Annotated in this window: 109 protein-coding genes and 10 pseudogenes (2 of these 119 only partly in view); 62 read left to right on the forward strand and 57 right to left on the reverse strand. The window is 45.2% G+C overall.

Annotated elements, in window-relative coordinates:
• Positions 1-485: the 5' portion of a K(+)/H(+) antiporter subunit KhtT gene (gene khtT, locus NSQ09_RS11180; protein WP_003233269.1), read on the reverse strand. The gene continues 13 nt to the left of window position 1, outside the view; 485 of the gene's 498 nt are visible here — the first part of the coding sequence; it begins with the start codon at positions 483-485; its stop codon lies off the left edge, out of view.
• Between the two features lie 63 nt (positions 486-548).
• Complete coding sequence (khtS, locus tag NSQ09_RS11185) at positions 549-866, reverse strand: K(+)/H(+) antiporter modulator KhtS (protein WP_014479329.1); 318 nt, start codon at positions 864-866, stop codon at positions 549-551.
• A gap of 185 nt (positions 867-1,051) precedes the next feature.
• Here khtS and NSQ09_RS11190 point away from each other — a divergent pair, with 185 nt between their 5' ends.
• Entirely contained in the window at positions 1,052-1,819 is a 768-nt protein-coding gene (locus NSQ09_RS11190; protein ID WP_033881412.1) for an enoyl-CoA hydratase, read from the forward strand.
• A 20-nt stretch (positions 1,820-1,839) separates the two neighbouring features.
• Here NSQ09_RS11190 and NSQ09_RS11195 read toward each other — a convergent pair whose 3' ends face one another.
• Positions 1,840-2,025 carry a YhzD family protein gene (locus NSQ09_RS11195; RefSeq protein ID WP_003233264.1) on the reverse strand — a complete coding sequence of 62 codons (186 nt, stop codon included), beginning with the start codon at positions 2,023-2,025 and terminating at the stop codon, positions 1,840-1,842.
• A 126-nt stretch (positions 2,026-2,151) separates the two neighbouring features.
• On the opposite strand from NSQ09_RS11195, the gene NSQ09_RS11200 reads away from it, so the two are divergent.
• The 6 genes from NSQ09_RS11200 (at position 2,152) to yhaL (ending at position 9,884) form a co-directional block, all read left to right on the forward strand.
• Positions 2,152-3,048 (forward strand): ABC transporter ATP-binding protein, encoded by an 897-nt coding sequence (locus NSQ09_RS11200; protein ID WP_003233262.1) that lies wholly within the window; start codon positions 2,152-2,154, stop codon positions 3,046-3,048.
• On the forward strand, positions 3,041-4,300 hold the full coding sequence (locus NSQ09_RS11205; protein WP_003244912.1) for an ABC transporter permease: 1,260 nt from the start codon (positions 3,041-3,043) through the stop codon (positions 4,298-4,300). The genes NSQ09_RS11200 and NSQ09_RS11205 overlap by 8 nt, the downstream gene beginning before the upstream one ends.
• Before the next feature lie 106 nt (positions 4,301-4,406).
• Complete coding sequence (locus tag NSQ09_RS11210; RefSeq protein WP_086343647.1) at positions 4,407-5,633, forward strand: metallophosphoesterase family protein; 1,227 nt, start codon at positions 4,407-4,409, stop codon at positions 5,631-5,633.
• Between the two features lie 4 nt (positions 5,634-5,637).
• A complete protein-coding gene (sbcE, locus tag NSQ09_RS11215) occupies positions 5,638-8,529 on the forward strand; it encodes a DNA repair/recombination ATPase SbcE (protein WP_129137552.1) in 2,892 nt (963 codons plus the stop codon).
• Between the two features lie 73 nt (positions 8,530-8,602).
• Positions 8,603-9,547 (forward strand): 3'-5' exoribonuclease YhaM, encoded by a 945-nt coding sequence (gene yhaM / locus NSQ09_RS11220; RefSeq protein ID WP_041052771.1) that lies wholly within the window; start codon positions 8,603-8,605, stop codon positions 9,545-9,547.
• 124 nt (positions 9,548-9,671) lie between these two features.
• Positions 9,672-9,884: a sporulation protein YhaL gene (yhaL, locus tag NSQ09_RS11225; protein ID WP_003233252.1), complete on the forward strand. Its 213-nt coding sequence runs from the start codon at positions 9,672-9,674 to the stop codon at positions 9,882-9,884.
• Positions 9,885-9,924: 40 nt separating this feature from the next.
• Here the strand turns inward: yhaL and prsA are convergent, their stop codons facing one another.
• The gene (gene prsA, locus NSQ09_RS11230; protein ID WP_341031387.1) at positions 9,925-10,803 is read right to left on the reverse strand and encodes a peptidylprolyl isomerase PrsA; all 879 of its coding nucleotides are present in this window, start codon (positions 10,801-10,803) and stop codon (positions 9,925-9,927) included.
• 159 nt (positions 10,804-10,962) lie between these two features.
• Between prsA and yhzE1 the strand changes: the two genes are divergently transcribed.
• Positions 10,963-11,049, forward strand: coding sequence for a sporulation protein YhzE1 (gene yhzE1, locus NSQ09_RS11235; RefSeq protein WP_003327753.1), 87 nt, complete (start codon positions 10,963-10,965; stop codon positions 11,047-11,049).
• Positions 11,050-11,173: 124 nt separating this feature from the next.
• Positions 11,174-11,260 carry a sporulation protein YhzE2 gene (yhzE2, locus tag NSQ09_RS11240; protein ID WP_003155248.1) on the forward strand — a complete coding sequence of 29 codons (87 nt, stop codon included), beginning with the start codon at positions 11,174-11,176 and terminating at the stop codon, positions 11,258-11,260.
• Positions 11,261-11,312: 52 nt separating this feature from the next.
• Here yhzE2 and NSQ09_RS11245 read toward each other — a convergent pair whose 3' ends face one another.
• Both NSQ09_RS11245 and NSQ09_RS11250 read right to left on the reverse strand, forming a co-directional pair.
• Complete coding sequence (locus NSQ09_RS11245) at positions 11,313-11,495, reverse strand: hypothetical protein (RefSeq protein WP_024571667.1); 183 nt, start codon at positions 11,493-11,495, stop codon at positions 11,313-11,315.
• Between the two features lie 107 nt (positions 11,496-11,602).
• The gene (locus NSQ09_RS11250; RefSeq protein ID WP_024571666.1) at positions 11,603-12,121 is read right to left on the reverse strand and encodes a DUF3267 domain-containing protein; all 519 of its coding nucleotides are present in this window, start codon (positions 12,119-12,121) and stop codon (positions 11,603-11,605) included.
• Positions 12,122-12,328: 207 nt separating this feature from the next.
• Between NSQ09_RS11250 and NSQ09_RS11255 the strand changes: the two genes are divergently transcribed.
• The gene (locus tag NSQ09_RS11255; protein ID WP_009966921.1) at positions 12,329-12,670 is read left to right on the forward strand and encodes a YhaI family protein; all 342 of its coding nucleotides are present in this window, start codon (positions 12,329-12,331) and stop codon (positions 12,668-12,670) included.
• Here NSQ09_RS11255 and NSQ09_RS11260 read toward each other — a convergent pair.
• Both NSQ09_RS11260 and NSQ09_RS11265 read right to left on the reverse strand, forming a co-directional pair.
• Positions 12,667-13,278 (reverse strand): HTH-type transcriptional regulator Hpr, encoded by a 612-nt coding sequence (locus NSQ09_RS11260; RefSeq protein ID WP_003239501.1) that lies wholly within the window; start codon positions 13,276-13,278, stop codon positions 12,667-12,669. The two genes, NSQ09_RS11255 and NSQ09_RS11260, sit on opposite strands and share 4 nt — an antisense overlap.
• Positions 13,279-13,456: 178 nt before the next feature.
• Positions 13,457-13,813 (reverse strand): YtxH domain-containing protein, encoded by a 357-nt coding sequence (locus NSQ09_RS11265; protein WP_003245875.1) that lies wholly within the window; start codon positions 13,811-13,813, stop codon positions 13,457-13,459.
• A 129-nt stretch (positions 13,814-13,942) separates the two neighbouring features.
• Here NSQ09_RS11265 and NSQ09_RS11270 point away from each other — a divergent pair, with 129 nt between their 5' ends.
• Positions 13,943-14,134 (forward strand): hypothetical protein, encoded by a 192-nt coding sequence (locus tag NSQ09_RS11270; RefSeq protein ID WP_003233238.1) that lies wholly within the window; start codon positions 13,943-13,945, stop codon positions 14,132-14,134.
• Between the two features lie 74 nt (positions 14,135-14,208).
• On the opposite strand, the gene trpP is transcribed toward NSQ09_RS11270, so the two are convergent.
• From trpP to NSQ09_RS11285, 3 genes are all read right to left on the reverse strand, one after another.
• Positions 14,209-14,727: a tryptophan transporter TrpP gene (gene trpP / locus NSQ09_RS11275; RefSeq protein WP_003233236.1), complete on the reverse strand. Its 519-nt coding sequence runs from the start codon at positions 14,725-14,727 to the stop codon at positions 14,209-14,211.
• 124 nt (positions 14,728-14,851) lie between these two features.
• Positions 14,852-15,931 carry a 3-phosphoserine/phosphohydroxythreonine transaminase gene (gene serC, locus NSQ09_RS11280; protein WP_024571663.1) on the reverse strand — a complete coding sequence of 360 codons (1,080 nt, stop codon included), beginning with the start codon at positions 15,929-15,931 and terminating at the stop codon, positions 14,852-14,854.
• Positions 15,932-16,077: 146 nt separating this feature from the next.
• Complete coding sequence (locus NSQ09_RS11285) at positions 16,078-16,515, reverse strand: HIT family protein (RefSeq protein WP_041052754.1); 438 nt, start codon at positions 16,513-16,515, stop codon at positions 16,078-16,080.
• Positions 16,516-17,002: 487 nt separating this feature from the next.
• Here NSQ09_RS11285 and ecsA point away from each other — a divergent pair, with 487 nt between their 5' ends.
• From ecsA to NSQ09_RS11300, 3 genes are read left to right on the forward strand one after another with little or no spacing between them, the layout of a single operon-like run.
• Entirely contained in the window at positions 17,003-17,746 is a 744-nt protein-coding gene (ecsA, locus tag NSQ09_RS11290; RefSeq protein WP_003233230.1) for an ABC transporter ATP-binding protein EcsA, read from the forward strand.
• Positions 17,739-18,965 (forward strand): ABC transporter permease EcsB, encoded by a 1,227-nt coding sequence (gene ecsB, locus NSQ09_RS11295; RefSeq protein WP_041052751.1) that lies wholly within the window; start codon positions 17,739-17,741, stop codon positions 18,963-18,965. Before ecsA ends, ecsB begins: the two co-directional genes overlap by 8 nt.
• Positions 18,966-18,984: 19 nt before the next feature.
• Positions 18,985-19,695, forward strand: coding sequence for an EcsC family protein (locus NSQ09_RS11300; RefSeq protein ID WP_041052749.1), 711 nt, complete (start codon positions 18,985-18,987; stop codon positions 19,693-19,695).
• Positions 19,696-19,712: 17 nt separating this feature from the next.
• Here the strand turns inward: NSQ09_RS11300 and sndC are convergent, their stop codons facing one another.
• From sndC to hmoB, 4 genes and pseudogenes are all read right to left on the reverse strand, one after another.
• Positions 19,713-20,903, reverse strand: a complete 1,191-nt coding sequence (gene sndC, locus NSQ09_RS11305) for an N-acetyl amino acid acetylase SndC (protein ID WP_041052746.1) — start codon at positions 20,901-20,903, stop codon at positions 19,713-19,715.
• Positions 20,904-20,975: 72 nt separating this feature from the next.
• On the reverse strand, positions 20,976-22,367 hold the full coding sequence (locus NSQ09_RS11310; protein WP_101172518.1) for a hypothetical protein: 1,392 nt from the start codon (positions 22,365-22,367) through the stop codon (positions 20,976-20,978).
• A 65-nt stretch (positions 22,368-22,432) separates the two neighbouring features.
• Positions 22,433-22,750 (reverse strand): annotated as a pseudogene (locus tag NSQ09_RS11315) (hypothetical protein).
• A gap of 44 nt (positions 22,751-22,794) precedes the next feature.
• On the reverse strand, positions 22,795-23,295 hold the full coding sequence (hmoB, locus tag NSQ09_RS11320; RefSeq protein ID WP_017695364.1) for a heme-degrading oxygenase HmoB: 501 nt from the start codon (positions 23,293-23,295) through the stop codon (positions 22,795-22,797).
• A gap of 121 nt (positions 23,296-23,416) precedes the next feature.
• Here hmoB and NSQ09_RS11325 point away from each other — a divergent pair, with 121 nt between their 5' ends.
• From NSQ09_RS11325 to NSQ09_RS11350, 6 genes are all read left to right on the forward strand, one after another.
• Complete coding sequence (locus NSQ09_RS11325; RefSeq protein ID WP_017695363.1) at positions 23,417-25,561, forward strand: transglycosylase domain-containing protein; 2,145 nt, start codon at positions 23,417-23,419, stop codon at positions 25,559-25,561.
• A 121-nt stretch (positions 25,562-25,682) separates the two neighbouring features.
• Complete coding sequence (gene hemE, locus NSQ09_RS11330) at positions 25,683-26,744, forward strand: uroporphyrinogen decarboxylase (protein WP_144452945.1); 1,062 nt, start codon at positions 25,683-25,685, stop codon at positions 26,742-26,744.
• Between the two features lie 71 nt (positions 26,745-26,815).
• The gene (gene hemH / locus NSQ09_RS11335; RefSeq protein WP_014663414.1) at positions 26,816-27,748 is read left to right on the forward strand and encodes a ferrochelatase; all 933 of its coding nucleotides are present in this window, start codon (positions 26,816-26,818) and stop codon (positions 27,746-27,748) included.
• Between the two features lie 14 nt (positions 27,749-27,762).
• Positions 27,763-29,175 carry a protoporphyrinogen oxidase gene (hemY, locus tag NSQ09_RS11340; protein ID WP_032725328.1) on the forward strand — a complete coding sequence of 471 codons (1,413 nt, stop codon included), beginning with the start codon at positions 27,763-27,765 and terminating at the stop codon, positions 29,173-29,175.
• Between the two features lie 146 nt (positions 29,176-29,321).
• A complete protein-coding gene (locus NSQ09_RS11345; RefSeq protein ID WP_017695359.1) occupies positions 29,322-29,897 on the forward strand; it encodes a TetR/AcrR family transcriptional regulator in 576 nt (191 codons plus the stop codon).
• 70 nt (positions 29,898-29,967) lie between these two features.
• Positions 29,968-32,295 (forward strand): YhgE/Pip domain-containing protein, encoded by a 2,328-nt coding sequence (locus NSQ09_RS11350; protein ID WP_129137553.1) that lies wholly within the window; start codon positions 29,968-29,970, stop codon positions 32,293-32,295.
• 41 nt (positions 32,296-32,336) lie between these two features.
• On the opposite strand, the gene fabHB is transcribed toward NSQ09_RS11350, so the two are convergent.
• Complete coding sequence (gene fabHB / locus NSQ09_RS11355; RefSeq protein ID WP_003233200.1) at positions 32,337-33,314, reverse strand: beta-ketoacyl-ACP synthase III FabHB; 978 nt, start codon at positions 33,312-33,314, stop codon at positions 32,337-32,339.
• A 128-nt stretch (positions 33,315-33,442) separates the two neighbouring features.
• Between fabHB and NSQ09_RS11360 the strand changes: the two genes are divergently transcribed.
• A complete protein-coding gene (locus NSQ09_RS11360) occupies positions 33,443-34,219 on the forward strand; it encodes a YhfC family intramembrane metalloprotease (RefSeq protein WP_129137554.1) in 777 nt (258 codons plus the stop codon).
• Between the two features lie 83 nt (positions 34,220-34,302).
• Here NSQ09_RS11360 and NSQ09_RS11365 read toward each other — a convergent pair whose 3' ends face one another.
• Positions 34,303-34,494: a hypothetical protein gene (locus tag NSQ09_RS11365; RefSeq protein ID WP_003245634.1), complete on the reverse strand. Its 192-nt coding sequence runs from the start codon at positions 34,492-34,494 to the stop codon at positions 34,303-34,305.
• 137 nt (positions 34,495-34,631) lie between these two features.
• On the opposite strand from NSQ09_RS11365, the gene NSQ09_RS11370 reads away from it, so the two are divergent.
• The gene (locus NSQ09_RS11370) at positions 34,632-35,672 is read left to right on the forward strand and encodes a M42 family metallopeptidase (RefSeq protein ID WP_341031399.1); all 1,041 of its coding nucleotides are present in this window, start codon (positions 34,632-34,634) and stop codon (positions 35,670-35,672) included.
• 12 nt (positions 35,673-35,684) lie between these two features.
• Positions 35,685-36,092: an ASCH domain-containing protein gene (locus NSQ09_RS11375; protein WP_003233192.1), complete on the forward strand. Its 408-nt coding sequence runs from the start codon at positions 35,685-35,687 to the stop codon at positions 36,090-36,092.
• Positions 36,093-36,128: 36 nt separating this feature from the next.
• Here NSQ09_RS11375 and gltT read toward each other — a convergent pair whose 3' ends face one another.
• Together gltT and yhfH are read right to left on the reverse strand one after the other, a co-directional pair.
• Positions 36,129-37,418 carry a glutamate/proton symporter GltT gene (gene gltT / locus NSQ09_RS11380; protein WP_003245579.1) on the reverse strand — a complete coding sequence of 430 codons (1,290 nt, stop codon included), beginning with the start codon at positions 37,416-37,418 and terminating at the stop codon, positions 36,129-36,131.
• 270 nt (positions 37,419-37,688) lie between these two features.
• Positions 37,689-37,823, reverse strand: a complete 135-nt coding sequence (yhfH, locus tag NSQ09_RS11385) for a protein YhfH (protein WP_003244802.1) — start codon at positions 37,821-37,823, stop codon at positions 37,689-37,691.
• 158 nt (positions 37,824-37,981) lie between these two features.
• On the opposite strand from yhfH, the gene NSQ09_RS11390 reads away from it, so the two are divergent.
• The 4 genes from NSQ09_RS11390 to lcfB all read left to right on the forward strand — a co-directional run bounded on the left by NSQ09_RS11390 (position 37,982) and on the right by lcfB (position 42,092).
• Complete coding sequence (locus NSQ09_RS11390; RefSeq protein WP_017695355.1) at positions 37,982-38,716, forward strand: MBL fold metallo-hydrolase; 735 nt, start codon at positions 37,982-37,984, stop codon at positions 38,714-38,716.
• Between the two features lie 12 nt (positions 38,717-38,728).
• A complete protein-coding gene (lplJ, locus tag NSQ09_RS11395; RefSeq protein ID WP_017695354.1) occupies positions 38,729-39,724 on the forward strand; it encodes a lipoate--protein ligase LplJ in 996 nt (331 codons plus the stop codon).
• Positions 39,725-39,788: 64 nt separating this feature from the next.
• Positions 39,789-40,433 carry an SDR family oxidoreductase gene (locus NSQ09_RS11400; RefSeq protein WP_014479357.1) on the forward strand — a complete coding sequence of 215 codons (645 nt, stop codon included), beginning with the start codon at positions 39,789-39,791 and terminating at the stop codon, positions 40,431-40,433.
• A 117-nt stretch (positions 40,434-40,550) separates the two neighbouring features.
• Positions 40,551-42,092 carry a long-chain-fatty-acid--CoA ligase LcfB gene (gene lcfB / locus NSQ09_RS11405; protein WP_017695353.1) on the forward strand — a complete coding sequence of 514 codons (1,542 nt, stop codon included), beginning with the start codon at positions 40,551-40,553 and terminating at the stop codon, positions 42,090-42,092.
• 38 nt (positions 42,093-42,130) lie between these two features.
• On the opposite strand, the gene NSQ09_RS11410 is transcribed toward lcfB, so the two are convergent.
• On the reverse strand, positions 42,131-42,526 hold the full coding sequence (locus NSQ09_RS11410) for a hypothetical protein (protein ID WP_017695352.1): 396 nt from the start codon (positions 42,524-42,526) through the stop codon (positions 42,131-42,133).
• A gap of 148 nt (positions 42,527-42,674) precedes the next feature.
• On the opposite strand from NSQ09_RS11410, the gene NSQ09_RS11415 reads away from it, so the two are divergent.
• Positions 42,675-43,955: a M48 family metallopeptidase gene (locus NSQ09_RS11415; RefSeq protein ID WP_041052738.1), complete on the forward strand. Its 1,281-nt coding sequence runs from the start codon at positions 42,675-42,677 to the stop codon at positions 43,953-43,955.
• Between the two features lie 38 nt (positions 43,956-43,993).
• On the opposite strand, the gene aprE is transcribed toward NSQ09_RS11415, so the two are convergent.
• Positions 43,994-45,139 (reverse strand): subtilisin AprE, encoded by a 1,146-nt coding sequence (gene aprE, locus NSQ09_RS11420; RefSeq protein ID WP_017695350.1) that lies wholly within the window; start codon positions 45,137-45,139, stop codon positions 43,994-43,996.
• A gap of 442 nt (positions 45,140-45,581) precedes the next feature.
• Between aprE and NSQ09_RS11425 the strand changes: the two genes are divergently transcribed.
• The 3 genes from NSQ09_RS11425 to NSQ09_RS11435 all read left to right on the forward strand — a co-directional run bounded on the left by NSQ09_RS11425 (position 45,582) and on the right by NSQ09_RS11435 (position 48,283).
• On the forward strand, positions 45,582-46,031 hold the full coding sequence (locus NSQ09_RS11425; RefSeq protein WP_014479362.1) for a GNAT family N-acetyltransferase: 450 nt from the start codon (positions 45,582-45,584) through the stop codon (positions 46,029-46,031).
• 71 nt (positions 46,032-46,102) lie between these two features.
• Positions 46,103-47,095, forward strand: a complete 993-nt coding sequence (locus NSQ09_RS11430; RefSeq protein ID WP_003233163.1) for an NADPH:quinone oxidoreductase family protein — start codon at positions 46,103-46,105, stop codon at positions 47,093-47,095.
• A 216-nt stretch (positions 47,096-47,311) separates the two neighbouring features.
• Entirely contained in the window at positions 47,312-48,283 is a 972-nt protein-coding gene (locus NSQ09_RS11435) for an ABC transporter substrate-binding protein (protein WP_041335564.1), read from the forward strand.
• A 226-nt stretch (positions 48,284-48,509) separates the two neighbouring features.
• Here the strand turns inward: NSQ09_RS11435 and phoE are convergent, their stop codons facing one another.
• The 7 genes and pseudogenes from phoE to NSQ09_RS11465 form a co-directional block, all read right to left on the reverse strand.
• Positions 48,510-49,091, reverse strand: a complete 582-nt coding sequence (gene phoE / locus NSQ09_RS11440; RefSeq protein ID WP_341031410.1) for a phosphatase PhoE — start codon at positions 49,089-49,091, stop codon at positions 48,510-48,512.
• A gap of 70 nt (positions 49,092-49,161) precedes the next feature.
• Positions 49,162-50,256 carry an acetyl-CoA C-acyltransferase gene (locus tag NSQ09_RS11445; RefSeq protein ID WP_341031412.1) on the reverse strand — a complete coding sequence of 365 codons (1,095 nt, stop codon included), beginning with the start codon at positions 50,254-50,256 and terminating at the stop codon, positions 49,162-49,164.
• Positions 50,253-51,692 (reverse strand): acyl-CoA synthetase, encoded by a 1,440-nt coding sequence (locus tag NSQ09_RS11450; RefSeq protein WP_341031414.1) that lies wholly within the window; start codon positions 51,690-51,692, stop codon positions 50,253-50,255. Before NSQ09_RS11450 ends, NSQ09_RS11445 begins: the two co-directional genes overlap by 4 nt.
• A gap of 6 nt (positions 51,693-51,698) precedes the next feature.
• Entirely contained in the window at positions 51,699-52,259 is a 561-nt protein-coding gene (locus tag NSQ09_RS11455) for a biotin transporter BioY (protein ID WP_003233151.1), read from the reverse strand.
• A gap of 134 nt (positions 52,260-52,393) precedes the next feature.
• On the reverse strand, positions 52,394-52,909 hold the full coding sequence (locus NSQ09_RS23090) for a methyl-accepting chemotaxis protein (protein ID WP_445291721.1): 516 nt from the start codon (positions 52,907-52,909) through the stop codon (positions 52,394-52,396).
• Positions 52,910-53,149: 240 nt separating this feature from the next.
• Positions 53,150-53,776, reverse strand: a pseudogene (locus NSQ09_RS23095) (protoglobin domain-containing protein); the annotation flags it as partial.
• 54 nt (positions 53,777-53,830) lie between these two features.
• Positions 53,831-55,360 (reverse strand): FAD-dependent oxidoreductase, encoded by a 1,530-nt coding sequence (locus NSQ09_RS11465; RefSeq protein WP_326233875.1) that lies wholly within the window; start codon positions 55,358-55,360, stop codon positions 53,831-53,833.
• Between the two features lie 103 nt (positions 55,361-55,463).
• Between NSQ09_RS11465 and NSQ09_RS11470 the strand changes: the two genes are divergently transcribed.
• Positions 55,464-56,321, forward strand: a complete 858-nt coding sequence (locus NSQ09_RS11470) for an SDR family oxidoreductase (RefSeq protein ID WP_003245662.1) — start codon at positions 55,464-55,466, stop codon at positions 56,319-56,321.
• Between the two features lie 27 nt (positions 56,322-56,348).
• Here NSQ09_RS11470 and NSQ09_RS11475 read toward each other — a convergent pair whose 3' ends face one another.
• Positions 56,349-56,582, reverse strand: coding sequence for an IDEAL domain-containing protein (locus NSQ09_RS11475; protein ID WP_003233142.1), 234 nt, complete (start codon positions 56,580-56,582; stop codon positions 56,349-56,351).
• Positions 56,583-56,874: 292 nt separating this feature from the next.
• Between NSQ09_RS11475 and comK the strand changes: the two genes are divergently transcribed.
• Positions 56,875-57,453: a competence transcription factor ComK gene (gene comK / locus NSQ09_RS11480; protein WP_003245329.1), complete on the forward strand. Its 579-nt coding sequence runs from the start codon at positions 56,875-56,877 to the stop codon at positions 57,451-57,453.
• Positions 57,454-57,497: 44 nt separating this feature from the next.
• Here the strand turns inward: comK and NSQ09_RS11485 are convergent.
• Positions 57,498-58,229: pseudogene (locus NSQ09_RS11485) on the reverse strand (SDR family oxidoreductase); the annotation flags it as partial.
• A gap of 103 nt (positions 58,230-58,332) precedes the next feature.
• Here NSQ09_RS11485 and NSQ09_RS11490 point away from each other — a divergent pair.
• Positions 58,333-58,626 (forward strand): annotated as a pseudogene (locus NSQ09_RS11490) (NAD(P)-dependent dehydrogenase); the annotation flags it as partial.
• Positions 58,622-58,879: an excalibur calcium-binding domain-containing protein gene (locus NSQ09_RS11495; RefSeq protein WP_341031420.1), complete on the forward strand. Its 258-nt coding sequence runs from the start codon at positions 58,622-58,624 to the stop codon at positions 58,877-58,879. The pseudogene NSQ09_RS11490 and the gene NSQ09_RS11495, both read left to right, overlap by 5 nt.
• Before the next feature lie 43 nt (positions 58,880-58,922).
• Here the strand turns inward: NSQ09_RS11495 and NSQ09_RS11500 are convergent, their stop codons facing one another.
• From NSQ09_RS11500 to NSQ09_RS11510, 3 genes are all read right to left on the reverse strand, one after another.
• Positions 58,923-60,392: a sodium:solute symporter family protein gene (locus tag NSQ09_RS11500; RefSeq protein ID WP_341031422.1), complete on the reverse strand. Its 1,470-nt coding sequence runs from the start codon at positions 60,390-60,392 to the stop codon at positions 58,923-58,925.
• On the reverse strand, positions 60,389-60,589 hold the full coding sequence (locus NSQ09_RS11505; RefSeq protein WP_003224377.1) for a DUF3311 domain-containing protein: 201 nt from the start codon (positions 60,587-60,589) through the stop codon (positions 60,389-60,391). Before NSQ09_RS11505 ends, NSQ09_RS11500 begins: the two co-directional genes overlap by 4 nt.
• 198 nt (positions 60,590-60,787) lie before the next feature.
• Positions 60,788-61,159: a hypothetical protein gene (locus NSQ09_RS11510; RefSeq protein WP_014476361.1), complete on the reverse strand. Its 372-nt coding sequence runs from the start codon at positions 61,157-61,159 to the stop codon at positions 60,788-60,790.
• 151 nt (positions 61,160-61,310) lie between these two features.
• On the opposite strand from NSQ09_RS11510, the gene NSQ09_RS11515 reads away from it, so the two are divergent.
• The 4 genes from NSQ09_RS11515 (at position 61,311) to NSQ09_RS11530 (ending at position 64,725) form a co-directional block, all read left to right on the forward strand.
• Positions 61,311-61,934 (forward strand): TVP38/TMEM64 family protein, encoded by a 624-nt coding sequence (locus NSQ09_RS11515; RefSeq protein WP_341031425.1) that lies wholly within the window; start codon positions 61,311-61,313, stop codon positions 61,932-61,934.
• Between the two features lies 1 nt (position 61,935).
• A complete protein-coding gene (gene lepB, locus NSQ09_RS11520) occupies positions 61,936-62,442 on the forward strand; it encodes a signal peptidase I (RefSeq protein ID WP_129137562.1) in 507 nt (168 codons plus the stop codon).
• A gap of 179 nt (positions 62,443-62,621) precedes the next feature.
• Positions 62,622-64,121, forward strand: a complete 1,500-nt coding sequence (locus NSQ09_RS11525) for a monooxygenase (RefSeq protein ID WP_341031428.1) — start codon at positions 62,622-62,624, stop codon at positions 64,119-64,121.
• Between the two features lie 76 nt (positions 64,122-64,197).
• Positions 64,198-64,725: a MarR family transcriptional regulator gene (locus tag NSQ09_RS11530; RefSeq protein ID WP_015252419.1), complete on the forward strand. Its 528-nt coding sequence runs from the start codon at positions 64,198-64,200 to the stop codon at positions 64,723-64,725.
• Positions 64,726-64,872: 147 nt separating this feature from the next.
• Here NSQ09_RS11530 and glcP read toward each other — a convergent pair.
• The 4 genes and pseudogenes from glcP to ntdA form a co-directional block, all read right to left on the reverse strand.
• Positions 64,873-66,077: pseudogene (gene glcP, locus NSQ09_RS11535) on the reverse strand (glucose/mannose transporter GlcP).
• A gap of 71 nt (positions 66,078-66,148) precedes the next feature.
• A pseudogene (gene ntdC / locus NSQ09_RS11540) lies at positions 66,149-67,201 on the reverse strand (glucose-6-phosphate 3-dehydrogenase NdtC).
• Positions 67,202-67,214: 13 nt separating this feature from the next.
• Positions 67,215-68,063, reverse strand: a complete 849-nt coding sequence (ntdB, locus tag NSQ09_RS11545) for a kanosamine-6-phosphate phosphatase (protein WP_341031431.1) — start codon at positions 68,061-68,063, stop codon at positions 67,215-67,217.
• Positions 68,035-69,360, reverse strand: coding sequence for a 3-dehydro-glucose-6-phosphate--glutamate transaminase (gene ntdA / locus NSQ09_RS11550; RefSeq protein WP_019712355.1), 1,326 nt, complete (start codon positions 69,358-69,360; stop codon positions 68,035-68,037). The genes ntdB and ntdA overlap by 29 nt, the downstream gene beginning before the upstream one ends.
• Before the next feature lie 100 nt (positions 69,361-69,460).
• Between ntdA and ntdR the strand changes: the two genes are divergently transcribed.
• Entirely contained in the window at positions 69,461-70,450 is a 990-nt protein-coding gene (ntdR, locus tag NSQ09_RS11555; protein ID WP_086343669.1) for an NTD biosynthesis operon transcriptional regulator NtdR, read from the forward strand.
• A gap of 213 nt (positions 70,451-70,663) precedes the next feature.
• Here ntdR and NSQ09_RS11560 read toward each other — a convergent pair whose 3' ends face one another.
• Both NSQ09_RS11560 and NSQ09_RS11565 read right to left on the reverse strand, forming a co-directional pair.
• A complete protein-coding gene (locus tag NSQ09_RS11560) occupies positions 70,664-71,818 on the reverse strand; it encodes an AbrB family transcriptional regulator (protein ID WP_341031435.1) in 1,155 nt (384 codons plus the stop codon).
• Between the two features lie 106 nt (positions 71,819-71,924).
• Entirely contained in the window at positions 71,925-73,130 is a 1,206-nt protein-coding gene (locus NSQ09_RS11565; protein WP_341031438.1) for an MDR family MFS transporter, read from the reverse strand.
• Between the two features lie 113 nt (positions 73,131-73,243).
• Here NSQ09_RS11565 and NSQ09_RS11570 point away from each other — a divergent pair, with 113 nt between their 5' ends.
• Positions 73,244-74,971: an SgrR family transcriptional regulator gene (locus NSQ09_RS11570; RefSeq protein WP_341031441.1), complete on the forward strand. Its 1,728-nt coding sequence runs from the start codon at positions 73,244-73,246 to the stop codon at positions 74,969-74,971.
• A gap of 29 nt (positions 74,972-75,000) precedes the next feature.
• Here NSQ09_RS11570 and NSQ09_RS11575 read toward each other — a convergent pair whose 3' ends face one another.
• A complete protein-coding gene (locus tag NSQ09_RS11575; RefSeq protein WP_033883634.1) occupies positions 75,001-75,327 on the reverse strand; it encodes a four-helix bundle copper-binding protein in 327 nt (108 codons plus the stop codon).
• A gap of 117 nt (positions 75,328-75,444) precedes the next feature.
• The gene (locus NSQ09_RS11580; RefSeq protein ID WP_003245806.1) at positions 75,445-75,882 is read right to left on the reverse strand and encodes a ferritin family protein; all 438 of its coding nucleotides are present in this window, start codon (positions 75,880-75,882) and stop codon (positions 75,445-75,447) included.
• Between the two features lie 183 nt (positions 75,883-76,065).
• On the opposite strand from NSQ09_RS11580, the gene addB reads away from it, so the two are divergent.
• From addB to hlpB, 5 genes are all read left to right on the forward strand, one after another.
• On the forward strand, positions 76,066-79,566 hold the full coding sequence (gene addB, locus NSQ09_RS11585) for a helicase-exonuclease AddAB subunit AddB (RefSeq protein WP_144452962.1): 3,501 nt from the start codon (positions 76,066-76,068) through the stop codon (positions 79,564-79,566).
• Complete coding sequence (gene addA, locus NSQ09_RS11590) at positions 79,553-83,251, forward strand: helicase-exonuclease AddAB subunit AddA (protein ID WP_326233872.1); 3,699 nt, start codon at positions 79,553-79,555, stop codon at positions 83,249-83,251. Before addB ends, addA begins: the two co-directional genes overlap by 14 nt.
• Before the next feature lie 71 nt (positions 83,252-83,322).
• The gene (sbcD, locus tag NSQ09_RS11595; protein WP_095843616.1) at positions 83,323-84,498 is read left to right on the forward strand and encodes an exonuclease subunit SbcD; all 1,176 of its coding nucleotides are present in this window, start codon (positions 83,323-83,325) and stop codon (positions 84,496-84,498) included.
• Positions 84,495-87,887, forward strand: a complete 3,393-nt coding sequence (sbcC, locus tag NSQ09_RS11600; protein ID WP_341031449.1) for an exonuclease subunit SbcC — start codon at positions 84,495-84,497, stop codon at positions 87,885-87,887. The genes sbcD and sbcC overlap by 4 nt, the downstream gene beginning before the upstream one ends.
• Before the next feature lie 13 nt (positions 87,888-87,900).
• Entirely contained in the window at positions 87,901-88,200 is a 300-nt protein-coding gene (hlpB, locus tag NSQ09_RS11605; protein WP_017696570.1) for an HNH nuclease-like protein HlpB, read from the forward strand.
• A gap of 36 nt (positions 88,201-88,236) precedes the next feature.
• On the opposite strand, the gene NSQ09_RS11610 is transcribed toward hlpB, so the two are convergent.
• From NSQ09_RS11610 to NSQ09_RS11645, 8 genes are all read right to left on the reverse strand, one after another.
• Positions 88,237-88,455, reverse strand: a complete 219-nt coding sequence (locus NSQ09_RS11610; protein WP_003233096.1) for a spore germination protein — start codon at positions 88,453-88,455, stop codon at positions 88,237-88,239.
• Positions 88,456-88,486: 31 nt separating this feature from the next.
• Positions 88,487-88,888, reverse strand: a complete 402-nt coding sequence (locus NSQ09_RS11615; protein WP_010886467.1) for a spore germination protein GerPE — start codon at positions 88,886-88,888, stop codon at positions 88,487-88,489.
• A complete protein-coding gene (gerPD, locus tag NSQ09_RS11620; protein WP_003233093.1) occupies positions 88,888-89,064 on the reverse strand; it encodes a spore germination protein GerPD in 177 nt (58 codons plus the stop codon). The genes NSQ09_RS11615 and gerPD overlap by 1 nt, the downstream gene beginning before the upstream one ends.
• Positions 89,061-89,678 (reverse strand): spore germination protein GerPC, encoded by a 618-nt coding sequence (locus tag NSQ09_RS11625; RefSeq protein WP_014479393.1) that lies wholly within the window; start codon positions 89,676-89,678, stop codon positions 89,061-89,063. Before NSQ09_RS11625 ends, gerPD begins: the two co-directional genes overlap by 4 nt.
• 22 nt (positions 89,679-89,700) lie before the next feature.
• The gene (gene gerPB / locus NSQ09_RS11630) at positions 89,701-89,934 is read right to left on the reverse strand and encodes a spore germination protein GerPB (protein WP_003233090.1); all 234 of its coding nucleotides are present in this window, start codon (positions 89,932-89,934) and stop codon (positions 89,701-89,703) included.
• A 14-nt stretch (positions 89,935-89,948) separates the two neighbouring features.
• Entirely contained in the window at positions 89,949-90,170 is a 222-nt protein-coding gene (locus NSQ09_RS11635; protein ID WP_003233088.1) for a spore germination protein, read from the reverse strand.
• A gap of 421 nt (positions 90,171-90,591) precedes the next feature.
• Positions 90,592-90,762 carry an aspartyl-phosphate phosphatase YisI gene (gene yisI / locus NSQ09_RS11640; RefSeq protein WP_003233086.1) on the reverse strand — a complete coding sequence of 57 codons (171 nt, stop codon included), beginning with the start codon at positions 90,760-90,762 and terminating at the stop codon, positions 90,592-90,594.
• Between the two features lie 145 nt (positions 90,763-90,907).
• The gene (locus tag NSQ09_RS11645; protein ID WP_017696569.1) at positions 90,908-91,831 is read right to left on the reverse strand and encodes a CotH kinase family protein; all 924 of its coding nucleotides are present in this window, start codon (positions 91,829-91,831) and stop codon (positions 90,908-90,910) included.
• Positions 91,832-91,985: 154 nt separating this feature from the next.
• Here NSQ09_RS11645 and NSQ09_RS11650 point away from each other — a divergent pair, with 154 nt between their 5' ends.
• The 3 genes from NSQ09_RS11650 (at position 91,986) to wprA (ending at position 96,215) form a co-directional block, all read left to right on the forward strand.
• On the forward strand, positions 91,986-92,891 hold the full coding sequence (locus NSQ09_RS11650; protein ID WP_017696568.1) for a fumarylacetoacetate hydrolase family protein: 906 nt from the start codon (positions 91,986-91,988) through the stop codon (positions 92,889-92,891).
• 115 nt (positions 92,892-93,006) lie between these two features.
• Positions 93,007-93,363 carry a YisL family protein gene (locus NSQ09_RS11655; RefSeq protein ID WP_003244937.1) on the forward strand — a complete coding sequence of 119 codons (357 nt, stop codon included), beginning with the start codon at positions 93,007-93,009 and terminating at the stop codon, positions 93,361-93,363.
• A 167-nt stretch (positions 93,364-93,530) separates the two neighbouring features.
• A complete protein-coding gene (gene wprA / locus NSQ09_RS11660; protein ID WP_017696566.1) occupies positions 93,531-96,215 on the forward strand; it encodes a cell wall-associated protease WprA in 2,685 nt (894 codons plus the stop codon).
• 30 nt (positions 96,216-96,245) lie between these two features.
• On the opposite strand, the gene NSQ09_RS11665 is transcribed toward wprA, so the two are convergent.
• The gene (locus NSQ09_RS11665; protein ID WP_072692655.1) at positions 96,246-96,827 is read right to left on the reverse strand and encodes a DUF2777 domain-containing protein; all 582 of its coding nucleotides are present in this window, start codon (positions 96,825-96,827) and stop codon (positions 96,246-96,248) included.
• Positions 96,828-96,972: 145 nt separating this feature from the next.
• Here NSQ09_RS11665 and asnB point away from each other — a divergent pair, with 145 nt between their 5' ends.
• The gene (asnB, locus tag NSQ09_RS11670; RefSeq protein ID WP_326233870.1) at positions 96,973-98,817 is read left to right on the forward strand and encodes an asparagine synthase (glutamine-hydrolyzing); all 1,845 of its coding nucleotides are present in this window, start codon (positions 96,973-96,975) and stop codon (positions 98,815-98,817) included.
• Positions 98,818-98,897: 80 nt separating this feature from the next.
• Positions 98,898-99,727 (forward strand): annotated as a pseudogene (locus tag NSQ09_RS11675) (phytoene/squalene synthase family protein).
• 29 nt (positions 99,728-99,756) lie between these two features.
• Here the strand turns inward: NSQ09_RS11675 and NSQ09_RS11680 are convergent.
• Positions 99,757-101,124, reverse strand: a complete 1,368-nt coding sequence (locus NSQ09_RS11680; RefSeq protein ID WP_003233074.1) for an MATE family efflux transporter — start codon at positions 101,122-101,124, stop codon at positions 99,757-99,759.
• Between the two features lie 123 nt (positions 101,125-101,247).
• Between NSQ09_RS11680 and NSQ09_RS11685 the strand changes: the two genes are divergently transcribed.
• The 3 genes from NSQ09_RS11685 (at position 101,248) to iolX (ending at position 104,379) form a co-directional block, all read left to right on the forward strand.
• Entirely contained in the window at positions 101,248-102,111 is an 864-nt protein-coding gene (locus tag NSQ09_RS11685) for an AraC family transcriptional regulator (protein WP_003245539.1), read from the forward strand.
• 17 nt (positions 102,112-102,128) lie between these two features.
• Positions 102,129-103,142 (forward strand): transcriptional regulator DegA, encoded by a 1,014-nt coding sequence (gene degA, locus NSQ09_RS11690; RefSeq protein WP_017696562.1) that lies wholly within the window; start codon positions 102,129-102,131, stop codon positions 103,140-103,142.
• Positions 103,143-103,350: 208 nt separating this feature from the next.
• Positions 103,351-104,379, forward strand: a complete 1,029-nt coding sequence (gene iolX, locus NSQ09_RS11695; RefSeq protein WP_017696561.1) for a scyllo-inositol 2-dehydrogenase — start codon at positions 103,351-103,353, stop codon at positions 104,377-104,379.
• Positions 104,380-104,429: 50 nt separating this feature from the next.
• On the opposite strand, the gene NSQ09_RS11700 is transcribed toward iolX, so the two are convergent.
• A complete protein-coding gene (locus tag NSQ09_RS11700; RefSeq protein ID WP_129137572.1) occupies positions 104,430-104,948 on the reverse strand; it encodes a DinB family protein in 519 nt (172 codons plus the stop codon).
• Positions 104,949-104,997: 49 nt separating this feature from the next.
• Positions 104,998-105,660 carry a LysE family transporter gene (locus NSQ09_RS11705; protein WP_015252394.1) on the reverse strand — a complete coding sequence of 221 codons (663 nt, stop codon included), beginning with the start codon at positions 105,658-105,660 and terminating at the stop codon, positions 104,998-105,000.
• Between the two features lie 66 nt (positions 105,661-105,726).
• Here NSQ09_RS11705 and NSQ09_RS11710 point away from each other — a divergent pair, with 66 nt between their 5' ends.
• Positions 105,727-107,181 carry an aminotransferase-like domain-containing protein gene (locus tag NSQ09_RS11710; RefSeq protein ID WP_326069341.1) on the forward strand — a complete coding sequence of 485 codons (1,455 nt, stop codon included), beginning with the start codon at positions 105,727-105,729 and terminating at the stop codon, positions 107,179-107,181.
• A gap of 7 nt (positions 107,182-107,188) precedes the next feature.
• Here the strand turns inward: NSQ09_RS11710 and NSQ09_RS11715 are convergent, their stop codons facing one another.
• Entirely contained in the window at positions 107,189-107,827 is a 639-nt protein-coding gene (locus NSQ09_RS11715; RefSeq protein ID WP_014479410.1) for a pentapeptide repeat-containing protein, read from the reverse strand.
• 205 nt (positions 107,828-108,032) lie between these two features.
• Here NSQ09_RS11715 and NSQ09_RS11720 point away from each other — a divergent pair, with 205 nt between their 5' ends.
• A complete protein-coding gene (locus NSQ09_RS11720; protein WP_017696559.1) occupies positions 108,033-108,839 on the forward strand; it encodes an alpha/beta fold hydrolase in 807 nt (268 codons plus the stop codon).
• A 27-nt stretch (positions 108,840-108,866) separates the two neighbouring features.
• Here NSQ09_RS11720 and cysC read toward each other — a convergent pair whose 3' ends face one another.
• The 3 genes and pseudogenes from cysC to NSQ09_RS11735 form a co-directional block, all read right to left on the reverse strand.
• A complete protein-coding gene (gene cysC / locus NSQ09_RS11725) occupies positions 108,867-109,466 on the reverse strand; it encodes an adenylyl-sulfate kinase (RefSeq protein ID WP_017696558.1) in 600 nt (199 codons plus the stop codon).
• Positions 109,463-110,632, reverse strand: a pseudogene (gene sat / locus NSQ09_RS11730) (sulfate adenylyltransferase). Before sat ends, cysC begins: the two are co-directional and overlap by 4 nt.
• A gap of 112 nt (positions 110,633-110,744) precedes the next feature.
• Positions 110,745-111,454 (reverse strand): annotated as a pseudogene (locus NSQ09_RS11735) (phosphoadenylyl-sulfate reductase).
• Positions 111,455-111,637: 183 nt separating this feature from the next.
• On the opposite strand from NSQ09_RS11735, the gene NSQ09_RS11740 reads away from it, so the two are divergent.
• From NSQ09_RS11740 to NSQ09_RS11765, 6 genes and pseudogenes are all read left to right on the forward strand, one after another.
• The gene (locus NSQ09_RS11740; protein ID WP_017696557.1) at positions 111,638-112,324 is read left to right on the forward strand and encodes a 2-phosphosulfolactate phosphatase; all 687 of its coding nucleotides are present in this window, start codon (positions 111,638-111,640) and stop codon (positions 112,322-112,324) included.
• Positions 112,321-112,986 (forward strand): annotated as a pseudogene (locus NSQ09_RS11745) (phosphosulfolactate synthase); the annotation flags it as partial. The gene NSQ09_RS11740 and the pseudogene NSQ09_RS11745, both read left to right, overlap by 4 nt.
• Before the next feature lie 53 nt (positions 112,987-113,039).
• A complete protein-coding gene (gene spoVAC, locus NSQ09_RS11750) occupies positions 113,040-113,519 on the forward strand; it encodes a stage V sporulation protein AC (protein WP_013352385.1) in 480 nt (159 codons plus the stop codon).
• Positions 113,519-114,538, forward strand: a complete 1,020-nt coding sequence (spoVAD, locus tag NSQ09_RS11755; RefSeq protein WP_013352386.1) for a stage V sporulation protein AD — start codon at positions 113,519-113,521, stop codon at positions 114,536-114,538. The genes spoVAC and spoVAD overlap by 1 nt, the downstream gene beginning before the upstream one ends.
• Positions 114,535-114,885: a stage V sporulation protein AE gene (gene spoVAE, locus NSQ09_RS11760; protein WP_041332738.1), complete on the forward strand. Its 351-nt coding sequence runs from the start codon at positions 114,535-114,537 to the stop codon at positions 114,883-114,885. Before spoVAD ends, spoVAE begins: the two co-directional genes overlap by 4 nt.
• A gap of 11 nt (positions 114,886-114,896) precedes the next feature.
• On the forward strand, positions 114,897-114,973 hold the start of the coding sequence (locus NSQ09_RS11765) for a DUF1657 domain-containing protein (protein ID WP_009336483.1). Its footprint extends 130 nt past the window's final position; the window shows 77 of its 207 coding nt (coding positions 1-77); it begins with the start codon at positions 114,897-114,899; the stop codon falls past the right edge of the window.

The following is a 114,973-nucleotide window of genomic DNA, read 5'->3' on the forward strand; positions in this document are numbered from 1 at the left end:
CCAGAAAGAAAATCGTGAATCAGTTTCTTCAGATGCTTTCTCTCACCTGAGAGGACAAGGGTGTCATTTTCTTCAATAATCGAATCGGCTCCGGGATTTAGGAGCTTTTCCTGGTTGTGTTTGATAATGGCAATCACAGTGACATCGTAATTCTGGCGGACATCAAGCTCTCCGAGTGTGCGCCCGATCGATTTGGCGCCTTTTTCGACCTTAAACCATTCAATAATCAGATCGCTGAAGGCCATTTCGATGGACTCCAGAGCTTGCGGTTTATAGACCATGCCCCCGAGAATAGCTGCAATTTGCCTTGCTTCAGAATCATCCAATGAAATATTTGAAAGAAGCTCATCCGGGTCCCGGTCATTAAACCGGTAAATTTCCCTTCTTCCGTCATCATGAATGATAATCGTCATTTTTTCGTGGCTTCTTGTTTCGATTTCAAACTTTTTGCCGATGCCCGGCAGATCGTTTTCTTTAATATTCAATGAAAATCCCTCCGAATGTAGTGTTGGCAGTATAGGGTGAGTTATAAATAAAACTTGAGCAAATTATATTCGGAGGTAATTAGACTGGTATTTGACAGGGACGGCCAAAGCCTTTTCCAGCCTGTTTATCAGCGGTTCGTCAAGTGGTTTGACAGAGAGCTGCCTGACAGACTGCGCCAGAGGGCTGTACTCTTTGATCAGCTCAGCCGGGTGCATGCTGCCCGGCGATGGCGTTTTTGCCGATTGTGTTTCCTGCGGATATGAGGACATAGGCACATAGCTGTCAGTGCTAGCTTCAAACTGGGAAGGCAGAACCACGTCCGAAGGGGGAAAGTACACCATAAATAAACCTAACAGAAAACTGATCAGCAATTTATCCATGTTCCTTTCCTCCCTTCTCGTCAAGATATCCCTTCTTTTTCACTATATAAAACTTTATGTTTCCATTCAAACAATATGCCTTTTTCAGTATCTATTGACCTTGAAAAATAAAAAGGTTTATTTGAGGATGGCGGGAAATGTATAGGAGAAAGAAAAAAGAAAGCGTATACTTGGAGGTGCTTCATATGGAGTTTGTTCAATATGCATGTAATGGGGCCGTTGCAGAGATTATCCTGAATCGGCCTGATGCCCATCACGCCCTGAATGAACAGTTGCTGTCTGAATTGAAGGAGGCAGTCGAAATGGCGGCTGCAAGCGAGGCGCTCATCGTTCTTCTGAGAGGAAGCGGGAAAGGCTTTTCGGCCGGTGGTGATATCAGAATGATGACGTCAGAGCATGACCCTGATCAATTTAAACGGCTGATGGATACGATTGAGGCTGTCACCTTGAATTTATATCAGATGAAGAAAGTGACAATTGCAGCCATTCATGGTGCTGCTGCGGGACTGGGCCTGAGTTTGGCGCTTTGTGCGGACATTGTGCTCGCTGAAAAAAACGCCGTCCTCGCGATGAATTTTATCGGCATTGGGCTTGTTCCGGACGGCGGAGGACATTATTTGCTGAAAAAAAGAATCGGTGAAGCAAAAGCGAAAAAACTGATTTGGAGCGGAAAAAAACTATCTGCCTCAGAAGCTGCCGATATGGGGCTTCTTGATGGGACATTTGCCGGAGACCCTGCCGAAGGCGCAAGACCCATTATCGAAACCCTGTTGGCCTCCCCTCTTTTGGCGATGATCGAAACGAAAGCTATTTTTCAAAGCCTCCAGATTGAAGAACTGAAAAAAGTGCTATCCCTTGAGCGCAGCGCCCAAGAGAGAATGAGAAGGACCAAGGATCACCAAGAAGGAATCCGTGCCTTTTTAGAAAAACGGGAGCCGAAGTTTCAAGCGTAACAGATCAGCCGGAAAGCTGATCATCTGTGAAACAAAATCAGCTTTCCGGCTGCATTGACTAAACGATGAGTATGACTATGAAGCTCTTTTTCTTTTAAGAGGGCTTCACCATGCGTTTTTGCCGCTTCTTCATGTTCTGCCTCGAATTGCTCGTTTACCAGCGTGTTCCCCGAAGGATCAAATACGGTAAGGAAATAATCAGCCATCAGGTTTCTCCTCCATTTTAAGGTTTATCAGTCTTTCTTCATTTATATTCTAAAAAGGAAATCAAAATCCTTTATTATGCTTTATCCAAAATTAGTATATAATGGGTCAGGGAAGGAGGAGATTCAGTGCTTACAATTGATCACGTAACGAAGACATTTGGAGATTATAAAGCCGTTGACGGATTGGACTTAGATATTCCGGAACAGCAAATGTTCGGTCTATTAGGCGCAAACGGAGCTGGAAAAACAACGACGTTTCGCATGATCCTAGGATTATTAAGCATTACGGAGGGCTCAATCAGCTGGAAGGGCCGTCCTGTGAATTATCATATCAGCAACAAAATCGGTTATCTGCCGGAAGAACGGGGCCTTTATCCGAAAATGAAGGTAAGAGATCAGCTCGTCTATCTTGCCAGATTAAAAGGGATGGAGAAGCGAGAGGCTGTAAAAGAGCTCGGGACATGGCTTGAACGCTTCAATATTACAGATTACGAGAATAAGAAGGTGGAAGAGCTTTCGAAGGGGAATCAGCAGAAAATCCAATTCATTTCGGCAGTTTTGCATAAGCCGGAGCTCCTGATTCTTGATGAACCATTCAGCGGCTTGGACCCTGTCAATGTTGAGCTGTTAAAAGAGGCTGTGATCTCGCTGAAAAACAGCGGTGTTTCTATTTTATTTTCAAGCCATCGGATGGAACATGTGGAGGAGCTTTGTGAGAACCTTTGCATATTGCAGAAAGGAAAACCGGTTGTACAAGGCAAGCTGAAGGAGATCAAGCGTTCTTTCGGTAAAAAGAATGTCACCATTCACTCCGATGACGATCTGCGCTTTTTGCAGTCCCATGAAGGCATTCTTCAATGGAAGGAAACGGCAGACGGCGTCAAGCTGCAGATTGCCAATGAAGACATTTCTCAAGAGATTTTTGCTATGCTCCAAGGAAAAGGGTTTATCAGAAAGTTTGAGCTTGAAGAGCCGTCACTGCATGATATTTTTATAGAAAAGGTGGGGGCCGTCTATGAATAAATTTTGGATCATGCTTTCTCATACATATAAAAATAAGATTATGGCAAAATCCTTTATTATTTCGACTGTCATCACGGTGCTGCTTGTTTTAGTTGTAACGAATCTAGAGTCGATCATTTCTTTGTTTCAAGGTGACGATGCGAAAGAAAAAATCGCCGTTGTTGATGAAACAAACGAATTATATCCGGTTTTTTCAAAGCAGCTGAAAGCGGTGGATACTGACGGCGATCTTGATGTGAAGCTGTCGAAGCAATCGGAGGATGAGGTCACAAAGCAAGTCAAAGATGAATCACTCGATGGCATGCTCATCATCAAACGAGATGAAAAAGGGACCATTTCAGGAACATATAAAGCGTTAACGATTTCTGATGAAAGCACGTATCAAACGCTGCAGCAGGCGCTGACGCAAACCAAAACAGCTGTCGGAACAGCGGAGCTCGGCGTGTCGCAGGAAACGATTAGCAGCCTTTATGCGCCCGTTACTGTGGGGCAGAAGGCGCTGAAAGAAGGGGCAAAGTCTGAGGAAGAGCTTGGCCAGACGGTAGGGCTTGTTTACATTATGCTGTTCGTCATTTATTTCTCGGTGATTATGTATGCCAGCATGATAGCGATGGAGGTCGCAACCGAAAAATCTTCGCGAGTTATGGAAATCCTGATCTCAAGTATGCCGCCGATCCAGCAAATGTTTGCAAAGCTGCTTGGTATCGGGCTTGTCGGGATCACACAGCTTGCTATTATTATAGGAGCCGGCTCTCTGTCGCTTAAGCTGAACCAAAAGAGCGAAACGGCTTCATCTGTCGGCGGGTTCCTTAATTTGACCGACGTATCTGCAACCACTGTCATCTATGCTGTCATTTTCTTTTTGCTCGGATACTTTTTGTACGCGACACTTGCCGCGTTTCTCGGCAGTGTCGTCAGCAGAATAGAGGACGTGCAGCAAACGATCACGCCGATGACGCTTTTGGTTGTCGCCGGTTTTATGATCGCGATGTTCGGTTTGAATGCGCCTGACGCAGGATTTATTACGGTAACTTCGTTTATTCCGTTCTTTACGCCAATGATTATGTTCCTGCGCGTCGGCATGCTTGATATTCCGTTCTGGCAGGCGGCTGTCGGAATCGGAATCACACTGCTCACCATTGTCATACTGGCCGTTATCGGCGCCAGAATTTATAAAGGCGGTGTATTAATTTACGGCAATTCAAGCGCGTTCAAAGCGATCAAACAAGCGCTTCGTTTAGCGAAAAACTGATTGGAAAACAGCCTGGGGATTCTCAGGCTGTTTCTTTATTGACAGAACGTGCATTCGCAAGAATTCGGTGCTAAAATAAGGGTACTTCATCCTGGAAAGGAGCAGAATGTTGACTGATCTAACCTTTATTCATGCGGCAGATCTTCATCTTGACAGCCCGTTTTACGGGATATCGCATCTGCCGGAGCCGATTTTTGCCCGGATTAAAGAAAGCACGTTTGCAAGCGTGAGACATATGATAGACGCCGCAGTGAGAGAGCACGTTGATTTCATTTTGCTTGCGGGAGATCTGTTTGATGAAGCCAATCGAAGCTTAAAGGCTCAGCTCTTTTTGAAAAAACAGTTTGAAAGACTCAGAGAGTGCGGAATTTCGGTATACGTCATCTTTGGGAATCACGATCATCTTGGCGGGGAGTGGACGCCGATTGAATGGCCTGAGAATGTCCATATTTTTTCGTCCGCTGTTCCAGAAGAAAAATCATTTTTTAAAGAAGGCAGGCGCATAGCAAGCATTTACGGCTTCAGCTATCAGGCCAGAGCAGTGATGGAAAACCAAGCCGCCCGCTATCGGAGATCAACTGATGCACCGTTTCATATCGGCATGCTCCACGGCACGCTGTCAGGATCTGAAGGACACGATCCGTATTGCCCGTTTACACATGACGACCTCGTGAAAAGCGGGATGGATTATTGGGCGCTTGGCCATATACATAAACGCCAGGTTCTATCTGCCGAGCATCCGGCAGTCATTTACCCGGGAAACACGCAAGCACGCCATATGAAGGAGACGGGAGATAAAGGCTATTATCTCGTTCATGTGACAAACGGAGATATATCTTATGAATTTCAGAGAGCGCACGATGTCCTGTGGGAAAAAGCGGCGGTTGATGTGACGGAGGCAAAGAATATGACCGCCCTCTTCCAAATGGTGGAGAACACGTTTTCGAGGCTGCGGAAAAAGGGGAGCCCTGTTTGTGTAAGGCTTGTTTTACAAGGGACGGCGCCGGAATGGCTGCTGGAGGCGCCAAAAGGCACCTTAGATGAGTTTCTTGAAGCTCTTCAGGAGCAAGAAGCGGAGGAGGAACGTTTCGTTTGGCCTCTTAGATTGGACGATGAGACAGAAAACGAAGCAAACCTAACAAACCTTGATCCTTTTTTTGGCGGTTTATTTGAAGACATTGATCGCAGCGATCTGTCAGACGTGCTGGAAGGGCTTGAGCGGCATCCAGTGTATAGAAGGCACGCGGACCGGTTTAGCCAAGAGGAAGTAAAGGAAATAAAAGAGCAGGCACAGATTTTATTGAAAAGGCAGCTTAAGGTGCTTGATACATGAGGCGGTGACAGCTTTGCGAATTATATCTTTACATATCTACCAATATGGAAAATTTTCCAATCGGACCTTTCACTTTTCCGCCTCTCCTGTCCAAGTAATTTACGGATTAAATGAGGCAGGAAAAACGACGATGATGTCATTTATTGAAAGTATGCTGTTCGGTTTTCCAAAAACAAAAAAATATGAACCGAAAACAGGCGGTGTCTACGGCGGTGTTCTTGAAGCTGAACATCCTGAATATGGGGTGCTGAAGATCGAACGGACGAAAGGGACTGCCGAAAAACTAAGCGTGTACACAGAAAAGGGCGAAGTAAAGCAGGGAGATGTTTTAAAGCAGCTGTTCCAGGGCACAGACAGGTCGTTGTACAAAGCCATATATTCGTTTGACGTATTCGGGCTGCAGGAAATTCACGCCTTTAATCGGGATAAGATAGGGGAATTTTTGCTCTTTTCCAGCTTGTTTGGTGCTGAAGCCGTATCAAAGCTTGATTCAAGGCTGACGAAGGAAAGCGAAAGGCTCTATAAACCAAATGGGCGAAACCCTCAATTGAATCAGGAGCTGGAAACGCTTAAGCAGCTGGCAGTGAAGCTAAAACAGGCTGAAGCAGAGGAAGCGGGCTATCATCAGCTTCTCGGGGAAAAACGAACGCTTGAAGCCCGCCTTGCAGCCGCGGAAACCGAATTGAAAGAGACGGCGGGACATATCCGAATGATTGAGGGAGCGATTGAGCGAAAACCATTGCTAAATGAAAAAGCGACACTCGAACAGGTGATTGCAGAATTTCCGGAACATGCAGGACAATTTCCTGCTGACGGACTGCATCAGCTGGAAAAATATGAATCCCATCTGCACCCGAAATCAGCACAGCTTGAGGCGCTTCGGGTGAAGATGGCGGAGTTGGACAAACAGAGGCAAAAGCTTATCCCCAATAAAGAACTATTGGCGAAAGAAACGCTGATACAAGAGCTTTCGGCAGGGTTTCATATGTACCAATCCTGGGGAGAACAGCTGGCCGCCATTCAGGCACAGCTGCGCCAGACGTCTGCGCAGACAGCGGCAGGGCTGGAACAGCTCAATAAAACGGATGAAAATGAGCTCCTGAATATGAACACCTCATATGATTATGAATGGCAGCTTCAGCAAGCGGTGCAGCAATATGTACAGGCAAGAGACAGAAAACGGCAGCTTGACGAGACGTTTGAACTTGCCCGGCAAGAGCTGGAAGACGCGGAAAAGGCCGTTCATGCCGCTTCGTCCGCGATTCTTGAAAACAGCCAAAGAAAAGATAAAGAAGCAGCTCTTAGAGCATATGATGAAACACAGGGGCAGCACCAAGAGCAAGCGAAGCTCAGAGAACAGCTAACGTTTTTTGAAAGACAGCAGGCTAAACAGAAAAAGACTGTCATTGTAGCTGGTATGTTGTTCATCGTTCTCTTTTCTCTGCTGCAGCAATGGATTCCCGCCATAAGTTTCGGCGCTGCACTTATTGTGTATTGGCTTGTATCAGGAAAACCGTCTTCTCGAAACAGCCGAGAGACAAGACAGCCCATGACGGATATTTCACCAGCAGAAGCTGAAATGCTTAGAGAAGCGTTATGGGAGGATGACCGCAATAAGCGGCACCTTCTCACACAGCGTGCAGCGCTCCAGCAAAAAGAGGCGGCGTATGAAAGGGTCATCCAGCAGTTTGAACAGTGGGAAGCCGAAATGGCGCCGTCCTTTACACAGGTTGAGCGTTTTATGAATGAGCTCGGATTTAAGGAAGATCCATCATTTTTGCTTGATGCATACAGCTTAATGAAGGATGTTAAAAAAGAAGTGAAGAAAAAGCATGAGCTGACCATTGAAGCAGGCAGGCTGAAAAAGCACCGGAGAACATTCGAAGAACGCGTCAGTATGCTTCGTCCCGTGAATCAGAGTCAGGATATCTCCATTTCGGACGCCCTTCACACATTGCGGAAAAACATTGAACGTGAAAAAGAAATTGAGAAGCAAAAAAAGGAAATTGAAACAGATATTCATTATACAAAGGAACAGATGCTTGAACTTGAGCAAGAAATACAGTATTTCCACGCACAGATCGAACAGTTATTTGCCGCGGCTGCTGCAAAAGACAGAGATGCGTTTTTTGCCATAGCCGACATCAGCAGGCAATTGAAGGATACGGAGAACAAGCTTCATCACGTAAACGCACAGCTTCAAGGCGGACACCCGGAGGAACTTGAACTGGCAGATTCCAATACGCTTTCTGAATTGAAAGATAAGCAATTTGTTGAAAATGAAAGAAAAGAGCGGCTGACTGAGGAGATCGAGCGGCTCCGCAGCCAAATCGCACTGCTCTCAGTCAAACAGGAACAATTAGAGGCCTCGGGATTGGTGTCAGACCTCAAGCTTCAAACCGAAATGCAAAAAGAACGTGTAAAAGAAACGGCTAAAAAATGGGCCTCGATACAAATGATCAAACAGGTGATCAGAAACAAATTGGAGCGGCATAAAAAAATCGAGCTTCCGCGCCTTCTAGAGACGGCAGGAGAATTCTTCCGCCCTCTGACTGACGGAAACTACCAAACCATTTATTTTTCCGAAACGGATGATTCGATCATGGTTATGCATCGCGATGGAACTGTCTATCATGCGGAAGAGCTGTCACAAGGGACCTGTGAACAGCTGTATACAGCGATCCGATTTGCTTTGGCCGTTACGCGCCAGGATGGGTCAATGCTTCCGTTTCAGCTTGATGACAGTTTTGTTCATTTTGATCAGGAAAGGCTGAAACGTGTATTACATGTTCTGTATGATTTATCCAAAGGCGGTAGGCAGATTTTGTATTTTACATGCCATGAGCACGTAAAAGATGCATTTCATAGCAGCCAAATCATCCATTTGGTGTCATAAAAGAGGTTCTATAGCTGAAAATCGGTATGTGATATACTGGTATTATGTAAGATACGGAGGGAGCTTTAATAGAATGGCTAAAGGGATTATGCTACATGAGGTTGGCGAACAGGTGGACCAGTATCTATTGATTAAATCCTCGACGAAAGGGATTGCAAGCAATGGAAAACCGTTTTTGACGCTGATGCTGCAAGACCAGTCAGGCGATATTGAAGCGAAGCTGTGGGATGCCAAGCAAAGTGATGAAGTGACCTATGCGCCGCAGACGATTGTCAAGGTCGTCGGCGATGTTCACCATTATCGCGGACGCACCCAGCTGAAGCTGAGAAATATCAGACCGGTAAGCGAGCAAGAAAACGTCAATATTGATGATTTTTTAGAAACCGCGCCGATTCCGAAAAATGAAATGATGGACACCATCACTCAATATATATTTGAAATGAAAAATCCGAATATCCAGCGAATCACAAGGTTTTTGGTTAAAAAACACGAAGCTGAGTTTATGGATTATCCGGCGGCTACGAAAAACCACCATGAGTTTGTCTCAGGTTTGGCGTATCATGTTGTCTCTATGCTGAACCTGGCGAAAGCAATAGCAGATTTATATCCGTCTCTTGATCGTGATCTGCTTTATGCCGGTGTCATCCTGCATGATCTTGGAAAAGTGAAGGAGCTGTCCGGCCCTGTTTCCACTTCATATACGGTTGAAGGCAATTTGCTCGGCCATATTTCCATCATGGTGACAGAGCTTTCAAAAGCGGCTGAGGAGCTTCAAATCGATTCTGAAGAGGTGTTAATTCTTCAGCATTTGATTTTGAGTCACCACGGCAAAGCAGAATGGGGCAGCCCGAAACCGCCTATGGTGAAAGAAGCGGAAATTCTTCACTATATAGACAATCTGGATGCAAAAATGAATATGATGGACAGAGCGCTTGAACGCGTGAAGCCTGGCGAGTATACTGAACGTGTATTTGCACTGGAAAACCGTTCCTTTTATAAACCGACATTTCATAATTAACTTAAAAAGGACTGATGCTGACATATTCAGCTCAGTCCTTTTTGATGCGTCTTTCCCGCACATAACTCGTCTCATTCCCGCATATGGTTAAGAATAAAGAATCTATGCAAAGGGGGAGGAGCCCGTGTTATTTTTTCCGTGGTGGGTGTATCTTTGTATTGTAGGCATTATTTTCAGCGCATATAAACTTGTAGCGGCAGCCAAAGAGGAAGAAAAAGTAGACCAGGCTTTTATTGAAAAAGAAGGGCAGATTTATATGGAGAGGATGGAAAAGGAGCGAGAACGCCGCAGTTCTCAGCAGCATGAAGAAGAAAATCAAAACCATTCCATCGCATAAAAAAAGCTGTGCGGCTCAATGAGCCTGCACAGCTTTTTTATTATTTGGAACTGCTTGAAGATGAAGAAGTGCTGTTGCTTGTTGAAGATGTATTAAATGTGTCTTTCAGATCTTTATCTTTTACTTCGATGTCAGCCTTCTTCATGACTTTTTGAACAGCTTCCTGAACGGCATTGCTGTCATTTAGTTTTTGTTCAAGTACTTCAGATTTCAGCTCTTTTTTCATATCATCGTATTTGCCGCGTTCTTCTGTCTTTTTAATGATATGGTAGCCGTATTGCGTTTTGACAGGATCACTGACTTCACCTGTTTTTAATTTGAATGCAGCTTTGCTGAATGTTTCGTCCATTTGGCCTTCTTTTGCAAACCAGCCTAGATCTCCGCCTTGTGAAGCAGAGCTGTCTGTTGAGTATTCTTTCGCAAGATCTTCAAACTTCTCGCCTTTTTTCAGCTTTTTCTCTACTTCTTCAGCTGTCTTTTTATCAGCAACAAGGATGTGGCTTGCACGGATTTTGCCTTTTAAGCCTTCCCAGTACTCTTTGATATCGGCGTCTGTTACTTTGATGTTATCTTTAGCCGCTTTTTGTGTCAGCAATTCATATTTTACTTGTTCTTTTAGGTAATCCTTGCCATATTGCTTTTCGAGGGCAGTATATTGATCGCCAAGCTGCGTTTTGTATTCTTTCAGCTTGTTGTCAATTTCTTTATCCGAAACTTTATACTTCTTGTCCAATACTTTTTCTTGCACTAGCTGTGTCAGTACGCTTGCGCCAGCTGTTTTCTTCATGTTTGTGTAAAGCTCGCCTTTTGTGACATCGCCTGCGTCTGTTTTTGCGATGACTTCTTTGTCGCCGCTGCTGCAAGCACTGAGAGCGAGGATGCTTGTAGCAGTGATAGCTACTATTGCGATTTTCTTCATTGTTTTCAAACACTCCTAATCATTCCAAATTAAATTACCTATGCGTATCATAACATATTGTGGCTTTCTGTAAAAAGATTTTAAATAAAGGGCATTCGTCTAGTCAAACTTTTGCTGATGACATACTTATATATTGATCAAGAAAAGGAGGTATGTAACATGAGCGGAGGATACTCTAACGGATTCGCGTTGCTCGTAGTACTGTTCATTTTGCTTATCATCGTAGGTGCAGCTTACATCTACTAAGCAGCCCGAGGATCGCTTGCAACATAAGCGATCCTTTATTTTCACTAGCGCCTAATCGTTTCAAACATGAATTGCATAACATGTAATTGGTAAATAAAGCTTATTACAGGAGGTGCTTTTTAAGATGGGTGAAGTATTTGCAGGCGGATTCGCTTTATTGGTTGTGTTATTTATTTTATTGATTATCATCGGCGCTTCTTGGCTGTACTAATCAACATAAAAAAGCATAGCTGCTTAATCAGCAGCTATGCTTTCTTTCGTATTTACACTGTAAAGGAGATCTCCACAAACGAAGAGATCAGTAAAATTAATATAGATACATTAATAAATCGGAATACCTTATCTTGCCGCTCTTCAGGAATCTCTCTGACAAGGCATAATGTATTGGTGAGCCTGTTTATGAAATATAAAATAAACACGGCAGCCACGATAAAATAGAATAAAATGATGGGAGATTCCCCCTCTCTCTGAACTGTCCCATATTACATTACCAAATATTTATTAAAAAAGATAGAATGCAAATTGAAAAATCGCCATCAGCACCAGGGTTTGACTACTTTTCAACAAGAATATCCAAGCCGTCTGCTTCCTGATCAATAAAAGCGGTTTTCGGTGCTTTTACCAGCTTGAGAGCCAGCAGGAAATCAGGCAGACAGTAGCCGGCGTGAATGCCCGAGATCATGCAGAAATAATGAGCATGATTCGGAAATGCCAGTGCTGCGTAAAACAATACCGGTGTAATCAGCAAGAACGGGCTTACTAGTGAAATGAGCATTGTTGTTTTTGGTATACGTTTCCATGTGCGCATGCGCAATATGTAAAACTTTTTTTCTATTTTTCTTTTTTTGCAGATGATTGGCAGGACATGGATGACTTTATGTACAAATAAAATAACGACGAGCAAACCGCCGAATAAAGATACATATTCATCGCTTAAGCTTGTGCCAGGCCGCAGCAGCTCAAAAGCTAAAAAGGTAGATATAAAAACCAAAATCATAAAACATACAGCAGTTAATATTATGCGAACGGCGCCATAATCCTTCATGAGATTTATGGTCTTCCAGCAATTCATCAAAGTCATCCTTCCATACATCTTGAATAGAATCTCAAAATAATTTACTCCTCCCAAGAGAAAAAATCAATGCTTTTTTAAGAAAAAATATCATCCGGCAGGTATTTTTTTGAAACAAGCAAACAAACTGCGAAATATGGGGTTAGAACTTTCTTCTCAGTGAATTATCAGCTAAAATAAGATTAAAGATAGAAAGAAGTGGTGTGGATGGATTCGATGGATCATCGCATTGAGCGATTAGAATATTACATACAATTATTAGTGAAAACAGTAGATATGGACAGGTACCCCTTCTATGCGCTTCTCATTGACAAAGGGCTGAGCAAGGAAGAAGGGGAAGCGGTTATGAGGATATGCGATGAATTGTCGGAAGAGCTGGCAACACAAAAAGCGCAAGGATTTGTAACCTTTGATAAGCTCCTTGCGCTTTTTGCCGGACAGCTGAATGAAAAATTAGATGTTCATGAAACGATTTTTGCCCTGTATGAGCAGGGGCTTTATCAAGAGCTGATGGAAGTCTTTATCGACATCATGAAGCATTTTGATTAACTGTTTACAGGTTCAAGCTCTTCAGCCGGTTCATCCGCCGCACTGTCCTTTGCTTTTTTCTTCAGTTTTCCGTTTACGCTTTCAAAGTCATTGTCAATATTGGTGAGTGACGTTTCGAAAATTTCCATAAAATCATCGCCGTAGATATGGCGTATCATACACATCATTTCTGCCACTTCAGGAAATTTTCCGAATAAATGATACAAAGGCTGTGACCCTTTAAAAACAGCGTTGCGTGTCGGATCAAATTCCTCAAGCAAGCTCCAGAATACCTCGGTACCTTCCTCAGTCAATTGGACATATGTGTTCCGTTTATCATTCAGCCGTTTGGAGAACCTTAAATATCCCCGTTCTTCCAGCTTTTTTGAAAAGTTGAATGCGGTTGATACGTGCATGACCCCGAATTTCGCGATTTCAGAAATGGAAGCTCCATTCAATTGATACGCAATCCATAAAATATGATGCTCATTAATATTCAGGTCATACGGTTTGAGCCATTGCTGCCAATCCTTCTCGATCGATTTCCAAAGAGCCTTGCTAAGCTGAGCCATTTTCTGGGTGAAAACCAGAGCTTCTTTCACATCATAGGGCGGTTCCACTCGATTCATTACGTCACCTGCTTCTCTTTTTCTTTTTCTCTATTATGCCAATAAAATAAAGATTAATAAAGATGAAAATGTAAGAATTTTTTAATAAATTCACAAACCATTGCGACGAAAGGGTTTTTCGGCCAAAAAAAAATACGGGTCCAATTTTGGCCCGCATTTTTTTCTTTTGAATAGGATATTAGTTTTGTAAGGTTTTCTCCAGCTGTCTGATTTTCTCTTCGATATCGGCAATTTCTTTTTGCAGATCCTGCTGGTGAGGCTTGATCTCTTCTTGCCATTTTTTAATTGATGTTTGGAGCTCGCCGCCCACGTCTTTAATAACATCCGTGCTTTCTTTTGCCGCTTTGATCAGCTGGTCTTTTAATGCAAGCCCGTCTGACTTTAAGCGTTTGATTGTTTCTTCAAAAGAATCATAATTGGTTTTCATTTTTTCACGCAGCTGCTTTCCTGAGGAAGGTGCAGTAAGAAGAACCGCTGCTCCTCCGATGATGCCGCCTACGAATAGTCCTGTTAATAGAGAACGTCCGCTCGCCATTACAATCACCCCGTCTTTTTCTTCAAAATAGGATTCATTCAGCATTTTTCATTTTTGTTGAAAGCCTGAACTTCTATACATAGCTTGCTTTATTTTAGCATATTTTTTAAGTGAAAAGGAGGGAGAAGGTTGTCTGTCTTTTTGATTGTATTATCCTGCATCACCCTTGCCTTCGCTTCAGGCGCTGTTTACTATATCAAACTTCTCAGCCAGGCTGCTTCTTATCCGCCCAAGAGGGTTATCCGGCAGAAAGCGCTTGTTTGTTCAACCGGAACCGCCTTTACACTATGTCTTATCTTTTTCACAAAACTCCTCGCTTAAAACATGCTGACATGCTGCGGGCGCTCTGTTTCAAAAAAACCTCTCCCGGAAGCGGAAGAGGTTTTGTGTGACAATTATTTAGCAGCTTCCATAAAGCTTGAACGCCTTAAAATGGTTTGCACAATCGGATAAATAATGATCATTGAGATTGTATTCAGCACAGCAGCCGGCAGAACAACAGCCGCGAACAATGCGGCGAAACCGCCCGGCAAACCGACGATCAATAAAGCTGACGATAGAAACACAATTCCTGATAAGATGGTCCCGATCACTGTCAGCACAGCGGCTGCACCTGTTTTTCGGCTCTTTCTGAACAAGAGAAACAGGGAGAAGAACAGAAACGCTGATACGGGTTTATCAATGATGTTAGGGATCTGTCCGGCTGGAAACGCGGTTGTAAGCGCGGAAATGATTCCGGTCACAATCCCGATGACGAGTACATTTTGCACCCGCGGGAACAGCAGAATGCCCATGAACATCATGATCAGCATCATATCTGGTTTCATGCCGCCTAAAAAGGGCGGAATAATGGAATGAAGCGCTGCGCCGATTGCGGCAAACAGAGCCATAATGACTAACTCTTTTGTTTTCATAACTATGCTCTCCTCTGCTAAGCTTTTTGCCCTCCAATAATATGCTCATCATTTATTGCGAAGGCTTTACAGAATGTATTATGCAAACAGTATACCAAACGGACGGTTTGCATAGCCAGACTTTTTACTCATTTTCCTGCTGGAATTTCTTCATGAACGCAGCTAATTTTTCACAGTCTTCGAGAGAGACCGCGTTATAAATAGAAGCGCGGCAGCCTCCAACCGAACGGTGTCCGCCAAGGCCGATCATCTTCGCATCTTTTGCTTTCTGGACGAATGTTTTCGTTAATTCGTCATCCCGAAGCGTGAAGGTGACATTCATGCGTGAGCGGCTGTCCTTTCTGGCATGTCCTTTATAGAAGCCGTTGCTTTCATCAATACAGCTGTAGAGAACCTGCGCTTTTTGTTCATTGCGCTGTTCAACAGCTTCCACACCGCCGTTTTCCTTGAGCCATTCCAGAACGAGGCTCAGCATATAAATCGCAAATGTCGGCGGAGTGTTGTAGAGTGAATCCGCTTTGACATGTGTGGAATATTTCAGGATTTTTGGGACGTTCGCATTTTCATTTTTCAGCCAGTTTTTTTTCATAATGACTACAGTCACGCCGGAAGGGCCGAGGTTCTTTTGGGCGCCTCCGTAGATCACATCAAATTTGGACACATCGATTTTTCTGCTTAAAATATCGCTGGACATGTCGGCTACGAGCGGAATAGGAGAATTCGGAAACTCCTGCCACTGAGTGCCGAAAATTGTATTGTTGGATGTGATATGTAAATATGCGCCGTCTTTTACATCCGTAAGGTCAACCTCAGGAATATAGCTGTAATTGTCTGTTTCACTTGTAGCGGTGATAGACGTGTTCCCGAACAATTTCGTTTCTGCCAGTGCTTTTTCAGACCAAGCGCCTGTCATGACAAAATGTGCGGTTTTTTCAGGTGTTAAAAAGTTCATCGGAAGCATTGAGAATTGAAGGCTTGCCCCGCCTTGAAGAAACAAGATATCGTAATCTTCCGGAATGCCCATCAGTTCGATTAAGAGGCTTTTCGCTTTTTGGTGCACCGCTTCATACTCTTTGCTGCGGTGGGAAAGCTCCATAACAGACATGCCGGATTCGTTAAAATCAATAAATTCTTTCTGTGCTTTTTGCAGAACTTCCAGTGGCAGCGCTGCAGGACCTGCGTTAAAATTCGTTGTACGTTCCATTATGATCTCTCCCTGTTTTCCACGTTAATGTATAAAATAATACAATTATCCTATCACAAAAATTCAGTTTTTTGATAAAAAATTAGAATTATCAAAAGAAATTGACGGATGTTTGCGAAATGTTCACAAAATAAAATAACCTCATCTTATGATGAGGCCAAGCGTTTTGCGATAGAGGAAGAGATGTTCTGCAGATCCTCCGGTTTATAATCATCAGCATGCGTTTTCCAAACCGCTCCGAATCCATCTCCTTTTCCGTAGCGAGGGATAATATGCATATGGTAGTGGAACACAGATTGTCCAGCTTTTTGGCCGTTATTGTTCAGCGTATTTAAGCCGATCGGTTCAAATTCATCCCGGATAGCGCGGGCGATTTTCGGAACAGCATGGAAATATTGTTTTGCTAATTCATCTGTAAATTCATATACATTCTCAATATGTGTTTTCGGAATGACAAGCGTATGGCCTTTTGTCACTTGGCTGATATCAAGAAAGGCAAGTACATGTTCATCTTCATACACCTTCGCGGATGGAATGTCGCCGGCGATAATTTTACAAAAGATACAATTTTCTGCACAATGCATGAGGGTTCCTCCTTATGAAATTGTTTAGTATGTATACACTCATCGTACCACAGAAATGCAGAAAATAGAAAACAGGATGAACGGCGAGCGTTCACCCTGAATGCAGAGGAAGAGCTTATATGAAGAAAATATGTTATGCCTTTGGTAAGCACCTCATTTGTCAATAAAATGAAGACTTGTTTAATGCCTAACGATTCCTGCGATAAACACCTCATTTGACAATTTGCTTCATACATGAAGAATTCATCAATTCAGTGAAGAGAAATGGTTTGAGCATTGGACATGTTTATTTTCTATCCAACTGTTTCTAAGACGTCTTTGACAAACACCTCATTTTTCAGTTGATATGCTTTTCCTCTACAACTATTATGATGTCCAGAACCCTGTCTCTTTATGACAGCAAATTCATCATTTGTTAAAAGGGAATTGTTTCAAATCAGGCCTTGTTTTTGGTACTATGAAGAAAAACACTATAAGGGGAGAAACTATGTCTCTGCTATCGGTAAAAGACTTGACCGGCGGATATACAAGGAATCCGGTTTTGAAAAACGTATCATTCACCCTTGAACCGAATCAAATTGTCGGCTTAATCGGGCTGAATGGTGCTGGTAAAAGTACAACAATCAGACACATCATCGGGCTGATGGACCCGCATAAAGGTTCAATCGAATTAAACGGTAAAACGTTTGCTGAGGATCCGGAAGGCTACCGTTCACAATTTACCTATATACCTGAAACACCTGTTTTATACGAAGAATTGACGCTGATGGAGCATCTTGAACTAACAGCCATGGCATATGGACTGTCAAAAGAAACGATGGAGAAAAGGCTGCCTCCGCTTTTAAAGGAATTCCGAATGGAAAAGAGGCTGAAGTGGTTCCCGGCCCATTTTTCTAAAGGAATGAAGCAGAAGGTTATGATTATGTGCGCCTTTTTGGCAGAGCCTGCGCTCTACATTATTGATGAGCCTTTTCTAGGGCTTGATCCGCTTGCCATTAACGCGCTGCTTGAACGGATGAATGAAGCGAAAAAAGGCGGGGCGAGCGTGCTGATGTCAACACACATTTTGGCAACGGCAGAACGCTATTGCGATTCGTTTATTATTTTACATAACGGCGAGGTGCGGGCGCGCGGCACGCTGTCAGAGCTCAGAGAGCAGTTTGGAATGAAGGACGCGGCGCTGGACGATTTGTATCTTGAGCTTACAAAGGAAGACGCTGGCCATGAATAATATGCTTGATATTTGGCAGTCGCGGCTGCAGGAGCATATCAAAGAAACAAGAACATACATGAAATATATGCTCAACGATCACCTCGTCATTGTTTTGATTTTTTTTCTAGCGGGCGCTGCAAGCTGGTACAGCAAATGGATACGGGACATTCCCGCTCACTTTCCGTCCTTTTGGGTGATGGCCGTGCTGTTTTCGCTCGTGTTGACAAGCTCTTATGTGCGAACGCTTTTGAAGGAGGCTGACCTTGTTTTCTTATTGCCTCTTGAAGCAAAAATGGAGCCTTACTTGAAGCAAGCGTTTGTCTACAGCTATGTGTCTCAGCTGTTTCCGCTGATTGCGCTGAGCATCGTTGCGATGCCGCTTTATTTCGCAGTCACTCCGGGAGCTTCGCTCGTATCGTATGCCGCGGTCTTTGTCCAACTGTTGCTGCTGAAAGCGTGGAATCAGGTAATGGAATGGCGAACGACTTTCCAAAACGACCGCAGCATGAAACGGATGGACGTCATCATTCGCTTTGCGGCGAATACACTCGTTCTTTATTTTGTTTTCCAATCTGTTTATATGTATGCGCTTCTCGTCTATGTCATTATGGCTGTTCTTTATCTGTATATGTCTTCCGCAGCAAAACGGAAAACATTTAAATGGGAAAGCCATATTGAGTCCGAATTGAGACGAAAGCAGCGTTTCTATCGGATTGCCAACCTGTTTACTGATGTGCCGCATTTGCGAAAGCAAGCCAAACGCAGAGCTTATCTCGACTTTTTGCTGCGGCTTGTGCCGTTTGAACAGCGCAAAACATTTGCCTATATGTTCACCCGCGCCTTTTTGCGTTCGAGTGATTATTTGGGCATTCTTGTCAGATTAACGATCGTTTTCGCGCTGATCATTATGTATGTCTCAGCTAGCCCGTTGATTACAGCGGTTTTGACTGTGTTTGCCATTTTCATTACGGGCATTCAGCTTCTGCCGCTCTTCGGCCACTTTGACCATCTGGCGCTTCAAGAGCTGTACCCTGTGAAAAAAGAAACAAAGCTGAAAAGCTATTTCTCTCTATTAAAAACTGCACTTAGTATTCAAGCGCTGCTGATGTCTGTTGCATCTGCCTATGCAGCCGGCTTGACCGGTTTTCTGTACGCGCTGATCGGTTCTGCCGTTCTGATTTTTGTTGTTTTGCCTGCTTATATGACAACCAGGCTGAAAAAGCACGGAAAGCTGTGAACTGAAAAGAGGTAATCAAATGACAGATAATCAGCTGCTGATGCAGGAAGCTTTGGAATGGAAAATGCATTTTTTGCGAAAGGATTCCATGTTTGAACGCTTTTCGAAGCGTGTCCAGACGAAGGTGAATGAACGGATTCCTGAGAAAATCCATACGGTCGTCACCGAGAGTGTGAGAAAAATGGTAGAAGCGACAATGGCCGGCTCCAATATCATCACTTATAAAAAGGATACAAGTGCACTGTCGCTCAGTGAAAAAAATGAATTGGCGAAAAAAACGATTGTTTCTTATCAGAAAGTGGCAGCTGCTGAGGGAGTCGGCACCGGAGCGGGCGGCATTTTTTTAAGCATTGCTGATTTTCCGCTGCTGCTTTCAATTAAGATGAAGTGTTTATTTACCTTGTCTTCCATTTACGGCTTTGATGTCAAGGATGCACAAGAAAGGATATTTTTGCTGCTCGTGTTTCAGCTTGCGTTTTCGAGTGACGATGGCCGTAAGTCGCTTTTTTCTGTCATCGAAAATTGGGAGACGGAGAAAAAGAGCATCGACTGGAGAGTGTTCCAGCAGGAATATCGCGATTATATCGACGTCGTGAAGCTTTTTCAGCTTTTGCCGGGCGTAGGAGCGGCAGTCGGCGGAATTGCCAATTATAAGCTGCTTGCTCAGCTTGGAGAAACGGCAAGACATGTTTTTCATCTGAGGATATTAAAGGAAACAGCCGGAGAATAAACACTCCGGCTGTTTTTTTATAGCTGATGATAGGTGATCGCAGCGCCGGCAAGGACCTTGGCCGCTGTCAGCATGGCTTTTTCGTTGATATCAAATTTCGGATGGTGGTGGGAATAGACTCGCTCTGGCTGTTCGGGAGCGGCGCCTGTAAAGAAAAAAGTGCCCTTCACGTTTTGTAAGTAATAAGCAAAATCCTCGCCGCCCATTTGTGGTTCACCGTCAATGACCTGCTGAACGCCCTCGGTATTCTTTGCGGTGCTCACCAAGTGGTTCGTTTCTGCAGGATGGTTCACAACCGCTGGATAACCCTGTTCATATGTGTACTCATAGGACGCGCCGTGCATGCTGCATATTCCTTTTACAACCGCTTCAATTTCTTTCTCCAGAATGTCCCGGACATTTTCATCAAAAGAACGCGCTGTGCCGATGAGTACTGCTTGGTCTGCGATGACATTAAACGGATTGTCGGCGATGAAGGAGCCTGTCGAAATGACGGCGGATTGAATCGGATTGACTTTGCGGCTGACAATGTGCTGCAAAGAGGAAACGATTTGCGAACCGATCAGGACGGCGTCTTTTGTATCATGCGGATGAGCGCCGTGGCCGCCCTTTCCGAAGACTTTAATCGTAAATCGGTCCGCCGCCGCCATGACGGCGCCGGGGCGGCAAAGAATAGTTCCGAGCGGCTCAGTTGCCCAAAGATGAGTGCCGAATATCACATCCGCGTTTTCGAGACAGCCGTCATCAATCATTGGCTTTGCGCCTCCCGGATAATATTCTTCTGCATGCTGGTGGATCATCACAAATGTTCCCTTCAGTTCATGTCTGTTTTGGTGAAGGACCTTGGCCACTGCGAGAAGAGCTGCGGTGTGGCCGTCGTGGCCGCATGCATGCATGACACCAGGCACTTTGGAGGCGTAAGGGACATCTTTTTCATCTTGAATGGGGAGAGCGTCAAAGTCGGCCCTCAAAGCGACTGTAGGGCCGGGTTCGCTTCCTTCTATATATGCTAAAACCCCTCTGCCGCCAACGTTTGTGCGGATTGGGACTCCTAACGATTCATAATAGGAAGCAATAAATGCGGCGGTTTTTTCTTCTTGAAATGAGAGCTCAGGATACATATGAAAATGGCGCCTGATCTCAACCATTTCTTCAAAACAGCCGTCGAGCTGTTTGTTTATCTCTTTCTGCAGTGTGGATATGGACAAAGCCGCTTCCCCCTTTTCTATGCTTTTCCATGATTGTATAGAAAAAGTCTGAATATTTCAACTCATGCTGTTTTAAAGCATCATCACAGCTGCGAGGGTTGTCACCAAAAGGCCAATCGCGACGGGAATGAAGTTTTTTCTGGCAAGCTCAAAAGGATCAACTTTGCAAATGGCCGCGGCGGGAATCAAAGCCCATGGGACCAGTGTTCCTCCGCCCACCCAGATGGCAGAGATTTGTCCGAGCGCGGTCAGAATAGCGGGATCGGCATGGAGAGCGGACGAAAAGAGCTTTGCGATGGAGCCGGCGAGAGAAATGCCAGAAAATCCTGAGCCGTCAAGGCCTGTTATGGCTCCAGCGGCAGTTAATGCAGCGGCGGCAAGCTCCTTTGACATAGGCATCATATGGGATAAAGCAATGCCAAGATCGTTGACAATGCCGTGGGAACCTTTAGGGAGTGAAGTGCCCAGTATGCTTTCATAGCCTGAGTCGCCAAGATAAAAGAAAGCGGCAATCGGGATGACGGGGCCGAAAACCTTAAAACCGAACTTAAATCCGTCAATAAAATAGCCGGTGATTTTTTCAAGCCCTTTATGCTTATACACGAAAAAATGAACGGTAAAGAGGATACAAATTGCAGACCCGCCAATTAACGCGGTGGCATCATTTCCTTGTAGGTTAAACAAGAGCATGCAGGCGATATCTGCAAGAAAGGCAAGCGGAATCAAAAAAGCCAGTATGGACCGCAGGCGTTTTGGCAAGTACAGCGAGTTGTCTTGTTCGCCGGAAAGAACGGGGGAAAAAGAAGCGGGATGCTCCTGTTTTTTGCGTTCGCGCTGAATCATGATAAAGGCAGCAGTTGTTGTTGTCACACCCATAATCAGCACAAGCGGAATACTGGCCGAGACGACATCACCGACTGGAATGCCTGCTGCATCCGCAGTCAGCTTTGGCGCCGCCTGAATGACAAAGTCGCCTGACAGGGCAAAACCGTGTCCGAATAAGTTCATGGCCATGGCCGCGGCAAGAGGCGTCAAACCGGCACGTGCGGCTGCGGGGAGCAGGACGGCGCCGATCAAAGCGACACCCGGAGAAGGCCAGAAGAAGAGAGAAATGGCGAACATCAGGCCTCCAATCAGCCAATAGGCAGTCACAGGCCCTCTCACAAGGCTTGCAAAGGGAGAAATCATCGCTTCATTTATCCCTGTTTTTGTTAACAAATCACTCATTGAAACGATAAAGCAAATGATGAAAATCGTGGGCAGCAGTTCGCCGGCCGCATAGATAAAGCTGTGGAATAAACTGCTGACAGAAGCTGAAAGTGAATGGCTGGCCCATAGCGATATGATAAAAATGCCGAATAGAGAAATAAATGTCGTGTCTTTTCTCAGCAGCATAAATAGGATAATTGCACCGATAAAAAACACATACAGAACATGGACAGACAAAATCCCGACTTCCATTATCGATCACTCCTTCCGCTTACAGATTATTCATAGGCGGGCGGAAGGTGCCGGGACAGAGGGGAGGGTTATGATGGAAGATGAACATTGATCTGTTTCAGCTGCTCAATCAGATGATGCCTTAATCCTCTATTCGCTTTTTGCAGATGTTTTGGGAAGCATTCAGGAGAAAAAATGACGCACCCTTCAGCAAGCCAGTTTTTTCTATAGGCGATGATGCTTTCCGATGGCTCTAAATATGAACCATCCTCGTGCTGCATCTCGTAATCATCAAATCCGAACTGAAAACCGCAGCACGGGCAGATTTCATGAGAATGATTGCCTTCATGATCATATGGCGGTTCAGCCAATCCCTTAAACCCGCAGACTGGGCAAGTATGCTTCATTTTGCTTTCCTCCCAATAAAATAAGCTGCCGGACATGCCGGCAGCTATTCGACAGCGAAATATGTGGTGACATAGGAAGGCCGGGAGAAGATCGATGTTGTGTCAATTCCGGCAGATGTATCGCGTTTTTTGTGGGCTTCTTTGTAAGAACCGGACTGCTGCCAGTCTTGAAAGGCGCTTTCCGTTTCCCACAAGGTCAGAATGACATAGGTGTCACTGTCAAGCGGACGGAGCACTCGAATTGCTTCAAAGCCAGGCTCTTTTTCGACTTTTCCCGCTCTGTTTTTAAATCTGTTTTCAAACAGCGGACGCCCTTCCTGAGTGACGGCAATATTGTTCAATACTGCAAAACCGGGATGCTTGATCTCTCCGACTTGGTCAATGACTTCATAAGCGTGTGGTGCCTGGAAAACGGTATCTCCGTTTGTTTCATGAATTAAAATGGCGTTTTCCTGCCCCTGCATCAAAAGGATATTTTCTGAGGGATGCTTCTGTACGATCGTTTTTAAAAAATCGGCTGTCCCATATGTAATATAAACCTTCATATCAGCCACCTCCTGCTTGCTAGTATATCAAAACAATGGTATAAGTTTCTATTGGCGAGTGCTTCGAACATAATTCCAAACAATTTTTCCCATACTACCTTTAGAAAGGCGAGGTGAGTTCATGTTTAAGATAAAGAAAAAGAAACTTTTTATACCTATCATTATTTTAGTGTTAACTGCTTTTCTCGCTTTAATAGGATATATTTCAATTATTTTTCTCGGCCATTATGTCATAGATGAAAAAAAGCTTATTCTTCATGCTTCTTCAAAAATTGTTGATCAAAACGGAGATGAGGTTGCAAGCCTGTATACAGAAAATCGCGAGCCGGTCTCGATCAATGAGATTCCAAAGCAGGTCAGAGAAGCGTTTATCGCTGTTGAGGATAAAAGGTTCTATGAGCATCACGGCATTGATGCAAAATCTGTCGGAAGGGCAGTGTACCGCGATATATTAGCAGGCGGAAAGGTGGAAGGCGGAAGCACGATCACCCAGCAGCTTGCCAAAAATATTTTTCTGACACATGACAAAACGTTTCTAAGAAAAACAAAAGAAGTGATCATTGCGATTAATCTTGAACGGGATTACAGCAAGGACAAGCTGCTTGAAATGTATTTAAACCAGCTTTACTTCGGACACGGGGTCTACGGCATACAAGCGGCGTCCCACTATTATTTTAATAAAGAAGTAAAAGATTTGACTGTATCTGAAGGCGCTGTTTTGGCCGCTATTCCGAAGGCGCCTTCTACGTACTCTCCGATTTTGCATCCTGATAAAAATAAGGAGCGGCGTGATACAATTCTAGGTATGATGAATGACCAAGGCTATATCAGTGCGAAAGAGGCTGTCACCGCACAGGGCCGAACGCTTGGACTGCATGTGAAGAAACAGTCGGAAACACCTTGGTTTGACAGCTACATTGACCTTGTGATCAAAGAGGCGGAGGACAAGTATTCCATTTCTGGGGAGCAGCTTCTTCAAGGCGGATACACGATCAAGGTGCCGCTCGATTCGAAGCTGCAGAAGACGGCTTACCAGGTGATGAAAGAGGATAGCTATTATCCCGGAACAGATCAGAATGCCGAGGGAAGCGCGGTCTTTATTAATAACAAGACAGGCGGTGTAGAAGCGGCCATCGGCGGAAGGGATTACACATCCAAAGGATATAACCGCGTCACAGCTGTCCGCCAGCCGGGTTCCACATTTAAGCCGCTTGCCGTATACGGACCGGCGATGCAGGAAAAGAAATTTAAGCCATATTCCCTATTGAAGGATGAGTTGCAGTCCTACGGAGATTATACGCCGAAAAACTACGACAGCAGGTATGAGGGCGAAGTCACTATGTCTGACGCCATTACGTACAGCAAAAACGCGCCGGCTGTCTGGACGCTGAATGAGATCGGCGTCGAAACAGGAAAATCTTATTTGAAAGCAAACGGCATTGATATCCCTGATGAAGGCCTTGCTCTTGCTCTAGGCGGCTTGGAAAAAGGCGTTTCGCCGCTCCAGCTTGCCGGCGCGTTTCATACATTTGCCGCGAATGGAACGTATACTGAACCCTTCTTTATCTCGAGCATAATAGATGAAGACGGAGAAACAATAGCCGATCATAAAGAAGAAGGAAAGCGGGTATTCAGCAAGCAGACGTCTTGGAATATGACGAGAATGCTGCAGCAGGTAGTCAAAAAGGGAACGGCTACGTCCGGCACCTATCACGGCGACCTGGCGGGAAAAACAGGTTCTACATCTTATACAGGCGTCTCCGGCGCGACAAAGGACGCCTGGTTTGCAGGCTATACGCCGAAAATAACCGGGGCAGTCTGGATGGGCTATGACAAAACGGATCAAAACCATTATTTGAAAGCCGGGAGCTCATACCCGACGCGGCTGTTTAAGGATATTTTGACACAGGCAGGAGAAACCGGTCATGTGTTCACAAAGCCTAAAAACGTTAAAGAACTGGAAAGCCCGATTGAGCTGAAGCCGGTCAAAACACTCACAGCCGATTACACATTTAAAGCAGCGGGGCTCTTTACTATTGAATTAAAGTGGGACGCTCAAGAGGATGATCGGGCCGTATACAGAATTTATGTAAACAAGGACGGCGAGGAGACGCTTCTTGATTCGGTTGAAGGGAAGGGAAGCTATGAAATTCCTTATGCCAACTTATTTTCGGGCGCGTCTTATAAAATTATGCCTTATAATACACAGACAAAAAGAGAAGGGGAAGGAACCGATTACGTTCAGCCAAAATTGTTTTCCTCTTAATGGAATTCGGCGATTTTTTGAACTTTGAGCTACATTTCTATACCATTTGCCTAAAACAAGGTATAGTGTAATAAGTCAAGAAATACGAACGTATGGTTGCCGTATGAAAGGTGGAAATCAGATGAGTAAACGAGAAACGTTTAACGAGACGTTTTTAAAAGCTGCGCGGGGAGAAAAAGCGGATCACACGCCTGTGTGGTATATGAGACAAGCAGGGCGCTCACAGCCGGAATACCGCAAGCTGAAGGAAAAGTACGGATTGTTTGAGATCACACATCAGCCCGAACTTTGTGCGTATGTCACAAGACTGCCGGTTGAGCAATACGGAGTCGATGCTGCAATCCTTTATAAAGATATCATGACGCCGCTGCCGTCAATCGGTGTGGATGTTGAAATCAAAAACGGGATCGGTCCTGTGATTGATCAGCCAATCCGGTCTCTGGCGGACATTGAAAAACTCGGCCAGATTGATCCGGAACAGGACGTGCCGTACGTGCTTGAGACGATTAAACTGCTTGTCAATGAGCAGCTGAACGTCCCGCTCATCGGTTTCTCAGGTGCGCCTTTTACGCTTGCAAGCTATATGATCGAAGGCGGCCCGTCGAAAAACTACAATAAAACAAAAGCCTTCATGTACAGCATGCCAGATGCATGGAATCTGCTGATGTCCAAGCTTGCCGACATGATCATCGTGTACGTGAAAGCGCAGATTAAGGCAGGCGCAAAAGCGATTCAAATCTTTGATTCGTGGGTCGGCGCATTGAATCAGGCAGATTACAGAACATACATCAAACCCGTGATGAACCGGATCTTTTCAGAGCTCGCAAAGGAGAATGTGCCGCTGATCATGTTTGGCGTTGGCGCAAGCCATCTTGCAGGTGATTGGCATGACCTTCCTCTTGATGTTGTCGGGCTTGACTGGAGACTCGGCATTGATGAAGCCAGATCAAAAGGAATCACTAAAACAGTGCAGGGCAACCTGGACCCGTCCATTTTGCTTGCGCCATGGGAAGTCATTGAGAAGAAAACGAAGGAAATACTTGATCAGGGTATGAAATCAGATGGCTTCATTTTCAATCTTGGCCATGGGGTATTTCCTGATGTCAGTCCCGAGGTTTTGAAAAAACTGACAGCATTTGTCCATGAATATTCACAAAACAAAAAAATGGGTCAATATTCCTAAGCATATCTTTTGGTATCTTAATGATATCCTGTCAAAATGTTTGTATCAGATCATTAAAGAGGGTGTAAACAGTGAGTAGAAAGAAAATGGGGCTTCTCGTGATGGCGTACGGCACGCCTTATAAGGAAGAAGATATTGAACGTTATTATACACATATCAGAAGAGGCAGAAAGCCTGAACCTGAAATGCTTCAAGATTTGAAAGACAGATACGAAGCGATTGGCGGCATTTCACCGCTTGCCAAAATCACAGAAGAGCAGGCGCATAATCTGGAACAGCACTTGAATGAAATTCAGGATGAGATTACGTTTAAAGCGTATATCGGACTGAAGCATATCGAGCCGTTTATTGAAGACGCCGTAGCAGAGATGCATAAGGATGGCATTACAGAAGCAGTCAGCATCGTGCTGGCGCCGCATTTCTCCACGTTCAGCGTTCAGTCCTACAACAAACGCGCCAAAGAAGAGGCTGAAAAACTCGGCGGCTTAACGATTACGTCAGTTGAAAGCTGGTACGATGAACCGAAGTTCGTGACATATTGGGTTGACCGAGTAAAGGAAACATATGCGTCAATGCCTGAGGATGAAAGAGAAAACGCGATGCTCATCGTATCCGCACACAGCCTGCCGGAAAAAATCAAAGAATTTGGAGACCCGTATCCGGACCAGCTGCATGAATCGGCGAAATTGATTGCTGAAGGCGCAGGCGTTTCCGAATATGCTGTCGGCTGGCAAAGTGAAGGGAACACGCCTGATCCTTGGCTCGGACCCGATGTTCAGGATTTAACACGTGATTTATTCGAACAAAAAGGCTATCAAGCATTTGTATATGTTCCTGTTGGGTTTGTCGCGGATCACTTAGAAGTGCTTTATGATAATGATTATGAATGCAAAGTGGTTACTGACGATATCGGCGCAAGCTATTACCGGCCGGAAATGCCAAATGCCAAGCCTGAATTTATTGATGCTTTGGCAACAGTCGTATTAAAAAAATTAGGACGTTAAAGAAGGCGATGAACATGAGTGACGGCAAAAAACATGTAGTCATCATCGGCGGCGGCATTACCGGTTTAGCCGCCGCCTTCTATATGGAAAAAGAAATCAAAGAAAAGAATCTGCCGCTTGAGCTGACGCTTGTTGAGGCAAGTCCGAGAGTCGGCGGGAAAATCCAGACTGTCAAGAAAGACGGCTATATCATCGAAAGAGGGCCAGACTCATTTCTGGAACGAAAGAAAAGCGCCCCGCAGCTTGTTAAAGACTTAGGTCTTGAGCATTTGCTTGTCAACAATGCGACCGGACAATCCTATGTGCTTGTAAACCGCACCCTGCATCCAATGCCGAAGGGCGCCGTAATGGGGATACCGACAAAAATTGCGCCGTTTGTTTCTACGGGTCTGTTTTCTTTGTCTGGGAAGGCCAGAGCTGCTATGGATTTCATCCTGCCTGCAAGCAAAACAAAGGATGATCAGTCATTGGGAGAATTCTTCCGCAGACGTGTCGGAGATGAAGTGGTCGAGAACTTAATCGAGCCGCTACTATCAGGGATCTACGCAGGCGACATTGACAAGCTCAGCCTGATGTCGACATTTCCGCAATTTTACCAGACGGAACAAAAGCATAGAAGCCTGATTCTCGGCATGAAAAAAACAAGGCCTCAAGGCTCAGGCCAGCAGCTGACGGCAAAAAAACAAGGGCAGTTCCAGACTCTGTCAACCGGTTTGCAGACCCTTGTAGAAGAGATCGAAAAGCAGTTAAAGCTGACGAAGGTGTATAAAGGCACAAAAGTGACCAAACTCAGCCATAGCGGCTCTGGCTATTCGCTCGAACTGGATAACGGCGTCACACTTGATGCTGATTCAGTAATTGTGACTGCTCCGCATAAAGCGGCTGCGGGAATGCTTTCTGAGCTTCCTGCCATTTCTCATTTGAAAAATATGCACTCCACATCCGTGGCAAACGTCGCTTTAGGTTTCCCTGAAGGCTCCGTCCAAATGGAGCATGAGGGCACGGGTTTTGTCATTTCAAGAAACAGTGACTTTGCGATCACAGCCTGTACGTGGACGAATAAAAAATGGCCGCACGCAGCGCCGGAAGGCAAAACGCTGCTTCGGGCATATGTCGGAAAAGCCGGAGACGAATCCATTGTCGATCTATCAGATAATGACATTATCAACATTGTGTTAGAAGACTTAAAGAAAGTCATGAACATAAACGGCGAACCGGAAATGACATGTGTCACCCGATGGCATGAAAGCATGCCGCAGTACCATGTCGGCCATAAGCAGCGTATCAAGGAGCTGCGTGAAGCACTTGCATCTGCGTATCCGGGTGTTTATATGACAGGCGCTTCTTTCGAAGGTGTCGGCATTCCCGACTGCATTGATCAAGGAAAAGCTGCCGTGTCTGACGCGCTTACCTATTTATTCAGCTAAAACCTCCGCTTTATGGCGGAGGTTTTTTTGATGTGCAATGGCAATATTGTGTAAAAAAATGATTGAATTGAACAGCAGGTTATGATACATTTGCATATGTACTTAATGACTAAAATGTTCAAACGGTCAGTTTCGAGGTGAATACAATGTCAATAGATCGAAAAAAGCTCATTTTGGAGGCGGCTACAAAGTCTTTCACGCAGTTCGGGTATAAAGCGACGACAATGGATCTTGTCGCAAAACTTGCGAACGTGGGGAAGGGAACCATTTATACTTTTTTCAAAAACAAAGAAGAGCTGTTTGACGAGATTTTCACTACTTTATTAAAGGAAATGAAGCAAAAAGCGGATGAAGCGATGGAGCCGAACCTTCCGTTCCATGAAAATGTGCACAGAGCGCTGTTTGCCATTCTGGAGTTCAGGAAAACACATCAGCTGACGATTAAAATTTTCCAAGAGAATGCCGAGATTGGTACAATGGCAGTTCAGGAAGTGATCCAGAAAATGGAGCGAGCCATACTGTCTTATATCAAAAGTAAGATTGAAGACGGGATCAAAAGCGGCGCAATCAAGCAGTGCGACCCTGAACTGACAGCCTTTGTGATGCTGAAGCTTTATATCGCGCTCATTTTTGACTGGGAAAAACAACACCCCCCGCTTGATAAAGAGACAATTGCGGGACTGCTTGAATTGTATGTTGTCAAAGGATTGTCAGCGAACTAGATAATCCTTTCTCTTTGCAAGAAAATGACCATTTTTCATGATGAGTCAGTTTTAGAATGGAGGCATCAGGATGAACACAATACGAAGTCAGTGGAAAGACATCGTAACAAGTAAAAAATTATTGATTCCCATCATCGCCATTTTGTTTGTCCCGCTTATTTACAGCGGCGTATTCTTAAAGGCTTATTGGGACCCTTACGGCACAGTTGACCAGCTGCCTGTCGTTGTCGTCAACCAAGACAAGGGAGCAACGTATGAAGGAGAAAAACTTCAAATCGGTGATGATCTGGTCAAAGAATTAAAGGATAATAACAACTTTGATTGGCATTTTTCCAATGATCTCGACCAATCGTTAAAGGACTTATTGAATCAAAAATATTATTTAGTTGTCGAGATTCCTGAGGATTTTTCTAAGAATGCCAGCACTGTATTAGACAAAAATCCGAAAAAATTGGATCTGAAATACCATACAAATGCTGGTTCCAACTATGTAGGGGCAACGATCGGCGAAAAAGCGATTGATAAACTGAAAGCCTCTGTTTCAAAAGAAGTGACCGAGCAATATACGAAAGTTATTTTTGATAACTTTAAAGATATCGCAAAAGGTTTGAGCGACGCGAGCAGCGGCGCGAAAAAAATTGATGACGGCACAAAGGATGCGAAAAACGGAAGCGCACAGCTGAAAGAAAATCTGGCGAAGCTGAAGGAAAGCACCGCTACCATCAGTGACAAAACAGCGCAGCTTGCAGATGGAGCGGCTCAGGTGACGAGCGGCATCCAATCGCTTGACAGCTCGCTCGGTAAATTCCAGGACAGCAGCAACCAGATTTATGATAAATCTGGCCAGCTTGCAGCAGGATCAGGCAAGATAACGGGCAAGCTGAATGAACTGAATGCCGGCCTTCAAAAGGTGCAGCAGGGCTTGCCTAATCTGACAAACGGGCTGGATCAGCTCAACAGTAAAGCGCAAGAAGGTTCTGAGAAAGCAGCAAAAGCGGAAAAACTTATAAATGCGCTCGATTTAACGAAGCTTGAAACAGCTGTGAATAACCTCGAAAAGTCAGAAACAGCGATGAATGAATTTAAAAAACAGCTGTCTGACTTTGAAAACAGCTTGAAAAACCGTGATCAGGCATTTAAAAATATCATCAACTCCAGTGATTTCTTAACAGCGGAGCAAAAGAGCCAGCTGATCAGCTCTGTTGAAAAGCAGCTTCCGAAAGTTGATGCGCCTGATTTTGATGAAATTTTAAGTGGGCTTCCTGCAGCTGATCAGCTGCCTGACATCGCAACGATAAAAAGCTCATTGGAAGATGTGAAAGCGCAGGTTGCCCAGGTGAAGGCATTGCCGGAAGCTACCTCTAAACTTTATAACGGCGCAAAAGCCACTCAAGACGCGATTGACAAATTAACTGCTGGATCTGAGAAAATATACAATGCGTCACAGCAGGTGACAGATGGCCAAACTAAACTGACAGCGGGTATCGGTGAATATAATAAGCAGTTCGCAAAAGCAAAAGCGGGCTCAGAGCAATTGGTGACAGGAAGCAGCCAAGTATCCGGCGGATTGTTTAAGCTGTTAGACGGGTCTAAACAGGTCCAAAGCGGATCATCAAAACTTGCAGACGGATCTGCATCACTTGATACAGGTTTAGGCAAGCTGTTGGACGGCACAGGAGAGCTGTCTAGTAAGCTGAAGGATGCGGCTGACCAAACAGGAGATATCGATGCTGATGATCAAACATATGGCATGTTTGCAGATCCGGTTAAAACCAAAGATGATGCCATTCATTCCGTTCCTAACTATGGAACAGGGCTGACACCTTATATCCTGTCAATGGGCTTATATGTCGGCGGCATCATGCTGACGGTTGTCTTCCCGCTGAAGGAAGCGTCAGGGCGTCCGAGAAATGGTTTTGAGTGGTTCTTCAGCAAATTCAATGTCATGATGCTTGTAGGAATCATTCAATCATTGATTGTGGCGACGGTTCTTCTATTGGGAATTGGTCTCGAGGTAGAGAGCACGTGGAGATTTTACGTGTTTACGATCATTACGAGTCTCGCTTTCCTGGCGATAATTCAATTTTTGGCTACAACGATGGGCAACCCGGGGCGATTTATCGCAGTCATTATTTTAGTGCTGCAGCTGGGAGCGAGCGGAGGAACCTTCCCGCTTGAATTGCTTCCGCATTTCTATCAGGTCATCCATGGCGCATTGCCGATGACCTACAGCATTAACGGATTCAGAGCGGTCATTTCAAACGGTGACTTTGGCTACATGTGGCAGATGGCCGGCGTCTTAATCGGCATCGCCCTCGTCATGATTGCACTAAGCATTACTTACTTTACAATGTTAAGCCGGAAGGAAGAAACATCAGAAGAACAGCCGGCTTCATAAAGAAAAAGAACTTGTTTCCTTGGAAACAAGTTCTTTTTTTGTTACATTCCCCATTTAATAAGCAATCCTGTATAGGTTAATCCGCCGCCAAACCCGAAAAGCAAAACGATTTGATCTTTTTTCAGCTTCCCGGCTTTCACTGCGAGATCGAGCGCCAAAACAATTGAAACCGAAGACGTGTTTCCGTAGTGCTCAACACTAGTGAGCGTTTTTTCAATCGGGAACGGTGTTTTTTCACAAATTGACTCGATCATGCGCAAGTTGGCGCTGTGAGGAACAAACCAATCGAGATCATCAGAGCTGAGTCCTGCTTTATGTAAAAGCCTTTCAAATTCGCCAGGGACGGTTCTTGCGGCCCATTTATATACCTCGCGTCCGTTTTGCACCATTTTTCCAGAACCGACGAGCTGCACACCGTTTATTTCATTTCGCAGTCCGGCACGATACAAAATATCGCCGCCGTTCCCGCTTGTTCCTTGTACAGACGCAAGAAATCCCGGCGTCTCTTCATCTCGTTCCACTAACAGCGCACCTGCGGCATCGCCGAACAGAACGCATGTCGTTCGATCGGTATAATCCGTTACCTTTGATAACGTCTCTCCGGCGATGACGAGAATTTTTTGATGAAGGCCTGATGTGATCAATCCATTTGCCAAATGGAGGCCGTAAGTCAGCCCGGCGCATGTCGCATTAATATCCAGCGCGCCGGTGCTTTCCCAGCCGAAATATTCCTGTACGCGGCATGCCGTACTCGGAAAGGCGTAATCGGATGTGGTTGTGGCAACGAGGATCATATCGACATCATCAAGTGTTCCTTTATAACGGCTCTTGAGATTCTTCACCGCTTCTATGCATAAATCAGAGGTAAATTGATGTTCATCCGCAATCCGGCGTTCTCTCATTCCTGTGCGCTGAACGATCCATTCATCAGAGGTATCAACGATCTTTTCTAAATCTGCATTGGTTAAACGTCTGCTCGGCGCATAGGTGCCGATAGCTGTAATTTTTGCTTTTGACATATGAATCACTCCTTATGGTCAGATTATAACACTAGATATTAGTATCTGGTACTAAAAAGAAGGTTTTTTTACAAAAAAAGAGAAGTGTAGAATAGGGAATCTATGAAAAAGAAAAAGGAGGCTGAAAAATGGTCAGTCAAGAAGCAGTAGTCTTTTTGGCATTATCCGGGGCTATTGCGTTTCTGTTGCCAATCGGGCTGATTGTATGGTTTAAGCGAAAGTATGGCGCCTCGCTTAAAGTGTTTTTTATTGGCGCTCTCACGTTTTTTGTCTTCGCTCAGCTGCTGGAAGGCGGCGTTCATGTTTATGTACTGCAAGTGAATGAAATGACGAAAGAAGCGATGCAGCATCCATTATGGTATGGCATTTACGGCTGCTTGATGGCCGGCATTTTTGAGGAGTGCGGAAGGTATATGATGATGCGATTTTTTATGAAGCGCCATCATACTTGGGCAGATGGTCTGGCTTTCGGGGCAGGCCATGGCGGGCTTGAAGCCATCCTGATTTCAGGCTTGTCCTCTATCTCACTTATTGTATATGCATTTGCTATCAATAGCGGGACGTTTGAACAGCTTTTGGTCAATGGCGACATCAAACAGGCGCTTTTGCCGATACAAGAGCAGCTGCTGCATACTCCTTCGTATGAATGGATGCTGGGCGGAATAGAAAGAATCAGTGCCATTGCCGTCCAAATTGGTCTGTCTCTGCTTGTTTTGTACGCGGTTAAAAGCCGCCGGCCGCTGTTTTTGTTGTATTCTATTCTTTTACATGCACTGTTTAATGTACCGGCGGTTTTATATCAAAGAGGAATCATAGAGCATGCTGCTGCTGTTGAAATCATTGTTGCTCTTATAGCGGCTTTATCAGTTTATTGGATTGTAAAAGCAAAAAGGGTGTTTCAATAAAAGGTCCAAGCAGCAGCAATGCCCGCTTGGAAAAATGTGAATGGAAATATTCATTAAGCATGGGTTATCAGAATATTTCTGATTCAGTCTTTAGCAATGACAGCAAGAATGTCTGTGTTTTTTACAAGAGAAACAATGGTGTTTCTTTTTCTTCTTCTCGCAAGGGTCATGGCATTCTTTCTTTTTCTTGCAATGGTCGTGGAAATCTTTATCGAACCACTCGTCAAAGAACCAAAAATCATCGAACCAATCGTGACAACGACATTTCTGTTCATGTGAATGACGACAGCACATAGAAATCCCTCCTCTTCCCATGCTCTCTACAGCATATGAGAGATTGATAGGAAAAGATTGGACGGGTCCCTCGGGAAAAGAGTATATTTTAAGTAGAAAATAAAAGGAGGAATGCCCTATGACGTCAGTACGTAAAACGATGGAGCTCATTAAAGAACTTGTATCGATCCCAAGCCCGACAGGAAATACATATGAGGTGATCAATTATATTGAAAGCCTTTTAAAAGAATGGAAGGTAGAAACGGTTCGGAACCACAAGGGCGGCTTAATTGCAACGCTTCCAGGACGCGACACATCCCGGCATCGCATGCTGACAGCGCACGTTGACACCCTCGGCGCTATGGTGAAGGAGATTAAAGCGGACGGCCGGCTGAAAATCGACTTAATCGGCGGGTTCCGCTACAACTCGATTGAGGGGGAGTATTGCCAAATTGAAACCGCCTCGGGAAAAACGTACACAGGCACCATTTTAATGCATCAAACGTCTGTGCACGTATACAAAGACGCGGGAAAGGCTGAGCGGAATCAAGAGAATATGGAGATCCGCCTAGATGAACCAGTTCACTGCCGGAAAGATACGGAGGAGCTGGGCATTGGTGTCGGAGATTTTGTGTCGTTTGATCCCCGTGTCGAGATCACATCAAGCGGATTTATTAAATCGCGCCATTTGGATGACAAAGCAAGCGTCGCCTTATTGCTCCGCTTAATTCATGAAATTCAAACAGAAGACATTGAGCTGCCGTATACAACCCATTTTCTTATTTCCAATAATGAAGAAATCGGTTACGGCGGGAATTCGAATATTTCTCCTGAAACAGTTGAATATTTGGCGGTTGATATGGGGGCTATCGGTGACGGGCAGGCGACTGATGAATATTCAGTATCAATCTGTGTGAAGGATGCGAGCGGGCCGTATCATTATCAGCTCAGGAAGCATTTAGTTCAATTAGCCGAGAAGCATCATATCGACTATAAGCTTGATATATATCCGTACTACGGGTCTGATGCGTCAGCAGCGATCAAATCCGGGCATGATATTGTGCATGGCCTCATAGGGCCGGGAATTGACGCTTCCCATGCATTTGAACGCACCCATAAATCATCTCTTCGCCATACCGCTAAGCTTCTGTATTACTATGTACAGTCACCAATGGTATAAGGGGGAGGACCAATGAAGATTTATAAGCTGAAAAGCACATTCGGCTGGGAAGGTGATGACGGGTTGGGAGAACAGCTGATTCAGCAGATCCTTGCCGGAGAAAAAACCGCCACGTGCGCGCCGAAATCATTGTATTCAAAAGATGAATTGAGGGACGTTTATCAAACAGCGGGTCAGCTTGTTACCGTTTATGATAAACATGACAATCCAAGATGCAATATAAAAGTAACAGATGTCTTTGAAACCACCTTTGGTGCGCCTGATATGAGGTTAGTCAAAGGAGAGGGTAATGGAGACCGAATTGAGGAGTTTCAAGAGGATCATCGGATGGCATGGGCGGAACTGATCAAAAGCGGTGAACTGGAGCTGAATGAGGATACTGTTTTGATTACAGAGTTGTTTGTGCTTGTTAAAGATTAAAAAAGCCTGCGGGGTTCTTGCCCCGCAGGCTTTTCATTAACCAGAAATGGTTGCGTTTTGTTCTGTTTTCGATTGGGACATAACAGTTTCTGCTTTCGCAGGATTAAACATGCCTTCCCATTTAGACATCACAACGGCAGCAAGCGCGTTACCAGTCAGGTTGACAACTGTACGTGCCATATCCATGATGCGGTCTACGCCGGCAATAAAGGCAAGTCCTTCAGCCGGAACGCCGATGGTGCCAAGCGTTGCAAGCAAGACAACAAAAGAAGTACCAGGCACGGCAGCCATCCCTTTGGATGTCACCATTAAGACGAGCACAAGCGTAATTTGGTGCCAAATCGTCAAATCAATGCCATATACCTGTGCTAAAAAGAGTGCGGCAATAGATTGATAGAGAACGGAACCGTCTAAGTTAAACGTGTAACCGATCGGAATGACAAATGAAACAATGCCTTTCGGACATCCGATTTTCTCCATTTTTTCCATGATGCGCGGAAGAACCGTTTCAGAGCTGGACGTACTGAACGCCAGTAAGATTTCGTCCTTCATGTAAGCAAGGAACTTGAAGATGCTGATGCCGGCAATTTTTGCGACAATCCCGAAAATAACAATTAAGAAGAAAGCAAGCGCGACATAAACCAATCCAACGAGCTTTCCGAGAGAGATAAGAGAACCGAGTCCGAATTTAGACACAGTCACTCCGATAAGAGCGAAAACGCCGAATGGCGCCACTTTCATCACAAGGTTTACAACGTGGAACATGGCATGGGATACACCTTCAAAAAAGGCTAATACAGGCTTGCCTCTTTCACCGATCGCGGAAATACCCAATGCAAATAGTACTGTAAAGCAGATGATGGCTAGAAGATCCCCTTCGACCAATGACTGGAAGAAGTTTGTCGGCACAATATGGAGGAACGTTTCTGCCACTGATTTATTACTTTGTTCTTTTTCAGTTTCAACATATTGACTGATGTCCGATTTTTGAGCTTCGTGTATATTAACTCCTGTACCCGGATGGAAGATGTTTGCAAGGGCTAGTCCGAGAATAATGGCAAAAGTCGTGATGATCTCGAAGTACAGAATCGTTCTGAAGCCTAATTTACCGACTTGCTTTCCATTTCCTGCACCGGCTACACCGATGATTAAGCTGGAGACAACAATAGGAATCACTATCATTTTGATTAAGCGTAAAAAGAGATCCCCGATTGGCTGCAGGTAAGTAGGCAATGCTGGGTTGCCATACCAAATGACGCCAACAATGACACCTAGAATAAGTCCAACGAATATTTGTGTGGCTAATCCAAACTTAATTCTTTTCATAGATTACCTCCCAAAAAACAAAGTATCAACATATATCATGAATAGACATATATTTAATCTCACTATTAGATCAAATTATAATAGATAAGAAATCAATTCGTCTATAGTAAATTATATTTCGAAAATAAAGAATATTCAATGACATTATGATAATCACCAGAATTATCTAAAAACAGGTGAGCTTTGACCTAACCTGACTATTATTTCAAAATTAAGAGATATGTGAAAAAATAAGAAAATCCCACGCGTAAGGCGCGGGATTTTCGCTCATTACAAATCGTTTACTTTTATACAGTCATTGCAGATATTACCATAGCACTCATGCTGCTCTTCTATCTTTTTTCCGCATTCCGCACACTTTTTCGAAGGCAGGTTTCTAAAAAATTCTGTGATTTTCCCCAGCATAACCAATCCCTCTTTCCCCTTTGTAGTGATTTCATTGTAATATAACAGATTACAAAAATCAATAATTGTTTTGATACAATGTTTAAAACATGCTTTTTTCAAGAAAAATGGGTATATTGAAGGAGGATCAATTTTTTTTGAAAAGATAGGAGGACATTATGAAAGTTACAGTTATCGGATGCTATGGCGGTTTTCCGGCCGCAAATGAAGCGACGTCAGGCTATTTGTTTCAGTCAGGTGATTTCTCTCTGCTTGTTGATTGCGGCAGTGCCGTATTGTCTAAGCTGTTCGGATATGTGCCGGCGGAAAAGCTGGATGCGGTCGTTCTGTCTCATTATCACCATGACCATATCGCTGATATCGGGCCGCTGCAATTTGCCAAGCAAGTCGGTTCGTTTCTCGGCAAAGGAGAGCATACGCTTCCGATTTACGGACATGATGCTGATATAGAACAGTTTCAAAAGCTTACATATAAAACACATACGAAAGGGATCGCCTATCAGCCGGATCAGCCGCTGACTGCCGGTCCGTTTACGATTACCTTTTTAAAAACGATTCACCCGGTGACGTGCTATGCCATGCGGATTACTGACGGCAGTCACACTGTTGTTTATACTGCTGATTCCAGCTATCAGGATTCATTTATACCGTTTTCGAAAGATGCTGATTTATTGATCTCGGAATGCAATTTTTATGCCGATCAAGACGGAACAAGTGCAGGCCATATGAACAGCCTGGAAGCCGGGCGCATTGCAAAAGAAGCGGGAGCGGGAGAACTGCTGCTGACACATTTGCCGCATTTTGGCGTGCATGACAATCTTCGCAAAGAAGCGAAAACCGTTTTTAACGGAGAAGTGTATATTGCGAAATCAGGTTTTGTGTGGGAAGGATAAAGGAGGAGCACCATGTTATTTATAGACAATCAAAATATCAATGATCCGCGGATCAATCTTGCTATCGAGGAGTACTGTGTAAAGCATTTAGACCCTGAACAGCAATATTTGCTCTTTTATGTGAATCAACCGTCTATTATCATTGGAAAAAACCAAAATACAATAGAAGAAATCAATACAAAATATGTTGAGGAAAACGGGATTATCGTCGTCCGCCGTTTATCAGGCGGGGGAGCTGTGTACCATGATCTGGGGAACTTGAACTTCAGCTTTATTACCAAGGATGACGGGGACAGCTTTCATAACTTTAAAAAATTCACTGAGCCGGTGATTCAGGCGTTACATCAGCTTGGAGTTGAAGCCGAATTAAGCGGCCGGAACGACATTGTAGTGGATGGCCGGAAAATATCCGGAAACGCTCAGTTTGTAACGAAAGGCCGTATTTTCAGCCACGGCACCCTCATGTTTGATTCAGCCATTGATCATGTTGTATCAGCATTAAAGGTGAAAAAGGATAAAATTGAATCAAAAGGCATCAAATCGATCAGAAGCCGAGTGGCAAACATCAGTGAGTTTCTCGATGATAAAATGACCACCGAAGAATTCCGCAGCCATTTGCTTCGCCATATTTTTAACACGAACGACATTGGAAACGTGCCGGAGTATAAGCTAACGGAAAAAGATTGGGAGACCATTCATCAAATTTCGAAAGAGCGCTATCAGAATTGGGATTGGAACTACGGCCGCTCACCGAAATTTAACCTTAATCATTCGAAACGTTATCCGGTTGGATCGATCGATTTGCGCCTAGAGGTCAAGAAAGGCAAAATCGAGGACTGCAAAATCTTCGGAGATTTCTTCGGTGTCGGTGATGTATCTGAAATTGAAAACCTGCTGGTCGGAAAACAATACGAACGCAGCGTCATCGCTGATGTGCTCGAAGGTGTGAATCTCAAGCATTACTTTGGGAACATTACGAAAGAGGATTTCCTTGATCTGATTTATTAAGGCAAAACACATCGTTTGAAAGAGCGGTTGTGTTTTTGAAATAATGGAGGCAGGAGGGATTCACATGAAAGTGTTTTTAATCGGAGCGAACGGACAAATCGGGCAAAGACTCGTCTCTTTATTCCAAGATAATCCTGATCATTCCATCAGAGCGATGGTCAGAAAAGAAGAACAGAAAGCGTCTCTTGAAGCTGCCGGTGCAGAAGCTGTGCTTGCGAATCTGGAGGGCAGCCCGGAAGAAATCGCCGCTGCGGCAAAAGGCTGTGACGCGATCATTTTCACAGCCGGTTCCGGCGGCAGCACAGGCTATGATAAAACGCTGCTGGTGGATCTTGATGGAGCGGCAAAAGCCATTGAAGCTGCGGACATTGCCGGAATCAAACGGTTTATTATGATCAGCGCCCTGCAAGCCCATAACCGTGAAAATTGGAATGAGGCACTCAAACCTTATTATGTGGCCAAGCATTATGCTGATAAAATTCTGGAAGCGAGCGGTTTAACCTATACGATTATCCGTCCAGGAGGCCTTCGCAATGAGCCTGGAACGGGAACTGTTTCAGCAGCGAAGGATCTGGAGCGGGGATTTATTTCCCGTGAGGACGTTGCAAAAACGGTCATTGCCTCTTTAGATGAGAAGAATACGGAAAATCGGGCCTTTGATCTGACAGAAGGAGATACGCCGATTGCCGAAGCATTGAAGAAACTATGACAGTACTGACACTCAGGGCTTTTTGCTCTTGAGTGTTTTTTTCTGTTTCTCTATAATGGAGGAGAAAGCTTGGCTTCAATAATGAATGACTATTCATTCACTTTAAGGGGTGGGAGAATGAATCTTGTTTCAAAATTGGAAGAAACAGCATCTGAGAAGCCCGACAGCATCGCATGCAGGTTTAAAGATCACATGATGACGTATCAAGAGCTGAATGAATATATTCAGCGATTTGCGGACGGCCTTCAGGAGGCCGGTATGGAGAAAGGGGACCATCTAGCTTTGCTGCTTGGCAATTCGCCTGATTTTATCATCGCGTTTTTTGGCGCTTTAAAAGCTGGGATCGTGGTTGTTCCCATCAATCCGTTGTACACGCCGACAGAAATTGGTTATATGCTGACAAATGGCGATGTAAAGGCGATCGTGGGCGTTAGCCAGCTTTTGCCGCTTTATGAGAGCATGCATGAATCGCTGCCAAAGGTTGAGCTCGTCATTTTATGCCAGACGGGGGAGGCAGAGCCGGAAGCTGCGGACCCAGAGGTCAGGATGAAAATGACAACGTTTGCAAAAATATTGCGGCCGACATCTGCTGCTAAACAAAACCAAGAACTTGTCCCTGATGATACCGCGGTTATTTTATATACGTCAGGAACGACTGGAAAACCGAAAGGCGCAATGCTGACTCATCAGAATTTGTACAGCAATGCCAACGATGTCGCAGGCTATTTGGGAATGGATGAGAGGGACAATGTGGTCTGCGCTCTTCCCATGTTTCACGTGTTTTGTTTAACCGTCTGTATGAATGCACCGCTGATGAGCGGCGCAACTGTCTTGATTGAGCCTCAATTCAGTCCGGCATCTGTTTTTAAGCTTGTTAGGCAGCAGCAGGCGACCATTTTTGCCGGTGTGCCTACAATGTATAACTACTTGTTTCAGCATGAAAACGGAAAGAAAGATGATTTTTCTTCGATCCGGCTGTGCATTTCGGGAGGCGCGGCCATGCCAGTCGCGTTGCTGACGGCGTTTGAAGAAAAATTCGGTGTTACCATTTTGGAAGGCTACGGGCTCTCGGAAGCATCACCCGTCACGTGCTTTAACCCGTTTGACAGGGGCAGGAAGCCGGGCTCCATCGGGACAAGTATCTTACATGTCGAAAACAAGGTCGTAGATCCGCTCGGACGCGAGCTGCCCGCTCACCAGGTCGGCGAATTGATCGTGAAAGGCCCCAATGTGATGAAGGGCTATTATAAAATGCCGATGGAAACAGAGCATGCATTAAAAGACGGGTGGCTTTATACGGGGGACTTGGCAAGACGGGATGAGGACGGCTATTTTTACATTGTTGACCGGAAAAAAGACATGATCATTGTAGGAGGATACAATGTGTATCCGCGGGAGGTGGAGGAGGTGCTGTACAGCCATCCGGACGTCAAGGAGGCGGTTGTCATCGGCGTGCCGGACCCCCAAAGCGGGGAAGCGGTAAAGGGATATGTGGTGCCGAAACGCTCTGGGGTAACAGAGGAGGACATCATGCAGCACTGTGAAAAGCATCTGGCAAAATACAAGCGGCCTGCCGCCATTACGTTTCTTGACGATATTCCGAAAAATGCGACGGGGAAAATGCTCAGACGGGCACTGAGAGATATTTTGCCCCAATAAAATGAAAAAGCGAAGCGGTTAGCTTCGCTTTTTCATTTTCAATCCTTTGCTTCTTTTTTAATAATATTTAGCAGCGCCTTTGTATCATTTTTGCTCAATTTGTAGTATGTGCCATCCTTCGAAAAAACGGCTTGCTGGCTGTCGTCAATCCATAGTCTGAATGAGTCATACCGGTCTTTATGAAACTTGATTGTCCCTTCGTAATCAGGGGCTGATGTTTTTTCTGTCTTCACCTGTTTTCCCTGATTCATAATATCCAGCATATCTTTGACGTGCTGTCTTTTTTCAATCTCGATATCTTCCTGGCCGCTTGAAGACAGTGTGATCAAATCCGCGTCTACCGATTGATACACATCGCCTGATCGGCTGTAAAGATAGAAAAATGCTATAAACACAAGACCGATTACCACGATGGCTGCCACTATTTTTTTCATTTGCATCACTCCAAACATTGTTAGTTTTCCCAGCGATCGGGCTTTCCATGCTTAAAAGGGTGGAAAAGTGCGGAACACAGCTTGGTTCTAAGAATTTGAATTTATGATTACAATAGAAGTAACGGGTTGATGTGAGGAGTGAGGCGTTATGCGCAAGTGGATTGCGGCAGCAGGACTTGCTTACGTGCTGTACGGGCTGTTTTTTTATTGGTATTTTTTCCTGTCGGGTGATTCCGCAATACCGGAAGCCGTGAAAGGGACGCAGGCTGATCCGGCTTCTTTCATGAAGCCGTCTGAGTTGGCAGTGGCCGAGCAGTATTCAAATATCAAGAATTTTTTATTTTTTATCGGGGTACCTCTTGATTGGTTTCTGTTTTTTGTTCTGCTGGTTAGCGGTGTTTCAAAGAAAATCAAGAAATGGATGGAAGCGGCCGTGCCTTTTCGGTTTTTGCAGACCGTTGGTTTTGTGTTTGTGCTTTCGCTGATTACAACATTGGTGACGCTGCCTTTAGATTGGATAGGCTATCAAGTATCGCTTGACTATAACATTTCCACACAGACAACGGCCAGCTGGGCTAAGGATCAGGTTATCAGCTTTTGGATCAGTTTCCCAATCTTTGCGCTTTGCGTTCTCGTTTTTTATTGGCTGATCAAAAGGCATGAAAAAAAATGGTGGTTATACGCCTGGCTGTTAACAGTGCCGTTTTCGCTTTTTCTGTTTTTTATTCAGCCGGTCATTATCGATCCTTTATACAATGAATTTTATCCGCTGAAAAACAAAGAGCTTGAAAGCAAAATTTTAGAGCTGGCAGATGAAGCCAATATTCCGGCTGATCATGTATATGAAGTGAACATGTCAGAAAAAACAAATGCGCTGAATGCCTATGTTACAGGAATTGGGGCCAATAAACGGATTGTATTGTGGGATACGACACTGAACAAACTTGACGATTCAGAAATTCTGTTTATTATGGGCCACGAAATGGGCCATTATGTAATGAAGCACGTTTACATCGGTCTGGCTGGTTATTTGCTCGTGTCGCTCGCCGGATTTTATGTCATTGATAAGCTTTACAAGCGGACGGTTCGCCTAACCCGCAGCATGTTTCATTTAGAAGGGCGGCATGATCTTGCGGCACTTCCGCTGTTATTGCTTTTGTTTTCTGTTTTGAGCTTTGCGGTTACGCCTTTTTCTAATGCTGTCTCGCGTTATCAGGAGAATAAGGCTGACCAGTATGGGATCGAGTTGACAGAGAACAGAGAAGCGGCTGTTAAAACGTTTCAGGATTTGGCCGTGACGGGGCTGAGCCAGGTTGATCCTCCGGTGCTTGTGAAGATTTTCAGAGGCAGCCATCCTTCGATCATGGAACGGATTCAACATGCGGAGAAAGAAGGGGATGCACCGGAACATCAGGATGCTGACAAATAAAAAGAAGCAGGTATGGAGGAGCCTGCTTCTTTTTGATATTATTGTGCAGCTGCTTGTACGTTGATTAACCCTTTTCCATAGTAGAAAGAGCTTCCAAGGTATGTTGCAGTGCTTTCTAAACGATCACGGACTTGCGCGTTTGTCCAAGTCGGGTGCTTAGAAAGAATTAGCGCTGCTGCTCCGGCAACGTGAGGAGTCGCCATGGACGTTCCGTTATAAGCGCCGTAAGTGCCTCCAGGAAGTGTGCTTTGGATGGACACGCCAGGAGCCATTACATCAAGCTCAGAACCTGCGCTGGAGAATGAAGCTCTTTGGTTGCTGCTGTTTACCGCACCTACTGCAATAGTAGAAGGATATTTTGCAGGGTAGCCGACTGTGCTTGTGCTTCCGGATGAACCTTCGTTTCCGGCTGCGGCAGCAACGACGATACCGCTGGAAACCGCTTTATCAACTACTGTTTTCAGCGCTGTAGAACCAGTAGGTCCGCCAAGGCTCATGTTGATAACATCCATATTGTTGGAAATGGCCCACTCAATGCCGTTAATAATCCAGCTATATTGGCCGCTTCCTGTTGAATCAAGCACTTTTACTGCATATAATGATGCGCTTGGCGCTACGCCCAGAACACCGATTGAGTTATTAAGAGCGGCAATCGTACCGGCGACATGCGTACCGTGAGAACTGCCGTCCTGGTATGGGTTTGTTTCAGAAGGAACGAAGCTTGCTCCGCCTCTGACGTTTAAGTCAGGATGAGAAGAGTCAATTCCGCTGTCGATAACAGCTACTTTTACGTTAGAGCCTGTGTAGCCTTGAGAGTGAAGAGCCGGCGCTTTAATTTGAGAAATGCCATAAGGAACAGATTGCGCATATTCATGTGCAATATGATCTTCTTCCACATATGCAACGCTCGGATCTTTTTTCAATTCTTTTACAGCTTTTTCATCCAATGTTGCTGCGGCCGCGTTAACATACTTAAATTGCTTTTGAACCTTTCCGCCTTTTTCAGAAATAACATCCTTTTTCTTGGCGGAACTCATGGCACTCATTGTCTGCTTAAATCCGACAATGTATTTCTTTTCTGTACTGCTTTTTCCGGCAGCCTGCGCAGACATGTTGCTGAACGCCATCGTAAAGATTAACGTTAACGCAAACAACAAGCTGATCCACAATTTTTTGCTTCTCACTCTTTACCCTCTCCTTTTAAAAAATTCAGAGTAGACTTACTTAAAAGACTATTCTGTGAATTTATTGTAATAGATGGAATAATATTTTAGTAGACCCATTTTTTTGAGATGATTTTATCTCTATTTAGGTATATCATCTCTCGCTATTTCCGTAGAGACTCGAAATAACTATTTTCATACAGAAAAGAACGAAAATAGACATGAGTAAATGTTCATTATGCTGAAATGTCATGCTTTTTTAGGTTAAATGCTCCTGAGTCCCGGCAAATTCCTGTCGAAAAAATTCGTTCGAATGACCTGCATATGCTTCCGTGAGAACAATTGATATTATCGTGATATTTTTTCAATGCATGATGATAAAAGTATTCTGGAAAATAAACTTTACAGAAAATTCGATTAGGGATAGAATGAAAAAATTTATTGAGAGGGAGGAAGAAATGAGATGAACATTCGCCAAGCAAAGACATCAGATGCAGCAGCCCTCGCGCCGCTGTTTAACCAATATCGGGAATTTTATAGACAGGCATCCGATTTGCAAGGGGCGGAGGCTTTTTTGAAAGCTCGTTTGGAAAATCATGAGTCTGTTATTTTGACAGCAGAAGAAAATGGAGAATTCATAGGTTTTACCCAGCTCTATCCAACGTTTTCTTCTGTGTCAATGAAAAGGATCTACATATTAAATGACTTATTTGTCGCTCCTTATGCTCGTACAAAGGGAGCGGGCGGCCGGCTACTTTCTGCCGCAAAGGATTATGCAGGGGAAAACGGGGCAAAATGTTTAACGCTTCAGACTGAGCACCACAACCGGAAGGCAAGAAGCTTGTATGAGCAAAACGGCTATGAAGAGGATACCGGATTTGTCCATTATTCTCTCAATGTGCCGGCGAAGTGAAAGCTGCGGCTTGATGATTTGGTTTTTTGAACGTTCTTCGGTTACGATATAAATGAAAAGGAGTGTGCCGAATGTCAACGTTATTTCAAGCATTGCAGGCAGAAAAAAATGCCGATGATGTTTCAGTCCATGTGAAAACCATATCAACAGAGGATTTGCCTAAGGATGGTGTCCTGATTAAAGTTGCTTATTCCGGCATCAATTACAAAGATGGTCTGGCCGGAAAAGCAGGAGGCAATATCGTCAGAGAGTATCCGCTTATTTTAGGCATTGATGCTGCGGGTACGGTCGTCTCTTCCAATGATCCGCGTTTTGCGGAGGGGGATGAGGTGATCGCGACAAGCTATGAGCTCGGTGTCTCCCGTGATGGCGGATTAAGTGAATACGCTTCGGTGCCTGGTGACTGGCTGGTGCCTTTGCCACAGAATCTTTCGTTAAAAGAAGCGATGGTGTACGGAACGGCGGGATTTACTGCGGCGTTATCAGTGCATCGGCTTGAACAGAATGGTCTGTCTCCGGAAAAAGGCAGCGTGCTAGTCACAGGAGCAACCGGCGGTGTCGGCGGAATTGCGGTATCGATGCTGAACAAGCGGGGCTATGATGTGGTGGCAAGCACCGGAAACCGGGAGGCGGCTGATTATTTGAAACAGCTCGGTGCAAGCGAAGTAATCAGCAGGGAAGATGTCTATGACGGAACGCTTAAGGCGCTGTCCAAGCAGCAATGGCAGGGAGCGGTTGATCCAGTCGGCGGAAAACAGCTTGCCTCGCTTTTAAGCAAAATTCAATACGGCGGATCTGTCGCAGTGAGCGGCTTAACCGGCGGAGGAGAAGTTCCGGCAACGGTGTATCCTTTTATTCTTCGCGGAGTAAGCCTGCTCGGAATCGATTCAGTATACTGTCCGATGGACGTCAGAGCCGCTGTTTGGGAGCGCATGTCTTCTGATCTCAAGCCTGATCAGCTGCTGACCATCGTGGACAGGGAAGTATCATTGGAAGAAACGCCGGGTGCGTTAAAAGATATTTTGCAAAATCGCATTCAAGGAAGAGTGATTGTGAAGCTTTAACAGGATCAGCTTGCAGAGAATGTTATTTTTCTGCAAGCTTTTTTGTGGACAGGATGATCAGCTGCTGAACTGCTGTGTCGCGAAACTAAATTTTCCTGTAAACTGAACTTTCTCTTCTCATTTGAAAAACAATTAGTGATAATGATTCTCATTCCGTGTTATACTACTCTTGGACATCTTAACCATAGAAACTACCAACAGGAGAGACTGGAACCTATGAAAAAAACACTGATTATTCTTACAGTTTTACTTCTTTCTGTCTTAACGGCTGCTTGCTCGTCTTCAAGCGGCAATCAAAACAGTAAAGAACATAAAGTGGCGGTAACACATGATTTAGGGAAGACAAATGTGCCTGAGCATCCGAAGCGGGTTGTTGTTCTTGAGCTTGGTTTTATTGATACACTGCTTGATCTCGGCATTACGCCTGTCGGGGTTGCCGATGACAACAAAGCGAAGCAGCTGATCAACAAGGATGTGCTGAAGAAAATTGACGGCTACACATCTGTCGGCACTCGCTCACAGCCAAGCATGGAAAAGATTGCTTCAATAAAAACCGATTTAATTATTGCTGACACGACCCGGCATAAGAAGGTGTACGATCAGCTGAAAAAAATAGCGCCGACGATTGCACTTAATAATTTAAATGCTGATTATCAGGATACAATTGACGCTTCGCTTACGATTGCAAAAGCAGTCGGCAAGGAGAAGGAAATGGAGAAAAAGCTGATGGCGCATGAAGAAAAGCTTAGCGAGACAAAGCAGAAAATCAGCGCGAACAGCCAGTCCGTGCTTTTGATTGGAAATACAAATGATACGATTATGGCCAGGGATGAAAACTTCTTTACATCGAGACTTTTAACACAGGTCGGCTATCGATATGCAATCAGTACATCAGGCAATAGCGATTCAAGCAATGGCGGCGACTCTGTGAATATGAAAATGACACTGGAGCAGCTGCTGAAAACAGATCCGGATGTGATCATCCTGATGACAGGAAAAACAGATGACCTCGACGCCGACGTTAAACGCCCGATCGAAAAGAATGTCCTTTGGAAAAAGCTGAAGGCAGTGAAAAACGGGCATGTATACCACGTGGACCGTGCGGTGTGGTCTCTGCGCCGCAGTGTAGACGGGGCGAATGCCATTTTGGACGAGCTTCAAAAAGAGATACCGGCTGCTAAGAAGTAAAAGAAAAGACAGGCTGACGCCTGTCTCAGCGTGTCGACAAACCCTCGCATTCGTTGTCAGGACTGCGCTTCGGTGCTCACGAATTAGAACATTCGCTCCGCTCCTATGCTCGTCCTTCCTAGACTTCAAGGGTTTTCAATCACGCTGAATAGATGACATAATCATAAAATGAAAACCATTTTATGATTTTATCAACAATCTAAGACAGGCTGACGCTGTCTTTTTCTTATTTGATAAAGCCGGATAAGTGGCTGTTGATATTATAGTCTTTTATCCGCCATTTTTCTTCTGCAAATTCAATGTTGCTGAGGCAGGCGTTGACGAGGCGGGTGCTTTGAAGCTCCGGGTCACCGCCGGATATTTCTGTCAGCAGGGCGTGAATTGCCGCACCGTGCGCCACGATCAGTACCTTCTTGTTTGGGTACACCTGGTTCACTTTTGCCAAACCGCCCATCAGTCTGTCAGTGAGTTCTTCTAACGTTTCCATATTCGGATAGATGTTATCCGGATAGCGCTTTGTCCGTTCCTCCAGCGGCATGCCCTCCGCGTCGCCGTAATCGCGTTCCTTAAAATCATCCATCTCGACAATCGGAAGATGCAGATATTCATTAATAATTTCCGCGGTTCTTTTCGCTCTTTTCAGCGGGCTCGTCACGATAATATCCCAAGAAAAGTCCTTTACATATTCTCCGGTTTCTCTTGCTTGGCGTTCACCTGTTGTGTTTAGCGGAATATCGGTTTTTCCTTGGCATTTTTGCTGCAGGTTCCAATCGGTTTCTCCATGTCTTACTAAGCAAACGGCTGTCATAAAATCCCCTTCCTGACTTTATTCATATCGCTATTATACTAAATCGAAAGCATGCATCCTAAAAAAAAGCCTATGCAAGAACTTCAAATAATAAAGCCAGCCCGATTCCGCCGCCGCTTCCGATGGCTGCAACAGCATATTGACAGTCTGTCCGTCTTTCCGCTTCATAAAACAATCTGGTTACCAGAGCTGCACCTGATGCACCGTATGGATGGCCAAGAGCTAATGCGCCGCCGCGCACATTGATTTTTGAAAAGGGAATGCCGAGTTCTTGCGAGCAGACACAAATTTTGACGGCAAAGGCTTCATTGATTTCAAATAAACCGATATCATCAGGTGTTACATCGTGTGTATGTAAGAGATTACGGATCGCATCAACCGGTGCCACGGGCGGAAAGTTGGGGTGAATGCCGCTGACAGCGCTGCCGATAAACCGAAGCACAGGCTTAAGTCCCAGGGCTGCCGCTTTTTCTTCTTCCATTACCAAAAGAGCGGCTGCTCCGTCTGCTATGCCGCTGCTGTTGGCTGCTGTGACTGTTCCGGAGCTGGTGTCGAAAACCGGCTTTGCGCGGGGAATAATCGCTTTTATCGGACGTGTTTTCAAAAATGCTTCGTCTGTCTCCAATTCCCCGAGAGGAACAATTTCTTCACGGTAAAATCCTCCATCATGCGCGTTCCTGCTGCGTTGATGGCTGAGAAGCGCGTACTCATCCTGCATGCTTCTGCTGATGGAATAGCGTGCTGCCGTATATTCTGCTGCGATTCCCATGTCGGGATCGCCGATGGCATCTGGAGAAAAGCGGGCCCGTTCTGAAAAAGGGGATTGGCTGCTGCTTTCTGAGCCGCCCGCGATATACATCGTGCCGGCTCCCGCTTGAATAAGGCTGCAGGCATAGCGCACAGCTTCAAGGCCGGAGCCGCACTGTCTGTCAATTGTCATTCCGGGAACCGATAAAGGCAGTCCGGCTTGAAGGGCTGACAGTCTGGCGAGGTTGCCGCCTCTGCCGGTAGCGTTTCCGAGAATGACCTCGTCAACTTGATCCTCTAGCTTTCGGCTGAGACAGCGGATGATGGGAGCTGACAAATCCTCCGGCAGGAAGGGCTTCAGCAGTCCGTTTTGATTTCCAAAGATCGTTCGTTTTGCATCAACAATAACCGCATTCATTTATACTGTACGCCCTCTTCCAGCCATTTTTTCACACTGGAACGGGCAATTTTTCCGCTGCTCGTTTCCGGCAAGCTGTCTGCAAACACCCATTTTTTCGGGATTTTATAGGAGGCTAATTTCTGTTTACACCAGGCTTTCAGTGTTCTGGCATTAGCGTTTCCAAGAATGACAGCTACAGCGATTTCTCCCCAATACTCGTCCGGCATTCCAACGACAGCCGCGCTTTCAACCTCTGGGCAGGCGAGAAGCACACGTTCAATTTCTTCTGGGAAAATATTTAATCCTCCGTACACGATCATCCCGTTTTCTCTTCCTGATATGTATAGAAAGCCATCCTCATCAACATAGCCCATATCATCCACTGTCATCCATTCATCTGGTGTGCTGCCGTTCACATAGCCGGAAAACTGCATCGGGCTGTTGACAAATATTTTTCCGATTTCCCCTGGCTGACAGCAGTCTCCTCCAGGGTTGCGGATTTCGATCCAGACATTATGAAAAGGGCGGCCCGCTGAATGCGGCTTCCGTTTGCTGTCTTCCGGTGAAGAAAACGTCACAAAACTAAGCTCTGATGTGCCGTAAAAATCGTACAGCTTGAGATGAGGCCATGCAGCGGCAAGCTTCTCCTTGGATTCTGCCGGCCAGTCTGCGCCGGATGAAATGATTTTGACGGGACTGTCGGGAAAACTCTCAATCCTTGTGAGGGCGTCTGTCATCGTCGGTACGGTATAGAGAACGCTGATGGATTCACGGCACAGCCATTCCTTCGCTTTGGCAGGAGAAAACTTTTTCAGCAAACAAACGGTTCCTCCGAGAAACAAAGTGCTGACAGCCCCATATAGGAAGTGAGAGGACATTAACGTTCCGGGAATCAGAACCTTATCATTTGATGAAATCGAAAAATCTGTTCCTGTACAGGTAAAGCTCTCTATCCATGAGCGGTGAGATCGCGTAAAGGCCTTCGGTTTTCCTGTCGAGCCCGACGTAAATCCCATATAAAAAGGGTGCTCCGGATCAATGGTAGGCAAGGGATCAGCGGCTGCCTCAGAAATATCTGCCATACAGTTATCCAGCAAAACAACAGGTGTCTGGCTATCTGTCAGTTTGTTTTTAAAAAAGGCTGTAGTAATCACAAGATCCGCATCACCTATGGACAGACATTCCTTACATTCAGCCGGGCTCCAGCGTGTGTCGATGGGAATGGCTGTGCATCCAGCCGCTGCGGCTCCGGCAAACAGCTGTAAAAACGCCAGACTATTTGGGAGCAGGATCGCCACACGATTCGGCATGCTCGGCTGTGACCGCAGCCAATTTGCGGTTTGAGAGACAAGCCGATCCCAATCATGGTACGTGATTTGCTCCGATTCAGTCTGGATCGCTACACGGCCGGGCGATGTTTCGGCGGTAGATGAATAGGTATGGGTAATTGTCATGTAGTGTCATCCTCCTTTTGTAAACATCGTATCAGAAAGAGACAAGGCTTGAGTGATTTTTATCGCCAGAAATGCAGATACAGCCGCTTTTATCAAATCACCAGGCACATATGCAAGGCTCATGAAGGCGGCCTGTGACAAATCAATATGCATGATAAAAGCTTGTACCGGTATACCAAGCAGATAAATAAAGATGATGCCGAATACGATATGAGTGAAAAAGAGACGCAATACTGTCACCTTCCGCAGCCTGTTAGCGGCTAAACTGATCAGCCATGAAGCGAGGGGATAAGCAATCAAAAAGCCTGCGCTCGGCCCGAAAAACACACCAAAACCGCCTCGTCCGCCGGGCAACAGCGGCGCTCCGAAGGCGACGAGCAGCAAAAAGACAAGCTGGCTTAAGAAAGCAGACTTTGGCCTGAGGATGCTGCCTGCCAACATGACACCAAGCGTTTGCAATGTAATCGGAACGGGTGTAAAGGATAAGAAGAGAGGGGGCATAAAGCCGAGCACTGCCATCAGTGCGGTGAAAATCGCAATATGCATCATGTCGATTAATTTCAGCATGTGAAATCCTCCAAACAGTAATCAAATATGGTTATACAATAAATGCAGGCAATTATTATGTCAACTGATTTTTAATTTAAGTTTACATAATGAACGCAAAAAAACCGGCCGTATGGCAGACCGGTTTTTGATGGTTATTCTTCTGTCAGGATGACAAGCGAATCAACGGAAGCGGCCACATGGGAAACGGCGCGGCTGACTTCCTGAAGCCCTCCAAGAAAGGCTTGCAGATCGACGTCGATTTTGCCTGATTGCTCTTTGCTGATTTTCATGCTGTGGACGATTTCATCGAATAAGCGGTTAATTTGCGTCATTTTTTCTTTACTTTCGCTGACTAGCTCATTCACGTCTTTGATATGCTTGGATACAAGGTTGATTTGTGTATTCGTATTGTTCACAAGCTCAGAAACAGTAGAGACGGTTTTTTTCGTATCCTCAGAAAGCTTCCGCACTTCATTTGCCACGACAGCAAAGCCTTTGCCGTGTTCTCCGGCGCGGGCGGATTCAATAGATGCATTGAGCGAGAGAAGGTTTGTTTGTTCAGCTATGCCTGTGACGATGCCGAAGATTTTTTCAATTTGCTGCGCGATTTCATCCAGCTTGACCATTTCTTTTTCGATTTGGATAAGGCTTGTGTCAATTTTGTTCATCTGTTTTTGCTGGACTTCTAGCTCTTTTTTTCCGCCGATCGACTTTTCTTCAACAGTGCTGGATGTTACAGTGCCGGCTTTGGATGCTTGAGAAATGCCCTCAGATTTGTCCACAAGCTCTTGAACTGATCTGCTTGTTTCTGAAAACAGATTGGCAATCGATCCAGAGGTTTCTTGAATTTTCTGATGAAGAAGGTTTTTCTTTTCTTCTTGTTCATCACGGGTCTGGTTGTACTCGCTTTGAAACGCTTCAAGGACAAGCTGCTGTTCTAAGTTCAAGATTTTTGTTGTTGCTTTAATGGCTTTTAGCAGTTCTTGCTGATTTGTAATGGACGCTTCATAAATGTCAATCATTGACAAAATGAGTTCTTGAAATGCGCCCATATACCATTTTGGCAGAAGGCCGATTCTTAAATGGATGGAGGCGATTCGGTTTCGCTTTTCAATGAATTCATCATCGATAACACCTGCAAACATTTCCTGAATATGCCGTTTTAACGTTTGTTTTAAGCGGTCAACTGAGCTGTGATCATTAATGATATCCATCAATGAGCTTTCATGGTCAAGATTTTTATAAAACGCATCGACGATGTATACGATATTTTCTTGAATCAGTGGCTGAAGCTGCTCTAACACGTAAAGCTCAGCATCTCCCAGCCTGACCATTTTGAGCTGTTTTTTGACATCTGCATGTTTGTTTGTGAGCTGAATGCGGTTTTTTTGCTGTCCGTTTGAATCTGAAAAGTAAGCTGTTTCTTGTTTTCTGTCTTTTTTAAATAACAATACAATGATCCCCCTTGGGAAAAATATAATTTTTACTTTTTGGCTTTTTAAGCCTTTTTCTTTTTTATCGGCCAAGAGAAACATGAATGAAGCTGCAGATGAAAAATATTTGAAAAACCGTTCATTAAAATGAACGGTTTAATCGAGATCTATTTGTTTTAATGGTTTAATGGCCGGACCCTCTACAACTTCGCCAGATGGCTTAAAGCGTGATCCGTGGCACGGACAATCCCACGTATGCTCACTGTCGTTCCACTCGACCTCGCAGCCTAAATGGGTACAAGTCGTATCAACGAGATGGAGGCAGCCTGTCTCATCCCGAAATGCTCCCGCTCGCCTGCCGTTTATGGTGACGGCTTTCCCTTCTCCTGGCGAAATGTCTTCAAATTGGACATCAGGCTTTTCAAGCTTTCCTTTAATCAAATGCTTGGCGACATCGGCATTGTAGGAAATCACTTTCTGCAACCCGGGATTCAGATGGAAACGGGACGGAGTGAAAATGCTTTCGTATGGATTGTCTTTTTTCTCCACAAGGTCTGACAATAGAGTGGCTGCGACTGCTGAGGACGTCATGCCCCATTTTTTGAACCCGGTCGCTACTAGAATATTGTCCTCATTTTCCGACATCGGCCCGATAAACGGGATTTTGTCGATCGTCACTAGATCTTGTGTGGACCAATAATATGGAATGCTTTCGATGCCGATGGTGCTTTCGGCCAGTTGTCTCAGTGTTTCATAATGTGTAGACATGGCTTTTCCCTGGCCTGTTTTATGGCTTACTCCGCTGAAGAGAATCAGCTTTTCACCGTTTACAACCGTATAGCGGAGCGCCACTGACGGCTGATCGATACTCAAATACATGCCCTCGGGATACTCGATCTTCGGCTTGATGGCAAGGACATAAGATCTGTCGGAGTACATTCTCGCAGCATATAATCCGCCTCCGTCATAAAAAGGGAAGTGGGAACAGCATATGATAAAGCGGCTCTTAATGGCGTGCCGGCTTTTTGTTACCACTTCGGGCCTTTCGCCTTTTTTGATATCAAGCGCAACGGTCTCTTCATAAATTCGGCCGCCTTTTTGAACAATTTGCTCCAGAAGCGCTTTTAAGTATTGAAGCGGATGAAATTGAGCTTGATTCTTCATGACAAGCGCCAGCTTAGAACCTAAGGGAATTGGAAGATCCTTGATAAGGTCTCTTTCAATTCCGAGCTTTGTGTATGCCTCATGCTCGGTGCGGATTTTTTGAACATTTTTTTCATTTGCCGTATAAAGATATGCGTCTTGCTCGATCCATTCACAATCAATTTGATGTTCATCCACAATGCCTTTTATGTAATCAATTGCGTTTTGGTTTGCTTCATAATAAAGCCTCGCATGGTTTAATCCGAAATGGCGGATAAATTCGTCGTATATCATGTCATGCTGTGCGGTAACTTTAGCAGTTGTATGCGCAGTGGTTCCGTTAAGAACCTGATTTGCTTCAATCAAAACGACACGGAAGCCTCTCTTCGTAAGTTCATATGCCGTTGTGATTCCAGTAATCCCGCCTCCGATAATGGTGATGTCACATTCAGTGTCCTCTTGAAGCGCAGGAAAAGAAGGCAGGTCAGTTGATGTTTTCCAGTATGTTTCAAGTGCTTCCTTTGCAAAATGTTGATTAGCCAAGCCGTTATACCTCCAATCAGATTTATTCTCCATATTCTATCTTTTCATACATAGGAAGCAGGCATTGTTCATAACATAATAAGGTTGAAAAGGAGTGATTTCATTGGCGAATCAAAAAAAGAAAACATTACCGCCTCAGCACCAGAACCAGCAGCCTGGTTTTGAATATCTGATGGACCCGCGTCCGGTTTTTGATAAGCCGAAGAAAGCGAAAAAATTAGAGGGCAAAACCGCTATTATTACTGGAGGAGACAGCGGGATTGGACGCGCTGTCTCGGTGTTATTCGCAAAAGAAGGGGCTAATGTGGTCATTGTGTATTTGAATGAACATCAGGACGCCGAGGAAACAAAGCAGTATGTAGAAAAGGAAGGGGTAAAATGCCTGCTGATTGCAGGAGATGTCGGGGATGAAGCGTTTTGCAATGATGTGGTCGGGCAGGCAAGCCAAGTGTTTCCATCCATTGATATATTGGTTAACAATGCAGCTGAGCAGCATGTCCAGCCCAGCATTGAAAAAATCACCAGCCACCAGCTGATCAGAACCTTCCAAACAAACATTTTTTCTATGTTTTACTTAACAAAGGCAGTGCTGCCTCATTTAAAAAAAGGGAGCTCTATTATTAATACCGCTTCAATTACCGCCTATAAAGGCAATAAAACGCTGATCGATTATTCAGCGACAAAAGGCGCGATCGTTACGTTTACAAGGTCCCTTTCCCAGTCGCTTGTTCAGCAGGGCATACGGGTCAATGCAGTGGCACCGGGTCCCATTTGGACACCGCTTATCCCGGCCAGCTTTGCCGCAAAAGACGTGGAAGTGTTTGGTTCAGACGTGCCGATGGAACGCCCGGGACAGCCGGTCGAAGTGGCGCCAAGCTATCTATACCTTGCCAGCGACGATTCCACATACGTCACAGGGCAGACGATTCACGTCAATGGCGGAACAATTGTGAACGGATAATAAAAAGCCAATCCTTGAAGGATTGGCTTATTCGCTCTGCTTGAGCGCTGCATATTCTTTAGAGAGCGTAAGAAACGCATCTTTATCTTTTTCGTCCAAGGCTTTGTTAATTTGGTCCGTCAGCATGGCAAGCCGACGGTTATACAAGGATTCATCGAGCACCATTTGAATGTAGATATCCGTCATTGTGACATCGAATTCTTTTGTTTTTTGCGTGTTGCGGGACTTCATGAGCTCAGTGTACGATTTTTTCTCTTTCATAAAGAATCCCCCCAATGCCTTTTTTATAGTATATGGATAACGGTCGAAAAAATCAATAAATTTTTATAATTTTTAGACAACTAATACTTGGCAATCTATCGACATATCCTGCAAAATGCCGTAAACCGGCAAGTCTTATGAAAGTAAAATCGGTTTATTACTAGTCATTTAGCACCATTAAATATCATTAAAAGATGATTTTATCTTAAATGTTAAAAAAACCTGTCGTTTTATAAAAACAGATGATAGATTATTAGTATAAATTTTGCAGAAAAAGGATGGAGGCCATAATATGAGTCAGAAAACAGACGCACCTTTAGAATCGTATGAAGTGAACGGCGCAACAATTGCCGTGCTGCCAGAAGAAATAGACGGCAAAATATGTTCCAAAATTATTGAAAAAGATTGCGTGTTTTATGTCAACATGAAGCCGCTGCAAATTGTCGACAGAAGCTGCCGATTTTTTGGATCAAGCTATGCGGGAAGAAAAGCAGGAACTTATGAAGTGACAAAAATTTCACACAAGCCGCCAATCATGGTGGACCCTTCGAATCAAATCTTTTTATTCCCTACACTTTCTTCGACAAGACCCCAATGCGGCTGGATTTCCCATGTGCATGTAAAAGAATTCAAAGCGACTGAATTCGACGATACGGAAGTGACGTTTTCAAATGGGAAAACGATGGAGCTGCCGATCTCTTATAATTCGTTCGAGAACCAGGTATATCGAACAGCGTGGCTCAGAACCAAGTTCCAAGACAGAATCGACCACCGCGTGCCGAAAAGGCAGGAATTTATGCTGTACCCGAAGGAAGAGCGGACGAAGATGATTTATGATTTTATTTTGCGTGAGCTCGGGGAGCGGTATTAGAAAATAGAAAGGAGCTGACCCACAGGGCAGCTCCTTTCATAAACCTATGCCGTCGGAATTCCTCCGGTGATGCCATATACCTGAGATGTCACATAGCTTGAATTCTCTGAAGCTAGAAATACATAAACATCGGCCAATTCCACTGGCTGCCCAGCGCGATTTAATGGAGCTGGCGGCGTGCCTTGTCCGAATTTCGGGATGTTTTCCGTCGGCTGTCCGCCGGAAATTTGCAGCGGTGTCCAAATTGGTCCGGGCGCAACTGAATTTACTCTGATGCCTTTGGAAGCAAGCTGTTTTCCCAGTCCGACGGTAAAGCCGATAATGGCGTTTTTCGTTGCTGCGTAATCTAACAGCATCGGGCTTGGATTATAGCCTTCAACTGAGGTAGTTGTGATAATTGAAGCTCCCTCCGGCAAATACGGAAGCGCCGCTTTTACAACCCAGTAAAGGGAAAAGACGTTCACTTCAAATGTTTTATAGATTTGTTCAGTAGGCAGATCTTCGATGTTTTCGACTGCTTTCTGTTTGCCTGCAACGAGCGCTAGCACATCAAGTCCTCCGAGCTCCTGCTGCGCCTGTTTGACCAGATCTTGGCAAAAGGATTCGTCGCTCAAGTCTCCGGGGATCAGCACTGCTTTTCGGCCTTCTGCTTCAATCAGCTCTTTTACCTCTTCAGCATCTGGCTGTTCCTCGGGCAAGTAGTTAATGGCCACATCGGCACCTTCTCTGGCGTAAGCAATTGCGGCAGCGCGGCCGATACCGGAATCGCCGCCCGTACGCCGCTTTTTTCATGACGATTCACTCCCCAACACCCAATATTTAGTTGATTTATAGCTCGAATTTATCATAATTCATATAGTCTTATTTGACAAGATAAATATGGAAGAAGGCTTTGTTTTTTCTTGTTTTCTTTGGTCCTTCAGTCAAACTGCCAAAACATGTTTTTCTCCTTATGCTCAGGGGTACACATACGAATGTACACCAAACAGAAAAGGAGCGTTGCTGATGTCTGATTCAAATCTTACGAATCCTATAAAAGCATTTTTTCATGATGAATTTCCCGAACAATATCAAGAACCGCCAGGCCTGCAAAAGAACATGAAGCCTCTCCCTGATTGCGGAGAAAAAAGCTACAAAGGATCAGGTAAACTAACGGGTCGAAAAGCGCTTGTCGGTTTTGCTGTCACTCGGTCTCGTTTTCGGTTTTTCATGCGGAGCTGACCATGTGGCGGAAGCCAAAACAAAGGTGAAGGTCTATAAGAACTGCAAGGAGTTAAACAAAGTATACAAAGGCGGAGTGGCCCGCACATCGAAGGTGAAAAACAAAGGCGGAAAAACGAAGTACAAGCCTTACGTCTCTAAGGACCTTTATGATGCCAATAAAAATAAAGACCGCGATAAAGATCTTATCGCCTGTGAACGGTAAACAAGAAAAAGCAATCTGATGACCAGATTGCTTTTTCTATTGCTTAAGCCGCCTGATCGGCCGCAGCGCTTTTCGCCTTCCTTGTCATAAGGCTGACTGCCGTCATGACCGTGATATTCAAAAGCAGGGCGACGATGCCGACATTCAAGTCTTTTGCGGCTTGCGGCAGAGCCGGAAATAAAGTGCCGATCGTCGTTTCCGTCATTGTAATATAAGTAACTGCTCCGACACCTGCAATAATGCCGGCGAAAGCTCCTTGCTTTGTCACCATATTATGCTTGAGCAGGCTGAACAAAAGGGCGGGGAATAGCTGTGTGACAAGGCTGTAGCCCATCAAAAGCAGCGTAACGATGGTATTCCCGCCTTTGAAGGTAAAATACACCGAAATCAGCGCAATCACCGGCACTAAAAACTTAGCAAGCGCCGATACTTGCTGTTCTGTCGTGCGGGGCGCGATTACCTTGTACACATTTTTTGCAAACAGTGTGGAGGCGGACATTAAGATCATAGACCCTGGCACAAGTGCTGTCAGCAGTCCGGCAGCACCGATAATTCCGACAAACCAAGGGTCAAATGCTTGCAGAGACAGTCTCAAAAGCGACAAATCCCCGTCTGCGCCATTCAGATCTGGAACTTGCAGGATAGCCGCAAAGCCAACGAAAAGAACGAAGAGCAGGACCAGCTGGTACAAAGGCATGATGATGGCGTTTTTACGAAACACTTTTGGGTTTTCGGCTGAATACGAAGCGGAAAACGTGTGAGGCCACATGTAAAAACCAAGCGCTGTCAAGAGTACGGTTGAACTGAACCAGGCCGCACTTTGTCCCGATTCGGGGAGCGTAAGAAAGCCAGGCTTTGCCGTTTCAATCTGCTGAAACATGTCTTGAAATCCGCCGTAGTAATGAATTGGCAAATACACACCTAAAAACAGAACGACAACCAGAATCATGATGTCCTTCACAACCGATATCCAGGCAGACCCGTGAATGCCTGAAACCATAACATAAACCGTGATGGAAACAGCGCCGATCCAGATGGCGGCGGTCGGGGTGATTTTGCCGTACGAGGTTTCCGATACAATCAGCCCGAGGCCTTTCAGCTGCAGTACAAGATAGGGAATGAGTGCGGCAATGCCGACCAGTGAAACGAGAATGCCAAGCAGCGGACTGTTGTATTTTTTTGTGAAAAAATCAGACTGCGACATTAGTTTATGCTGTTTCGCGTACGTCCAAACTGCTGGAAGAAGCCAGTAAGAAAGGATGTAGGCCAGACATCCGTAGGCGATGATATAAAAGGCTGGACCGCCCTTTCCGTAGGCCCAGCCGCTGCCGCCGAGAAACGTAAAAGTAGTATAAATTTCGCCTGCCATCAAAAGGAAGACGAAAACAGTTCCGAAGCCGCGCCCTCCGACCGTCCACTGCTCCAGGTTCATGTCTTTTCCTTTTTGGGCGCGTATACCGAGAAAAATACTCAAGAGCAGGACACCGAAGATGATGATGAGAGCTGCATTCATTCTGCTTCCTCCTTTTTATTTTCCTTGTCGAGGACATACACAATCGCCATCAGCGCAGAGGTCAAAAGAGCCCACATCACAATATAGGCAAGAATAAACGGCATGCCGAACACATAGGGGGTCACCTTATTTGCAAAAGGGATGCCGAGTAAGATTCCGATAAAGGGCAAAGCGGCAAGAACGTGAATCAGTTTCATAGAATCCTCCTTCTATTTAGGATTGAGGTGTACAAGCCTAAGCGTACTGAAAATGATGTCGCAGATATCGCAGCACATGTCATTTTTTGGAGTGAAAGGCTGTGGTTCGAATTATAAATAAATTTATTTTGTTTATATAGTGTGAATTGTCTGAAATTAATGCTCTGAATCGCCCGAAGAGGGAACGGGCAGTATGATTCAAAAGGCTCGGAGTCTGTCCGGGGCAAATAGATAGTATGTTAATAATTCGCTGACCTGCTCACGGATTCGCGGATTAAAATAGCGGTGGTTTTCTTCATAACCGTCGATGACAAATGTATAGAGTGTAAAGGCCTCATCGCGTTCCGTCTCGCGGATTGCAATTTTTCTTTTCCTCAGTTCTTTTCTGACCTCCATCAAATCCTTTTGTGCTATTTTTAATGATTCGCTGATAAGCTGTTTATAAGGATGCTTCAATTTTAATGTGCTTTCTTCAATTCCGGCGAGATCACGGTTAAAAATCGTAATGGCCATGGGCAAAAAGAGAGCCCGTTCAATTAAATCGTATATTTCCTCCTGCAGATTTGGCATATTGACTCCTTCTTTCTAAGGGAACGTTTGTTCTGTTTTTATTCTATATCGGCTGGTGAAATGTTTCAAGACAGAAAAAATCACCAAAACTTTTTAGTTTTCTGCTGATAATGTGTAGAATAAGGATAGACAAACCCGGTAAGGAGTATAAATGTTGGAGCATTTTTTATCCTATTTGACACAAGAACATTTAACTGAATTATTTCAAAGCTATAGGGCTTTCGGTCCGCTCATTGCTGTGCTGCTGCCTTTAATTGAAGCATTTCTCCCGTTTTTGCCGCTGATCGTGTTTGTGGTGGCGAATACGAACTCGTTTGGCTTGTGGGAAGGATTCATCCTGTCCTGGGCGGGATCAACTGCTGGTTCCATTCTCGTATTTTTGATTGTCCGTCAATACGGACAGAGAAAATTGCTTGGAGTTATCCGCAGTCATCCGTCTGTCAGAAAGCTGATGTTATGGGTGGAAAGACACGGCTTCGGTCCCATGTTTCTTCTGCTTTGTTTTCCATTTACACCGTCAGCCGCGGTGAATGTTGTTGCCGGTTTGTCAAGGATCGGAACGCGGCCGTTTATTTTGGCGGCAGCCTCGGGGAAGCTTGTCATGATTTTTATGATCAGCTTCATCGGATATGATCTGCACGCGCTGATTACACAGCCGATTCGAACGGTCATCGCCGTATTGGTGATCACTGTCTTATGGTATGTCGGCAAAAAGGTGGAGCGGTATCTGCATGTAAGAGCAAGTCAGCGTGAGCATGATGGAGGGAGACAGTAACATGAAAAAACGGTTTTGGTTTCTTGCCGGTGTAGTGTCCGTTGTTCTCGCCATTCAGGTTAAAAATGCTGTCTTTATTGATTACAAGGTAGAAGGCGTCAGTATGAACCCGACCTTCCAGGAAGGAAACGAATTGTTGGTCAATAAATTTTCGCATCGATTTAAAACCATCCATCGTTTTGACATCGTCCTTTTTAAAGGTCCTGATCATAAAGTGCTGATTAAACGGGTAATCGGCTTGCCCGGTGAAACGATCAAATATAAAGATGATCAGCTGTATGTGAACGGAAAGCAGGTTGCTGAGCCATTTTTGAAGCATTTGAAATCTGTTTCTGCCGGCAGCCATGTAACGGGTGATTTTTCTTTGAAAGATGTGACGGGAATAAGCAAGGTGCCGAAAGGAAAATATTTTGTCGTTGGAGATAATCGCATATACAGCTTCGACAGCCGGCATTTTGGTCCGATAAGAGAAAAAAATATTGTCGGTGTGATTTCTGATGCCGAATAAAAAGACGCTAATTGAAGAGGCGTCTTTTTGTATGCCGTTTGGAAAAATGTGTTGAAGAAAAATTTGTAAGGAGCTATAATCAAAATTGTTACCTATGTAACAAAATTTATATATTTTTTGATTAGAGGACCGTTTTTATTGGTTTTTGTTCGTTTTTCATGAAACAAAAGGAGTGGTGAATGATGATGAAATATGAAGCAGTGATTATAGGAGGAGGGCCGGTTGGATTTATGCTGGCTTCTGAGCTTGCGATGGCCGGAGTGGGAACATGTGTGATTGAACGGCTTGAAAAACCTGTTCCGCATTCCAAGGCATTGACGTTGCATCCCCGAACGCTGGAGCTCCTTGAGATGAGAGGGATTTTAGAGCGGTTCGTATCCAAGGGAAGCAAGATACCTTCCGGACATTTTTCAATGCTGGATACCCGTCTGGATTTTTCAGGCTTGGATACGAACTGTCCTTACACGCTTTTGCTCCCGCAGTCCAAAACAGAAAGGCTTCTTGAAGATCATGCACGAAGCCTGGGAACAGAGGTGTTTCGGGGTGCCGAGGCGCTGGCGGTTACGCAAAACGGGGAAGCGGTCCAAACAATTTTTAAGGATCGGGACGGCAGTGTACGGACGATCACAAGCAAGTTTGCCGTTGGGGCAGATGGCGCCGGGAGTACCGTCCGGAAACAGGCGAAAATTGAGTTTCCGGGAACAGACAGCACTGTCACCGCTGCGCTTGGGGATGTGGCGCTCCTTTCTCCGCCGGCGTCAGGCGTGCTGTCCCTTTGCACAAAAGAGGGCGGTGTTATGATTGTTCCGTTATCTTCAGACCGATATCGTGTCGTTGTGATCAGCCCTTATCGCACGCAAACGCCGAAAGATGTGCCTGTGACTGAGGAAGAGCTGAAAGCTGACCTCCTGCGAATTTGCGGAACTGACTTTGGTTTAAGCGACCCTTCGTGGATGTCGCGGTTCGGGAACGCCGCGCGCCAAGCGAAACGGTATCGGGACGGCAGAATCTTTCTTGCGGGTGATGCCGCGCATATTCATTTTCCGGCGGGCGGGCAAGGACTGAATGTCGGCCTTCAGGATGCGATGAACCTTGGGTGGAAGCTGGCGGCGGCCATCAAAGGCTCTGCGCCTTCATGGCTTTTGGACAGCTACCATGACGAGCGGCACCCGGCAGCTGAAGGTCTCCTGAGAAACACGGAGGCACAGACAAAGCTGATCGATTTCACTCAAGCAGGCCTCCATTTGCGAAGCATGATGTTGGAGCTGCTGGCCTTCCCTGATGTGAATCGATATGTAGCAGGGCAAATTTCTGCGCTGGATGTCAGATATGAAGCTGATCGTACCATGCCGCCGAATCGTTTGAATGGGGCAAGGCTCCCTGACATGAAGCTGATTCTTTCCGACGGCAATTCGGAACGGCTGTACAGCTTTCTCCAAAACGGGACATTCGTTTTGCTGTCATTGAGGCAGGAAGCTGATGATCATATCGAAGTGAAAGGCTTACGTACGGTAACCGCCTCGCTTGCAGAACCGAATGAAAAGTTGCGGGATGTGCATACCATATTGATTCGTCCCGATGGACATGTAGCTTGGGCGGTGGATGCATCAGCGTCCGATTGTGCCGAGGTGATTCAAAAAGGGATCAGCCGCTGGTTTTCCGTCACCAGCCGAGTATAATTCAATTCGATTGTTTCATCTGTAACAAAACGGTATGATAGAAGAAACAATCGAATGAAAAAGGATGGAAAACCCGATGAACACAGATCATACGAAACGCAATCTTTTTGAATTGTATGCGGAGCTCATTCATCAGCAGGAGAAATGGGAGGGGCTTATTAAAGCCTTTTTATCTGACGAATTGAGGAAGCTGGATGTAGAGCACGGGAGTAAATCTCAATTGACGATGACAGAAATTCATGTTCTATCTTGTGTCGGGGACAATGAACCAATTAATGTCACGTCGATAGCAGAAAAAATGAATACGACAAAAGCGACTGTATCACGCATCAGCACAAAATTGCTCGGCGCAGGCTTCCTTCACAGAACACAGCTCAGCGATAATAAAAAGGAGGTCTACTTCCGATTGACGCCTGCTGGAAAAAAGCTGCACAGTTTGCACAAATATTATCATCAGAAGGCTGAACAGCGTTTTCTGTCATTTTTTGACCGCTATACCGAGGAAGAGATTCTTTTTGCGGAACGGCTGTTTCGGGATCTGGTGACAAAATGGTACCCGTCGTCAGAAGAAATTGAAGAGGGGCTTCCTAGCATTTTTAAATAAAAAAACACGCACTGCGGTGCGTGTTTTTCGCGTTTCTTCCTTCTTTTTCAAGGCTGTAACGTAAATCAGTTTTCCTCTTGAAGAGATGTTCAGGAATTTGCCCTGCTTATACGATATGTCTATTAGTATCTTTAATTTACACATTTTCTACTGTGTTTTTGATGCTTTGTTTTCAAGTGAAATAGGGTCTTCTGTTTTAGTTCTCCTAATCTTTACAGAAATACCTACTAGAATGACCGCCATAGTTGTAAATATTCCCATGGTTAATAAGATCGTATCCTGATTTAAACTCCATCCAATTAAGAAAGAGATGATCGCTCCTCCGAAACTTGCCGAGGCAATAAATAAACTTGTAACTTCGTCAACGTACTTCTGAATAATGATTGATGCTAGTGTTAAAGCAATGGGAAATATGCCCGCTATACTTAGGCCAATCAAAAATGTACCGCCAATTGAAGTATTGGGTTACTTATATAAGAGAAAGCAATCAACAAAACAATTAAACAACTACAGCTAAAAAGGAGGTATTTAGAAAAATCAAGCCTTCTGCTTACTAAACCAATCAATATTCTTCCTATGATGATCCCTACCCAGAAAAAGGAGACACTTATAAGACTAATTTGTTCATTGTCTTGGTTTATCATGATTGAAGGTAAAAAGTTGGCAAAATTTGTTTCGATTCCAGCATATAGGAAAGCAAAAAATACAAAAAAGCCTAATTGCTTTGATTTTTTTCTATCTCCTATAAAGTATTGAAATGCTCCTCCATCTGGAAAGGTCACTTGTTGGTTAGCATTCTTAGCGTACTCTCGGTTCTTAGACAAGAAAATTAACCACCCTACGAATAGGACGAATAAAAAGGTGAATATACAGTAATACGGTAAAAACCAGTTATTGATATCTATGAAGGAATTAATTAATAATGGGAAAGATAAAGCGCCTAATCCAAAGAGAACTTCCAGCTTACTCATTTTTTCTGCATTACTTTCGAAATTAGCAATAACAAATGAACCAACTGTCGTTTCTAATGTGCCTGCCCCATATCCTAAGAGAAAAGCCATTACAACAATATAATACCAATCCTTGGTTAGAAAAAAGATACTTAACGCTGCAAGCATTATTGTCAAAGCTAAAGTAAGTGTCCTAAAATGACTGTATTTCTTAATCATTAAAGGTGCGATTAATACTCCGCTTAGAAATCCGGTAAACTGAAAAAAGATTATGACCGAAATATCATCTGTTGTCTTGTTAAAAGCCTCTAATAGAAATGGTGTCAAACTCCCTGTTGATATATGGATAATACCTACTGTAAAAAAGAAAGCATATCCAAATAAATATGTCCCTCTTAACATTCATTACACCCCTATATGAAAAAGCAGGAAAATAAATTCCTGCTTTTTTAGTAACTTCTCTCTTTGAAATACTAGTTGACTGCTGAAACAGACATTGGTTGAGAGTTGCTGTCTTTCTCAAAGAAAATTTCTAACACTTCCTGAGATCTAAAACCATCACTAAAAGAAGGGATCTCAACCCAATCATTCTGAGTTGATGCAATCCAATTGATTAACTCGCTTCTAAAAGAATCAGCCCATCCATAAAACTCGTTTGGCGGATCGTTTAATAGGCTTTGCGGTACTGGGCAGTCTACCACGTTCAAGCCATCTATGAGCTTGTAAACGTGAGGATTACCTGTGTGGTATTTAAACTCTTTTTTGTGTCCAACTACCTCAATGCTAAAACCACAGTCTTCAGGTACAGAACATTTTGATGTGATGATATTTACAAATACCTTGTTCTTCAGCTGGCCATAAATTTCTGCATAGTTATCTACGAGTACCTGTTTATCCTCTTTTGTTTTTACATTTGTGTTCATTTTTGCCCTTACTGATTCTGTGATGAAATCACTCTCAAACAAATACCATACCATGTCAATAAGGTGAATACCCAGATCCCCCAATGATCCACTCGTCTTCTTACTGTTAGCGTCATCTCTCCAAGTAAACTTCTTACGCCTAAGTGCACTATTTTTCTTGAAGTGTACTTTTATGGACAGTATGTTACCTAATTCATTATTGATAATTAAGCTTTTTAAGATATTTACGTAAGATAAATATCTATAATTAAATCCCATACTGGCTCTTACGCTCAACCTTTCAGCGGTATCTTTCATTATGCTTGCTTCTTCAAGAGAAATAGCCATAGGCTTTTCACACAAAACATGCTTATGTTTTCAAAATGCTTGCAAAGCATGTTCTTTATGGCAAAAGTTTGGTGATGCTACAATTAAACCTTCTGAGGCATCAATTAGTTCATCTGCGTTTTCAAATGACTTCCCGCCGAAAGTTTTCACAAAGCTTTCCGCATTTTGTTGATTTATGTCATATACCCCTACTAACTCTGCATTTTTTATTGTAGATAAAGCAGTTGCATGCGCTCTTGCAATACCACCTGCACCTATGATGCCTATCTTCTTCATTTTTATTTCCTCCTCATGATCCAATTAATTTTTTTAAGGTATTAGTAATTCCTTTTGAGTACTCACTGTCAGTTATAAGGTGGTGCAAGTTTTTGGCTTCCTGTGTTGCATTTTTTAGCAGATATCCATTCCCTACTGTCTGTAACATACGAACATCATTTCCACTATCCCCAAATGCGATAGCTCTTTCGGTATTTAGGTTGTATTTCTCTAACATAAACGTTACAATTTCATTCTTTCCTGTCCCTGTGGGGATAAAATCTACATCATAGCTGTCTTCTGGATCGCCTGCTAAGGGATTACACCGATTTATATTTACTGAAACGCCGTATTCCTCGCAGATTTTTTCAATTGCTAATAGGTTTTTCTTGTCGTTTATTTCATCTTGTTCCTGATAGTAGAAGTTATGCTTATACCGTGACTTTCCTAATTGAGTTTGAGGATTCAAAAGAATGTTATGTTTTTCATGCAGCTGTTTCACAAGTTTTTCAACCTTTTCTTTACTAAACCCTTCATTAATGCGACTGTTCCACTTGTTATCTTGCTGACCGAAGTTATGCTCTGAAAAGTACGTAATTTCAGTTCCAAGATCACTAGCTATAAAATGCGGAAAATATCTAAATTTTCCTCGTCCCATTTTATCGATAATAGATTCTATACTGCTTCCAGTAACCCATCCGATTATTAGCTCCCCATCTTTACTTTTTTGTTCTAGATAGTCTTCGAGTTCATAGATGTCTTGTTGCTTTTGTTCGTCGATTGTATGCGGAAAATACGTTTCATCAAAATCACAAAAAACAATATACTGAGGATGTTCAACTGTGGATAACGTTTTATACTCCGATTTCTTGCTTAATAACATGAAACAGTCCCTCCATTACTCTGTCTTGTTCTTCTAAAGTAAATGACGGATATAAAGGCAAATGCAGTACCTGACTATGAGCCTTTTCCGTATGAACCAATTGGAGTCCTGCATACTTGTCCTGTACTAAAGGAGTTTTTTGCATATGAGACAGTATTGGATAATATACATCTGTTTGAACACCAAAATCTTCATTTAATTTAGTCATGATATCTGCCCTATCTTCTGTTCTTACCTTAATAGGAAACAGATGCCATACATGATCTTCACTTAATTCTGGTAATTCAATATAGCCTTTATTCTGCAACTCTGCTAATTGGGTAATGTATCTATCCGCCAAGAACAGTCTTTTGAAGTTGTTTAATGAAAGGTACTTCATTCTCTCTAAACCAATTGCTGCCTGTAAATTGTCCATTTTTGAATTAAATCCAAAATTGATGACTTTCTTGTTTTTCACATTTACTTCAAAACCATGATAACTAAATTGAATGCATTTTTTAGCGAGTTCTTCATTATCAGTTGCTATTGCCCCAGCCTTGCCACATACGCCAAAATTCTTATAGGGATTAAAACTTAATGTAGTGATGTCTGCATACTTTCCTAAGTCTGTCAGGCCAATTCCTTGGCAGGCATCTTCAATTACTTTCAATTTATGACGATTTGCGATTTGACGGATATGCTGCATGTCTGAATGTTTTCCGTATAAATGCACAGGTAGAATAAACTTTGTATAAGGAGTTATTGCTTCTTCAATTTTGTCAGGATCGATGCAGAATGTTTGTGGGTTAATATCTACATAGATAGGAACGCCTCCCAAAGCTAACACAGCATTTTCAGTAGCTGAAAAGCTATTAGCCGGCATGATAACTTCATCCCCTGGGTTTAACCCTAAAGCCAATAAACCTATCATAATAGCATCGGTTCCACTGCTGGTTGCAATTACATACCTTTTATGTAAATATGTAGATAAAACTTTTTCGAATTGCTCTAAATAGGGACCACTCGTAAATTTTCCAGTTGGCAAAACTTCAGTTAATGTATTTAAGATATCTTCCACTTCATCATTGGTTATTAATCTGTCTACAGGCAAAAAAGGGACTTTACTGATTTCACGATTTTTTTGATAGTTGAAAAGATCATGTTCAATATCTATCTTTTCTTTTAATACTTGTTTCCACCGCTCGTTTACAATACTGTCTTCAATAACAAGTTCTTTTCCTTGTACGTCACCTTTTAAGTGTTTTAGTAGTGACATGTTTTCTTTGCTTTTACCTGAAATCTTAACCTGTTTTTGCATGAACAGTACCTATGATTTTATAATCTAAAAATTTATTACAAATTTATCCTAATTTCTGAAATCGGTAACATGTCAACAACTTTTTTAAGGAAGGGAAAATATGCCTACAATTGATGAAATAGCAAAATTATGCAATGTGTCTAAAACCACAGTGTCAAGAGTATTGAATAATCATCCGTATGTGTCGAAAGAAAAAAGAGATATGATCTTAAAGGCAATTAACGAACTTGACTACACTCCCAATTATTTAGCTCGGAATTTTAGGAGAAATAAGACACAAACGATAGCTTTATCGGTTCCGAGTATTGACCATCCATTTTTTGCTCAATTAATAAAAGGGGTCTCACATGAAGCACTGTTTAAGAATTACAAGGTAATTGTATTTCAGACCTTTTATGACAAACAGACAGAGCTAGAATTGTTAGAGTTATTGAAGCATAAAGAAGTGGATGGTATTATTCTTGGAACTTTAGAAAATGAATGGGATCAGATATCCCCTTTCTTAAAGTATGGTCCTATCTTATTATGTAATGAATATCATCACTCAGCGGACATCACGATAATTGGGTATGATGAATTTGAAGCTACATACATGGGGGTAGTACATTTAATTGAAAGAGGGCATAAAAAAATTGGGTTTTGTTTTGATACTCCATATAGCGAAGCTCAATGTCAGAGGAAAGAGGGTTATTTGAAAGCTTTACAAGATTACAATTTACATCATAGAAGCGAATGGATATTCGGCGAAATGTTTAATATCGAGGATGGCTTTCGTGTTTTTCATAAGATAAAGGATCTAAAGGACAGACCCTCAGCAATATTTACAGGAAATGATCAAGTCGCCGCAGGGATTATTAAACAGGCAATGAAAAATGGCTTTAAAGTTCCAGAAGACTTAGCTGTAATTGGTTTTGACAACCAATTGATTTGCCAAGTCGTTACTCCGACCATAACAACAATTGATATTCCCGTAATAGAATTAGGCCAACAGGCTGTGTTGAAAATCATCGAGTCCATTTCGGGTAATGCCTCTTTAAACAGAAGAATTATTAAACTGCCAACAAAGCTTATTATAAGAGAATCAACGTAACGATAGATTTCCCTTTATCATTTTATATCTTTATATAAGAAAAAGAGGTTATTCATTTTAACCTCTTTTTCAATAGTAAGTCGTCAATTATTTCTTTCATTTCACCCTCTGGCAGCACTCACTTCAAATCTGATCCATTAACAACGAAATATCCGCTTATATTTCCCCATCTCGATGGTTTGCGAATTAAAAGTTCTTGAACCCTTTTTTCAACTAGGCATTACTGCCGCTGATCGAGCTCTTTTTGTCTTTTTTTTCACCATGAAGATGGTGAAGCAGGCGATAAAACGGCGGCAGCAGGGCAATAACCAGAATGACGCGAATGACCTGAACCGCAACGACAAAGGTGGAATCAGCATGTAAGGTAACAGACGTCGTCGCCATCTCTGCAACCCCGCCGGGCGCAAATGCCAGAACAGAAGTGATGAGCGAAATTCCTGTCAGCTCGGAAACGATCACGGCGCTCAAAAACATTGCTGCGATTAAACCGACGGACGAGACAAACCCGACGATGATAATACGGGTGACGCCGGCAAACATGCTTTTATACATCTTAGAGCCGATCGTTGCCCCGAGAAATACTTGTGATACATGGTTAGCTTGTGACGGCCACCATGCCGTCATGTCGTGCCCTGTCACCGCAGCTCCGCCAACATGTACAATTGCTACACCGAGCATGCTGCCGAGCAGCCATGGAGCTGGAAATTTTAAAAATTTCGCAGCTTTGCAAGCTCCCCAGGCAGCGAGAATAAGAATGACGGTCCACAAAACGGGAGCGAGCCTAAAATCTGTCGTTGCAGAAGAAATCGTCTCTGCTGCGGCACTTGCGGTACGATCTTGTTTTGTATAGATCAGAATGACTAAAAACGGAATGGAAAGCACCACGAGCAGCACACGCATCATTTGAACGAGGCTGACTATAGCGGTATTGGCGCCTACTTCCTGTGCGATGCTCGGCATGGCGGAAAGCCCGCCGGGAGCGGTGCCGACAAAGCTAGTCATCATATCCGTTTTGCTGAAACGCCAAAGCACATATCCTGACAGCATGGCCAGCAGGATAGACAATATCAGCATAACGCCGACTGAAAACCAATGGTCTTTGAGAACAGAGAGAACGGATAAATTCAGCTTTTGGCCCAATTCGATGCCGAGGATCATCTGCCCGAGGGCGAGCCATCGTCGGTTAATTCCTTTTTGGTCTGGTGCCATCATCAGCCATGCCGGCCGTATCATGGCGAGGCAGCAGGCGACAATCAGTGTTCCGATCATCCATCCAATTGATATTCCGGTTAATGAAAGAATAAACCCCCCGGCTGCACTGATTGCGATAAACCATAGATCTTTGAGGAGATTTTCGTCTTTCTTCAATGTAAAACCCTTCTTCCTTTTTCACGTAACACTCCAATTGTTCACGTAGTGAATGTATTTATTACTATAGTATATTTTTGTTGATAAAGAAATTATGAATTATTTTCTATAAGCGATTCACTTTTCTTATGACCTTGTGTTCGAGCTTTTCTATTGTGTAAGTCAGAGATAAACCCGCTGTCAGCAGACACACGGCAAGAGCGTAAAAAATCACTTCTCCGCCAAATGATGTCAGGATCAGCCCGCCTGCCAGCGGTCCGATTGAGCGGGATATATCCCAATGCAGACCATAGACAGCATAAAACCGGCCCAGCAAATGAGGCGGCGCCAATTTTGATATGAAGGTCTGGATGTGGGTTAGCCCGATGCTTTCGCCAACCGTCATCACCGCTGCCGTCACTAAAAGCATTGTCAGGGAGGTTGAGCATGCAAAACCGGCAGCCGCAAGGGTGTAGCAAATATAAGTAATGAAGAGGATCGTTTTCATTGAAAGCTTTTCGGTCCCTTTGACAAGAGGTACTTGGAGAACACAGCTGAATAAAGCTTTTGCTGCTGAATAGATGGTCAGCATGGACAGATAATCAGAAAACATGTTTTTGCTGAACAGTCTGTATGTTGTTTCTGTTTGTGCATATAACATGCTGATGGGGAGAGAGAGCAGCAAAAGAAGCAGGACAGGCCTGTATATCGTAAAGCTCGCGGACATTTTCGGGGTAACAGCTGGGTGTAGCGGCTTTGTCTCAGGCAGTTTCAGTGCAGCGATCAGAAAGTAGATAAACAATGCTGCAGCATCTAATGCGAATATCCACACGGGGTTATGATTGTACAGCAGCATCCCCGCTAGCGGTCCTGCCGTCAGACCCGTCGAATAGATCGCATTGATGACCGCAAACACTTCCGAACGTCTGCTTTCCGGCGTGCTTTCAGCGATTTGGGCGCGGGAAGCGGGAATGTACAACGACCTTCCGATGCCATTCATGACATAGAGAATAGCGAAAACATACGCATGCTCAGCAAATACAAACCCTGTCATTGCCGCTGATTGAAGAAGCAATGCGGTCAAAATCGCTGTGCGCCGCCCAAGCCGGTCCGTCACCCGTCCTGCAGCGAGCGTCAGGAAAATATCAGCAAATGGCTGAAGGCTGATGATCAGCATTGGCATCATGATACTGCCGTTTAATTGTTCATGCAGATACAGCACCATAAAAGGTCCCATCATTGCACCTGTCAGGCTTGTCAGCAATTCGCCGAAAAAGCGGAGCCGAACGGGAGCGGTATATCTCGATTTTATAGAGTGAAAACTGGTCAACATGTGATCGCCGCCTTTCGCTGTTTGATATAGTAGTAGTGTATAGAAGGGGCGGCGGCCCAAAAAGTGAAGAAAAGAAGAGATAAAAGTTCCCCTTTTGTCGGGAGGTGCGGGGATTGAAGCTGATAGAGCACTACGTGGCGCTTGTAAAAACAGGCTGCGCCGAGTATGGGCAAATGAACGAAATGACGCTTACTGAGATTGCCGACTGTTTATTTTGTACAGAAAGAAATGCAAAGCTCATTTTACATAAGCTGGAGAACAGCAATTGGATTATCCGGAAAAGCGGGGCGGGGCGCGGCCGCAAATCTAAAATCGCGTTTCTTCGGAGGCCTGAGGAACTGCTTCTTCAAACTGCAAAGGAATATACCATGTCAGGAAAGCTTAAAAAGGCAAAGGAGCTGCTTCAGCAGTATCAGTCCGCGTTTCCGGGGCTTCAAAACGAATATAACATGTGGCTTTCAGAGGTATTCGGATTTGTGACGGAGACAGGCGAGAATGGGGCGAAGGATGTCCTGCGGCTGTTCATCGCGCCTGAATCTGTCAGCAGTTTGGATCCATGCCAAATATTTTTGCGGTCTGAGGGCCATTTCGTCAAACAGATATTTGATACACTCTTCACGTTTGATTCGGATATGCAGGAGCCAAAGCCTCATTTGGTTCATGGATGGGAAGAGGTTGAAAAAAAACAATGGAGATTTTTTCTTCGAAAAGGTGTGTCATTTCATAATGGACAGCCGCTGACATCGCGGGACGTTGCGTTTACGTTTCAGCGCTTTTTGGAACTGGCTGACAACCCGTATAAATGGCTTCTGCACGGAGTGAAACAAGTCTTAGAAAAGGGCCCTTATTGTGTGGAACTCATACTCGATAAGCCGAATGCACTTTTGCCGTATGCTCTTTGTGATGAACGGCTGTCCATACTGCCGGCAGAACAGGGCGGCGGGAAAAATGGAACAGGGCCTTTTCAGGTGAATCAGCAACACAGCGGGATGCTTGTGCTTGAAGCCAATGAGCGCTACTTCAAGGGACGCCCCTATTTGGATCGCGTTGAGTTTGTTTTTTCTGAGCAAGCCGGAGAGATGAACGGTTTTACCATTCAAGAAAAACAAACAAGTCCTGAGCAGCAAACTGTTTTTGATGAGCGGCATGTTCAGTATTTGTCGCTTAATCTGAAAAAGAAGGGGCCTCTTCAGCACCGAAGCTTTAGAAAAGCGCTCCGGCTGCTGATTTCCTCTGAACGGCTCGTTCGTGAAGCGGGAGGGCACCGAAGAATCCCGGTTACGTCCTTTTTGCATCCGAGTTCTTTTGAGTGGGAGGGCGTTTTACCATCTGAATTGTTGAAGAAAAGCGGATACGAGGGCGAAACAATCGTGCTTTATACCTTTTCGGAAACAGATCATCGTGAGGACGCCGAATGGATTCAAAATATTTGCGCCCAGCACGGTATCAGGCTTACACTTCAATTCTGTGATGCTGCTGATCTGCGACGGCCGGAAACCGTGCAGATGGCGGATATCATTCATGACAGTGCGACGTTTTATCAAGACAGCGAGTTTGGTTTTCTGCATTTGCTGCTGTCGGAGAACAGTTTCTTGTACCAGCATCTATCTGAAAAGCTGACACAGATATGCTCAGGAATGACAGAGCAGATGTTTTCCATGCCTGACCGTTGTTCGAGAATCAACATCTTACGTGACATTGACCGGCAGATGATACAGGAGCTGAATGCGATTCCGCTGTATCAAAATGTGCTCCAGGTGACATCAAGTAAAAATGTAAAAGGCCTGGTGCTTGATGAAGAGGGATGGATTGATTTGTACTCCGTATGGCTGTCCAAATAAAAAGAGGGTTCTTTTTTGAACCCTCTTTTTTAAACTGCCAAGCTGCGGCATTGTTCAGCACAGGTGAAGCAGGCTTTCGCACATGCTTGGCAATGATCATGATCGTGCTTTCCGCATTCAGTGCCGCATGCTTCACAAATATCGGCGCAAAGTGCACAAATTTCTTTCATAAACGGGCTGTCCGTTTGCATGGCTTTGACCGCCAGCGCGCAAATATCCGCGCATTCCCTGTCAAGCCGGATGCATCCGCTGAGATGATGCTGCACGCTTTCTTCCAAGCATTTAGTGAAACAATGATTGCAAGCCTTCATACAATCGATGCAAGCCTCAATACAAGCTTCAGAATATTGCTCCATGGTTGATTCCTCCTGTTTGACAGTATATGGTTTTATGTTTCCCGGCTGCATCTGAAAAAAACAGGGGAGTGTGTTTTTAGCTAAGGGGATATGTACATATACCCTGAACGGGTATATCTAACGTTCCATCAGATAGTATAGGAACCAGACAGCGTGATTTTGTTCATCACGTGCTGCGCGCGTAAAGACGCCTTTTGCTTTTAAGTTTGACGTTTCCTCGGCCGCACGCAAGTAAAAGTCGACGGTTTCTTGTTCATCTTTAAAAGCGGCATCCAGTCCTCTTGTGAAATTGTCCGGGCATTCTTCCGTTTGTTTCGGCATGATGTGTTTGCCGGTAATTGAACCATACAGTGTGGAAAATTCACGGAGGTGGCGAATCTCGTCACGCCTGATTTCTTCAATCTGTTTTCTGACCTCATCGCTGTGGGCGAGTTCGGCGAGCTTGCGGTAGCATTGAATGGCACTGAATTCTCCGTTGATGGCCTTCTGCAAATTTCGAATCAAAACAGGATCTTCCCTGTATGGCACCGGATAGGGATAGTAGCTGTAATGCAAGGGGATTCAACTCCATTCTTAGGAATTGGGCTTCTGTAAAAGTATATGTTGGGCAGGGAGAGATGTGCGGAGATAATCAGCTTTTTATATGTGAAAAGGCCGTTTTTACCAATAGATCAGATTGGTCATTTTCGTCAACATTCGATAAAATATATAGAGATAAAAAGAGAGGGGTCTTCTAATTTGGGAGCAGAGTTTTTAGTAGGCAGGTCCGGGAGTGGAAAAACGAAGCTGATCATCAACAGCATTCAGGATGAATTGCGCCGGGCTCCATTCGGGAAGCCGATCATTTTTCTAGTCCCGGATCAAATGACGTTTTTAATGGAATACGAGCTTGCTAAAACGCCAGATATGGGCGGGATGATACGCGCTCAAGTGTTCAGTTTTTCACGATTGGCCTGGCGCGTCCTCCAGCATACGGGAGGAATGAGCAGGCCGTTTCTGACGAGCACCGGCGTACAAATGCTCCTGCGGAAGCTCATTGAGGAGCATAAACAGGAGTTCAAAGTCTATCAAAAAGCGAGTGACAAAAGCGGGTTTACCGCACAGGTTGAGCGGATGCTGACAGAGTTTAAGCGCTATTGTCTGGAACCGGAGGATATCCGCCGGATGGCGGAAAGCGGAACGGCTTCCGAGTATCGCGGAGAACGTGTTTTATCTGAAAAGCTCCATGACTTATCAATTCTGTATCAGCAAATGGAAAAAAGCCTCGCAGACCAATATCTTCACTCTGAGGATTATTTGACATTGCTGGCAGAGCATATCCCGCTTGCGGAAGATATAAAAGGCGCCCATATCTATGTGGATGGCTTTTATCAGTTTACACCGCAGGAATTCAGGGTGTTGGAGCAGCTTATGGTTCATGCGGAGCATATCACGTTTTCGCTCACAGCGGACAAGCCGTCATATGAGCGGGAGCCGCATGAACTGGAATTGTTCAGAATGACGGGGAAAACCTATTACCGCCTGCATCAGAAGGCGAAGGAACTGAATTTGGACATTACGTATAAAGAGCTGAGCCGGACTGAGCGGCATACAAAGACGCCGGAATTGGCGCATCTAGAGGCACAGTATGAAGCGCGTCCGGCCATTCCATACGCAGAAAAACAAGAAGCCCTTACTGTGATGCAGGCCGCAAACAGACGAGCTGAGCTGGAAGGCATTGCCCGGGAAATTCACGCCCTAGTCAGAGAGAAGGGATATCGCTATAAGGATGTAGCCATTCTTGCGCGCCAGCCGGAAGACTACAAGGATATGGTGAAGGAAGTTTTCGCAGATTACGAGATTCCTTATTTCATTGACGGAAAAGCATCTATGCTGAACCATCCGTTAATTGAATTTATCCGGTCAAGCCTTGATGTTCTGAAAGGGAATTGGCGTTATGAAGCGGTGTTTCGCTGCGTGAAAACCGAACTGCTATTCCCGCTCAATGAACCGAAGGCCAAAGTGAGAGAACAGGTCGATCAGCTCGAAAATTACTGTATCGCCTATGGTATTAAAGGCGACCGCTGGACAAAGGGCGATCGGTTCCAATACAGGCGTTTTGTGTCATTGGATGATGATTTTGCGCAGACTGATCAGGAAATCGAAATGGAAAACATGTTGAATGACACCCGCGATTGGATTGTTCCGCCGCTTTTTCAGCTTCAAAAACGCATGAAAAAAGCGAAGACGGTTCAAGAGAAGGCGGAGGCGCTCTATCGTTATTTAGAAGAGACGGATGTGCCGCTGAAGCTGGATCAGGAAAGGCAGCGTGCTGAGGATGACGGCAGAATTATTGAAGCGCAGCAGCATCAGCAGGCGTGGGACGCAGTCATTCAGCTGCTTGAGGAGTTTGTTGAAATGATGGGAGATGATGAGATTTCTCTTGATTTGTTTCAGCAAATGATAGAAGCCGGCGCGGAGTCGCTTACATTTTCTCTAATTCCGCCTGCGCTTGACCAGGTGTTTGTCGGCAATATGGATTTGTCCAGAATGTATGGCACCTCCTGCACCTTTGTGCTCGGGGCAAACGACGGCGTTCTGCCGGCACGCCCTGATGAAAACGGGGTCCTGTCGGATGACGACCGGGAATGGCTGAAAACGATTGGGGTTGAGCTATCCTCAGGCGGACGAGAGCGTTTGCTTGATGAGCACTTCCTCATCTACATGGCGTTTTCAAGTCCGTCTGACCGGCTTTACGTATCGTATCCGATTGCTGATGCAGAAGGAAAAACGCTTTTGCCGTCGATGATCGTTAAGCGGCTGGAAGAACTGTTTCCGCATCATAAGGAGCGCCTGTTAACAAATGAACCTGAACAGGTCAGCGATGAGGAACAGCTGATGTATGTCGTGAATAAAAGCGTGGCACAGTCCTTTACCGCGAGCCAGCTCAGGTTATGGACACGGGAATACGACATCAGCGACGTCTGGTGGAGCACGTACAATGTGCTGATGAGTGCGCCGGACAGGCTGCAGTCGAAAAAGCTGTTCTCAAGCCTGTTTTTCCGGAATGAAGTGAAGCAGCTTGAACGCAGCGTGTCGAGACAGCTCTATGGTGAACGCATTCAGGGCAGTGTATCGAGAATGGAAACCTTTAACGCGTGTCCGTTTTCCCATTTTGCGTCACACGGGCTGCATTTGAAGGAACGGCAATTCTTCAAGCTTGAAGCACCGGATATCGGCCAGCTGTTTCATTCCAGCTTAAAGCTGATTTCAGACAGGCTGCGTGAGCAAAAGCTGGATTGGCGCGATTTAACGAAAGAGCAATGCGAGCTGTTTTCCTATGATGCGGTAGAACGGCTGGCACCGAAACTGCAAAAGGAAATTCTGCTCAGCTCAAACCGGCATTATTATGTGAAGGAAAAACTGCAAAAAATTGTGACACGTGTGTCCGGCATTTTAAGCGAGCATGCGAAAGCGAGCGGATTCGTACCGATCGGGCTTGAACTGGGCTTTGGAGGAAAAGGGCCGCTTCCGCCGCTGACCTTTCAACTGAAAAACGGCTGTACGATGGAACTCGTCGGGCGAATTGACCGTGTTGATAAGGCTGAAAGCTCAAAAGGCCTGCTCCTCAGGATTGTCGATTATAAATCAAGCGACAAAGGCCTTGACTTAGCGGAAGTATATTACGGATTGGCACTGCAAATGCTGACGTACCTTGATTTATCGATTACACATTCAGCTGACTGGCTCGGGATGAGGGCGACGCCTGCCGGAGTGCTGTATTTCCATATTCATGACCCGATGATTCAATCTAATCTCCCGCTTGGGCTTGACGAGATTGAACAGGAGATCTTTAAGAAATTTAAAATGAAGGGTTTGCTCCTCGGTGATCAGGAAGTGGTTCGCCTCATGGATACAACCCTTCAAGAGGGACGGTCAAATATCATAAACGCCGGCTTGAAAAAAGACGGATCTCTTAGATCAGACTCGGCCGCAGTCGGTGAAAAGGAATTTGATCTTTTGACAAAGCATGTGCGCCGCACCTTCCAGGAAGCGGGCGAACAAATCACCGACGGACGCGTATCCATTGAGCCGTACAAAATGAAGAACAAGACGCCGTGCACATACTGTGCGTTCAAATCAGTATGCCAATTTGATGAATCACTGGAAGAAAACGAGTATCGCCCATTAAAGGCTGAAAAGGACAAGACAATACTTGAGTGGATAAAAAAGGAGGCGGATGGCAATGAACATTCCTAAACCGGCAGACAGCACATGGACAGATGACCAATGGAATGCCATTGTTTCAACCGGCCAGGATATTCTTGTGGCAGCGGCTGCGGGCTCTGGTAAAACCGCTGTGCTCGTTGAACGAATGATTCGGAAAATCACCGCGGAGGAAAACCCAATAGATGTAGACCGTCTTCTCGTTGTGACATTTACAAACGCCTCAGCGGCAGAGATGAAGCACCGAATCGCGGAAGCCTTGGAAAAAGAGCTTGTACAGCGCCCCGGCTCGCTGCATATTAGACGCCAGCTTTCTCTTTTGAACCGGGCCAGCATTTCGACGCTCCATTCCTTTTGCCTGCAAGTGCTGAAGAAATATTACTACTTGATCGATCTTGATCCGGGCTTTCGGATAGCTGATCAGACGGAAGGCGAGCTGCTCGGGGATGAAGTGCTTGACGAGCTGTTTGAAGACGAATACGCAAAGGGTGAAAAGGCGTTTTTTGAGCTTGTTGACCGCTATACGACAGACCGGCATGATCTGGATCTGCAATTTCTCGTTAAACAGGTGTACGAGTATTCCCGATCCCATCCCAACCCGGAGGCGTGGCTGGAAAGCTTTGTTCATTTGTATGATGTATCAGAAAAGAGCGCCATCGAGGAGCTGCCGTTTTATCAATATGTCAAAGAAGATATTGCAATGGTGCTTAACGGGGCGAAGGAAAAGCTCTTGCGCGCGCTTGAGCTGACGAAAGCGCCGGGCGGCCCGGCGCCGCGTGCTGACAATTTTCTTGATGATCTTGCTCAGATTGATGAACTGATTCAGCATCAGGACGATTTCAGTGAACTATATAAGCGGGTGCCCGCCGTCTCTTTTAAGCGTGCCAAAGCAGTAAAAGGGGATGAGTTCGATCCAGCGCACCTTGATGAGGCGACAGATTTGAGGAACGGCGCAAAAAAACTGCTTGAAAAGCTCAAAACCGACTACTTCACGCGAAGTCCTGAACAGCACTTGAAAAGCCTAGCCGAGATGAAGCCTGTCATTGAAACGCTCGTACAGCTTGTCATCAGCTATGGAAAACGATTCGAAGCTGCGAAACAGGAAAAATCAATCATCGATTTTTCGGATTTGGAGCATTACTGTTTAGCGATTTTGACAGCTGAGAATGACAAAGGTGAACGTGAGCCGAGCGAGGCTGCAAGGTTTTATCAGAAACAGTTTCATGAGGTGCTCGTTGACGAATATCAGGATACCAACCTCGTGCAGGAATCGATTCTGCAGCTCGTCACAAGCGGGCCGGAGGAGACTGGCAACCTGTTTATGGTAGGAGATGTCAAACAGTCGATTTATCGATTCAGGCTTGCGGAGCCGCTTCTTTTCCTCTCTAAATACAAACGGTTTACAGAGAGTGGAGAAGGCACGGGGCGGAAAATCGATTTAAATAAAAATTTCCGAAGCCGGGCTGATATTTTAGACAGCACAAACTTTTTATTTAAACAGCTGATGGGCGGCAAAATCGGTGAGGTCGATTATGACGAGCAGGCTGAGCTGAAGCTTGGTGCAGCGTATCCGGACAATGACGAGACGGAAACAGAGCTGCTGCTGATCGACAACGCAGAAGATACGGATGCAAGCGAGGAAGCAGAAGAGCTTGAAACGGTGCAGTTCGAGGCAAAAGCCATCGCTAAGGAAATTCGCAAGCTGATTTCATCGCCATTTAAGGTGTATGACGGAAAAAAGAAAACACATCGCAATATTCAGTACCGAGATATCGTGATTTTGCTCCGTTCGATGCCGTGGGCTCCGCAAATCATGGAGGAGCTGAGAGCACAGGGCATACCGGTTTACGCCAATTTAACGTCAGGCTATTTTGAAGCGGTCGAAGTCGCCGTCGCGCTTTCTGTGCTGAAGGTGATTGATAATCCGTATCAGGATATACCGCTTGCCTCTGTGCTGCGCTCACCGATTGTCGGAGCAGATGAAAACGAGCTGTCTTTGATCCGGCTTGAAAATAAAAAAGCGCCGTACTATGAGGCGATGAAAGACTACCTGGCTGCTGGTGACCGGAATGATGAGCTTTATCAAAAGCTAAATACGTTTTACGGACATCTGCAAAAATGGCGCGCGTTTTCGAAAAACCACTCAGTATCTGAGCTGATTTGGGAAGTGTACCGCGACACCAAATATATGGATTATGTCGGCGGCATGCCGGGCGGAAAACAGCGCCAGGCCAATTTGCGTGTTCTTTATGACAGGGCGCGTCAATATGAATCAACGGCATTTCGCGGCTTGTTCCGTTTCCTGCGGTTTATCGAACGCATGCAGGAGCGGGGCGATGATCTTGGTACGGCGAGAGCGCTCAGCGAGCAGGAGGATGTTGTCCGCTTAATGACGATCCACAGCAGCAAAGGGCTCGAATTTCCAGTCGTGTTTGCAGCAGGTCTCGGCCGGAATTTCAACATGATGGATTTAAATAAATCGTACCTGCTGGATAAGGAGCTCGGATTTGGCACGAAGTATATTCATCCGCAATTACGCATCAGCTATCCGACACTTCCGCTCATTGCGATGAAGAAAAAAATGCGCAGGGAGCTGCTGTCAGAGGAATTGCGTGTTCTCTATGTTGCATTAACGAGAGCGAAGGAAAAGCTGTTTCTGATTGGCTCGTGCAAGGATCATCAGAAACAGCTCGCAAAATGGCAGGCATCCGCGTCCCAAACTGATTGGCTTCTGCCGGAATTTGACCGCTATCAGGCGAAAACGTATCTAGATTTCATCGGGCCGGCTCTTGCCAGGCACAGAGACTTGGAGGATTTGGCTGGTGTGCCAGCACACGCTGACATCTCAGGCCACCCGGCTCGTTTTGCCGTTCAAATGATCCATTCCTATGATTTGCTTGATGATGATCTGGAAGAAAGAATGGAAGAAAAAAGCGAGCGCCTAGAAGCGATCCGCCGAGGTGAACCAGTTCCCGGTTCGTTTGCGTTTGATGAAAAAGCCCGCGAGCAGCTGAGTTGGACATACCCGCATCACGAGGTGACGCAAATTCGGACAAAGCAATCGGTTTCTGAGATCAAAAGAAAAAGAGAGTACGAGGATGAATACAGCGGCAGGGCCCCTGTAAAACCGGCTGATGGAAGCATTCTGTACAGACGTCCCGCTTTTATGATGAAAAAAGGCCTGACAGCGGCAGAGAAAGGGACTGCCATGCATACGGTGATGCAGCATATCCCGCTGTCACATGTGCCGTCGATAGAAGAAGCTGAGCAGACGGTTCACAGGCTGTATGAACAAGAACTTCTCACTGAAGAACAAAAAGACGCTATTGATATAGAAGAAATCGTGCAATTTTTCCATACAGAAATCGGCGGACAGCTGATCGGTGCTAAGTGGAAGGACCGGGAAATACCATTCAGCTTAGCGCTTCCGGCCAAGGAGATCTATCCTGATGCACAGGAGGCAGATGAGCCGCTTTTAGTGCAGGGTATCATTGACTGTCTATATGAAACTGAGGACGGATTATATCTATTGGATTATAAGTCGGACCGGATTGAGGGCAAATTCCAGCATGGATTTGAAGGAGCGGCCCCGATCTTGAAGAAACGATATGAAACGCAAATTCAGCTGTACACGAAGGCAGTGGAGCAAATTGCAAAAACAAAGGTAAAGGGATGTGCGCTTTATTTCTTTGACGGAGGGCACATTCTGACATTATAGCGAGATCCATAGGCTCCGGAATTTCAGGCGGAGCGGGTCTCGTTTTCTATATAAAAGAGAGGTGAAAGCATTTGCGAATTTTACATACGGCTGACTGGCATCTTGGAAAAACGCTTGAAGGAAGAAGCAGGCTGAGTGAACAGGCCGATGTGCTGGATGAAATGAATACGATTGTAAAGGATGAGCAGATCGATGCCATTGTAATGGCGGGGGATGCATTTGACACCGTAAACCCGCCGGCTTTAGCCGAGCAGCTGTTTTATGAAAGCCTGTCTGCGCTTAGCGACAGAGGAAAGCGCCCGATCGTCGTCATTGCCGGAAACCACGATAATCCTGACCGTTTGTCCGCCGCTTCACCGCTGACACATGAAAACGGCATTCATTTAATCGGTTATCCGACAACAGAGCCGATTCATATTGAAGTGCCTTCAGCAGGAGAGCTTTTGGCGGTTGGAGCGCTGGCGTACCCATCTGAAGCGCGGTTAAATGAAGTGCTATCCGATACGTTTGATGAAAAGCTGCTCCGTGATCACTATGATGTGAAAATCAGGCAGGCGTTTGAGCATATGACAAGCCGGTTCCGGAACGATGCAGTGAAGATTGCCGCCAGCCATATTTATGTGGCAGGCGGAAACCAAACCGATTCAGAGCGGCCGATTGAAGTCGGCGGTGCATACACGGTGGCTGCTGAAAGCCTGCCGGCAGATGCCGCTTACGTTGCGCTCGGCCATTTGCATCGCCCGCAAACGATCAAGCGGGCGAGGACGCTTGCGCGTTATTCAGGATCTCCGCTCGCCTACAGCTTTTCTGAAGCGGGCTACGCTAAATCAGTGACGATTGTGGACGCAAAGCCTGGGGAAGAGGCCAGTTGGCAAGAGGTGTTATTATCAAGCGGCAAGCCACTTGTGAAGTGGAAAGCAGCAAATGGATTAAGTGAGGTGTACAGCTGGCTGGATGAAGGCAGAGATCAGAATGCTTGGATTGACTTGGAAATCCGTGTCGCGGACCAGCTGTCACTTGAAGAGATTCACAGGCTGCGGAAGGCGCACCCGGGCTTTATCCATATCAGGCCGGTTTTTGAAGAACAGAACAAAGACCGGAAACGGATCGAGGTTAAACATGTCTCAATCGAGGACCGCTTTAAGAAATTTTATGAAAAACAAACTGGCGGTGCGGTGCCGGATGAAGAAATGGTGAGGCTGTTTTTAGAGCTTGCATCAGGGGTTGAAGAGGAGGATGCGAAATGAAGCCGATCGCCTTAAGCATTAAGGGGCTCCACAGCTTTAGAGAGGAGCAGACGATAGATTTTGAAGGCCTTTCCGGTGCCGGTGTTTTCGGCATTTTCGGCCCGACAGGAAGCGGTAAATCCTCTATTCTCGACGCAATGACGCTTGCTTTATACGGAAAGGTGGAACGGGCGGCGAATAATACGCACGGAACTTTAAACCACGCCGAAGATACGCTGTCTGTTTCCTTTACCTTTGCGCTTCAGACGAATCACCAAATCTCATACAAAGTCGAGCGTGTGTTTAAGAGAACGGATGAAATGAAGGTGAAAACGGCACTTTGCCGCTTCATCGAAATCAAGGACGAGCATACGGTGCTGGCTGATAAAGCCAGCGAAGTGAATAAAAGAGTTGAGGAGCTCTTAGGGCTGACGATCGACGATTTTACGAGAGCGGTGGTGCTGCCCCAAGGGAAATTTGCTGAATTTCTGTCTTTAAAAGGGGCAGAGCGCAGGCATATGCTTCAGCGTTTATTTAATTTGGAGCAATATGGAGACAGGCTTGTGAAAAAGCTGAGACGGCAGGCGCAGGAAGCCAATGCGAGAAAAAATGAAATGCTTGCTGAACAGTCCGGTCTCGGTGAGGCGAGCTCAGAGGCAGTTGAGCAGGCTGAAAAGGCTCTCGAACAAGCTGAAGCCCGGCTGGAAGCGATGAGGAAGAACCGTGATCAGGCGAGAGAGCGGTTTACAGAGCATCAGGAGATATGGAATGTTCAAAAGGAAAAATCCGCTTATGAAGCAGAGGAAAAACGTCTCGCAGAAGAACAGCCGCATATAGACAGCATGCAAAAACGCCTGCTGGAAGCAGAAACAGCAGCAGCCCTTAAGCCCTATGCGGACCGGTACGCAGAAGCGATCCAGCATGAGGAGCAAGCTGAAAAGGAACAAACGCTAGCCCAAAAGGATTTAGCAGACCGGACAGCTTTCTTTCAGCAAAAACATGAAGAGTATGAAGCGTGGCGCCAGCATAAAAGCGAGAAAGAGCCTGAGCTTTTAACCAAACAGGAACAGCTTTCCCGCTTGCAGGAAATCGAAATCAAACTGAGTGAGGCCAAGCAAGAGGAAGAGCGCAAAAAGGCTGACCTCCGGCAGAAAGAAGAGGCTCTTCAATCTGTCATGAATGAATTGGAGACGGTAACAGACCGCCTGACACGAGGGCAAAACAGACAGACAGAATTGAAACAGCAGCTCAAATCCCTGCAGGTGACATCCAATGAGCGAAAAAGCTGCCATCAGGCTGCAGAAATGGCATTGCGCATCAGACAAACCGAGGAGCAAATCAAAAAAGAGAAAAAACGAAGTGAAGAATTGAACCTCGTGCTGCAGAAGATGAATGAAGAGAAGAATACACTCGTTCAAAAGACGGAAGCGGAAGAAAACAACATCATTCAGGCATATGAGGCTGTACAAACTGTGTACCATTTGGTGTGCGAAACGGAACGCTCATTAACACATATGACGGAAGAGGCTAGAAAGAGTCAACACACGCTTCACTTACAGCGTGAAAAAGCAAGGGTGGCACTGCTGACAAAAGAGTTAGCCCAAAAGCTGACTGCCGGTAAGCCTTGCCCGGTATGCGGTTCAACCGATCATGATCCATCTGCCTCAGTACATGAAACATATGAAGCCGACAGCCATCTTGAAGAGGACATTAAACGGACAGATGTATTATTGACGGAAGCTGCAGCTCTCAGCCAGGAGATTCTTTCAGCCAAAATTACGCTTGAAGAACAGTCCGCGCGCTTTATTGAACAGTGTCCGTTTTTGCAGACAATTCAAGCACAGAACCTTGAAGCGGCAGCTTCCTTCGAACATCAGCCGGTGTATGAAGCATTTGAAACTGCCAAATTTGAATGGAAACGAATCAAGCAGGACATTCTTTCTGTTAAGACACGAATGGCACAAATGATTGGCGCCTATCAGGAGTCTTTAAAAAAGGCCGAGCAGCTTAATGAAAAAATCGGTTTTGAAAAAAGAGAAGCTGACCGTATTGAAAGCATCATCAGCGAGCTTCAATCCTCAATGGACAGCAGTCTGAATATGTTTAAAGAAGCATTTCAGAATCAATCTGTGGACGAAGCAGAAAAATGGCAGCAAGCCATTGAAGAAAAGGACCGGGCTGCAGAAGAATGTGAAAAACGAATTGAGAAGAGTATCGCGTTTCTTGCTGAGCATGAAGCACAAAAGGAAAAACTGCGGGAATCTGGACACCGGCTTGAACGGGAAAAGCTGGAGCTTCATTATGCGGCTGAACGCATCAAGAGCGTGATAGCTGATTATGAGCACGAACTCGGAGATTATGCAAAAGGAGATTCGATTCAAATCAAACTCCGCTCTGTCCAGCAGGATCTAAAGCTGTTAAAGGAAAAAGAACAATCTTTATATGAAGAACTGCAAAGCGCCCAAATGAAGCTCAACCAGGCGAAAAGCCGCGCTTCTGCAAGCGAGCTCACTCTTCAAGAGGCGAAGGGCAGATTGGAAAAAGCAAAAGCTGCTTGGCTTGAGCATACAAAAAACACCTCCATTACCCGGATTGAGGAGGTTGAACAAAGTCTCATCCCAGATGATGAACTTGAAAAGATAAAAACCGGCATAGACCAGTTTATGGATAAACTGAAGCAAAATGCTGCAAACTTAAAACGAGTAGCAGAGATACTTGCCGGCAGAGCATTATCAGAGAGCGAATGGAACGAAACCGTTGCAGCATTACAAAAAGCTGAGGACGCATTTGGCGCTGCTATAGAGGAAAAAGGCGCGGCAGCAAAAGCACTGGCTGTCATTCGCGACCATCATAAACGGTTTAATGAAATTGAAGCTGAACTGAAAAAATGGCAGACGCATATCGACAGGCTGGACAAGCTGCAAGCTGTGTTTAAAGGCAATACCTTCGTCGAATTTTTAGCTGAGGAGCAGCTTGAAAGCGTTGCGAGGGACGCCTCAGCAAGACTCAGTATGCTGACAAGACAGCGCTATGCCATCGAAGTAGATTCAGAAGGCGGCTTCGTGATGCGGGATGACGCGAATGGAGGCGTACGACGCCCGGTTTCCAGTTTGTCTGGAGGAGAGACCTTCCTCACCTCGCTTTCACTTGCTCTTGCGCTGTCTGCGCAGATTCAGCTTCGCGGGGAATACCCGCTTCAGTTCTTTTTCTTAGATGAAGGCTTCGGCACACTGGATCAAGATCTGCTTGATACGGTTGTAACGGCCTTGGAAAAACTTCAGTCAGACAATCTGGCTGTCGGTGTCATCAGCCATGTGCAGGAACTGCGTGCACGGCTTCCGAAAAAGCTGATCGTCCATCCGGCTGAACCGAGCGGCCGCGGTACGCGGGTATCACTTGAGTTGATGTAAGGGAGGAGCGGATATGGCAAAGCAGACTGCCGGAATATGTGAGCTGTGCGGCCGGAGCGATGTCCAGCTGACAGAGCATCATCTCACACCAGAGGAAGGCGGAACGTTTTTGCCGACAGCGATGCTCTGTATTCCTTGCCATAAACAGATTCATGCCTTATATGCCAATCAAGAGCTCGCTTTACGTTTAAACGGAATGGCTGAACTCAGAAGCGATCCAGAGCTTGCCCGGTTTGTCAAATGGATCAGAAAACAGCCGCCTGAGAAGCTGATCAAAACAAAGAAATCAAATGAACGAAAAAAGAAAAAATGACTAAAAAGCAGCCCTCTCTTAGCAGAGCGGCTGCTTTTATCCGTTTCCAACCATATCCTGATCGTTGACATCGGGGTCTATATAATTTGTCGCGTTGACTGCATTATTTAATAGAAGGAAATCTCCCGTGTTTCCTGCTCCCGAACCGAGCGCAGATTTTGAAGAGCTTTTCGGAGAAAGGTAAAAGGAATCACCAAAGTTTACGACTCCGCCCGATATGGAATTGATAGCTATAGGCCCGACAATTGCTGGCATAAACGACACCCTTTATCGAAGTCTCTGTTTATTATATGTTCTTGGCGGGCGATTGTGAGCGGGGAGACTGAATCTGTCTGATATGTTTGAGTCTCGCATCACCGCGAATAAGCGAAGCTGATCCGGCATGTAAAACAGAAGAGGCTGAGACCCCTTGAATTTTGATGCTGCGAACATAAATAGCCGGCACCTCGTGGCAAAACGCGCTTTGTACACCTGTTTCGGGGAGCGGCTTCACGGCCTGCTGCTGAAAGATCTGATACTCCTTTTTGTTAAATGAGCCTTCATTATGGTAAAACGTGGACAGAGAACGCTGCACAGCAAATACTTTTACACTCATATCGATTTCATTTGTGTCGCCAACTTGAAACACACTTGCGATCCCGAGAGAATTAAACTTAACTAGTCTGATGCGCGATATGCGTTTAAGCATTATTCTGGCGCAAGCGGAGCAAACGGCCCAATAATAAGAGATTCAGGCGGTGTATCAAAAATAGAAGACAGGTAAATGGATTCAGTGTCTCCGATGTGGAAAACGGAGGAACTGGACACACCGTTCATCCGGATGTCCCCGACTTCCAAGCTGCGGTTGATGACTGTAAAGATCATGCTTGCTCATCTCCTTTCATTTCTGATGGAATATGCTCCAGAAAGTGTTCTACAGCGCGGATGACATCACGCTTCACATGCTCAGCGATATGTTCTGCATATTGTGCAGGCGGTGTATGTTCTTCTTTTTTGATATGGGACATATAATAGTGAATCCGGCTGTCCATTTGTTTTCTGATGTCTTCAATAACATGGTGTCTGTTTGTATCGTCAAGTCTGCTGTCATATTGATTTTCAAGCTGTTCCAAAATATCTGGGATTTCCTCGGTTAAGTACATGTCGACATTCTGGCGGATCTGCTGCATGAGCTGAGCGCTCTCTTCCTGCTGCATCATCCCGATTTGCGGTGTCGACTGGCTGACTTCAAAGTTTTGGACGCTGTTCGGGTCAGTAGGATTTAAGCCGATATTCAAAGTCCCGTCGAGCCTTTCGATTTTCAGCTGATCAAATTTATACTCCACACGCTCAATGGTAGTGGCCGGCCGCTGTTTCATCGTATTCATTTCAGTTTGAATCTCTTTCAGCTGACGTTCGAGCTGCTGAATGTGAATCGCCTGCTGCTGAACGAAGGAATTCAAGTTTTGCAGGTAAGAGGAAACAGATTGATCATACATGTTCTTCACCTCTTTCATATGATTAACGGCCAGGAGGCTGGAGCGGGACCAATGAACCTGTGTCGGGCTCCTGCAGCTGGAGCGGTTGCCCTGAGCCAGAAACTTCTGGTGCCGGCTCTACATAGCTTCCTGTATTATACAAATTTGACAGTGACTTGATTGATCCGGCGCTCCCGATTTGCAGAATGGAGGAGTTGCTGATTGATTCCAGCCGGAGATAGTTGATTTGAATGGTTTGATTAATATAGAAGTTCATGAGCCTCACTCCTTTTACGCATTGGCCACGATCGGCTGATCAACCGCATCATTGTCATACACATTCGTCGCGTTTTGATAATTCATCACCTTGAGGCTGTCGCCGGTATTAAAGCTGCCAGCACCGGCAAACGTTCTGACCTGAGCCTGAGGAGAAATCGTAATGCAGTCCCCGATGTGAACGACTCCGCTCGTACCAATCGCATTAATTTTAAACGCTCCGACAATGGCCGGCATACGAGCACATCCTTTGTTGAAAAATTGAAAAAAGACAGGTAAAGTGAAATGACAATTCTGATTTCAATTGGGCTATTCACGATAGCTTATGACAAACGCACATATGTGTGAGAGATATTTAAAGGGGATATATCGGCTCTTGGTGAAAGCGTTTTATTTTTCGGGCCGTTATGTTTAAACATGGCAAAAGAGGATGTTGGGTATAAATTGAACGGAAATGCGGCGAAGGATGCCGCTATCCGCCTATGGTGATTTTTGTTTATTTCTTTGGTGTTTTTGCGTGTAGAATGCTTTTTGGAGTATGTCGTGCTGCGGTATTCGATTTTTGGGCTGGCACATTCTCGCCCTGAGGTATATCCCAGAAGTGCTGAGCAAAAAGCGGAGTTACATGTGGTGTATTCTACTCGTTATAGAAAATGATTTACATACGGGAGTTTTCAAGATATCTCCCAAAAATCATTTCTTCTTTAATCCGGGTATTCAGCAGGATATCGAGCTCTTGGCTGCATTGAATCGTTTCCTTTGAATTCATGCCGTATTTTTGTGCGGTTTCAATTAGTGTGATCCTCATTTCTTCAATTTTACTGTTCATTACGCTATCTCCAATTCTAGATTTTATTTTGATATAAATACAGGATATCGTTAGTATAATCTATTTTGGCTCAAAAGGTTGCCTTTCGTCAATTTGACTAAAAAAGCGACAATTTTTGCTGCGGCCTTTTTTAATGGAGAAAGGACTAAAGTCTTGCTAAGTGTGCTTGCAAAAAGTCCTGCCGTTCCTCAATTTCTCTAAGTATGTTGGTCTGCTCCTTTTCGATCTGAAAGGGGCTTTTTTTGATAAAAGGATCATCAGCAGCACTTTGACAAATGTCAAGGTGCCATTCGTTGATGAGAGGAGATAATCGTTCAATAGTAAACGACCGCTTCAGCACGTTTTTCATTAATGTGTGATATTGCGACCGGAAGGCGGGAATGGATAGAAGCCTTGACGAAAGCGTCTTTCCTTTTGTCAGAAGCGGGTCTTCGTCATACCATTCTTGTACGGCAAGCGATCTTGTCTCTATCGGGGAAACGTAAAGCCGGCCGGATTCGTTTAAACAAAATGTGTAGTAAAAGCCTTGATTGGTGCAGGCGTTGCCGATCAGCCACAAAAAAAACAGCTTGACATCCAGATACAATTTAATCCTTTCAGCCAATTCGTCATCTCCGGCTGTGCGGATCAGTATGAAAAATTCATGTACGAATGCCGAGGAATCATTGTTAAAAAGGGACAACGGAACCCTTGGATCGGCCGTCTTCACTCCGTAACTCGTTTTACCGGCTGGCTGATGGTTCTTGATGTTTAAATAAATGCCTTCAGGCTGGCCATTGATGGTCAGAAAGCTGTACGAGACAGCGGGAGCAGGTACGCCGATCTGGTCAAAAAAACAATAGGCGAGTCTGCGCCGCATCAGGGACGGATCATCCTGTTCTGCATTCAAAAAAAGTGTCCTTTCACCAAGCAGAGACTTTTCCCAGCTGATTTCATAGGATGTCTTTTCCGCTCTGTCACGCTGTGTGAGAAGAATGGGAGAAACAGATCGATCTGTTACGAAAAGCCCCTTGGCAGTACCTTTCCTTTTCAGCTGCTCCCGATGAAAAAATAAATGCACGCGCTCCATATTCTTTCCTCCTTCTCAAAACGACATTTGTATGATATGTAGAGCAAGCCCGTCCTGAAACGAAATGAAAACGGAAATGAGAAAAAGGGATTTCAGCATTCGACAGAGAATACATGAAGGAGCATTCTGATTTAAAAGATGATGGAGGAATAACATGAAATTTGCGACAGGGGAACTTTACAACCGAATGTTTGTCGGCCTGATCATTGATGATGAGAAAATTATGGATTTGCAAAAGGCTGAAAAAAAACTGTTTGAACTTGAGACGATTCCGGGATCGCTGATTGAATGTATCGCAGAAGGGGATAAATTCGTTGCGCATGCAAGGCAGCTGGCCGAGTGGGCAAAGAAACCGAATGATGAGCTGGGATCATTTATGTATTCATTATCTGAGGTGAAGCTCCATGCACCCATTCCGAAGCCATCAAAAAATATCATCTGCATCGGCAAAAACTACCGGGATCACGCGATTGAAATGGGAAGCGAGGCTGATATTCCGGAGCATCCGATGGTATTTACAAAATCGCCGGTAACGGTTACGGGGCATGGTGATATCGTAAAGAGCCATGAAGAGGTTACCTCTCAGCTTGATTATGAGGGAGAACTTGCTGTCGTGATCGGAAAAAGCGGGACCCGCATTTCAAAAGACGATGCATATGACCATGTTTTCGGATATACGATTGTGAATGATATCACGGCGCGTGATCTGCAAAAAAGGCATAAGCAGTTTTTTATCGGAAAAAGCTTGGATACGACATGTCCGATGGGGCCCGTGCTTGTACATAAATCAACGATTCAGGAGCCAGAGCGCCTCAAGGTTGAAACAAGAGTCAACGGCGAGCTGCGCCAATCCGGTTCGGCAAGCGATATGATCTTTTCCATTCCGGAATTAATTGAAACCCTCTCAAAGGGGATGACGCTTGAAGCGGGCGACATCATTGCCACCGGTACGCCGTCTGGTGTCGGCAAGGGGTTTACGCCTCCAAAATTCTTGCGGTCAGGTGACAAAATTGATATTACAATTGACCCGATCGGAACGCTGTCAAACCAAATTGGCTGAATAAAACTCGAGGGCGGACCCGGACCCGCCCGTTTTTTCTGACAATCATCTTTGTGGCAGAGGACAAGTTCATGGTACTATAAGTGGGGTAATTTATCTGATAGGGGGAACATATATGACACACCTACATATTACGACATGGGTGGTAGCGCTGATTCTGCTTTTCGTCAGCTACTCGCTGTATTCGTCAGGAAGTGCAAAGGGCGCAAAAATCACTCATATGATTCTGCGGTTATTCTATATCCTTATTATTTTGACAGGAGCTGAGCTGTTTGTCCGTTTCGCCAACTGGAACGGAGAATACGCCGGCAAAATGATTCTGGGCATTATCACCATCGGCCTGATGGAAATGCTCCTCATCCGCAAGAAAAAAGAAAAATCAACAGGAGGCCTGTGGGTCGGCTTCGTCATTGTCCTTTTGCTGACAGTGCTGCTCGGTCTGCATTTGCCAATCGGTTTTCAATTGTTTTAATAGAAAAACCTATGAACCCGGCTCTTTGATAGAGTTGGGTTTTTTTATATTTATCCCTTTATATTCCAAATCATTTAAAATAACCTTAAAATTCCCTGTAAGCGGTATCTCGTCCTATGAAATTATGATACCTTCAAGGAGATTCATTATTTTGCAGGAGGGATAACATGAAACGCAGAAAATTCAGCTCGTTTGTGGCGGCAGTGCTTATTTTTGCACTGATTTTCAGCCTTTTTTCTCCGGGAACCAAAGCTGCAGCGGCCGGCGCGATCGATCAGGCGGCTGCTCTGGAAAACGGCAAAGAGCAGACAGGCGCCATGAAGGAGCCGGAACAGGTGAAATGGTACAAAGTGACCCCGGGAGCAACGGATATTCAGAAAAACTCACATATGGCACTGACCGTAAAGAGTGATTCAGTACTGAATGTATCTGTATATCCAAGTAAGGAAAAAGCGCTTAAAGATGAGACGTTTGAGATGTACCGTTCTTTCACAGCGGAGGATGGAAAAAGCGAAGTCATTTTTCCATACGCGTGGAGCGGCCCTTACTATGTAAAAGTTGAATACCTCGGAGAAGAAGAACCAGAGGACGGCGGAACGGCAGAAGCAGCTGCGGAAGCCAAGTATACGATCGGGTATAAAGGCACCAAAAAACAGCCGTCAGATTTAGAAGAGGAAGAAGCTTGCCCGGTTGAAATGAGTGTCGATCAGAAGAAATCAGGAAAAGGCATCCTGGATAAGTTGAGAGCGATTCGTGATGAGCAGCTGAGCCAAACAGCAGAAGGTAAAGAACTGACAAGCCTTTATTACAAAGCAGCACCGTTTATCGTTGCAAAGCTCGCACTCAATAAAACAGCAAGAAATGAAATCTATCAGGATCTTGTGACATTAAAGCCGTTATTTGACGATGTGTCAGAAAACGGAGCATCATCTTCGTATAAGGTCACTGAAAAGGATCAAAAAGCGATCAACCGGCTATATGATAAAGCTTTACAATCAGTCCCGTCATTCCTTAAAGAGGAGATAAAGAAACAAGCGGACCGACTAAATATGAAGCAGCTGCAAGGCAAAACAGCCGGAGCCATTTTAACAGAAAACAATATTGCAGCAAAAAGTGAAGTTCAGACAACAAAGGTTATTTTCAAGGTGAAGGACAATAAAAGCCTCTCATCCGTACATAATGAAATGAAGGGCTTTTCTGCAAGCGCGCAATCGAAAAAAGACATATCTAATGTGAAAAAGGCAAAGAAACTGTTTGACAATCTGTATTCATTTGAACTTCCGAAAGATGAGAAACAGAACGGCGCATATACGGCAAGCGCCAAAAGGGTCAAAAGCGCTGCTGCGACACTATCCAAGATGTCCAATGTAGAGTTTGCGGAACCCGTGCAGGAATACAAAAGCCTGGCAAACGATATTCAGTACCCTTATCAATGGCCGCTTAAAAACAACGGTGAAAACGGCGGTGTCAAAAATGCGGATGTGAAATATGAGCCTGCCAACACATTGCTGTCCAAACGCAAGCTTAACGATACACTCATTGCAGTAGTAGACACAGGCGTTGACAGCACGCTTGCCGATTTAAAAGGAAAAGTAAGAACAGATCTCGGACACAATTTTGTCGGACGGAATAACAATGCAATGGATGATCAGGGGCATGGGACGCATGTCGCAGGCATTATTGCGGCCCAAAGCGATAACGGCTATTCAATGACTGGATTGAATGCCAAAGCAAAAATCATCCCTGTAAAAGTGCTTGATTCCGCAGGTTCCGGAGATACTGAACAAATTGCTCTCGGCATCAAATATGCTGCTGACAAAGGAGCAAAGGTGATTAATTTAAGTTTAGGCGGAGGCTACAGCCGCGTACTTGAATTTGCTTTGAAGTACGCAGCTGACAAAAATGTGTTGATTGCCGCAGCCAGCGGGAATGATGGAGAAAATGCCTTATCTTATCCTGCATCTTCTAAATATGTGATGTCAGTCGGCGCAACGAACCGCATGGATATGACCGCTGATTTCTCTAACTATGGAAAAGGTCTGGACATCTCTGCTCCAGGGTCTGATATCCCGAGCTTAGTGCCGAACGGAAATGTCACGTACATGAGCGGAACGTCTATGGCGACGCCGTATGCTGCCGCTGCTGCAGGATTGCTGTTTGCTCAAAATCCTAAGCTGAAAAGAACAGAAGTTGAGGATATGTTGAAAAAGACGGCAGATGATATTTCCTTTGAAAGTGTCGATGGCGGAGAAGAAGAGTTGTATGACGATTATGGCGATCCGATTGAAATTCCGAAGACACCTGGTGTAGACTGGCATTCAGGCTACGGGCGGCTGAATGTCATGAAGGCTGTCAGCGCAGCTGATTTACAGCTTAAGGTCAACAAGCTGGAAAGCACTCAAACAGCTGTCAGAGGAAACGCGAAGGAAGGCACACTTATCGAGGTAATGAACGGCAAAAAGAAACTCGGCAGCGCCAAAGCCGGAAAAGACAATGCGTTCAAGGTTAATATCGCGACTCAAAAACAGGATCAAGTACTGTATGTGAAAGCAACAAAAGGCGATGCGAAAACATCGTATAAAGTTGTCGTCGTCAAAGGAAAACCTTCCGGCACACCGAAAGTAAACGCGGTGAAAACGAAGGATACGGCAGTAAAAGGGAAGGCAAACAGCAAAGCGATGATCAGAGTGAAAAACAAATCAAAGAAAGTCATTGCTTCTGCCAAAGCTGACGCAAAAGGAACGTTTTCGGTGAAAATCAAAAAACAAAAAGCCGGAACGGTGCTGTACGTCACGGCTGCGGATACAGATAAAAAAGAAAGCAAGGAAGCAAAAGTTGTTGTTGAAAAGTAACCAAAAAGCGGTGCTCGATGCACCGCTTTTTTATTTGCGCCCCCGTTGGACTGCTGAATACATAATGGATCGCTTTCCGTTTGAAGCGGTCCATTCAAAACGGTCTCCTGTCCCTTCGCTGCTGTAGTGATGCTGCATCGCGCATTGTGCGGTGTCATTTGAAAAGTGATAAAAGGACACACCCTGCCCCGCCGAAGTATTCGAAAAGACTCCTTTATTATAAGAAAAGACGCAATCGAATACCGATAAGCCGAAGCTGTGCAAGTGCTGCAGAAATGCGAGAAAGGTTTCGTCGTCAAGTGAATCCAAAAGCGCCATAAGCGGCCGCTTGACTGATTTCTCATAGCGGATGCGTTCTCCGCCGGAAAGGGAGATGTTTTCTGCACCGCATGCCAAAACCAACTTGTCCTGAAAGCCGGCTTGCTCCCACTTTCCTTTATGATGGATCCAGATTGGGCTATGTTGGAGACTGTCCGCCAGCAGTATATCGCCTTCACCGTTTTCGATTAAGCAGATGCCGTCTTCAATGAGGATGGTGCCGTATTCCCACTTTCGTTCCTCTGTATATAACAATTGTTTCCGTTTCATCCATGCTGTCTCCTTTTTCTTCATTCCTCTCTTTTCTTTCCAATTCAAGCCTGTCCCATACAACTCTTTTATGGACAAATCAACTATCTGCCTATAGATGCATAAACTTACTAAGGTGCTGAAACAAACGAAATTGTTACGAAAGAAACGGGATTGGAGCTGATGTCACATGTGTGGAATTACGGGTTGGGTCGATTTTAAAAAGCAGCTCGTCCAGGAAAAACAAACGATGGACAGAATGACAGACACTCTTTCCAAACGAGGGCCTGATGATTCAAACGTTTGGGGGGAGCACCATGTTTTATTCGGACATAAAAGACTTGCAGTTGTTGATATTGAAGGCGGACGCCAGCCGATGGCGTGCACCTATAAAGGGGATACCTACACCATTATTTACAATGGCGAGCTTTATAACACGGAAGATTTGCGCAAAGAATTGCGGGCGCGGGGCCATCAATTCGAGCGTACGTCAGATACCGAGGTGCTTCTGCACAGCTACATCGAATGGCAGGAAGACTGTGTCGACCATCTCAATGGCATATTCGCTTTCGCTGTGTGGGATGAAAAGCGTAATCTGCTGTTTGCCGCGAGAGACCGTCTCGGCGTAAAGCCGTTTTTTTACACGAATGAAGGCTCTTCATTTCTCTTCGGGTCGGAAATCAAAGCAATCCTCGCGCACCCTGATATAAAAGCGCGAGTGGACAGAACGGGACTTTCTGAAATTTTCGGGCTTGGACCGTCCAGAACCCCGGGCACTGGCGTATTTAAAGGCATAAAAGAAATCCGCCCGGCTCACGCGCTGACATTTTCCAAAGACGGACTTAATATTTGGCGTTATTGGAATGTTGAAAGCGAAAAACATACGGACAGTTTTAATGATACGGTTGCCAATGTCAGATCGTTATTTCAGGACGCGGTGACGCGGCAGCTTGTGTCGGATGTGCCGGTTTGCACATTCCTATCAGGCGGTCTGGACTCAAGCGCAATTACAGCGATTGCGGCGGGCCATTTTGAAAAGGAAGGAAAAGCACCGCTTCATACTTATTCGATTGATTACGAAGAGAACGATAAATATTTTCAAGCAAGCGCTTTTCAGCCGAATGATGACGGACCATGGATTGAAAAAATGACAGAGACTTTCGGCACAACGCACCACAAATGCGTCATCAGCCAAAAAGATCTCGTTGATCATTTGGAGGAAGCTGTACTGGTCAAAGACTTGCCGGGAATGGCGGATGTCGACTCATCCCTGCTGTGGTTTTGCCGGGAAATCAAAAAGGACTTTGTCGTCAGCCTGTCGGGAGAGTGCGCGGATGAGATTTTCGGCGGGTATCCGTGGTTTCATATGGCTGACGTCGAGTCTGGCTTTCCATGGATGAGATCAACGGAGGAGCGGATCAAGCTGCTTTCTGACTCATGGCAGAAAAAATTGAATCTGAAAGAATACGTAAATGCCAAATATGAAGAAACCTTGGCAGAAACGCCATTATTAGACGAAGAAACGGGTGTGGATAAAGCAAGAAGACAGCTGTTCTATTTAAATATGCTTTGGTTTATGACGAACCTTTTGGATCGGAAGGATCGCATGAGCATGGGGGCGAGCCTGGAAGTGCGGGTGCCGTTCGCCGATCACCGGCTTGTGGAATATGTTTGGAATATTCCGTGGGAAATGAAAATGCATGACAATCGGGAAAAAGGCATTTTGCGCAAAGCGCTTGAGGGCATTTTGCCTGATGACATTCTGTATCGCAAAAAAAGCCCGTATCCGAAAACACACCATCCGGAATATACAAAAGGCGTGAGCGAATGGCTGAAAACGATCAGAAGCCAAAAGGACTCCGTGCTCCATACCTTGCTGGACAGAAAACAATTAGATCAGCTTTTAGAAACGGAAGGCTCCTCCTTCAAGGTGCCGTGGTTCGGGCAGCTCATGAAGGGGCCTCAGCTGATCGCCCATCTTGCTCAAATTCATACATGGTTTGAAGCGTATCGCATTGATATTGATGAAGGATAAAGAAAAAGCCGATTCTGCTCAAAGGAATCGGCTTTTCTTCATATACAATTGCGAGAAAACATAATAGACTTGAAGAAGCAGTGATACATAGGAGTGAAAAGAAATGAAAGAGATAAAAGAAGCCTATCAGCAATGCGGCCAGATCGTCAGCGCCCGCGAACCAGCCTGTTACAAAGCATTTTCGTTTCTTCCGCTGAAGCAAAGGCAGGCAGTTTGGGCGGTTATGGCGTTTTACCATACGGCAGCCAATGCGGACGAGAAGGCGTTATCTGCCATTGAAGCTGAGGCGGAAGATGTTTTTTCCGGAACGTATAACGGGAATCATTTTTTGTGGAAGGCTTTCGATCATGCGTACCAAACCTTTACTTTGGACAGCGAGCCATTCCGTGAGTTCATTGCCGCACAGAAAGCGGAAGATAAACCGTTTGGAAACCTTGATGAATTGCTCATGCACGCATATCAGACAGGCGGCGCAGCCGGATTGATGCTGCTCCCGATTATGGCGCGCCGGCATCAGGAACAGCTGACACATGCAGCCGGTTCTCTCGGTTTAGCGATTCAGCTGATTCGGATTCTGAGAGATATCGGCACTGGCCAACAGCAAAAAAGCCGTATCCCTCGGGAAGTAATGCAGCAATTCGGCTATACAGAGGCTGATCTCCAAAAAGGCACCGTAAATAAGGCGTTCACAATGACGTGGGAGTATATCGCTTTTGAAGCAGAAGCCTACCTTGAAGAGTGTCAGGATGCCTTGCCGCTATTTCCGCAGTATTCTCAAAAAACGGTGAAAGCTGCTCTTCATTTGTACCGGGCTGTTTTAGAAAAAATCCGGGCGAAGCAGCACGATGTATTTCAACATCACTTCGCTCTCACAGAGACCGAAGTGAAGCAGATTCTGTCTGATATCTAAAAAACACCCGGCCTTGATTGAGCCGGGTGTTACGCCATACCTTTTTGTATCCAGATACGTGAGCGCCATCTTCTGTACATTAAGATTCCCCGGACCCATTCATCCGCGATAAAAGAAATCCAAATGCCGGCAAGACCGAAACCGAGGTGGATGCCGAAAAGATAAGCAAGCGGGAGGCCGATGCCCCACATAGAAATCATTGCCATGTAAACCGGGAATTTCGCATCCCCCGCGGCCCGCAGAGAGTTAATGATAATGACATTAAACGAGCGGCCTGGTTCAAGGATAATGGTCATGGCAATCAATAGGCTTGCAGTTGCTATAATGTCAGGGCTTTGTGTGAAGAGTCCGATCAGGTCTTTTGAAAAGATCGTCATCAAAACAGAGGTAGCCGCAGCAATTCCGAGTGCCCAATATAAGCTCTTCATGCAGCGCTCATAAGCGGCATCAAATTGTTTGCCGCCGATATAACGGCCGATTAAGATTTGTGTACCCTGGCTGATCGCAGTGCCGAACAGCAAAATAAACATCGTAATATTTTGCGTATACACTTTTGTTGTCAACGCCTGCGCGCCCATGATCGCGATAAAATACGTGACAATCATTTGTGACAGGTTGTATGACAGCTGCTCTCCCGCAGAAGGGATGCCGATTTTCAGCAGCTTGCGCAAATGCTCTTTATGCATATGAAAGACTTTTTTCAGCGACATCTTCAGCTGAATGCGTTTGTTGACAATCACAATCATCGCGATTAATCCGATGACGCGGGCGATAGATGTAGACATCGCCACACCGGCAACGCCGAGAACAGGAAAGCCGAACAAACCGAAAATCACAACAAAGTTTCCGGCAATGTTTAAAATGTTCATGCCGATAGTGACAAACATTGTATCTTTTGTATAGCCATAGCTTTTTAAGATCGCGCTGAATGTCATGATTAAAGCCTGAATAAAGGACAGACCTCCGACAACTTGTAAAAAGACTTTCGCATCAGGCATCAGTGCGTCTGATAATCCCATCATATGAAGCAGAGGGACAGCCGCGAAAAAGACGACGGCGCTGATGGCCAGGCTGATGAAGAAGTTGGCGCCGATTGACACATAAGCGACTTCCATGGCTTCTTTCTTTTGCCGTGAGCCTAGAAATTGCGAAATGATAACGGTCGTTCCTGTTGCGATAAAGCTGAACATCACGATAATTAAATTTAAAATCTGGTTGCTGACGCCGACTGCTGCCACGCTGTTATCCGAGTATTGGCTGAGCATCAGTGTATCGGCATTACCCATAAACATATATAATGAGACCTCAATGAAGATCGGCCAAGTAAGCGAAAATAATGAGAACGTTTTGTCAGCGGGTTTTTTCAAAGCAGTTGATTTGAAGACAGCTTGTTTCATAGTGTCTAACCCCTTTCGTAAATAAAATCAACGTTTTAAAGTGTACCTCCATTTCCTTATAATAAAAAGGGATAGAAACGATACTTCTTGTAAAAATCCGACTTAAAAAGGAGGATGATTCAATTGCCTCGCATCCTGTTTACAGTCCCGCCTTTTCCGGTATTTATCGCAGCTGGGGAAGGGGTTTTTAAAAAAGGAGAAACCCATGTGAAACGTGTATTCTCCGTGTTTGATCTGATATATGTCAAACAGGGAACGTTATATATAACGGAAAATGAAACATCGTTTTCTGTTGAAGGCGGCGAGTACATCTTGCTTTCTCCCGGTCTTGAACACTACGGGACGAAGGGCAGTGATGAAGCAACCTCCTACTATTGGCTTCACTTCGATGAACATCGATATGAATTTACGGCAAAGGGAGGCAGCAACTGGTCTGAGCTTCAGCAGGAAAAAGGGAGCTTCGAAGAGCCGGCCCGCTACGGATTGGCCTTGCCGAGAAAAGGCAAGGTGCAGCGCCCGCAGTTTATGGCGCAGCAGTTTGAAAAGCTGATCGATTACTCCGCGGAAAACTCTGATTTGCCGCTCAGAAAGCAAATTTTATTTGAGGAGCTGATGCTGCATCTTCAAAAAGAAGCGTTCCAAATACCGTCTGCGAAAGAGCGGGTAGCCTGGGAGGCGGCCCGGTACTTACAGGAGCACTATAAGGAAAAGACGACAATCAAGGATCTGTCGCTCGCCCTTCACTATCATCAGGATTATGTGAGCCGCTGCATGCAGCAGGTGCTCGGCGTAACTCCGGCACAATACACGAACCGGGTGAGAATGACGGAAGCGAAGCGTCTTTTATCCTCTACAAATGATAAAATGGGCGTTATTGCGGAAACGGTCGGAATGGAAGATCCGACATACTTTTCAAAACTCTTTAAGCAGATAGAAGGCATTTCACCAATTGAATACCGGAAAATTGTCAGCCGGAAAGTTCAATAACCAGACGAGGGATGAACATGAAAACAACAATTTACGATGTGGCAAAGGCGGCGGGTGTCTCGATCACAACTGTGTCCCGTGTGATAAACAATACGGGGAGAATCAGCGATAAAACACGGCAGAAGGTCATGAATGTCATGAATGAAATGGCATACACGCCCAATGTTCACGCCGCGGCTTTAACGGGAAAACGAACGAATATGATTGCTCTCGTGGCGCCTGATATTTCAAATCCGTTTTACGGCGAACTGGCCAAAAGCATTGAGGAAAGAGCGGATGAGCTCGGTTTTCAAATCTTGATTTGCAGCACCGATTACGATCCGAAAAAAGAAACAAAGTATTTTTCTGTTTTGAAGCAGAAAAAGGTGGATGGCATTATTTTTGCAACAGGGATTGAAAGCCATGACAGTATGTCTGCTTTGGAGGAAATCGCCAGTGAACACATTACGATTGCCATGATTTCTCAGGATAAGCCGCTTCTTCCGATGGATATTGTTGTGATAGATGACGTTCGTGGCGGATATGTGGCTGCCAAGCATCTTCTGTCACTCGGCCACACGAACATCGCCTGCATTATCGGAGACGGGTCAACGACAGGCGAAAAAAATAGAATCAAAGGCTTCCGTCAGGCGATGGAGGAAGCGGGCGTGCCCATTGATGAATCACTTATCATCCAAACGCGGTTTTACTTGGAAAGCGGCAAGGAAGAAGCGGGAAAATTGCTCGACAGGAACGCTCCGACTGCTATTTTTGCCTTCAACGACGTATTGGCTTGTGCCGCCATACAAGCTGCGAGAATAAGAGGCATAAAAGTGCCGGATGATCTTTCTATCATTGGTTTTGATAATACGATACTCGCAGAAATGGCGGCTCCGCCCCTGACAACCGTAGCCCAGCCGATAAAAGAGATGGGGCGGAGCGTCATCGAACTGCTGGCAGAAGCAATAGAGGGAAAACGAAAGGCGAAACAAAAAATAGTGCTTCCGCCTGAGCTTGTAGTCAGACATTCTACATCACCGCTCAACACATGAGCCCGCTAATGAGCGGGTTTTTTCATTATGACAGTTGAAGCCAAAAAACATATTGCGTGTAAACCAAAGGCAGTGTAAAATGAAACCATCTTTTGAGAAAGCGCTTGCGCAAAAATGGTAAAGCGGATAGAACCGCTGTTTTTTTAGCTGTTAAGAGAAAGCGCTTTCTCGAAGCGAGCCTGAAATGAGATAAAGGAGAGGATGGGACGTGGAACATCAAGTAAGATGTGCAGTATTGGGATTAGGAAGGCTCGGTTATTATCATGCGAAAAATTTCGTCACCAGTGTGCCGGGGGCAAAGCTGGTTAGTGTCGGTGATCCGTTAAAAGGGAGAGCAGAGCAGGTTGCCAGAGAATTCGGTATCGAAAAATGGTCAGAGGACCCTTATGAAGTGTTAGAAGATCCCGGCATTGATGCTGTCATTATCGTAACGCCGACAAGCACACATGGTGATATGATCATCAAAGCAGCCGAGAACGGCAAACAGATCTTCGTTGAAAAACCGCTGACATTAAGCCTTGAGGAATCAAGAGCAGTTTCTGAAAAAGTGAAAGAGACAGGTGTCATCTGCCAAGTCGGCTTTATGAGACGATTCGATCCCGCATACGCAGATGCCAAACGGCGGATCGACGCTGGAGAAATCGGCAAACCTATCTATTATAAAGGCTTTACGCGCGACCAAGGCGCGCCTCCCGCAGAATTTATCAAACACAGCGGTGGAATTTTCATCGACTGTTCCATCCATGACTATGATATTGCCCGTTATTTGCTAGGGGCGGAAATCACTTCTGTTTCAGGACACGGCAGGATTCTGAACAATCCGTTTATGGAGCAGTATGGCGATGTGGATCAGGCGCTGACGTATATTGAATTTGACTCCGGCGCAGCGGGGGACGTCGAGGCAAGCAGAACCTCTCCATACGGACATGACATCCGGGCGGAGGTGATCGGGACAGAGGGCAGTATTTTCATAGGGACATTGAGACATCAACATGTGACCATCCTATCGGCTAAAGGGAGCAGTTTTGATATCATTCCAGACTTTCAAACTCGTTTTCATGAAGCCTACTGCTTAGAGCTTCAGCATTTCGCCGAGTGTGTCCGGAATGGAAAAACACCGATTGTGACTGATATTGATGCGACGATCAATTTAGAAGTGGGCATCGCAGCAACTAATTCCTTTCGAAGCGGCAGGCCGGTACAGCTAGATGTGAAGCGCGCTTATACAGGTATGTAAAAGCTAATATGTTGCATTTGAGGCTTTCCGCAAAAAAAAGCAAGGACATTTTAGCCCTTGCTTTCTCTTTTCTCATATAACTCATATAAATAGTACATATAATCAGTAGGTACGCCTGAATGGCCCAGCTGTCTCAGCATGGCGGTTACGTTCCCTCTATGGTAAGTCCCGTGATTGACCACATGCAGGATGGTGTCTGCATAGGTTGATTCCAGTGTACCTAGTTTCGGATGCTGCATTGTGAAGGTCTGTTCTAAGTCCGTCTGGCGGCTGAAGAAATCATGATACTGTGACTCCAGCTCGGCAGCGTGCTGTTTAATCGCTGCCATATTACCTTGCGCGGACTCTAATTTGCCTGCGCTGTCTATAATCTCTTGGTAGGCCACTCCCGAAAGAACATTCAGCCAAATGTAGTCAGCCCTGCACATATGAAGCAGCACGTCGCTGACAGAAGGAAATACGCTCTTTACTTCTTGATAGGCAGTTTCCTCCGGCAGGTTTTCGATATGGGTAAATATTTTCTTGTTTGCCCAAGAATGATAGTCATAAAACTGTTTTGCATCAGTCATCAGCATGCCCCCTTTTCTAAGAAATTCGTTTTTTTCATCTGTTTCTCTTTCAATTGCAAAAGAGTGACACCCCAAAATATCCTGCCGCTGCCCACATTACCGCTGCAGAGCATTTGTTTACGATCAGCATAAGCCTGCCGCTCGTATCTATCGTCTGAAACAACCGACCCGCTATTGCAAGGCTGATGAACCAAATCCAAGACACAGCGATGCAGGCGGCCATAAAGAGCCATTTCTCAAGCCCCGAATATTGAAGAGAGCTCGTGCCGATGACGCCGATCGTGTCCAGAATGGCATGCGGGTTTAAAAGAGAAACAGCGGCCGCAAACGCAGCTTGCTTTTTTGGTGTGAACGTATGTTTCTCGTTTTGGCTTGTGTTCGGACGACTGTTCCAAGTCACCCAGCCCATATAAAGCAAAAATAAAAATCCGCCGGCCATCATGACTGTCTCAAACACAGGCAGCTCCTGCACAATGACAGATACGCCCGCAACGGCTAATACGATTAACAGGGTATCGCAGACTGAAGCACTGATGACAGCTGGGAGAGCCCGCCAAATATGCTTTTGCCACGCGCCTTGCTGAAAAATAAACACATTCTGCACTCCCAGCGGCAAAATTAAGCCAAACGCGAGCACAATTCCGTGAATGATTGCATTCATGCTGAAAAAGCTCCTTTCACATTTTTTTTCAATCATAAGAGAGATTGTCACTAAAGTCTCCAGCCATTTGGTTGGGTTAGAAACCAGCCAAATGTATAATGTGTAAAAAAGGGGGGCATGACCTTGTCGCAATGGCAGCCAAGCCGAAAGTCGGATATTCCGCTGCATCGGCAGATCGAACAATATATGAAAGACAAGATTCTTCACGGAGAGTGGGCTGTAGGGACGAAAATCCCCTCACAGAGAACGCTGGCCGACATGTTTCAAGTCAACCGCAGCACAGTCACAGCAGCTATAGATGAACTCACGTCTCAAGGCTTGTTAGAGGGAAGAAGAGGCGGCGGTACGAAGGTTGTAAACAGTACTTGGAGCGTGCTGGCGGCTGAGCCACCGCTTGATTGGAGCGATTACGTCCGTTCGGGCATTCATCGCGCCAATTCTTCCATCATTCAAGCTATTAATCAGAACGAACCAAGAGCGGATATCATCAGATTAGGAACTGGAGAACTATCACCGGATCTTGTGCCTGCTGACACAATTGGACGGATGTTTCAGCAAATCAATCCGGGCGCCCTGTCTTTAGGATATGAGCAGCCGAAAGGAAACCGTCAGCTGCGGGAGGCAGTGGCCGACCATTTAAAAGGAAAGAAGATCCATGTGTCACCGTCTGCAATTTTAATTGTGTCCGGTGCACTTCAGGCACTTCAGCTCATCTCAATTGGACTTTTAAAACGAGATTCTGTCATTTTGACGGAGAAGCCGTCCTACCTTCAATCCTTGCATGTATTTCAATCAGCTGGGATGCGGCTTCGCGGCTTGCCGATGGATGATGAAGGGGTCAAAGCGGGGCTTGTTTCTTCTAATCGAAAACAATATGGAGGACAGCTGCTTTACACGATTCCGTCGTTTCATAATCCGACAGGCACAGTCATGTCAGAGCAGCGAAGGAAAGAGATCATCAGCCTGTCAAAAAAAGAGCAGCTGCCCATCATTGAGGATGATGCGTACGGTGATTTATGGTTTGAAGAAAAACCTCCGCAGCCGTTGAAAGCAATGGATCATGAGGGCAATATTCTGTATCTGGGCACGTTTTCAAAAACGGTTAGCCCCGGTCTGCGAATCGGCTGGCTTGCCGGTCCGGAGCCGGTTATTGAAAGGCTGGCGGACATTAAAATGCAGACAGACTACGGATCAAGCGGCCTGTCCCAGTGGGCGGCTGCCGAGTGGCTGTCACAGGGGTATTATGAAGAGCATCTGACTTGGGTACGCAGGAAGCTTAAAGAAAGGAGAGACGCCGCCGTTCATTTTCTTGAGCGGTATGCCGGGGACATTGCCACGTGGCGGATTCCCGCAGGCGGCTTTTATATTTGGGTGACATTTCACAAAAACCTGCCTGTCAGCCGTTTCTTTTATGGATTGCTGAAACGGCAGGTGCTTGTGAATCCCGGCTACATTTATGACGGTGAAGACCGAAACAGCATCAGGCTGTCATATTCCTATGCATCTCTTGGAGATTTGGAAACTGGCATTAAAGCGGCAGCTGAAACAGCACGCTGCCTGATGATGTCCTAAGCTTTGGTTATACGATGACAGCTCCCAGTGCCCTGGCGAAGGCAATCGCGTGCTCTGGTGCGATTTTGCAGCCTTTCAATTTGTCGAGGGAGACATGAAGCTGTTCAAAACGGCACGTGCTGATGTCCATGTTTTGAAGGGACGTGCCGGTAAAGCTGGCGCCTTCTAATTCGCATCCGTCAAAGTGTGTCTGCTGGAGCACCGTATTGCTGCATTCACTTTGCATAAGAGCACAGTGATCAAATCGAACTTGTTTCATATTTGAGTACGAAAATGAGCTGAAATGTCCGTGGCATTCCTCGAATGAAACATTTCGCAGCGTTGCTTCCGCCACATTCATTCCAACCATTTTTGACTGCTTAACTGAAGTTCTGTGAATGACAGCCCCGCTGAAATCGGCGTTTGATAAATCACATTTTTCAAAGATCACATCGGTCAGTTCAATATGCCGAAAAGACACATCGATAAAGACGACATTTCTGAATACCGTTTTTTCAACACAGAGTCTTTCGATATCTTCTCCGCAGATGGTACAATCTTCAAACAAATGCATGCTGATTACATCATCCTGCGTCACGGCATCATGAAAATCTGCGGTTTGCAGGTTTTCCGGTATGTTCGGTTTTTGAATTGCGATTTTATTCATGTGATGACATCCTTTGCTGTCCGAAAAACAGAGGCTTCCGGGTTCAATTTAATAGATCGTTAAGGAAATTGATACATATAGTAAATCGTGAAGAGCCTTTTCTTGGTACAGCAGCCCGCTTGTTTTGTAAGCATAAATGGAAAGCTTCCTATACGTCAAGGCGTTTACAGGGCGAAAAAGCCAAAGGGAACAGGAGGAATGCGGAATGGGGCATTACGTCAAAACCGAGGAGCATGTGACACTGTTTGTAGAGGATATCGGACATGGAAGGCCGATCATCTTTTTGCACGGGTGGCCGTTGAATCATAAGATGTTTGAATATCAAATGAATGAGCTTCCGAAAAGGGGATTTCGTTTTATCGGCGTTGATTTGCGGGGATATGGGCAATCTGACCGCCCTTGGGAAGGCTACGATTATGACACGATGGCCGATGATGTGAAAGCAGTCATTTATACGCTGCAGCTTGAGAATGCGATTCTTGCCGGTTTTTCAATGGGCTGCGCCATTGCAATCCGTTATATGGCAAGGCATGAAGGAGCCGATGTTGATAAGCTGATTTTACTGTCTGCGGCGGCCCCCGCGTTTACAAAACGCCCGGGATATCCGTACGGGATGAGGAAGCAGGATATTGACGACATGATTGAACTATTCAAAAGTGATCGGCCAAAAACGCTTGCTGATTTAGGAAAACAGTTTTTTGAGAAAAAAGTGTCTCCAGAGCTTAGACAGTGGTTTCTCAATTTGATGCTGGAGGCCTCCTCCTACGGGACGATCCACTCGGGCATCGCATTAAGAGATGAAGATCTCAGAAAGGAACTTGCTGCAATCAAGGAGCCGACGCTGATCCTGCACGGGAGAAAGGATAGAATTGCGCCGTTTGATTTTGCGAAAGTATTGAAGCGCGGCATCAAACAGTCGGAATTGGTTCCGTTTGCAAACAGCGGGCACGGAGCATTTTATGAGGAAAAAGAGAAGATTAACAGTTTGATTGCGCAGTTCTCCAACTCATAAGAAAAAACCCGACATTGATCGGGTTTTTTATATAATTCCTCTGTTTTGCAGTGCGTTAATGATGAGATCAGCTCCATCGGAAATAGAGGTCTGGTCTGACTCAATGATGAAATCGGGTGAAAGCGGCGCTTCATACGGAGAATCGATCCCGGTGAAATGTTTGATCTTTCCGTTTCGCGCTTTTTTATAAAGCTCTTTTGGATCGCGCTGTTCACAAACATGCAGCGGGCACTTCACATAAATTTCGAAGAACTCACCTTTAGGAAAGAGCGCTCTAACCATGTCCCGATCCTCTCTGAATGGAGAAATAAAAGCCGTTAAAATCATTTGCCCGCTGTCGACAAACAGCTTCGCCACTTCTCCGATCCGGCGGATGTTTTCAATCCTGTCACCAGTCTGAAATCCAAGATCTTTGTTTAAGCCGTGGCGGATACTATCACCGTCAAGCACGTAGCTCTGAATGCCCTTGCGGTAAAGCTTTTCATCGACTGCATTGGCCAGCACCGATTTTCCAGAGCCGGACAAACCTGTAAACCAGAGGACGCAGCTTTTGTGTCCGTTTAAGGACTGTCTGTCAGACTTTGAGATGGCAGCGGGATGCCAAATGATGTTCGGATTGTGTGTCATTGCAATTCCCCGCTGTTTTGCTTGATGGCAACAGGCTGTTGGTGAAGTCCCTTGATCAGCACGGCTGCGACCCCAGGCCGGCTGAATTCTTTAGGCGGCTTTTTGCCTTGGCGGAGAAGCTCTCTCACTTTTGTGCCTGATAAGTGGATGTGGTCTCTTGAGCTGTGCGGACATGTTTTGGAGGTGCCCATGTTTCCGCATTTTCGGCAATAAAAGCTGTGCTCAAAAAACAGCGGCTTGATGCCCAGCTCTTCCTCTGTGAATGATTGAAAAATATTTTGGGCGTCGTATGTTCCATAGTAGCTGCCGACACCCGCGTGATCACGGCCTACAATAAAATGGGTGCAGCCGTAATTTTTTCGGACGAGCGCATGGAAAATCGCTTCCCGCGGACCTGCATAACGCATGGCGGCAGGGAAAACCGATAACATGACACGATCCTTTGGATAATAGTGATTAAGCAAAGCCTGGTAGCTCTCCATTCTGATATCGCTGGGGATATCGTCTGACTTTGTTTCTCCGACAAGCGGGTGAAGCAGCAGACCGTCGACCGTTTCTAACGCTGTTTTTTGAATGTATTCATGCGCTCTGTGAACAGGGTTCCTGGTTTGAAAGCCGACAATCGTCTTCCAGCCGAGTTTTTTAAAGGCGGCTCTTGTTTCAGCGGGCGTTGCATAAAACTGTTCGAAAGATTTGTCAGGCAGGCGGCTGACCGTGATAGGCCCTCCGATATAGTAATCCGGGCGCGCCAGCAATTTTTTTACGCCTGGGTGGGCAGGATCGTTTGTTTTAAAAACAGACAGTGCTTCTTGTGTTTTATCAGGCTGGTATATATCGGTGACTGTGATCATGCCGTAGGTAACACCGTCTTACACAAGCTTGACGTGATCTCCGGCAGACAGCTGTTTTGCTGTTTTTTCTCCGACAGGCAGTGTAATCGGCAGGCTCCACGGCAAGCCGTTTGCCAGCCTCATCTCTTTCACAACGGAATGATAATCTTTTTCTCCCAAAAAACCTGTTAACGGGCTGTATCCGCCGATCGCGATAAGCTCCAGATCACTCAGTGCAAGCTGATCCAGCTCTGCTTGGCACGCGCACCCCTCAAAATGGCATGCGGGATCACAGCGGTTGATTAATACCCCTCCATGGGGTTCGTTTCCATTCAACGTGTTCAACCTCCAATTATACGTTTCCTTGTTTTCTTTGCTGCAGTTAATGAAAGTTTGACATCAGCGCCTCAACATCATTTCGACTCTCACATCAAGAACCTGCCATCCGCTATTCCTGATGCAGGCCGCATTCTGTTTTCTCCCGTCCGGCCCATCTTCCAGCCCTCTCATCGTTCGGGTCCGGGGAAGGCAATGTACACATTTCACAGCCTATGCTCGGGTAATGTTGATCGTGCAGTTTGTTATAAGGCAAATTGTGCAGGCGGATGTACGTCCAAACGTCATCCCATGTCCAGTGGATGAGCGGGCAAATTTTGATGAGCTCAAACTTCTGGTCCAGGTTTACGTATTGAATATGCTTTCTCGTTGGTGACTGATCCCGGCGCAGTCCTGAAATCCAAGCTGTCATGCCGGACAGGTGCTTTTTGAGCGGTTCGATTTTCCGCAATTGGCAGCAGAGTTCGGGTTATGCTTCCACAGCTCTCCGCCGTACTTCGTCCCCTGTTCTGTTAAGCTCAGCTCGGGTTCGAGCATTTGGATTGCAAATCCCGGATTTCGTTCTTTGACGGTCTCGATCAGCTCATATGTTTCCTGAAAATGAAGCCCGGTATCCAAAAAGATGATGTGTGCGTTTTTGTTGATTTTTGATATTAAGTCGAGAAGCACCATTCCTTCTGCGCCAAAGCTGCAGGCGTACACAATCTTTTCTCCGTACGTTCGGTAAGCCCATTTCAACACATCGAGCTCATCGATCAATTGATCCGTTACCTGTTTGGACAGCATGTCGTTCCATGTGTCATATGTGATGGTTTCGTTCAATGTTTTCCCCCGTTTGTATCTGCTTTTTATCTATTGATCGAGTTATAGGCAGACTATTCATTTTTTGCATAAAGGTTCAGGGTTTTTACGTGCCGCGCCCGCCTAAAATGAGGTGCGGAACCATTAAGAGCCCGGCTGAATATGCTTTTTAGCAAAATGGTTTTATGCCCAAGGAGAGGTAGTATGCCGATTGCCATTTATCAGGGGCATCATCATTCGCTTGCACCGGCTGATATTAACATCGTCATTGATGTCATCAGAGCCTTTACGGTCGCCCATTATGCGTTTATTGGCGGGGCGAAAGAGATTTTGTTGGTCCGGACAGCTGATGAAGCCTTTGCGCTGAAAGACACCTATCCGGATTATGTTTTGACGGGAGAGGAAAAGGGGGTCGGTATCAGCGGATTTGATTTAGATAATTCTCCAAAACGTATGGCTGGGCAGAATATGACGGATAAAAGCCTGATCCAGAAAACAACAAACGGCGTCACAGCAGCATTGGGGGCGCTGAACGCAAAGCATCTGTTCGTAACTGGATTTTCCAATGCCAAAACAACGGCACAGCATGTGAAAAAGCTCGCCGCAAACGATTGTGTCATAAACATTGTGGCTTCCCATCCATCCGGTGATGACGATATGGCATGTGCGGAGTATATCAAAGGCATCATTGAAGGGACAAATGCGGTAACGGCTGCGGAGGCGATTCAAAGAATAAAACGCTCTTCTGTTGCGGAGAAGTTTTTTGACAGCCGCCAGCCATTATTTGATTCGGAAGACATCGTTTACTGTACAAAAGAACTGACGGGCGATTTTGTGATGAAAGTGAAACAAGATGGAGAAGTTCCAACGATAGAGAGGGTCATAATATGAATGATTTTTCACTAGAATTGCCAGTGAGAACAAACAAGCCGAGAGAAACCGGGCAGTCCATTTTAATTGATAACGGCTATCCCTTGCAATTTTTCAAAGATGTCATAGCCGGAGCGTCCGACTATATTGATTTTGTAAAATTCGGCTGGGGCACATCATTACTTACGAAAGATCTTGAAGAAAAAATCAGCACACTGAAAGAACATGACATTACATTTTTCTTTGGCGGCACACTGTTCGAAAAGTACGTAAGCCAGAAAAAAGTGAATGAATTTCATCGGTATTGCACCTATTTCGGCTGTGAATATATTGAGATCTCAAACGGTACGCTCCCGATGACAAATAAAGAGAAAGCGGCTTTCATTGCCGATTTTTCTGATGAATTTCTTGTGCTCAGTGAGGTGGGCAGCAAGGATGCGGAATTAGCAAGCCGGCAAAGCTCTGAGGAATGGCTTGAATATATCGTTGAGGATATGGAAGCGGGCGCGGAAAAAGTGATTACAGAAGCCAGAGAAAGCGGAACGGGAGGGATCTGTTCCAGCAGCGGCGATGTCAGGTTTCAAATTGTTGACGACATCATTTCCTCGGATATTGATATCAACAGGCTGATTTTTGAAGCGCCTAACAAAACGCTTCAGCAAGGGTTTATTCAAAAAATCGGGCACAAACTGAAAAGTCTTATGAAGGAACAAACCTAAAGAGGAAGGATCGAGTTATGTCTAACAATCAAAAGAAACAACTTACTCCTGTGCAACAGGAATATCAAAAATTGCAAAAACAACGAGAGATCAAAAGACCGGTTGTTAAAAATTGTATTAAGGCCTTTTTAATCGGTGGACTTATTTGTTTGATTGGTCAGCTTATTTCAGACTTTTACATTTATTATTTCGATTTTACTGAGCAAACGGCCGGAAATCCGACGGTGGGTACGTTAATTTTTATTACAATGCTTCTTACTGGTTTTGGCGTATATGATCGAATGGCCCAATTTGGTGGGGCTGGAACAGCTGTACCTGTAACAGGTTTTGGCAATGCGGTTATATCGCCTGCCATTGAGCATCGAAGCGAAGGATTTGTACTGGGCGTAGGTGGCAACATATTTAAATTAGCGGGGGCGGTTATTTTATTTGGTGTTTTTTCTGCTTTTGTCATTGCCTTAATTAAAACCACTTTAATCCAGTGGGGTGGTTTATAATGCTAGCAGGTCATCGTACATGGATCTTCGAACAAAAGCCTGTCATTATCTCCACTGGAACCGTTGGTGGACCATTTGAAGCCAATGGTGCTATCCCAGATGATTTCGATACTCTTCATGCTGATTTATGGCTTGGGCAGGATTCCTATGAGAAAGCACATAAAATCCTTTTTGAAGAGGCTTGCCAAAAAGCCATGGAAAAAGGGGGCATACAAAAGGATCAAGTTCAATTTATCCTAGCTGGGGACTTAATCAATCAAATCACCCCAACAAGTTTCGCTAGCAGAACGATTGGAGCGCCTTATTTTGGCTTATTCGGTGCTTGCTCTACCTCGATGGAAGGACTGGCTCTAGGTGCTTATATTGTAAATACAAAAGGAGCGAAATATTTGTTAACAGGAGCTTCCAGTCATGATACAGCTGTTGAAAAACAATTTCGGTATCCAACTGAGTATGGTGGACAAAAGCCACCTACGGCACAATGGACGGTTACTGGTGCAGGTGCAGCCCTATTAAGTGATTCTGGGGAAGGACCTCATGTCACATCTGCCACAATTGGTCGTGTAATCGATATGGGATTGACAGATCCATTTAACATGGGAGGAGCTATGGCGCCAGCTGCGGTTGATACCATTGAAGCCCATTTAAAGGAACGAAATGTTGAGCCATCTTATTACGATTTAATTGTAACCGGTGACCTTGGCCAAATCGGACAGGAAGTGTCCATGGATCTATTTAAAAAGCATGGAACTCCTATTAGTGAAGAACAATACCAAGATTGTGGCCTTATGATTTATCGGGAAGGACAACCTGTTCTTGCAGGGGCAAGCGGTGCTGGCTGTTCAGCAACGGTAGTTTATGGGCATTTATTAAACCGCATGAAAAATGGTGAATTTAAACGCATGTTAGTTGTGGCTACAGGTGCTTTGCTTTCACCGTTGTCCTTTCAGCAAAATGAAACAATTCCTTGTATCGCCCATGCAGTGTCAATTGAATACGGAGGTGAACAATTAACATGATCTATTTTTGGGCTTTTGTCGTAGGCGGTTTAATTTGTATCATTGGGCAAATTATGTTTGATGTATTTAAATTGACACCAGGTCATACCTTAAGTGCTCTTGTAGTGATTGGGGCGCTTTTAGATGGATTTGGACTATACGAGCCTTTGATTGATTTTGCTGGGGCAGGGGCTACCGTTCCGATTACAAATTTTGGGAATTCACTTGTTCATGGTGCGGTGCAGGAAGCAGAAAAACATGGGTTAGTTGGTGTACTGACAGGAATGTTTGAAGTAACTAGTTCTGGTATTACAGCTTCCATTGTTTTCGGCATGATAGGAGCTTTAATTTTTAAGCCAAAAGGATAAGGAGAATTAGGATGACAGTAGGATCAGATGTTAAACAGTGTTTTGCCAGTCTAAAAGGGGTAGAAGCAAGTCTCTCAAGTTTAGCATT

The sequence above is a fragment of the Bacillus sp. FSL W8-1202 genome (genome assembly GCF_038006165.1).
In the GTDB taxonomy this organism is placed as follows: domain Bacteria; phylum Bacillota; class Bacilli; order Bacillales; family Bacillaceae; genus Bacillus; species Bacillus subtilis.

What these genes read in the sequence shown, in the direction of transcription:
- khtS (WP_014479329.1), bottom strand. Translation starts at nt 866, where the DNA reads ATGGATAAATTGCTGATCAGTTTTCTGTTAGGTTTATTTATGGTGTAC.
- NSQ09_RS11190 (WP_033881412.1), top strand. Translation starts at nt 1,052, where the DNA reads ATGGAGTTTGTTCAATATGCATGTAATGGGGCCGTTGCAGAGATTATC.
- NSQ09_RS11195 (WP_003233264.1), bottom strand. Translation starts at nt 2,025, where the DNA reads ATGGCTGATTATTTCCTTACCGTATTTGATCCTTCGGGGAACACGCTG.
- NSQ09_RS11205 (WP_003244912.1), top strand. Translation starts at nt 3,041, where the DNA reads ATGAATAAATTTTGGATCATGCTTTCTCATACATATAAAAATAAGATT.
- NSQ09_RS11210 (WP_086343647.1), top strand. Translation starts at nt 4,407, where the DNA reads ATGTTGACTGATCTAACCTTTATTCATGCGGCAGATCTTCATCTTGAC.
- yhaM (WP_041052771.1), top strand. Translation starts at nt 8,603, where the DNA reads ATGGCTAAAGGGATTATGCTACATGAGGTTGGCGAACAGGTGGACCAG.
- prsA (WP_341031387.1), bottom strand. Translation starts at nt 10,803, where the DNA reads ATGAAGAAAATCGCAATAGTAGCTATCACTGCTACAAGCATCCTCGCT.
- yhzE1 (WP_003327753.1), top strand. Translation starts at nt 10,963, where the DNA reads ATGAGCGGAGGATACTCTAACGGATTCGCGTTGCTCGTAGTACTGTTC.
- yhzE2 (WP_003155248.1), top strand. Translation starts at nt 11,174, where the DNA reads ATGGGTGAAGTATTTGCAGGCGGATTCGCTTTATTGGTTGTGTTATTT.
- NSQ09_RS11250 (WP_024571666.1), bottom strand. Translation starts at nt 12,121, where the DNA reads ATGAATTGCTGGAAGACCATAAATCTCATGAAGGATTATGGCGCCGTT.
- NSQ09_RS11255 (WP_009966921.1), top strand. Translation starts at nt 12,329, where the DNA reads ATGGATTCGATGGATCATCGCATTGAGCGATTAGAATATTACATACAA.
- NSQ09_RS11260 (WP_003239501.1), bottom strand. Translation starts at nt 13,278, where the DNA reads ATGAATCGAGTGGAACCGCCCTATGATGTGAAAGAAGCTCTGGTTTTC.
- NSQ09_RS11265 (WP_003245875.1), bottom strand. Translation starts at nt 13,813, where the DNA reads ATGGCGAGCGGACGTTCTCTATTAACAGGACTATTCGTAGGCGGCATC.
- trpP (WP_003233236.1), bottom strand. Translation starts at nt 14,727, where the DNA reads ATGAAAACAAAAGAGTTAGTCATTATGGCTCTGTTTGCCGCAATCGGC.
- serC (WP_024571663.1), bottom strand. Translation starts at nt 15,931, where the DNA reads ATGGAACGTACAACGAATTTTAACGCAGGTCCTGCAGCGCTGCCACTG.
- NSQ09_RS11285 (WP_041052754.1), bottom strand. Translation starts at nt 16,515, where the DNA reads ATGCATTGTGCAGAAAATTGTATCTTTTGTAAAATTATCGCCGGCGAC.
- ecsA (WP_003233230.1), top strand. Translation starts at nt 17,003, where the DNA reads ATGTCTCTGCTATCGGTAAAAGACTTGACCGGCGGATATACAAGGAAT.
- ecsB (WP_041052751.1), top strand. Translation starts at nt 17,739, where the DNA reads ATGAATAATATGCTTGATATTTGGCAGTCGCGGCTGCAGGAGCATATC.
- NSQ09_RS11300 (WP_041052749.1), top strand. Translation starts at nt 18,985, where the DNA reads ATGACAGATAATCAGCTGCTGATGCAGGAAGCTTTGGAATGGAAAATG.
- hmoB (WP_017695364.1), bottom strand. Translation starts at nt 23,295, where the DNA reads ATGAAGGTTTATATTACATATGGGACAGCCGATTTTTTAAAAACGATC.
- NSQ09_RS11325 (WP_017695363.1), top strand. Translation starts at nt 23,417, where the DNA reads ATGTTTAAGATAAAGAAAAAGAAACTTTTTATACCTATCATTATTTTA.
- hemE (WP_144452945.1), top strand. Translation starts at nt 25,683, where the DNA reads ATGAGTAAACGAGAAACGTTTAACGAGACGTTTTTAAAAGCTGCGCGG.
- hemY (WP_032725328.1), top strand. Translation starts at nt 27,763, where the DNA reads ATGAGTGACGGCAAAAAACATGTAGTCATCATCGGCGGCGGCATTACC.
- NSQ09_RS11345 (WP_017695359.1), top strand. Translation starts at nt 29,322, where the DNA reads ATGTCAATAGATCGAAAAAAGCTCATTTTGGAGGCGGCTACAAAGTCT.
- NSQ09_RS11350 (WP_129137553.1), top strand. Translation starts at nt 29,968, where the DNA reads ATGAACACAATACGAAGTCAGTGGAAAGACATCGTAACAAGTAAAAAA.
- fabHB (WP_003233200.1), bottom strand. Translation starts at nt 33,314, where the DNA reads ATGTCAAAAGCAAAAATTACAGCTATCGGCACCTATGCGCCGAGCAGA.
- NSQ09_RS11360 (WP_129137554.1), top strand. Translation starts at nt 33,443, where the DNA reads ATGGTCAGTCAAGAAGCAGTAGTCTTTTTGGCATTATCCGGGGCTATT.
- NSQ09_RS11365 (WP_003245634.1), bottom strand. Translation starts at nt 34,494, where the DNA reads ATGAACAGAAATGTCGTTGTCACGATTGGTTCGATGATTTTTGGTTCT.
- NSQ09_RS11370 (WP_341031399.1), top strand. Translation starts at nt 34,632, where the DNA reads ATGACGTCAGTACGTAAAACGATGGAGCTCATTAAAGAACTTGTATCG.
- NSQ09_RS11375 (WP_003233192.1), top strand. Translation starts at nt 35,685, where the DNA reads ATGAAGATTTATAAGCTGAAAAGCACATTCGGCTGGGAAGGTGATGAC.
- gltT (WP_003245579.1), bottom strand. Translation starts at nt 37,418, where the DNA reads ATGAAAAGAATTAAGTTTGGATTAGCCACACAAATATTCGTTGGACTT.
- yhfH (WP_003244802.1), bottom strand. Translation starts at nt 37,823, where the DNA reads ATGCTGGGGAAAATCACAGAATTTTTTAGAAACCTGCCTTCGAAAAAG.
- NSQ09_RS11390 (WP_017695355.1), top strand. Translation starts at nt 37,982, where the DNA reads ATGAAAGTTACAGTTATCGGATGCTATGGCGGTTTTCCGGCCGCAAAT.
- lplJ (WP_017695354.1), top strand. Translation starts at nt 38,729, where the DNA reads ATGTTATTTATAGACAATCAAAATATCAATGATCCGCGGATCAATCTT.
- NSQ09_RS11400 (WP_014479357.1), top strand. Translation starts at nt 39,789, where the DNA reads ATGAAAGTGTTTTTAATCGGAGCGAACGGACAAATCGGGCAAAGACTC.
- lcfB (WP_017695353.1), top strand. Translation starts at nt 40,551, where the DNA reads ATGAATCTTGTTTCAAAATTGGAAGAAACAGCATCTGAGAAGCCCGAC.
- NSQ09_RS11410 (WP_017695352.1), bottom strand. Translation starts at nt 42,526, where the DNA reads ATGAAAAAAATAGTGGCAGCCATCGTGGTAATCGGTCTTGTGTTTATA.
- NSQ09_RS11415 (WP_041052738.1), top strand. Translation starts at nt 42,675, where the DNA reads ATGCGCAAGTGGATTGCGGCAGCAGGACTTGCTTACGTGCTGTACGGG.
- NSQ09_RS11425 (WP_014479362.1), top strand. Translation starts at nt 45,582, where the DNA reads ATGAACATTCGCCAAGCAAAGACATCAGATGCAGCAGCCCTCGCGCCG.
- NSQ09_RS11430 (WP_003233163.1), top strand. Translation starts at nt 46,103, where the DNA reads ATGTCAACGTTATTTCAAGCATTGCAGGCAGAAAAAAATGCCGATGAT.
- NSQ09_RS11435 (WP_041335564.1), top strand. Translation starts at nt 47,312, where the DNA reads ATGAAAAAAACACTGATTATTCTTACAGTTTTACTTCTTTCTGTCTTA.
- phoE (WP_341031410.1), bottom strand. Translation starts at nt 49,091, where the DNA reads ATGACAGCCGTTTGCTTAGTAAGACATGGAGAAACCGATTGGAACCTG.
- NSQ09_RS11445 (WP_341031412.1), bottom strand. Translation starts at nt 50,256, where the DNA reads ATGAATGCGGTTATTGTTGATGCAAAACGAACGATCTTTGGAAATCAA.
- NSQ09_RS11450 (WP_341031414.1), bottom strand. Translation starts at nt 51,692, where the DNA reads ATGACAATTACCCATACCTATTCATCTACCGCCGAAACATCGCCCGGC.
- NSQ09_RS11455 (WP_003233151.1), bottom strand. Translation starts at nt 52,259, where the DNA reads ATGCTGAAATTAATCGACATGATGCATATTGCGATTTTCACCGCACTG.
- NSQ09_RS23090 (WP_445291721.1), bottom strand. Translation starts at nt 52,909, where the DNA reads ATGAACAAAATTGACACAAGCCTTATCCAAATCGAAAAAGAAATGGTC.
- NSQ09_RS11475 (WP_003233142.1), bottom strand. Translation starts at nt 56,582, where the DNA reads ATGAAAGAGAAAAAATCGTACACTGAGCTCATGAAGTCCCGCAACACG.
- comK (WP_003245329.1), top strand. Translation starts at nt 56,875, where the DNA reads ATGAGTCAGAAAACAGACGCACCTTTAGAATCGTATGAAGTGAACGGC.
- NSQ09_RS11500 (WP_341031422.1), bottom strand. Translation starts at nt 60,392, where the DNA reads ATGAATGCAGCTCTCATCATCATCTTCGGTGTCCTGCTCTTGAGTATT.
- NSQ09_RS11505 (WP_003224377.1), bottom strand. Translation starts at nt 60,589, where the DNA reads ATGAAACTGATTCACGTTCTTGCCGCTTTGCCCTTTATCGGAATCTTA.
- NSQ09_RS11510 (WP_014476361.1), bottom strand. Translation starts at nt 61,159, where the DNA reads ATGCCAAATCTGCAGGAGGAAATATACGATTTAATTGAACGGGCTCTC.
- NSQ09_RS11515 (WP_341031425.1), top strand. Translation starts at nt 61,311, where the DNA reads ATGTTGGAGCATTTTTTATCCTATTTGACACAAGAACATTTAACTGAA.
- lepB (WP_129137562.1), top strand. Translation starts at nt 61,936, where the DNA reads ATGAAAAAACGGTTTTGGTTTCTTGCCGGTGTAGTGTCCGTTGTTCTC.
- NSQ09_RS11525 (WP_341031428.1), top strand. Translation starts at nt 62,622, where the DNA reads ATGATGATGAAATATGAAGCAGTGATTATAGGAGGAGGGCCGGTTGGA.
- NSQ09_RS11530 (WP_015252419.1), top strand. Translation starts at nt 64,198, where the DNA reads ATGAACACAGATCATACGAAACGCAATCTTTTTGAATTGTATGCGGAG.
- ntdB (WP_341031431.1), bottom strand. Translation starts at nt 68,063, where the DNA reads ATGTTATTAAGCAAGAAATCGGAGTATAAAACGTTATCCACAGTTGAA.
- ntdA (WP_019712355.1), bottom strand. Translation starts at nt 69,360, where the DNA reads ATGCAAAAACAGGTTAAGATTTCAGGTAAAAGCAAAGAAAACATGTCA.
- ntdR (WP_086343669.1), top strand. Translation starts at nt 69,461, where the DNA reads ATGCCTACAATTGATGAAATAGCAAAATTATGCAATGTGTCTAAAACC.
- NSQ09_RS11565 (WP_341031438.1), bottom strand. Translation starts at nt 73,130, where the DNA reads ATGTTGACCAGTTTTCACTCTATAAAATCGAGATATACCGCTCCCGTT.
- NSQ09_RS11575 (WP_033883634.1), bottom strand. Translation starts at nt 75,327, where the DNA reads ATGGAGCAATATTCTGAAGCTTGTATTGAGGCTTGCATCGATTGTATG.
- addA (WP_326233872.1), top strand. Translation starts at nt 79,553, where the DNA reads ATGAACATTCCTAAACCGGCAGACAGCACATGGACAGATGACCAATGG.
- sbcC (WP_341031449.1), top strand. Translation starts at nt 84,495, where the DNA reads ATGAAGCCGATCGCCTTAAGCATTAAGGGGCTCCACAGCTTTAGAGAG.
- hlpB (WP_017696570.1), top strand. Translation starts at nt 87,901, where the DNA reads ATGGCAAAGCAGACTGCCGGAATATGTGAGCTGTGCGGCCGGAGCGAT.
- NSQ09_RS11610 (WP_003233096.1), bottom strand. Translation starts at nt 88,455, where the DNA reads ATGCCAGCAATTGTCGGGCCTATAGCTATCAATTCCATATCGGGCGGA.
- NSQ09_RS11615 (WP_010886467.1), bottom strand. Translation starts at nt 88,888, where the DNA reads ATGCTTAAACGCATATCGCGCATCAGACTAGTTAAGTTTAATTCTCTC.
- gerPD (WP_003233093.1), bottom strand. Translation starts at nt 89,064, where the DNA reads ATGATCTTTACAGTCATCAACCGCAGCTTGGAAGTCGGGGACATCCGG.
- NSQ09_RS11625 (WP_014479393.1), bottom strand. Translation starts at nt 89,678, where the DNA reads ATGTATGATCAATCTGTTTCCTCTTACCTGCAAAACTTGAATTCCTTC.
- gerPB (WP_003233090.1), bottom strand. Translation starts at nt 89,934, where the DNA reads ATGAACTTCTATATTAATCAAACCATTCAAATCAACTATCTCCGGCTG.
- NSQ09_RS11635 (WP_003233088.1), bottom strand. Translation starts at nt 90,170, where the DNA reads ATGCCGGCCATTGTCGGAGCGTTTAAAATTAATGCGATTGGTACGAGC.
- yisI (WP_003233086.1), bottom strand. Translation starts at nt 90,762, where the DNA reads ATGAACAGTAAAATTGAAGAAATGAGGATCACACTAATTGAAACCGCA.
- NSQ09_RS11645 (WP_017696569.1), bottom strand. Translation starts at nt 91,831, where the DNA reads ATGGAGCGCGTGCATTTATTTTTTCATCGGGAGCAGCTGAAAAGGAAA.
- NSQ09_RS11650 (WP_017696568.1), top strand. Translation starts at nt 91,986, where the DNA reads ATGAAATTTGCGACAGGGGAACTTTACAACCGAATGTTTGTCGGCCTG.
- NSQ09_RS11655 (WP_003244937.1), top strand. Translation starts at nt 93,007, where the DNA reads ATGACACACCTACATATTACGACATGGGTGGTAGCGCTGATTCTGCTT.
- wprA (WP_017696566.1), top strand. Translation starts at nt 93,531, where the DNA reads ATGAAACGCAGAAAATTCAGCTCGTTTGTGGCGGCAGTGCTTATTTTT.
- NSQ09_RS11665 (WP_072692655.1), bottom strand. Translation starts at nt 96,827, where the DNA reads ATGAAGAAAAAGGAGACAGCATGGATGAAACGGAAACAATTGTTATAT.
- asnB (WP_326233870.1), top strand. Translation starts at nt 96,973, where the DNA reads ATGTGTGGAATTACGGGTTGGGTCGATTTTAAAAAGCAGCTCGTCCAG.
- NSQ09_RS11680 (WP_003233074.1), bottom strand. Translation starts at nt 101,124, where the DNA reads ATGAAACAAGCTGTCTTCAAATCAACTGCTTTGAAAAAACCCGCTGAC.
- degA (WP_017696562.1), top strand. Translation starts at nt 102,129, where the DNA reads ATGAAAACAACAATTTACGATGTGGCAAAGGCGGCGGGTGTCTCGATC.
- NSQ09_RS11700 (WP_129137572.1), bottom strand. Translation starts at nt 104,948, where the DNA reads ATGACTGATGCAAAACAGTTTTATGACTATCATTCTTGGGCAAACAAG.
- NSQ09_RS11710 (WP_326069341.1), top strand. Translation starts at nt 105,727, where the DNA reads ATGACCTTGTCGCAATGGCAGCCAAGCCGAAAGTCGGATATTCCGCTG.
- NSQ09_RS11715 (WP_014479410.1), bottom strand. Translation starts at nt 107,827, where the DNA reads ATGAATAAAATCGCAATTCAAAAACCGAACATACCGGAAAACCTGCAA.
- NSQ09_RS11720 (WP_017696559.1), top strand. Translation starts at nt 108,033, where the DNA reads ATGGGGCATTACGTCAAAACCGAGGAGCATGTGACACTGTTTGTAGAG.
- cysC (WP_017696558.1), bottom strand. Translation starts at nt 109,466, where the DNA reads ATGACACACAATCCGAACATCATTTGGCATCCCGCTGCCATCTCAAAG.
- NSQ09_RS11740 (WP_017696557.1), top strand. Translation starts at nt 111,638, where the DNA reads ATGCCGATTGCCATTTATCAGGGGCATCATCATTCGCTTGCACCGGCT.
- spoVAC (WP_013352385.1), top strand. Translation starts at nt 113,040, where the DNA reads ATGTCTAACAATCAAAAGAAACAACTTACTCCTGTGCAACAGGAATAT.
- spoVAD (WP_013352386.1), top strand. Translation starts at nt 113,519, where the DNA reads ATGCTAGCAGGTCATCGTACATGGATCTTCGAACAAAAGCCTGTCATT.
- spoVAE (WP_041332738.1), top strand. Translation starts at nt 114,535, where the DNA reads ATGATCTATTTTTGGGCTTTTGTCGTAGGCGGTTTAATTTGTATCATT.